Raw genomic sequence first — 111624 nt, 5'->3', positions numbered from 1 at the left:
GGCGGTGCGGCCGCCGCCAACCATGGCCCAGCGCAAGGGACGTGCAATCTTTCTTTCACCGTTCAACATCTTCAAACCCTGCCTGTTTCTCAAACTGTCTGGTCGCCTGGAAGCCGTGGCTTCCGCCGGTGGTTTGCGGAAATGATCCGCGCCATGCAACCGGGTGCAATGTCCATGTCAAAAAACGGCCGCCATGAAAATGCTTTGCACCCGGTTGCAAAGCCGCGCCAGAAAAAGGCCTGGCGATCATGGCAGGCCGTGCAACCGGGTGCAGCAAGGGCTCCAAAAAAAGGCGCTGCTGCACCCGGTTGCAAACTACCTTATGCTGTCGGGTACCCGATGTCAACGTGGACAGTGTCGAGATGAGAAAAAAAATGTCCGAGGCTGCAGCCCGCAAGGTCACGGCCAGCGATGTGGCCAAACGGGCCGGCGTGTCCAAGTGGACGGTGTCGCGGGCGTTCACCGAGGGGGCTTCGATCTCGCCCGAGGCCCAGGAGCGCGTGCTGCAGGTGGCGGCGGAACTCGGCTACCGGCCCAACCTGCTGGCGCGCAGTCTGACCAAGAAGCGCACCGGTATCGTCGGCTTGGTCGTGGACGAGCTGGAGAATCCGAACCTATTTCCGATATTGAATGAAGTCACCAACCAACTGCAGCGCAAGGGCTACATGTCGATGCTGCTGAACATCACCTCTGAACACAGTGATGGCTCCACGCTGTCACTGGCCGACCAGTTCCAGGTCGACGGCCTGATTTTCCTCGGCACCCTCCTGAACGACGAACTGGTGCAACTGGCGCAGGACATCCGCCATATCCCGCTGATCGTGCTTTATCGCAACTGCGACTATCCGAACATTCAGGTGGTGGCGACCGACGGTTACCGGGCCGGTCGCGACATCGCCGGGCTTTTCATCGAGCAGCGTTTTCGGCGGATCGGGTACATGCTGGGGCCGTTCTCGCAGTCGACCCAGCTGAAACGCCTGGAGGGATTCCGGGACGGCTTGAAGGAACAGGGGCTTGAGGTCGAGGTGATACTCGAAGCCAGGCATTATCAGCGTGACTGCGGGTTTCAGGCGCTGGCCCGCTACCTGGATCTCACGGCACCCGATGCGCGGATCGAGGCGCTCTTTTGCGAGAACGACATTCTGGCGATCGGTGCGCTGGATGCGCTGCGCGCCCGCAGCGATGCGATTCGGATGGGCGTCGTGGGGTTCGACGACATCGAGTTGGCGGCGTCGCCCTGCTATGACCTTACGACCTATCGTCAGCCACTCGAACTGCTGGTTCCTGAAGCGATCCGGCGGCTTACCGCAGAAGGCGAACCGGCGCCCAAGTTTCTCGCTCCGGGCCAGTTGGTGCGGCGCTCCTCCCATCTCAGGCGATGAAGAAACCTCGCGTCGAACGGGCAGCGCCGCCTGTGCGACACCGGGGGCGCTTTTGGAGCAGCGGTCACGGCATATGCTGCCCGCAACCGACCCGCCACAGGCGCGAGGCGCACCGGCCTGTCGATTCCGGCCCGCCCCGTTCGACGTACTGGTGTGCGGGCCCGCGGCGGGTCCGCGCATACCCCCGACCGGCAGGAGAACGGCGATGCGTTTCATGATCATGGTGAAAGCCACCCCCGACACCGAAGCGGGCGTGATGCCCGACACCGAACTGCTCGCGGCGATGGGCCGCTACAACGAGGAACTGGTCAACGCCGGCGTGCTGCTCGCCGGCGAGGGGCTGCACCCGAGCGCCCGGGGGGCGCGCGTGCGCTTCTGCGGCGAGCGGCGCAGCGTGGTCGACGGCCCCTTCGCCGAGACCAAGGAGCTGATCGCCGGCTTCTGGCTGATCCAGGTGCGCTCGCTGGAGGAGGCGATCGAATGGGTCAGGCGCTGCCCCAACCCCACCGGCGCCGACGGCGAGATCGAGATCCGCCAGGTGTTCGAGGCCGAGGACTTCGGCGCCGAGTTCACGCCCGAACTGCGCGCGCAGGAGGAGCGCCAGCGCGCGCGCATCGCCGGTCACGACGCCGACACCGGCAGCCGGTAAAAAAATCCGGCCGGGCGTGTCGAATCGACCGGGCGTCGTTCGACGTCCCGACAGGGTCCGCACGCTGCGGGCCCGGCAACCGCAAACGCGACGGAGTGATGACGATGCGATTCATGATCATGGTGAAGGCGAGCCCCGACACCGAGGCCGGCGCGATGCCGGAGGAGGGGCTGATCGCCGCGATGGCCGAGTACCACGAGGCGCTGGCGCGTGCCGGCGTGCTGCTCGATGCCTCCGGGCTCAAGCCGAGCGCGCAGGGCTGGCGCGTGCGCTACGACGGCGAGCGGCGCAGCGTGGTCGACGGCCCCTTCGCCGAGGCCAAGGAGCTGATCGCCGGCTACACGCTGATCCGCGTGGGCTCGCGCGAGGAGGCGCTCGACTGGGCGCTGCGCTTCCCCAACCCGGCGGTCGACGGCGGCGCGGCCGAGATCGAGGTGCGCCCGCTGTACGAGCTGGAGGACTTCGAGCCCGGCGACGCGATCGAGCGCTTCCGCGAGCTCGGCGTCGGCGCCGTCCAGGCCTGACCGCCACGCCCCCTGCCCCGATTTGGAGAGCCTGACCATGCCGATCGAACCCTACCTGTTCTTCGAAGGTCGCTGCGACGAGGCGATCGCGTTCTACCGCGATGCCCTCGGTGCCGAGGTCGAGATGCTGATGCGCTACCGGGAGAGCCCCGAACCGCCGGACCCGGCCCGCCTGCCGCCCGGCGCCGGCGACAAGGTCATGCACGCCAGCCTGCGCATCGGCGACAGCGTGATCATGCTCTCCGACGGCAGTTGCTCCGGGCAGCCGGGCTTCCAGGGCTTCTCGCTGTCGCTGGCGCCGGCGGACGCCGCCACCGCCGGGCGCCTGTTCAGCGCGCTCGCCGACGGCGGCCAGGTGCAGATGCCGCTGGGCGAGACCTTCTGGTCGCCGTGCTTCGGCATGGTCGTCGACCGCTTCGGCGTGTCGTGGATGCTCAACGTCGCCGGCCCGGCGCCGGCCTGAGCCGCGGCCCGGCGCGGAGCGCGCGATGACGGGCACGGACGTCCATCGCAGCGTCGAGGCGATCTGGCGCATCGAATCGGCGAAGCTGGTCGGTGCGCTCGCGCGGCTCTTGCGCGACGTCGGCCTCGCCGAGGAGCTGGCGCAGGATGCGCTCGTCGCCGCGCTCGAACAGTGGCCGGTGGACGGCATCCCGGAGCGCCCGGGTGCCTGGCTGATGGCCACCGCCAAGCACCGCGCGATCGACCACCTGCGCCGCCGCGCGCTGCTCGAACGCAAGCACGCGGCGCTCGGCCGCGAGCACGAGGCCGAGCAGGCGGCGCTGGCCGCGGCGTCGTTCGACGCCGCGCTCGACGACGACATCGGCGACGACCTGCTGCGGCTGGTGTTCACCGCCTGCCACCCGGTGCTGTCGCGCGAGGCGCGTGTGGCGCTGACGCTGCGCCTGCTCGGCGGCCTCAGCACCGCCGAGATCGCGCGGGCCTTCCTCGTTCCCGAGGCCACCGTCGCGCAGCGCATCGTGCGCGCCAAGCGCACCCTCGCCGAGGCGCGGGTGCCGTTCGAGGTGCCGCGCGGGCCCGGGCTCGCCGCGCGGCTGTCGTCGGTGCTCGAGGTCGTCTACCTGATCTTCAACGAGGGCTACGCGGCGACCGCCGGCGACGACTGGATGCGCCCGGCGCTGTGCGAGGAGGCGCTGCGCCTCGGCCGCATCCTCGCCGGGCTCGCACCGCAGGAGCCCGAGGTCCACGGCCTGGTCGCGCTGATGGAGATCCAGGCCTCGCGTGCCCGCGCCCGCACCGGGCCGGCGGGCGAGCCGGTCCTGCTGCTCGACCAGGATCGCGGGCGCTGGGATCAACTGCTGATCCGCCGCGGCCTCGCCGCGCTCGCCCGCGCCGAGGCGCTCGGCGGCGCCCTCGGGCCGTATGCACTGCAGGCCGCGATCGCCGCCTGCCACGCGCGCGCCCGCACCCCCACCGAAACCGACTGGGCGCGCATCGCCGCGCTCTACGACGCGCTCGCCGAACTCGCCCCTTCGCCGGTCGTCGAGCTGAACCGCGCGGTGGCACTGGCGATGGCCTTCGGCCCGGAGGCGGGGCTGGAGCTCGCCGACGCGCTGCTCGCCGAGCCCGCGCTGCAGCGCTACCACCTGCTGCCGAGCGTGCGCGGCGACCTGCTGGCGCGCCTTGGCCGCCACGCCGAGGCCCGCGCCGAGTTCGAGCGGGCCGCGGCGCTGACCCGCAACGGCCGCGAGCGCGAGCTGCTGCTGGCGCGCGCCGCCGCCTGCGCCGGCGCGGCGCAGACCCCCTCCTGACTCGCTTTCACGCCCGCCTGCGGCGCTACGGTTTTGCATGTAACAGTTCGATAATCGCACTAAAGTTTGATTATCGGCGTGACAGGCATCAAATCGGCGCTAGAATATAACCACTAACCGCACGCTGGTTCGAAAATCGAACAAAAGCCTGCCGGAGCCATCGAGCGAAAGCATACCTCGGGGCTGGCACGGCGCAGCGGCGGAAACGGTTTTCCCGGCGCCCGTGCGGTGCCGGGGAATGCGTGGAACCGGCGGCCATGACCGCCGGCACGAAAACGCGGTGCCGCCTGGGCCCATGCGCGGGGATGCGCCGGCCGCGACGACCCGCCCGCCAGGCTTGTCGACGAGGAGATCCGAGAATCATGTCCACCCCCCTGAGCGAAGCACTGAACCCCCCCGGCCCATCCGGAGCGCCGGGCGGCGGCGTGTTCCGGCGCGCGTTTGCCGTCGGGCACGTCCGCTGGACGATGCTCGGCCTGGTGTTCTTCGCCACCGTGCTCAACTACGTCGACCGCGCTGCGCTGGGCATCCTGCAGCCCGTGCTGGCCAAGGCGATGAACTGGACCGCGCAGGACTACGCCAACATCAACTTCTGGTTCCAGGTCGGCTACGCCGCCGGCTACGCGCTGCAGGGGCGCTTCATCGACAAGGTCGGCGTCCGTCGCGGCTTCGCGCTGGCGGTGCTGCTGTGGAGCATCGCGGCGGCGGCGCACGGGCTGGTCGGCACGGTGGTCGGCTTCATGGCCTGCCGCTTCTTCCTCGGCCTGGCCGAATCCGGCAACTACCCCTCGTGCGTGAAGACCACCCGGCTGTGGTTCCCGGCCGGCGAGCGCGCGATGGCGGCGGGCATCTTCAACGCCGGCACCAACGTCGGCGCGATGATCGCCCCGCTGATGATCCCCTTCATCATGGCCACCTGGGGCTGGCAGGCGACCTTCTTCGTCATCGGCGCCTTCGGCGCGGTGTGGCTGGTGTTCTGGCTGAAGAACTACTTCGACCCCGAGCAGCACCCCAGCGTCAAGCGCAGTGAACTCGACTACATCCAGAGCGAAGTCGAGCCCGCGGTCGCGCAGGTGCCGTACCGCAAGGTGCTGAAGATGCGCGCCACCTGGGCCTACGCCCTCGGCAACACGCTGTCGGCGCCGGTGTTCTGGTTCTACCTCTACTGGCTGCCGCCGTACCTGAACCAGCAGTACAACCTCGGCATCAGCATCACCGCGATGGGCCTGCCGCTGATGGTGATCTACCTGATGGCCGACGTCGGCAGCGTCGCCGGCGGTGCGCTCTCGTCCTTCATGATCAGCCGCGGCAAGGCGGCGATCCCGGCGCGCCTGCTGTCGATGCTGATCTGCGCGATCTGCATCGTGCCGATCGTGTTCGCGGCCTCGGCCAGCAGCCTGTGGTCGGCGGTGTTCTTCATCTCGATCGCCATCGCCGCCCACCAGGCGTGGACCGCCAACATCTGGAGCGTGGCGATGGACGCCACGCCGAAGAACGCCATCGGCTCGGTCTACGGCATCGGCGGCATGTGCGGCGCGATCGGCGGCATGTTCATGACCCAGCTGGTCGGCCACATCCTCACCGTGACCAACAACAACTACTCGGTGCTGTTCACGATGATCCCCTGCACCTACTTCGTCGCCCTGGCCTGGGTGTACTTCGTGGTGCCGCGCAAGGTCGAAGTCATCGACTAGGCAGACCCGCGCCGCCTCCCGGGCTCCGGCCGGAGCCGGGAAGGCGCCCGCCCCCGAACGCCCCCGCACGCCTGCGTGCGGGGGCGTTCGCATGTGCGGCCGTCACAGCAGCAGCGCGAGCGCCACGCCGAGCAGCGCGAGCTGCAGCGCGACGCAGCCGAGCAGGCGTCGCCACAGCGCGAGCGCGCCGGCGCAGCGCGTGGCGACGTCGCGCGGCGGCGCGGCGGCACGCAGGCCGAGGCGCACCAGCGCGGCGTCGAAGCCGGCCAGCGTCGCCGCATCCGGGTCGAGCGCGGCGAACAGGCGCGCATCGAACTCCACGCGCAGCGCGAGCCACGCCGCGCACGGCCACAGCACCAGCACCGCGGCGCAGGCGAGGCGGGCGAGCGCGGCCGGCGCTGCGAGCAGCAGCGCCAGCCCGGCGAGCAGCGCGGCAAGGTGCGCGACGAGCGCGGCGACGCGGCCCGCGGCGAGCAGCGCGGCCGTCACCGTCATCGACATGTGCGCATCGGTGGTGTGTTCCGCCGCCGCGGTGGTGGTGCCGGTGAGGTCGTGCGCGCTCACGGCTGCAGCCCCCGCGTGCGCGCCCAGTCGGTGAGCGCCGCCCGCAGTGCCGGGCCGAGCACCACCCGCGGCCGCGCCTGCCGCACCGCGGCGATCGCCGCCTCGACGTCGGCGGCGCGCCCGCTCGCCAGCAGCCAGGCCGCCGTGACCACGGCGCTGCGCGAGTAGCCGAGCGCGCAGAACACCAGCGTGGTGTGGCGCTCGCCGCGCAGGCGTTCGAGCGCGGCGACCGCCGCGTCGAGCTGCGCCGGCGTCGGCACCAGCAGGTCGAGCAGCGGCACCGCGCGGCTGGAGACGCCGCGGCGGTCCACCGGCAGCTCGGCGGCGAGGTCGAGCAGCGCATCGAAGCCCGCCGCCTCGCGCTCGCGCCGGCGCGGCGCGCAGCCGAGCCAGACCCCGGGCGCGACTTCGCCGGCGGCGCGGTCGCCGCGCGTCCACAGCCGCGCGTTCAGCCAGGCGCCGGCGACGTAGGGGGCGAGCAGCCACAGCGCCGCCGGGTGCAGGCGCCCGTCGGCGCGCTTGCGGAACAGCCGCGGGTCGCCGGCGAGGTAGATGCCGGCGACCGCCGCGAGCGCCCCGGCCGGCCACAGCAGCCACCAGCCGGGGCCGCCGAGCGCGGCGGCGAGCACGGTACAGGCTGCCGCACCGAGCGCGTAGCGGCCGGCCAGGCGCAGGCGCGGCGCGTCCGGGCGGGTCGGCGCCGGCCGCGTGCCGTCGCTCGGGAACAGCGCGATCGCCAGCAGCCCCACCCACAGCCCGGTCGGTACGTCGATGAAGTGGTGCTGCCAGGTGGTCAGCACCGACACCGCGATCAGCGCGCTCCAGCCGTGCAGCAGCCAGCGCCAGCGCCGCGGCGTGTGCGCGCGGTAGCGCGCCCAGAGGATCACGAGCAGCGCGATGTGCAGCGATGGCGCCTGGTTGTAGGGCAGGTCGAAGCCGGCGAGCGCGGTGAACAGCGCCCCCGGCAGGCCGTCCACCGGCGGGCGCTCGAAGGCGAAGCGCAGCGGCAGCAGCAGGAAGCCGGCGACCGCGACCACCTGCGCGGTGAGCAGGCGGCGCGCGTGCGCGTCGAGTTCGCGCCGGTCCGCGCACAGGAACAGCGAGGCCGCGTAGAACAGGTCGATCGACCAGTACGGCACGATGGTCCACGGCAGGAAGGGGACGCCGTGCTCCCAGCCGAAGTACAGGCTGCCGACGGCGCCGCGCCGGCTCGCCAGCCAGTTGGCGGTGCCGTAGCTCGCGAAGAAGAACGGCCCGAGCCCGGCCAGCCACAGCGCCGCGCGCCACCACGGCCGCGGCTCGTGCAGGCGCGCCGCGACCGCGTTCACGCGCGGTTCCGCTGCGCCAGCGACACCGTGAAGATGCCGGCGTCGTCGACCAGTTCGGCCGCCTTGGTGAAGCCGGCCGCGGCGACGAGCTGGTCCATCTCGGCCTGGGTGCGCCGGCGCATGATCCACGGCGCGCCGTCGCGGTGGCTGGTCAGCGCGCGGGCGATCAGTTCGAGCTGCGGGTGCCAGGGCTGGCCGGTGTAGACCAGCCAGCCGCCGGGCTCGACCGCTTCGGCGAGCCCGGCGAGCGAGGCGCGCAGCGGCGCGTTGTCGGGGAAGAGCTCGTAGAGCCCGGAGACCACCGCGAGCGTCGGCCGCGGCGCGAGCGTGGCGAGCGAGGCGCGGTCGAAGGCGTCGCCCTGTTCGAAGCGCACGAAGTCCTGCATCCCCTTCTCGGCGATCAGCCGCTGCCCGGCGGCGACGTTGAGCGCGCTGTAGTCGCGCAGCAGCACCGCGTCGGGGCGGTCGGCGAGTGCGGCGATGCCTTCCAGCACGTAGCGGCCGTGGCCGGCGGCGATGTCGACGATGCGTACCGCGCGGCCCTCGGCGCGCAGCGCGGCGATCGCCTGCGCGAGCAGCGCCTCGACGTGGCGCTTGCGCACGCGGATGCCGGCCCAGCCGGGCGAATCGAGGTAGAGGCGGTCGATCAGCCGCCCCAGCGGCCCGCGCCCCGACGGGCGGTTGCGGTACACCGCGTCGAGCATCGAGCCCGAGTCGAAGCCGGTGTCGAAGCCGAGGCGGATCGCGTCCGACAGCTTCGCGCCGAGCTTCAGCCCGGCGCGCGTCGCGGCGAACTGGAGCGCCTTCCACGAGCCCGCCGGCAGCGGCGTGCGCAGGCGCTCGAACTCGTCGCGGGTGTAGCCGGCGCGGTCGGCGTCGAGCAGCTCCGGTGGCGCCGGCGGCGTTTCGAAGCAGCGCAGGATGAACGCGCGGCCCTTGGCGATCGGCTGCGCGCGGTCCTTTTCGCCGAAGGTGTCGTGGAAGAAGCCGGGGAATACGTGGAATTCCTTCACCGCCGCACCCAGGCGCTCGTAGAAGGCGCGCTGCGGCGCCTGGTGCACCACCCAGTCGGCCCCCGACACCAGCACCTGCGTCGGCAGCGTGATCGCCGCGGCGTCGTCGACCACGCGCTCGCCGGCCTGGTACAGCGCGAGCAGCATGTTCACCGCGATCGGCCGGGTGATCAGCGGGTCGGCGTTGAAGCTCGCCACGCGCGCCGGGTCGTGCGTCAGGTAGTGCGCCTTGACGTAGGAGTTCACGTAGAAGTGGCCGCGCAGCGCGTGCAGCAGGCGCAGGCCGGGGCGTGCGAACGGCACGTAGAGCCTGACCTTGAACGCCGGCGCGGCGAGCACCAGGCAGCGCACCGGCGGCGCGAAGTCGTGCGCCCAGGTCGCCGCGAGCACCGCGCCCACGCTCTGCGCGACCACCGCGAGGTTCTCCGGCGCGATGCCGTGCGCGCGTTCGATGTGGCGCACGAAGGTGTCGAGGTCGCCGACCGAGGTGCCGAGGCCGGGGCTGTAGCCGCGCGGCCCCGGCGAGCGCCCGTGGCCGCGGGCGTCCCAGGCGAAGCAGTCGAACCCGGGCAGGTCGAGTTCGTCGACCAGGTGCTGCAGCCGCCCGGAGTGCTCGTGGCCGCGGTGCAGCAGCAGGAGAGCGCGCGCGCTGCCGTTCACGGCCGGCCAGTGGCGGTAGAAGAGGGCGGTGCCGTCGCGGGTGTCGAAGGCGAGTTCCCGGGGTTCGCGCATGGGTCCTGCTCCTGAAGGAAGGGCGGCGGCGATCGCCCCAGAAGCATGGACGCAGATCGCCGCGTCTGCCGCCGCGCGCGACGTTACAGCGCCGACAGCCGTCGGGCGTAGTCCTGGCGGCGGAAGTGCTCGACGACGAAGTCGACGAACAGCCGCGTCTTCCGCGCCAGCAGCCGCTGCGCCGGGAAGTAGATCGCGATCGCCCCGGCGTCGACGTACCAGTCGGGCAGCACCCGCTGCAGCGTGCCGGCCTCCAGGTGGGGCAGCGCGTGCACCGTGCTCACCAGCGTCACCCCCAGCCCCTGGCGCGCGGCGTGGCAGGCGGCCTCGGGGTCGTCCATGGTCATCCGCACCTTGAGTTCGATCGCCGCCTGGTGGCCGCCGCGGTCGCGCAGCGTCCACGCCGGGATGCGCCCGCTCTGCGGCGCGCGGATCAGGATGCCGTCGTGGCGGGCGAGGTCGGCCGGCGTGGCCGGCGACGGCTGCGCCGCCAGGTAGGCCGGCGCGGCGAGCAGCACGCGGTGCGCCGGCGCCAGCTCGCGCGCCACCGCCCCCGGCGGCAGCTCGAAACCGCCGCCGATGGCGGCGTCGAAGCCCTCGCCGATCAGGTCCACCGGGCGGTTCTCGAAGTGCCAGTCGGGGCGGATCGCCGGGTAGCGGGCGAGGAAGTCGCCGAGCAGCGGCACGATGTAGTCGCGCCCGAACGCCAGGGCCATGCTGACCTTGAGCGTGCCGGCCGGCTGGCCCCCGGCGCCGGCCAGCTTGGCCATCGCGCCGCGCAGCGTGTCGAGGCCGCCGGCGGCTTCCTGCAGGAAGTGTTCGCCGGCCTCGGTCAGCGCGAGCTTGCGCGTGCTGCGCTGGAGCAGGCGCACGCCGAGTGCGGCTTCGAGCCGCGCGACGTTCTTGCCGACCGCCGCAGGGGTCAGCCCGAGCCGCCGCGCGGCCGCGGCGAAGCTGCCCGCTTCGGCGCTGCGCACGAAGCATTCGATGCCGTTGAGGGTGTCCATGGCCCGATTCTAAACCGTTGCGATCGACTGCAAGCCGGTTTTTCCGACTAATCAGCGCATGATCGTCGCCGGATACTCGTCTCCGTCCACTCACCCACACCCGGAGACGATCATGACTTCCTCCCTCCCCCTGACCGGCAAGGTTGCGTTCATCCAGGGCGGCTCGCGCGGCATCGGCGCGGCCATCGCCATCCGTCTCGCCGCCGACGGCGCCGCGGTCGCGCTGAGCTACGCCCAGTCCGCGGCGGCGGCCGAGCGCGTGGTGCAGGCGATCGAGGCCGCCGGCGGCCGCGCGCTGGCGATCCGCGCCGACAGCGCCGACGAACGGGCCGTCCGCCAGGCCATCGGTGCCACCGTGGAGGCGTTCGGGCGGCTCGACATCCTGGTCAACAGCGCCGGCGTGCTGGCAGTGGCGCCGATCGAACAGTTCAGCATCGAGGACCTCGACCGCACCCTCGCCGTCAACGTGCGCAGCGTGGTGATCGCGAGCCAGGAAGCCGCGCGCCACATGGGCGCGGGCGGGCGCATCATCACCATCGGCAGCACCAACGCCGAGCGCATGCCCTTCGCCGGCGGCGCGGTGTACGCGATGAGCAAGGCGGCGATCGTCGGCCTGACCAAGGGCCTCGCGCGCGACCTCGGCGCGCGCGGCATCACCGTCAACAACGTCCAGCCGGGGCCGGTGGACACCGACATGAACCCCGCCGAGGGCGCGTTCGCCGAGTCGCTCACGCAGCTGATCGCCGTCGGCCGCTACGGCCACGTCGACGAGGTCGCGAGCTTCGTCGCCTACCTCGCCAGCCCGCAGGCGGGCTACATCACCGGCGCCAGCCTGCTGGTCGACGGCGGCTTCGCCGCCTGAGGCCGACGCCGCGCCTCCGCGCCGCTGCGCGACGCTCGCCAGGCGCCCCGCGCCGCGGCCGGCAAGGAGCGCCCCGCGGTCGCGCGGATGTCAGGTGCCGAAGCTGAACGCCGGCTTGATCGCCGAGCTCAGGATGCCCTTGAGGTCGGCGGTGGGGAGCAGGTTGGCGCCGACGATCTGCGCCCCGAAGTGCCATGCGCCGTCCTCGAAGACGCCGTAGACGAAGGCCGAACCGGGGTCGGCCGTCTGGCCCGAGTAGCCGTGCTCCGCGGCGCCGGAGACGGACAGGCTCCGGGCCCTGACCTGCTCGGGTCCGCCCATCTGGGTGACCAGCTTGTCCTCTTCGGCGCTGCGTTTCGGCTGCGACAGGGTGCCCGCGATGTGCGCCACCTTGACCGGCGCCCCCTCCTTGGTCAGCACCGAGAACCGGCAGCCGGTCATCTGCGAGGTGAAGAAGTACTGGGCGTCATTCCCCATGTCCATCGAAACGGCCTTCAGGGTTTTCCAGGGGAGCCAGTAGGCCTTGATCTTTTTCTGGACCCTGCCGAAGCGATCCTCCCGCAGTTCGACCACCGCATCGGAAATCTTCCAGAAGTAGACGTTGCGGGTGCCGGCCTTGTTGCCGAGGTTGTCCATCTCGGCCACGTTGGCGACGAAGATCACGTGCTGGCTGAGAAAGTCCGCCCGCTTCTCCTTATCGGTGAATTCATCGGTGACGTTCGACATGGTCTACCTCAGGCGAGCGGTCGAGGGGGGCGCTGTGGGCGGTATGAACAGCCCGTTGACGGCCATCGCAAGGATGCGCGGGGCGCACCCGCGGGGGCCCGGTGGTCGACGTTCGTGGGGCACGTCAGCATGTGTTCCCGCGGGAATCGTCGTCGCGGCCGGGGCGTGAATGCCCGCAGCTCGCCGCGATGCGGTCGAGGCACGGGCCGGCCTGATTCACCACCACCGACAGGTGCCCGTCCGCCGGGCAAGGGTGGCGCGTGCCGTTGCGGACGGTTTCGGCGATGTATCGCCCCATCGCGGGCGGGACGTGGCGATCGTGTTCGCTCTGGTACACGTCGACCGGTGCGGTGATCCGTTCCAGGGCGTAGGGCCTGCGGCTGCCGATCAGCTGCGCTTCCCGCATGGCGCCGCCCAGTGCCGCGGGCTCACGCCTGCGCCTCCATGGCGGGCGCCGCATCCGCGCACGGGCGATGCAGGCGCAGGTAGACGCCATCGTCGGCGAGGCTGCGAAAGCCGAGCCGCGCGTACCACGCGCGTGCCGGGTTGCTGCAGGCGACGTGGGCCGCGATCGGCCGCGCCGAGGCGTCGCTCTCGGCGATCAGCCCGGCCAGCAGCTGCGTGCCGATGCCGCGCCCCTGGAGCGCCGGGAGCAGCGAGATGTCGATCAGGTGCAGTTCGTGCCGGCCGCGCGCCACGATCAGGCGGCCGACGGGGGCGCCGTCGAGCAGGACGAGGCTGAAGTCGGCGGCGGCGAACCGGGCCCGGTAGTGCGCCGTCTGCGAGCGGTACTGCTGGGCGAGCAGCGCCGCCTTCGCGGCGTCCGGCAGGGGCAGCGCCGCCAGGTCGGCCCGGGTGCTGGCGTACAGCGCCTGCAGGAAGCCCTCGTCGGCGGCTTCCGTCGGGCGCAGCACCAGCCCCGGCAGCGCGGCGGGCGGCGGCGGGGTCACGGCCGGCTCGGGAAGATGCCCTGCAGCGCGATGATCCAGTTCACCACGCCGTACGGCTGCATGTTCTCGTGCGGCTGCGACTGTCCGGCGCTGGCGATGGCGCCGGGTGCCAGCGTGGCGTTGGCGGCCCCCGCGAACATCGCATTGCCGCCCGAGTCCTGCGCGAAGACCTGGCCGGTCGGGGCCGCGGCCGTGCCGGCGCCGGCGAAGGCGTTGGCGGCGTGGCCGTGCGGGGGCATCTGGTCGACGCTCAGGGTGACGGCCGCGCTGCCGCCCGCCGCGCCCTGCGGGTAGTTGGCCGCCGGCCCGATCGCGACGCGCCCGCGCAGGTCCGGCAGCGCGAAGGTGGTCGTGCCGTTGCCGCCGTACTGCGTGCCCAGCAGCGCGAACAGGGCCTGGTTCTGCGCGATCGGCAGCAACTGGCCGTTGCACTGCGCCCAGCCGTTCGGCGCGAAGGTGAAACTGACCATCCGCATTTCACCAAGGAAGGGATCGCTCACGGTATCGGACCTCAGTTGCGCTGCGGAAAAATGCCCTGCAGGGCGATGCAGTAATTGACCACCAGATAGGGCTGCAGGTTGCTGTGCGGGTTGGTGCCGCCGGTCAGCGTCAGCGCATCGGCCGCCATCGACACGTTCGGCGTCGCCGCGTACTCGTTGGCGCCGCCGGCGTCGGCGGACCAGAACGCGTTGGTCGGCGCATAGGCGTTGCCGACGCCGCTGTTGGCCGCAGTAGCGTGGTTGTGGGCGGCCAGTTGCTGGGTCGTCAGCGTGACGGTTTCCGTGCCGCCCATCTCCCCCGGCACGCGCGGCGTCAGGCCCGGCCCGGCGCCGGCATGCAGGGGCACGCGGCCACGCAGGTCGGGCAGCGCGAACGTCGTCTTGCCGTCGCCGCCGTACTGCGTCCCGAGGATCGAGAACAGCGCGGTGTTCTGTGCGATCGGCAGCAACTGCCCGGCGCAGAGGGCCCAGCCCACCGGCGCGTAGTTGAAGCCGAAGGGACGGATCTCACCAATGAACGGATCGCTCATGTCATGACTCCTGATCGGTTCCGGAGCGTTCGCCGGAGCTGCGTGGAAGCAGGCCGGGGCCGCTGGTCACGGGCGCGACGGGTAGATGCCTTCCAGGGCGATGATGAAGGTCGTGGCCAGGAAGGGCTGCAGGTTGTCGTGCGCCTGCCCGGCACCGCTCGAACCGATGGCTGCCCCGGACAGACTGCTGCCGTTGGCCGCCGTATTGAAGGCCGCCACGTTGGCCCCGCCGTCGCCGGCCCAGTAGGCGCCGGCCGGGCTCAGCCGGTCGGCCACCGCCGCACAGCGTGCGGCATGGCTGTGCGCCGGCAGTTGCGCCGCGGTCAGGGTGACGGTCTCGGCGCCGCCGAGGGCACCCTGCGGCAGGCTGGCGCTCGCGTGCGCGGCCACCCGCCCGCGCAGGTCGGGCAGGGCGAAGGTATTGATGCCGTCGCCGCCGTAGGTCGTGCCGATCAGCGAGAACAGGGCGCTGTTCTGGGCGATGGACAGCAACTGGCCGTCGCAGGTGGCCCAGCCGCGCGGGGCGAAGTTGCCCCCGAACATCTTGATTTCACCAATGAAGGGGTCTGCCACGATCGTCTCCGCAGAGCGCGCCCGGTCCGGGCTGCGCGGCGTGTCTGCCGCCGCCCGGTCGGAACGTGTCGATGAATGGGTCAGGTGCGCTGCCGCTGTACGCGGTCGCCGCCACGATGCCGCGGGTCAGGGGGCTCGTCGCTGACGGCGCCAGGCCGGTACGGTGAGCAGGCCGAAGGCCAGCAGCGGCAGTACGGACGGTGTCGGGATCGGGGTGGTGACGATCGGATCGGTGCTGATCGTCAGCGTCGAGAAATCCACGCCCGCGCCGTTGAAGCTCGTCGGGCCGAGGACACCGAGGCCGTTCTGCAGGGTCAGCGACACGGTCGTGGTGCCCGTCGCCAGCGCGGCGAACACGCTGCTCGGCAGTGTCACGCTGTACCAGTCCTCGCTGCCGGAGGCACCGCCCTTGGTGTTCAGCGCGGTGTTGAGCAGGCTCGTGAGATCGACGCCGCCGACGAAAAAACTGGCCACCTGATCGCCGGCCCCGGCGCCATCGCCGTCCCACAAGCCGATCTGCAGGCTCGCCGAGGTGATCGTTGCCGCGATCGGGCCGCCGTAGGCACTGAAGCTCCAGCTCGTGCTGAAATCCGCGGTGACATCACCGCCGATGACGGTGTTGAACGGTGAGGGGTCCCCGCCGTTGGCACTGGTGAACGTGCCGGAACCGACGGTTTGACCGTCGGTGAAGTCGACATCCCCCAGGGTCTCGCTGAGGATCACCGCCTGCACCGGCGCGGTGCCCGCGGCCACCAGCGCCACCACCATAGCCATGCGCTTCATGAGCAACCTCCGTAAATCGGATCAATGGTTTCCAGACTGGGGTGGTGCATCACGTGCCGAGGCGCGTTTCCAGCCACGCGCTGCACATGCCAACGGCGCCGCGCGTGCCTTCCGCCGCGCTGCCATCGTGGCCACACCATTGAAGGGGAAGTCTAGACGCGCCTGCGTCGGGTACCGGATTAATTGTGCGGACCGGCCGTCGCAGCGGTCGGTGGCGGCGCGCGCTACGCCCGTCAGGCGAGTCGCGCCCCGGCGCTCGCGAACGTGGCCACCAGCAGGTCGATGAACAGGCGCGTGCGCGCCGGCAGGAAGCGCCGCGACGGGAACAGCACCTGGATCGGCGCGGCCTCGCTGGTCCAGTCGCCGAGCACCTCGACCAGGCGGCCGTCGGCGAGCTCGGCGGCGACGTCCCAGAACGAGCGGCGCACCAGGCCGAGGCCGGCCAGCGCCCAGTCGTTGGCCTGCTCGCTGTTGTCGGCGGCGAGGCGGCCGCGCACCCGCACCGTGGTCGGGGCGGCCGTGCGGTCGTGCGCCGGGCGGAAGCGCCAGTCGGCGTGCAGCGTGGCGGCGCGGCTCATCACGATGCACACGATGCAGTCGTGCGCGCCGAGTTCCAGCGGCGAGGCCGGCCGTCCCCGCCGCGCCAGGTAGGCCGGCGCGGCGCAGACCACACGGCGGTTGTCGGCGAGGTGACGGGCCACCAGCCGCGAATCGTCGCTGCCGCCGATGCGCACCGCGCAGTCGAAGCCCCCGTCCAGCAGGTCGACCAGTGCGTCGGACAGCGACAACTGCACCGCCACGCCGGGGTGCCCGGCGGCGAAGCGGGCCAGCGCGGGGCCGATCCAGCGCCGCCCGAGGGCGACCGGCGCCGACACCCGCAGCACGCCGCGCGGCGCGTCGCGGCCGCCACCGACGGCGGCTGCGGCGTCGGCGAGCTCCGCCAGGATGAGCTGGCCGCGTTCGAAGTAGACCGCCCCCTCCTCGGTCAGCGCCAGGCGCCGCGACGTGCGCTGCAGCAGCCGCGCGCCCAGTTCGGCTTCGAGCCGCGCCAGCCGCTTGCTGCACACCGCCGGCGACAGCCCGAGCTCACGCCCGGCGGCGGACAGGCTGCCGGCGTTCACGGCACGGATGAACAGTTCAATGTCGGCAAGCTCGGGCATGGCGGGGTCCGGTCGGGTGTCGTGCAATCTTCAACGGAATGGAAAAGCTGCTTGTCAGACTAGGCCAATTCTCATCTGTAGGGGAAATCACAACAATGGCAATGGCTGCCCGCATGAGCGCGGGCATGCATTAACCCCTTGATCCGGGAGTCCTTCGTGGCGCACCCACGGGCTCCCCCGAGCTGCAGGAGATCGCCATGTCCCTTTCCGATCGCACCGTCGTCGTCCTCGGCGGCAGTTCCGGCATCGGCCTCGCGGTGGCGCGCGGCGCCCGGCGCGCCGGCGCCCGCGTCGTCGTCGCCGGGCGCGACCCCGAGCGCCTCGCCGCGGCCGCCGCCGCCGTCCCCGGCCTGGAAACGGCCGTCGTCGACATCACCGACGAAGCCTCCATCGCCGCCTGCTTTGCCGCGCTCGGCGCCTTCGATCACCTGGTGGTGACCGCCGGCGCGACGCTCGGCGCCATGCCGCTGGCCAGCCTCGACGCGGCCGTGCTGCACGAGGCGATCGACGTCAAGCTCACCGGCAGCCTGCTGGCGGCGAAGCACGCGGCGGCGCAACTGCGCGCCGGCGGCTCGATCGGCTTCACCTCCGGAGCGCTGGCGCGCAAGCCGTCGCCGCACGAGGTGGTGAAGACCGTCATCAACGCGGCGCTGGAGGCGGCGGTGCGGCAACTGGCGCGGGAACTCGCCCCGCTGCGGGTGTACGCGATCAGCCCGGGGCCGGTGGACACGCCGAGCTGGCGCCTGCTCGATGCCGCCGCGCGCCGGGCGATGTTCGAGCGCCTCGGCGCGAGCCTGCCGGTGGGCTTCGTCGCCAGCGCCGACGACACCGCGGCGGGCTACCTGTTCGCGATGCAGGCGCGCGCGCTGAGCGGCGCCGTCATCGACCTCGACAGCGGCGCGCTGGTGGCCTGAAGCGCATGCACGCCGCCGCTGCGCCGACGGCCGCGACGTTCAATCCTTCATCCCTGTAAAGGAGTCGACGATGTCCACGATCACCCTTCCTGCCGGCGCGTTCTGGCCCGACGGCATCCGCCTCGTGATCTCGGTCTCGATGTAGTTCGAGTCCGGCGCGCAGGGCGAGCGCGACAACGGTGCGCCGTTCCCGCCGCTCGCCGAGGACGTGCCCGACCTGCCCGCGCGCACCTGGTTCGAATACGGCGCGCGCGAGGGCATCCCGCGCCTGCTCGAGCTCTGGGACCGGCACGGCGTCCGCGTGACCTCGCACATGGTGGGGCGGGCGGTCGAGCGCTACCCGGCGCTGGCGCGCGAGATCGTCGCGCGCGGCCACGAGGCCGCCGCCCACGGCCACACCTGGACGCCGCACTGGACCCTGAGCGCGGATGAGGAGCGTGCCTCGTACCGCGCCAACGTCGCGGCGATCGAGCAGGCGACCGGCACCCGCCCGGTCGGCTTCAACGCCTTCTGGCTGCGCGGCACCCCGCGCACGCTCGGCATCCTGCAGGCGCTGGGTTTCCGCTATCACGTCGACGACCTGTCGGCCGACGAGCCGATGACGACCACGGTCAACGGCCGGCCGTTCGCGATCGTGCCCTACACGCTGCGCAACAACGACATCGCCCGCTTCGGCGCCGAGGGGCCGCTGAGCGCCGCGGCCTTCGGCCAGGAGCTCCGCGACGAGTTCGACCAGTTGTACGCGGAGGCCGCGCAGCGGCGCCGGATGATGTCGATCTCGACGCACGACCGCATCGCCGGCACGCCGGCGCGGGTCAAGGTCCTCGGTGACTTCCTCGCCTACGCCCGGCGGCACCCGGGGGTGGCCTTCCTGCGCAAGGACGCGATCGCCGAACTGGCGCTGGCGCTGCCCGACGTGCCGGTGAAATAGGCGCGCCGCGCGCCACTAGACTTCGAGCGACGCAGCCCGGGCCCGGCGCCTGCCGCCGTGGCCGGGGGCTGCGCCGGGGCTGGCCGGGGACGACCCCGGCCGGGTCGGGGCACGCGAAACGCATCCGCGCCGCAGCCGGGACGGCCCGCCGCGGGTGCCAGGCGGAGAGGGGCGGCGATGAAACCCGTCACGCAGATTCTCAAGGCCAAGCCGGACCAGGCCGTCTACCGCATCGCGCCGACGGCGTCGGTGTTCGAGGCGATCCGGCTGATGGCCGACAAGGGCATCGGTGCGCTGCTGGTGATGGAGGGCGAGCAGATCGTCGGCATCGTCACCGAGCGCGACTACGCACGCAAGGTCGTGCTGCTCGGGCGTTCGTCGAAGGAGACGCCGGTGGCGGAGATCATGGACGCCCCGGTGCTGTACGTGCGCCCGCACTTCACCAACGAGGAGTGCATGGCGCTGATGACCGAGAACCGGGTGCGCCACCTGCCGGTGCTGGACGGCGAGACGCTGGTCGGGCTGGTGTCGCTCGGCGACCTGGTGAAGGACATCATCTCGGAGCAGCGCTTCATCATCCAGCAGCTCGAGCACTACATCGCCGGCGACCGCTGGGGCTGAGCGCGCGCCGCCGCGCCCGCGGGGCGGACGCGGCGGCGGGGGCGGGCCTCAGAGCACGACGGCGTCGCCGATCGCCGCGGCGAGCGGCTCGCCGCTGAAGGTCCAGCGGTGCGGCGCGAGGTCCTGCGTGACGGTGCCGGCCGGGGTGGTGATCACCGCCTGCGCGGCGCCGTCGTAGCCGACCACGCGCAGGCGCAGCGGCTTCCAGCCGGCCTCGACCTCACTGATGGCGAGGTGCAGCACGTCGCCCGTGCGCTGCGCGCGCAGATGGCAGCGGCTGCGCTCGCCGCGCTGGTAGCCGTAGGTGAGGCCGTCGTCGGCGACGTAGTCGAGCGTGGCCACGGCGTCGCTGCCGGCGCCGAGGATCACGTGCAGCTCGATGTCGGCGAGGTCGTTGTGCTGGCTGGTGCGCTCGCCGACCTGCATCGGCACGAGCCGGCCTTCGAGCAGGAACAGCGGCGTCGAGTGCGCGTTGCTGTCGACCTGGATGCCGCGCCCGCCGGCGAGGAAGCGCCCGTTGCCGGCATCCATCCAGCGCGTCGCGCCATCCGCCCGCCCCGGCAGCACCACCGCGCGGTGCTGCTCGCCCGGGTGCACCAGCGGCGCCTGCATCAGCGCCGGGCCGACCAGGAACTGGTCGTCGACGCGGTCGAGCTCGAGCCCTTCGAGGTTGGGGAAGTCGTGGAACAGCGGGCGCATCACCGCGGCTCCGTCGCGCTCCTGCGCCACCCACAGCTGGTAGAAGTAGGGCAGCAGCTTGTAGCGCAGGCGCACGTAGTGGCGGATGATCGCGAGCGCATCGGCGCCGAAGGCCCACGGTTCCTGCTGCGGGGTGCCGGCATTGGCGTGGTTGCGCAGGAACGGGAAGAACGCGCCGGCCTTGTACCAGGCGATCGCCAGGTCGCGGTCGGGGGAGCCGCCGAAGCCGGGCACGTCGGGGCCGTTGAAGGGGATGCCCGACAGCGCCAGGTTGAGCGTGCAGTGGATGCTGGTGCGCAGGTGGTGCCAGTTGCTCCAGTTGTCGCCGGTCCACACCGCGGTGTAGCGGCTCGAACCGGTGGCGGCGCTGCGCGCGAGCAGGAACGGGCGCTCGTCGGGGCGCGCGGCGAGGAAGCCCTCGCGCGTCGCCTGCGCCATGCCGGTGGCGTACTGGTTGTGGTAGGTCCAGTGCTCCCAGCGGCCGTGCTGGAAGCGCATGTCGTCGAGCTCGGCGGCACCGACGCTGGGGTCGTTCATGTCGAGCCAGGCGCCGTGGAAGCCCCAGTCGCGGAACTGCCGCGCGTAGCCGGCCCACCAGTCGCGCCCCTCGGGCAGCGAGAAGTCGGGGAACCAGGTGCGCCCCGGCCAGACGAAGCCGACGTACGGCCGGCCCTCGGGGTTCTGGCAGAAGATGCCGGCCGCGAGGCCGTTCTCGGCGACCTCGTAGCCGGCCTCGACCTTGACTCCGGGGTCGAGGATCGGCACCACGCGGCGGCCGCGGGCGTCGAGCTCGGCGAGTTCGGCGGCGCGGTCGTCGAAGTGCTCGGCGCTGGTGGTGAAGACCTTGTAGCGCTCCATGTAGTCGATATCGAGCCACAGGCCGTCGCAGGGGAACTCGTGGCGGCTGAAGCCCGCGTCGAGCTGGTGCAGGTCGCGCGGGCCGGCGTAGCCCCAGCGGCACTGGTGGTGGCCGAGCGACCACAGCGGCGGCAGCGGCGTGGTGCCGACCAGGCGCTGCAGGCGCTGCGTCACCGCGGCGACGCTGTCGCCGGCGATCACGTAGAAGGCGGGCACGCCCTGGTCGGCGCCGAACCACAGGCTCGGCGGCGCGTCGAGGTCGTCCTTGCCGGTGAAGAACCAGTTGGAGCCGAGGTCCATGAACACCGCGCCGGGGTGGTCGACGAGGATGCCGACCCACGCCGTGCCGCGGCGGATCAGCAGGTAGGGGATCGCGGCGTACTGCGGGTCGGCCTGGCCGTCGATGACGACCGAGAGCGGGTGGTCGGCCCACACGTCGGCGTTCCAGAACTTGGTGCGCCGGCCGGTCTTCTCCAGGCCGGTGACCTTCTCGCCCTGGCCGAAGAAGCGCATGCCCTCGTCGCGCACGAACTGGATCAGCCAGGCGCTGCCGCAGACGCCGATGCTGGCGCCCTCGGTGCCGTCGAGCACGGCGGCGCCGGCGGCGTCGGTGACGCTCAGCGTGCCGCTGGCGGAGATCGCCACCCGGTGGCTCGACGGGCCGCTGAATGCGTCCTCGTACAGCGGCAGCAGGCGCGCGTCGAGCGGCCAGCGCGTGGCGTGGGCGAGTTCGACGTGGAAGACGTCCTCGCCGAGGTCGCGCACCGTGGCCTGCACGCTGCCGTCGCCGACGTCGAGCCGGCCGTCGTCGTGGCGGTGCGCGAAGGTGAAGTTGGACGGGTGGCGGATCTTGTTGAAATACATGCTGTCGTCTCCTCGTGACGGCGCGGGGGATCAGGGCCCGGTGCGCGCGCGGCGGCACCGGGGGCGGGGTGCCCCGGCACACGCCGGGGCAGGTGGGGTCAGGCGGGCTGCGCGGCGAGCGGCGGCGGCACCAGGGCCTTGCCGACCCAGGCGCGGCTGCGCCAGCGCGCCAGCATGGCGAGGCCGCGCACCCATTCGTCGATGGACAGCGCCCACCAGATGCCGACCAGCCCCCAGCCGAAGTGCAGCCCGAACAGCCAGGCGAGCGGGGCGGCGATGCCCCAGGTCGACAGCAGCCCGACCCACAGCGGGAAGCGGGCGTCGCCGGCGGCGCGCAGCGCGTTGATGACGACGAGGTTGAACACCCGTCCCGGTTCCAGCACCAGCGACCACACCAGCACGCTGGCAGCGAGCGCGATCACCGCGGGGTCGGCGCTGAAGGCACCGACGAAGGCGCGCCCGCCCACCGCCATCGCCGCCGCCAGCGCGGTGGCGACGAGCACGCCCAGGCGCAGGCTGTGCAGCAGCTGGCGGTAGGCCGCCTCGCGCCGCCCGGCGCCGACCTGGCGTGCGATCAGGATCTCGGTGCCGGCACCGATCGACTGGCTGAAGATCACCATCAGCCCCACCGCCTGCATCACGTAGGTCTGCGCGGCGAGCGCGGTGGCGCCGAGCTGCGCGGTGAAGGTGGTCACCAGCGTGAACATCGCGAACCATGACAGGTTCTCCCCGGCCGAGGGTGCGCCGATGTGCAGCACGTTGGCCATGTGGCCGCGCCAGTGGCCGCGCAGCTCGGCGATGCGCGGCCTGAGCCCGAGGCGGCGGTGCAGCAGGTGGAACAGCACCAGCATGCCGACGATGCGGCTGACCAGCGTCGAGATCGCCACGCCGAGCACGCCCAGCGCCGGCAGGCCGAAGTGCCCGAACACCAGCACCAGGTTGCCGACGATGTTGAGCACGTTGACGCCGAGCGTCACCCACATGCCGTCGCGGGTGTAGCCGTGGGCGCGCAGGATCGCCGACAGCGTCAGCGACACCGCCACCGCCGCCAGCCCGCCGCCGACCAGCGTCAGGAAGGTCACGCCGTCGGGGAGGAGCGCCGGCGGCAGCCCCATCCAGCCGAGGAAGGTCGGCGCCTGCAGCGCCAGCACCGCGCTCACCACCAGGCCGACCACGGCGTTGGCGAGCAGCGCGACGGTGGCGGCGTGGTGCACGCCCCGTTCGTCGCGCGCGCCGAGGAGCTGGCCGATCACCACCGCCGCACCGGTGCCGACGACGTTGAACAGCGTCATCAGCAGGCCGAGCATATGGTTGGACACACCGAGTGCGGCGACCGCGGCGTCCGACACGTGGCTCACCATGAAGGTGTCGACGGTGCCGGTGAGCACGTGCAGGGCCAGTTCGATGAAGATCGGCCAGGTCAGCGCGAACAGCGTCAGGCGCGGGCGGATCGTTGAGCCGGTGGCGGCGGCCGGAGTCATGATGCAGGGGTCCTCGTGTGGGGGTTGGCGTGGTGCCACGGCGGTGGCGGCGTCCCCGGCCTGGGGAAGGCGACCGATATCACCTATGACGACAAGGGACCATCGACCGCACTGAATCGTTTCAGCTAAATCGATTCAGATGCTATCCTAAAGCCTATGAAAGTCAATACCGACCCACCGAAACGCCGTGCCACGCTGAAGGACATCGCCACCGAGCTCGGCGTGGCGACCGCCACCGTGTCCAACGCCTACAACCGCCCCGACCAGCTCTCGCCGGCGCTGCGCGAGCGTATCTTCGAGGTGGCCGCACGCCTGGGCTACGCCGGGCCCGACCCGATGGCGCGCGGCCTGCGCCGCGGCCAGTCCGGGGCGATCGGCATCGTCCACCGCGAACGCCTGTCCTACGCCTTCAGCGACCCCGCTGCCTCGCTGTTCTTGCAGGGGATCGCGCGCGAGGTCGAGGCGGGCGGGCAGGGGCTCCTGCTGGTGTCGCGGCCGCCGGGCCAGGAACCGGAACTCGCCGCGATCAACAGCGCGGCGGTCGACGGCTTCGTGGTGCACTGCCTGACCGCCGACGATCCGCTGCTGCAGGCGGTGCTGCGCCGGCAGCTGCCGACGGTGCTGGTCGACCAGCCGGGCTTCGACGATCTGCCGTACGTGATGATCGACGACAGCGGAGGCGCCCGCGCGGCGGCGCAGCACGTGCTCGACCTGGGGCACCGGCGGCTCGGGGTGCTGGCGTTCCGGCTGACGCCGGATGCCACCGCCGGCATCGCCGACCGCCAGCGGCAGGAGGCGACGACCAACGTCGTCGCGCTGGCGCGCCTGCGCGGCTACGACGCCGCGCTGCGCGCGGTCGGGCTCGACTGGCACGAGCACGTCACCGTGTACGAATGCCTCGAACACACGCCGGCGGCGGGCCGGCTCGCCGCCGCGGCGTTGCTCGCCGCTCATCCACGGCCGACGGCGCTGCTGGCGATGAGCGACCAGCTCGCGCTCGGCGTGCTCGAATACGCCGCGCAGGCGGGGCTCGCGGTGCCGGCGCAGCTGTCGGTGGTCGGCTTCGACGACACCCCGGCGGCGGCGCTCGCCTCGCCGGCGCTGACCACGGTGTACCAGCCGCACGTCGACAAGGGCCGCTGGGCCGGCCGGCTGCTGCTCGCGCGGCTGCGCGGCGAGCCGTCGCCCGGCGCGGTCAGCCTGCCGACGCGCCTGGTGGTGCGCGAGTCGACCGCCGCCGTGCCGGGCGTCTAGTGCCGGCGCAAAAGGAAACGCCGGCCGGATCGTCCCTGTGATCCGGCCGGCGTGGTCTGGCGGCTGCCTGGGCCCGTGCGGGGCCCGCGGCCCCGGGGGGTTACTGCGATTCCAGCCAGCGCTCGGCGTCGAGCGCGGCCATGCAGCCGGTGCCCGCCGAGGTGACGGCCTGGCGGTAGACGTGGTCGGCCACGTCGCCGGCGGCGAACACCCCGGGGATGCTGGTCATCGTGGCTTCGCCGGCGAGCCCGCTCTTGACGATCAGGTAGCCGTTCTTCATTTCGAGCTGGCCCTGGAACAGGTCGGTGTTGGGCTTGTGGCCGATGGCGATGAACACGCCGCTCAGCGCCTCGTCGCGCGTCGCGCCGGTCTTCGCGTCCCGGATGCGTACGCCGGTGACGCCGCTGGCGTCGCCCAGCACCTCGTCGAGGGTGCTGTTCAGCGCGAGGCGGATTTTGCCGGTGGCGACCTTCTCGTGCAGGTGGTCGACCAGGATGGCCTCGGCGCGGAAGGTGTCGCGGCGGTGGATCAGCGTGACCTCGGCGGCGATGTTCGACAGGTACAGCGCCTCCTCGACTGCGGTGTTGCCGCCGCCGACCACGGCGACCTTCTGGTTGCGGTAGAAGAAGCCGTCGCAGGTGGCGCAGCCCGACACGCCCTTGCCCATGAAGGCCTCTTCGCTCGGCAGGCCGAGGTACTGCGCGCTGGCGCCGGTGGCGATGACCAGCGCGTCGCAGGTGTACTCGCCGCTGTCGCCGATCAGCCGGAACGGCCGCTCGCCGAGCTTCGCGGTGTGGATGTGATCGAAGATGATCTCGGTGCCGAAGCGCTCGGCGTGCTTGCGCATGCGCTCCATCAGGTCGGGGCCCATCAGGCCCTCGACGTCGCCGGGCCAGTTGTCGACCTCGGTCGTGGTGGTGAGCTGGCCGCCCATCTGCAGGCCGGTGACCAGCACGGGCTTGAGGTTGGCGCGGGCGGCGTAGACGGCGGCCGTGTAGCCGGCCGGGCCGGAGCCGAGAATCAGCAAGCGGGCGTGCCTGGTGCTGCTCATGACGGGTTCCTCGTGCGGTTCGCAGTGGCTAAGCGTAAACGCGCCGCGCGCGGCGCGCTTAGGTTTGGCCGCTGGGGGGGAGGGGCGCCCGCCCCGCGGGGGGCGGGCGCCGGGCAGGGCTTACAGCGCCTCGGCGGCTTCCGCCAGGTAGGCGGCCACGCCTTCGGCGGTCGGCTTCATGCCCTTGTCGCCCTTGTTCCAGCCGGCCGGGCAGACCTCGCCGAATTCCTCGGTGAACTGCAGCGCCTCGACCAGGCGCACCATCTCGTCGACGTTGCGGCCGAGCGGCAGGTTGTTGACGATCTGCGCCTGCACGACGCCGTCGCGGTCGATCAGGAAGGAGCCGCGCAGGGCGACGCCGTCCGGATGCTCGACGCCGTAGGCGCGGGCGATCTCGTGCTTGAGGTCGGCGACCAGCGGGAACTTGATGCGGCCGATGCCGCCCTTCTCGACCGGGGTCTCGCGCCAGGCGAAGTGCGTGAACTGCGAGTCGATCGACACGCCGACGATCTCCACGCCGAGTTCCTTGAAGCGCGCCACGCGGTTGTCGTGGGCGATGATCTCGGACGGGCAGACGAAGGTGAAGTCGAGCGGGTAGAAGAACAGCACCACGTACTTGCCGCGCAGGTCGGAGAGCTTGAAGTTCTCGACGATGCTGCCGTCGGCGAGGACGGCGGCGGCGGTGAAGTCGGGGGCCTGCTGGGTGACGAGTACGCTCATGGGGATAGCTCCTTGCGCTACGTGGGGGAAGGGGGCGCCCGCCGGCGGCGGACATGGGGCACGACGATAGCGGCCGGGGCGGTATTGTGGAAATTGAATTCCTGAATTCAAGCGATAGCGACTCGCTATCTCATCCCTCTTGCCGTCGCGCTGGCGGCGACCTTGCGGGCGCGGTGGCCGCCACCACGACGGCGCGGCTAGAATGCCGACGATGAACGCACTCGTCGGCCTGATCATGGGCTCCCGATCCGACTGGAGCACCCTCGAACACGCGGCGGCCACCCTCGACAGCCTCGGGGTGCCGTACGAAGTCCGCGTGGTGTCCGCCCACCGCACGCCTGACCTGCTGTTCGAGTACGCCGCGAGCGCCGAGGCCCGCGGGCTCGAAGTGATCATCGCCGGCGCCGGCGGTGCGGCCCACCTGCCGGGCATGGTCGCCGCCAAGACGGTGCTGCCGGTGCTCGGCGTGCCGGTGCAGTCGGCGGCGCTGAACGGCCTGGACTCGCTGCTCTCGATCGTGCAGATGCCGGGCGGCATCCCGGTCGGCACGCTGGCGATCGGCAAGGCCGGGGCGATCAACGCCGCGCTGCTCGCCGCGAGCCTGCTCGGCAACAAGTACCCGGCGCTGCGCGAGGCGGTGCGCGCCTTCCGCGCGCGCCAGACCGACACCGTGCTCGCCGACCCCGACCCGAGGCGCGCGCCGTGAGCGAGGACATCAGCAGCGTCGGCATCGTCGGTGGTGGCCAGCTCGCGCGCATGCTGGCGCTCGCCGGCTATCCGCTCGGCCTGCGCTGCGTGGTGCTCGACCCGGCGAGCGACGCCTGCGCCGGCCAGGTCGCGCCGCAGGTGCACGGCGAGTACGACGACCTCGAAGCGCTCGACGAACTCGCGCGGCGCAGCGACGTGGTCACCTTCGACTTCGAGAACGTGCCGGCCGCCGCGCTCGCCCACCTCGCCGACGAGGTGCCGGTGCATCCGTGCCCGGCGGCGCTCGCCTGCGCGCAGGACCGCCTCGCCGAGAAGACCCTGTTCAACCAGCTCGGCATCGGCACCGCGCCGTACGCCACGGTCGACAGCCGCGAGCAGCTCGGCGCGGCGGTCGCCACGATCGGCCTGCCGGCGGTGCTGAAGACGCGCCGCCTCGGCTACGACGGCAAGGGCCAGCAGGTGCTGCGCAGCGCCGCCGACCTCGACACCGCCTGGGACGCGCTCGGCGGCGTGCCGCTGATCCTCGAAGGCTTCGTCGACTTCACGCGCGAGCTGTCGATCCTCGCGGTGCGCAGCCTGAGCGGCGAGGAGGCGTTCTACCCGCTCACCGAGAACCGTCACGCCGACGGCATCCTGCGCCTGTCACGCGCCCCCTGCGCCGATGCCGCGCTGCAGGCCGCGGCGCAGGACTGCGCGCGCGCCGTGGTCGAGCGCCTGGACTACGTCGGCGTGCTGGCGATCGAGTTCTTCGACTGCGGCGGGCGCCTGATCGCCAACGAGATGGCGCCGCGCGTGCACAACTCCGGGCACTGGACCATCGAGGGCGCGCGCACCAGCCAGTTCGAGAACCACCTGCGCGCGATCTGCGGCCTGCCGCTTGGCTCGACCGCGGCGCTCGGGCCGGTGGCGATGCTGAACTTCATCGGCCGCCTGCCGCCGCGCGAAGCCTTCCTCGCCCACCCCGACGTGCACTGGCACGACTACGGCAAGGTCCCGCGCCACGGCCGCAAGGTCGGCCACGCCACGCTGTGCGCCGACAGCCCCGCCGCGCTCGACGCGCTGCTGGCCACGCTCGCCCCGCAGGTGCCGGCCGACGCCGGCTGAGCGTCGCCCGCCAGCCTTCCCCGATCCGCCTGCCCGGCCCGCGCGGGGCCGGGCGCTGCGCGCTCAGCGTCCCGTGGCGACGCGGGCGCCGGGCGTCGCCGCCGGCGCGACGTAGCCGGGGGGCGCCTTCTGCCACGGGTAGCCGGCGCGGGCCAGGCGTTCGCCGTACTCGAACAGCGGACGCATGTAGTCGGGATCGAAATCCTCCTTGTGCTCGACGGTGAAGTCCTTGCCGATGTAGGCGAGGTTGTAGTCGACGCCGTCGCGCTGCGTGGTCGCGTAGATGCGGTACAGGTCGCCGATGCCCTGGGTCAGGATCAGCGATGACACCGCGCGCGCGGCGATGTCGAGCGTGCGCCGTTCGACGCTCGCCCACTCCGGGTCGAGGCGGGCGTTGCGGATGATCCAGGCATGGCGTTCGCGGGTGAGGCCCTGCTGGCGCCCGAGTGCCTTGAGGTCGAGCGCGGGCGGGTAGAGGAACACCTGCGCCGCGGTGCCGCCGTCGACGTGCATCTCCTGGTAGCGCCTGCCGTCGACCTCGACGTCGATCATCACCGGCGGGAACGCCCCGGGGATCGAGGCCGAGGCGAGCATGATGCTGCGGAACAGGGCCGCCGCCCCCGGCGCCCCGCTGGCGGCGATCGCGCCCATGTTCCAGATCACCGGGCGGCGGGCGTCGATGTCGGTGGTCGCGATCAGCAGCAGACGGCCCTGGGCGTACTCGTCGGCCACCCGCTTGAGGAAGGCGTCGTCGACGTAGCGGCCGAGCAGCGTCCACAGCGGCCGTGTATCGGCCATGCCGTCGTTGTTGATCGCAGCGAGCGCGCTGCGCTGATGGAAGATGTCGGACTGGCGCGTGCCGGTGTAGACCTCCTTCAGCACCGCGTCGTACTCCGGGCCGAGAAAGGCGAACGGTGCGATCAGCGCACCGGTGCTGATGCCGGTGACGCCCTTGAACACCGGGCGCGTGCCCGTGGCGCTCCAGCCGTTGAGCAGCCCCGCGCCGAAGGCGCCGTCGTCGCCGCCGCCGGAGAGGGCGAGGAAGTGCGCCGGCGGCAGCGGGCCGCGCAGGCCCTGGCGGGCGCGGTACGCCTGCTCGCGGCGGACCGACTCGAGGCCTTCGCGGGCGAACTCCGAGATGTCGCTGCCCACCCAGTAGCGCACGTTCGCGGGCAGGCCGGGCACGACCGCGCGGGTCGTGTCGGTGACGGGCACGGCGGGCTGGCGTTCCGGCAGCGCGCACCCGGACAGGGTCAGCGCGAGCGACAGCGCCGCGACAGCGGCGCCTCGCAGGAGATAGGTCGACATCGTCAGGCTCCTCGTGCCCGCTCGCCGAGCGGGGGATGGTGATGGTCGGGCGGGTCCGCCGCAGGCTGGCAGCGTTTCGTGACGGTACGTCGTCGCAGGCGGTCGCGCGTTGCCGGCGGGCGCCTGCGCGGCGATGCGGCATAGCGTACCTGCGGCGCAAGAAAAAGGCGGCCCGGAGGCCGCCTTGGGGGTTTCAGGTGAGCGCTGCCTGCCGGCGCCCGGCGGGTGCGGTCACTGCGCCGCTGCGGCGGCCAGCTTTAATTCGCCGCGCTGCAGCCGCTTCCAGTAGGTGGCGAGGTCGGTCCGGACCACGCCGGCCAGCAGGTACAGGCCGATGATGTTGACCACGCCCATCGAGAAGAACATCGCATCGGAGACGTCGACGACGGTGTCGAGGCTCAGCGTGCAGCCGATCACGCACACGACGAGGAACAGCAGCTTGAAGCTCACGTCCATCGCGCGCGACTCGCCGAACAGGTAGGTCCACGCCTTCAGGCCGTAGTACGAGTAGGAGATCTGCGTCGAGAAGGCGAACAGCACCACCGAGGCGGTCAGCACGTAGCGGAAGAACGGGTGCACGCTGCCGAAGGCCGCCGAGGTCAGCTCCACGCCGCTCATGCCGGGCTGGGTGTACATGCCGGTGACGACCATCACCAGTGCGGTCATGGTGCAGATCACGATGGTGTCGATGAAGGGTTCGAGCAGCGACACGAAGCCCTCGGTCACCGGGGTGTCGGTCTTCACCGCGGCGTGCGCGATCGGCGAGGTGCCGATGCCGGCCTCGTTCGAGAACGCGGCGCGGCGGAAGCCCTGGATCATCGCGCCGATCACGCCGCCGGCGACGCCCTCGGCCGAGAACGCGCCGTTGAAGATCGCCGCGAAGGCGTCGGGGATGTGCGCGGCGTTGGTGAGCAGCACGATCAGCGCCGACCCGATGTACAGCACGGCCATGAACGGCACCAGCTTGTCGGTGACCTTGGCGATGCTCTTGATGCCGCCGATGATCACCAGGCCCAGCACCACCGCCCAGGCGATGCCGAACAGCGCGGCGTTGCCCGCGAGCACGCTGCCCGCGCCACCGGTGATGTTGACCATCTGCTGGTACACCTGATTGATCTGGAACAGGTTGCCGGCGCCGAGCGTGCCGCCGATGCAGCACACCGCGAAGGCCAGCGCCATCCAGCGGCCCAGGCGCGGCAGGCCGATCTCGGCCAGGCCGTGACGCAGGTAGTACATCGGGCCGCCCGACACCGAGCCGTCGGCGTTGGTCTGGCGGTACTTCACGCCCAGCGTGCATTCGACGAACTTGGTCGACATGCCGAGGAAGCCCGCGAGCACCATCCAGAACGCCGCGCCGGGGCCGCCGATCGAGATCGCGATCGCCACGCCGGCGATGTTGCCGAGGCCCACGGTGCCGGAGACGGCGGTCGCCAGCGCCTGGAAGTGCGACACCTCACCGGTGCTGTTGGGGTCGGAATAGTCGCCGCGCACCAGGCGCAGCGCGTGGCCGAAGCCGCGCAGGTTGATGAAGCCGAGGCGCACCGTGAAGAAGGCCGCGGCGATGATCAGCCAGCCGACGATCAGCGGCACCTTCACGCCACCGATGTCGACGGCGTAGAAGATCACCCCCGACAGCGCGTTGGCGAACGGGGTGATGGCGGTGTTGATGGCGGCGTCGAGGCCGGCGGTCGGCTCGGCGGCGAGGGCGGTGCCGGCGCAGACGAGCGCCAGCAGCCCGACGAGGGCTCTGCTGAACATGGGGTGTCTCCTCACGTTGATGGGGCTGCTTGGTGGGGCTGCCCTGGCTCTCGCCGCGGCGCTGCTTCCTCGTGGGAACGCGGGCGCCGCAGGGGCTCGGGTCGGGTGACGCCCGAAGGTGGCGTCTGGGGCGGCATTCTAGGGAGGAAGGCGGGGAGGATCTTTTCGAATGCACTGCCATTGAGCCGATAGTTCGGCAATATCGTTGGCAGATTGACTTATTTCCCGGCAGGATTTGCGGTTTGATTTGCTGCGAAGCAGCATTGTCGTCGGTTCAGGCGTTGAGCACCTCGATGCCGGGTGCGAACGGGCACTGGCGCACCGCCTCGGCGATCGCCCGCACCGCCGCCGGGCGCGGGAAGCTCTTGCGCCAGGCGAGCGCCACCTCGCGCTGCGGCCCCGGCTCGGCGAAGGGGCGCACGCTGACCAGATCGCGCGACTGCGCGTAGTCGTTCACCGAGGTCTGCGGCAGCACGGTGACGCCCATGCCGGTGGCGACCATCAGCCGGATGGTTTCGAGCGAGCTACCCTCGAAGGTGCGCTGCATGTTGTCGGACGACACCGCCGCGCGGTTGCACTCGGGGCAGGCCTGCAGCACCTGATCGCGGAAGCAGTGCCCGGCGCCGAGCAGCAGCAGGTCCTCCTGCGCGAGCATGCGCGGGGTGACGGCGTCCTCGCGTTCGAGCGGGTGGCCGGCCGGCATCAGCACCACGAAGGGCTCGCGGTACAGCGCCTCGGTGAGCACGCCGCTCTCCTCGAACGGCAGTGACAGGATCAGCACATCGAGCTTGCCCTGCTTGAGCCGCTCGGCGAGCACCGCGGTGTAGTTCTCGTCGATCTGCAGCGGCATCTTCGGCGCGCGCTCGCGCAGGTGCTGGATCAGCGGCGGCAGCAGGTAGGGGCCGATGGTGTAGATGACGCCCAGGCGCAGCACGCCGACCAGCTCGTCCTTGCCCTGCGCGGCGATCGCACGCACCACGTCGGCCTCTTCGAGCACGCGCTGGGCCTGCTCGACGATGCGCCGGCCGACCGGCGTCATCGTCACCTCGCCGGGGCCGCGCTCGAACAGGATCACGCCGAGCTCCTCCTCGAGCTTGCGCACTGCCACCGAGAGGGTGGGCTGGCTGACGAAGCAGGCCTCGGCGGCGTGACCGAAATGCCGTTCGCGGGCGACGGCGACGATGTAGCGCAGTTCGGTGAGGGTCACGGGGCTGGGTCCTCGGTGAAGATCGCCGGGCGGCGCGCGCAGCGAGTGTCGGGGGCGTCGCCGGTGCTGTCAAAACCGCCCGCCGCCGTCCCGCCGCCGCCGGCGGTCCGGTGGACAGTCCGGGTGATTCTGTGTAGCTTGTCGCGCGGCTGGAACACCCGGCGAAAAGCACAGAATCAGCAGGCCGGGCGATGAGTTGGAAGCGTGACGGCGTTCCTGTTCGTGGTCCGGATCCGAGCAGTTTCCCTCCGAGACACCTCCTCCGCACATTGAGCCGCGCGCTAGCTCGCGCTGCGACTCCGACGTGTGGATACACGACCAAGGCGCGCCGCCGCTTTCCGCTCGCAGAGTGGGGGTTGCGGTTTTTTTTTTGCGTTCCAGCCCTGGCGCACCGCGTATTCACAGTGAAGTCTGCGCATCGGCAGACGGCTAAGGAGGTCTCATGGCGTTCAAGCACATCAAGTATCCCTCGACCGGCGAAAAGATCACGGTCCAGGACGGCAGGCTGCACGTGCCGGACCAGCCGATCGTCGGTTACGTCGAGGGTGACGGCATCGGCCCCGACATCACGCGCGCGTGCCTGCGGGTGTGGGATGCGGCGGTGGAGCAGGCCTACGGCGGCACGCGCAAGATCCACTGGTGCGAGCTGTTCATGGGCGAGAAGGCCGCCGAGATCTACGAGGGCAACTACTTTCCCGACGAGACCCTCGAAGCCCTGAAGGACCTGATCGTCTCGATCAAGGGTCCGCTGACCACTCCCGTCGGCGGTGGCTTCCGTTCGCTGAACGTCGCGCTGCGCCAGGAACTCGACCTCTACGCCTGCGTGCGCCCGGTGCGCTACTACGCCGGCGTGCCCTCGCCGATGGTGCACCCCGAACTCGTCGACGTGGTGATCTTCCGCGAGAACACCGAGGACGTTTACTCGGGCATCGAATACAAGGCCGGCACGCCGGAGAACGCCAAGGTTGCCAAGTTCCTGCGCGAGGAGATGGGCGCGGAGTTCTTCGAGGGCGCCGGTCTCGGCATCAAGCCGGTGTCGGCCTTCGGCACCAAGCGCCTGGTGCGCAAGGCGATCCAGTACGCGATCGACCACAAGAAGGACTCCGTGACGCTTGTCCACAAGGGCAACATCATGAAGTTCACCGAGGGCGCGTTCCGCAACTGGGGCTACGAGGTCGCGCGCGACGAGTTCGGCGACGTGACGATCACCGAGGACGAGCTGTACAGCGTCTACGGTGGCGTGCAGCCGGAAGGCAAGATCGTCATCAAGGACCGCATCGCCGACATCATCTTCCAGTTGCTGCAGCTGCGTCCGGCCGAGTTCTCGGTGCTCGCCACGCTGAACCTGAACGGCGACTACCTCTCCGACTCGGCCGCGGCCCACGTCGGCGGCGTCGGTATCGCCCCCGGTGCGAACATCGCCGATTTCGTCGCCGTGTTCGAGGCCACCCACGGCACCGCGCCCAAGTATGCCGGGCTCGACAAGGTCAACCCGGGGTCGCTGCTGCTCTCCGGCGTGATGATGCTCGAATACATGGGCTGGCAGGAGGCTGCGGACCTGATCAACTCGGGCCTGACCAAGGTCATCGCCGACAAGACCGTCACCTACGACTTCGCCCGCCAGATGGAAGGCGCGACCGAGGTCAAGACCAGCGAGTTCGGCGACCTGATCATCGCCAAGATCCGCGGCGAGACCGCCGCGCTGGTCAAGGAGGCCGCCGCCCGCCGCGCCCAGGTCGAGGCCGAGAAGTCCAAGCTCGGCGACGAGCGCGCTGCCGATCCGACCCAGGCGCAGAAGGCCTCGGGCCGCATCCCGCACACGGTCTCCGACATCATGCACAAGGTGGTGTCGATCTCCGGCGAGGCGACCGTCAACACCGCGATGCACATCATGCGCGAGAAGCGCATCAGCTCGATCATCGTCGAGCCCGACGCCTCGGGGCAGTGGGGCATCATGACCCAGACCGACGTGGTCAAGAAGATCGTCAACGCCAACCGCTCGCCGGCGCGCGTCAAGGTCAGCGAGATCACCACGCGTCCGCTGGTGATCGCACCGATGGACCTGTCGCTGCATGAAGCTTCGGGCAAGATGATCGAGGCGCACGTGCGCCGCGTCGTGGTCGGCAAGGATGGCGTGCCGGTCGGCATCGTCTCCGACATGGACCTGTTCCGCACCGTCGAGGAGTTCGGCTGGGGCACCGACGCCTGAGCGGCGTCCCGGACCTCGCCCGCCGCGCGAACGCCGGCCGATCCCCATGGGGTCGGCCGGCGTTTTTCATTGGCGACCCCACCGCGGGCCCGCGGCGCCGCCCCGGCCGCTTCGCCCGGGGTGTTATGCTGAACCGGTCATATGGTCATACCAATTTGCCTGAGGAGAGCGCGATGACATCTGCGTCCGGCCCCGTCGCGAGCGGCAAGCCGCGTGTCGGCCTGTTCGTGACCTGCCTTGCGGACCTGTTCCGACCTTCGGTCGCCTTCGCCACCGTCAAGCTGCTGGAGGACGTCGGCTGTACCGTGGAGGCGCCGGCGGTGCAGACCTGCTGCGGCCAGCCGGCCTTCAACTCGGGCGACCGGGCCGATGCGCGCGCGCTCGCCGAGGCGGTCATCGCCGCCTTCGAGGGCTACGAATTCGTGGTCGGGCCGTCGGGCTCGTGCATCGGCATGCTGCGCCACTACCCCGAACTGTTCGAACCCGGCAGCCCCTGGCACGGTCGTGCCGAGCGGCTCGCCGCGCGCAGCCACGAGATCGTCTCCTTCCTCGTCGACGTGCTCGGGGTGCACGGGGTCAACGCCCACTATGCGGGCACCGTGACCTACCACGACTCCTGCTCGGGGCTGCGCGAACTCGGCGTGAAGGCGCAGCCGCGCGCGCTGCTCGCGACGGTCGCCGGCCTCAGCCTCACCGAGATGACCGACAGCGAGGTGTGCTGCGGCTTCGGCGGCACCTTCTGCATCAAGTACCCGGAGATCTCGAACCGCATGGTCTCGGACAAGATCGCCAACATCGCCGCCAGCGGCGCCGACACGCTGCTCGCCGGCGACCTCGGCTGCCTGCTCAACATCGGCGGCAAGCTCAAGCGCGAGGGCTCGCCGGTGCGCGTCTGGCACGTCGCCGAGGTGCTCGCCGGCATGACCGACGGCGCGCCGATCGGCGACGCCCGCTAGCGGAGGGCCCGGCCGTGCACATCACCAGCCCCAGCTTCAAGGCCAACGCCCGCGCGGCGCTCGCCGACGCGCCGCTGCAGCGCGCGCTCGGCAACCTGCGCGCGGGCTTCCCCGGCAAGCGCGCCGCCGCGGTGGCGCGCCTGCCCGAGTTCGAGGCGCTGCGCGATGCCGCGCGCGACCTCAAGAACCACATCCTCGAACACCTCGACTTCTACCTCGAAACCTTCGAGGCCAACGTCAAGCAGCACGGCGGCCAGGTGCACTGGGCGCGCGACGCCGAGGAGGCGCGCCAGATCATCCTCGGCCTCTGCCAGCAGGCCGGCGCGAAGACGGTCACCAAGGGCAAGTCGATGATCACCGAGGAGATCGGGCTCAACGACTACCTCGCGCAGCACGGCATCGAGCCGATCGAGACCGACCTCGGCGAGTACATCCTGCAACTGCGCGGCGAGCACCCGAGCCACATCATCGCCCCGGCGATCCACGTCAACCTCGACCAGGTCTCCGACGCCTTCCACGCCCACCACGGCAGGTACGGCAAGACCGAACGCCAGACCGAGCCGCGTCAGCTCATGAACGAGGCGCGCGAGATCCTGCGCGACAAGTTCCTGGCCGCCGACGTCGGCATCACCGGCGCGAACTTCTGCATCGCCGAGACCGGCACCACGGTCATCGTCACCAACGAGGGCAACGGCGACCTGACGCAGACGCTGCCACGCGTGCACATCGCCGTGACCAGCATCGAGAAGGTCGTGCCGACGCTGGAGGACGCCACGCTGCTGCACCGCCTGCTGTCGCGCTCGGCGACCGGGCAGGAGATCGAGGTCTACGGCACCTGGTCGAGCGGCCCGCGCCGCCCCGGCGACCCCGACGGCCCGAGCGAGTACCACGTGGTGCTGCTCGACAACGGCCGCTCCAACATGCTCGGCAGCGAGTTCCAGGACATGCTGCGCTGCATCCGCTGTTCGGCGTGCATGAACCACTGCCCGGTGTACGGCGCGATCGGCGGCCATGCCTACGGCTGGGTCTACCCCGGGCCGATGGGCTCGGTGCTGACGCCGCAGTTCATCGGCATCGAGAACGCCGCCAACCTGCCCAACGCCAGCACCTTCTGCGGCCGCTGCGAGAGCGTCTGCCCGGTGCGCATCCCGCTGCCGAAGCTGATGCGCCACTGGCGCGCGCGCGAGTACGAGAAGCACCTGACGCCGCAGGGCTTCCGCTTCGGCCTCGGGGTGTGGGCCTGGTGCGTGCGCCGGCCGGCGCTGTACCGCCGGCTGACGCGCATCGGCGCGTGCGTGCTGAAGGTGCTGGGCGGCAAGACCGGGCGCATCCGCTCGCTGCCGCTGGCCGGCGGCTGGACCGCATGGCGCGACCTGCCGGCGCCGCAGGGGCGGACCTTCTTCGAGCAATGGGCCGAACGCCGGCCCGGAGGTGGGCGATGAGCGGGCGCGACGCGATCCTCGGCAACATCCGCAGGGGGCTCGGGCGCGGCGGGCCGCTCGACGGCGCCGCGCGCGCCGCCTGCGAGGAGCGCCTGCGCGCGCACCGCCCGGTGCTGATCCCGGCGCGCGCGCAACGGCCGCACGACGAGCAGGTGGCGCTGTTCGTGGCGATGGCGACCGAGGCCGCGGCCTCGGTCGCGCGCGTCGCCGGCGCCGACGACGTGCCCGCCGCGGTCGCCGCCTTCCTCGACCAGGGCGGCTACCCGCGCCGCGCGGTGATCGCCCCGGCGCAGGCCGTCAGCGGGCTCGACTGGGCCGCCGCCGGCATCGAGGTCGAGGCGCGCGCCGCGCGCAACGGCGACCGCGCCAGCGTCACCCCGGCCTTCGCCGGCATCGCCGAGACCGGCACGCTGATGCTGCTGTCCGGCCCCGACAGCCCGACCACGCTGAACTTCCTGCCCGACGCACACGTCGTCGTGCTCGATGCCGCGCGCATCGTCGGCCCCTACGAGGACGCCTGGGCCTGGCTGCGCCGCGAGCGTGGCCTGCCGCTGCCGCGCACCGTCAACTGGATCTCCGGCCCCTCGCGCAGTGCCGACATCGAGCAGAAGCTGCAGATGGGCGCGCACGGCCCGATCCAGCTGCACATCGTGCTGGTCGGCGACTAGCGCCCGCGCGGTGCCGGTCCCGCGGATCCCCCGGCGCGCGACGTGACGGTGGCGCGCCGGGGGAATGGGGCGGTCCCCTTCCGCAAGCAGTAGCCGGCAACATCGTGCGTGCGACGCATGGGGGCGTGCGGGCCGTGGAGGGGCCCTGCGCGTGCCCGGGGCGGTGGTGGCGCGCTTCTTTCCAGGCTTCAGAGGATGGTGCAGCAGCCTACTTTCTGCGCACCCTGGGCCTGCGTCGGAAACTGGTAAAGCATGTCGGGGGTCACCGCGCCGAAATCGGGGTTGCCGGGCAGGCCGATGGCGATCGAGGCCTGGTTGTCGTCGCCGCCGTAGAGATTGGTGACGCCTTTCACCGCGTGGATGGTCCGGTGCGGCGTGGAGCCCGGCACCACGGTCGTGTTCACGGTGCCCTTGCTCTTGACGTAGCCGATCTGGCAGCCGCCGCCGTGATTCCGGGTCACCTTGATGTCATCCGTCGCCGCGCTGACGGCGTCGCCGGGCAGCAGGATGCCGGTGATCGTGCCGGCGTAGTGGACGGCCGCTGCGATGCAGCGCAGCTGGGATTTCAGCTGGACCAGTTCCATGCCGGGGCTGAAGCGGTTGCGGTGGGTGATGCCGTAGAGGTGCTGGATGCCCAGCGGCCCCATCGTCGCCAGGTGCGCCCCGATGTGCGCCGCTCTGGCGTCGAGGTTTTGGGTGTCGCTGGACAGGTGGACCCCGATCAGGCCGGCGGCCGTCTCGATGACGAGGGCCATGCAGGTCTGCACGCTGGGAAACACGATGGTCGTCGGATCATCGCCATACATGTTGGTGTCGAGGTAAATCACGGCATGCACCTCCTCTGCCGACGGGGGGCGGTTCCCGCCCGTGCCGGCAGACAGCCGCGGGCAGGCGGTGGCGCGGCCGGGCCGAGTCCGAATATAGATCACGTGCGGACGGCGTGGCCGCGCGGGCCCGGGGGGGGGTCGACGACGGCTGCGTGCCTCAGCCCAGGCCCAGGCGTTTCATCCGCCGCCACAGCGTCGCGCGGCTGATGCCGAGCAGCGCGGCGGCGGCCTCGCGGCGCCCGCCGCTGCGCGCGAGCGCCACGGCGATGCGTTCGCGCTCGGTCTGCGCGGCGCCCGCGCCCGCGCTCGGCGGCGCCGCGGCGGCGGACGCGGCGTCGGCGGCGAAGCGTTCGGGCAGGTCGTCGAGCTCGACGTGCGGGCCGCGCGCGAGCAGCACCGCGCGTTCGAGCACGTTGGCGAGTTCGCGCACGTTGCCCGGCCACGGGTGGGCGAGGAACAGCCGCAGCACCTCGGGGGCGAACCCCTGCAGGTTGCGCCCGAAGCGCGCGCCGAAGTGCGCGAGCAGCGTCTGCGCGAGCAGCAGCACGTCGTTCCCGCGCTCGCGCAGCGCCGGCATGCGGATGCTGACGACGTTGAGCCGGTAGTACAGGTCGGCGCGGAACTGCCCGCGGGCGACGTGCTCGTCGAGGTCGCGGTGCGTGGCGGCGACGATGCGCACGTCCACGCGCCGCTCGCGGTGCTCGCCGAGGCGCACGACCACCCCCTCCTGCAGCACGCGCAGCAGTGCCGCCTGCGCCGAGGCGCTGAGTTCGCCGACCTCGTCGAGGAACAGCGTGCCGCCGCTCGCCGCCTCGAACAGCCCGGCGCGCGCGCCGCTGGCGCCGGTGAACGCGCCCTTGGCGTGGCCGAACAGCTCGGTGGTCTGCAGGCTCTCGGTCAGCGTCGCGCAGTTCAGCGCGATCCACGGCCCCGCGGCGCGCGGCGAGGCGGCGTGGATGCCGCGCGCGAGCAGTTCCTTGCCGGTGCCGCTCTCGCCGGTGATCAGCACCGTCGAGCTGACGCCGGCGACGGCGCGGGCGATGTCCACCGCGCGCGCGAGCGCCGGGCTGCGGCCGATCAGCGCCGCGAACGCCTGTGCGTTCGCCGCCGGGGGCGCGGCGTCGAGCCGCTCGCGCAGTTCGCGGATGGTGCGCCGCTGCGCCTCGACGGTCTGCTCCAGCTCGTGGAACAGGTGGCCGAGGTCGAGGCGGCGGTAATCGTCCGCGCAGCCGGGGAAGTGCTTTTCCATCTCCTCGCGAAAGCCGACGCGGAAGCGGCAGTAGGGGTGGCCCTGGGCGCGGCAGGTGGTCTCGACGGCGACGACCTCGCGGCGCAGCAGGTAGCTGAGGTGCCCGGCCGCGTAGCCGCCGAGCGTCCAGCACACCGGCTCGGCGCTCGGGCCGTGCAGCAGCAGGTGCTGCTCGGCCTCGACCGAATCGTGCCAGCGCGAGCGGATGTCGAGCACGCCGCGCGCCAGGTCGACGTGCGTGCCTTCGGGCTCGGTCTCGATGCGCGCGTGGCCTTTCTTCTGGTGCAGCACGGTGCCGAGGTGCATCTGCTGCTCGACCGGCAGCCCGGGGTGGCACTGGCACAGCGCATGGCCGTCCTGGAAGCCGGCCTGGTAGCCGTAGCGCTTCAGCACGCCGCGTGCGAGTTCGGTTCCGAGCAGGTGGATCAGCTCCTCGCGCAGCTGGCCGAGCGAGCGCGCCGACTGCACCAGCATGCGCCGGCCCTGCAGCAGCAGGCGGCCGTCGTGCTCGCCGAGCGTGAAGTCGCGCAGCAGCGGTTCGATGTCCGCGCGCAGCGCGGTGAAACCGGGGCCGTTCGGGGCGGGGGGTGCGGTCATCGGGTCACGTCGACGGGTGTGGAGCAGGGCGGATGCTTTGTGGCATTTGTCGCATGGCCCTGCAACGTTGAAACAAAAGATGCGACAAGCGCTGCAACACTGGCCGCGCGCCCCCCGGAAGCGGTTCGGTGCAAGGCCCGGTGCCATCGGTACTTGCCGATGCTGGCCCGAACGCTGCACCGGTGGGGGCGCCTCCGGCCGTCGGGTCCGCCGACGGCCGCCAACCGGAGATACGCCATGACCGACCGTACCGCCCTCGAACAGCTCACCCCCGACAACAGCGTGCTGCTGTTCATCGATCACCAGCCGCAGATGGCCTTCGGCGTCGCCAACATCGACCGCCAGACGCTGAAGAACAACGTCGTCGCGCTCGCCAAGTCCGCCCGGGTGTTCGGCGTGCCGACCTTCATCACGACGGTCGAGACCGAGTCCTTCAGCGGCTACACCTGGCCGGAGCTGCTCGACGTCTTCCCCGACGCCGCGCTGCTCGAGCGCTCCAGCATGAACTCGTGGGACGACGCCAAGGTCCGCGACGCCATCAACGGCAGCGGCCGCAGGAAGCTGATCCTCTCCGGCCTGTGGACCGAGGTCTGCATCAACTCGGCGGCGAACTCGGCGATGCTCGACGGCTACGAGGTCTACGTCGTCGCCGACGCCTGCGGCGGCACCAGCAAGGACGCGCACGACTACTCGATGCTGCGGATGATCCAGGCCGGCATCCGCCCGCTGACCTGGCAGCAGACGCTGCTCGAATGGCAGCGCGACTGGGCGCGGCGCGAGCACTACGACGAGGTCATGGCGATCGTCCGCGAGCACAGCGGCGCCTACGGCATGGGCGTCGACTACGCCTACACGCGCGTGCACGGCGCGCCGCAGCGCGGCCAGTGGCACGGCAGCATCCGCACGTGAACGCCGCGCCCGCCGCCGGCGCGGGCTTCCCGCCCGGCCACGTCGAGCACGTCAGCGTCGCGATCCGCCACCGCGTGCGCGCCGGCGCCGAATCCGCCTACGAGCGCTGGCTCGCGCGGATCATGCCGGTCGCCGCGCAGTGGCCCGGGCACCTCGGCGTCAGCGTGATCCGCCCGGGCGTGCGCGGCGCGCCGTACACCGTCGTGGTGCGCTTCGACCGCGCCGCGCACCTCGACGCCTGGCTCGGCTCCGCCGAGCGCGCCGCGCTGATCGACGAGGTGCGCCCGCTGCTCGCCGACGGCACCGACGCGCCCGAGGCCCACTCGGGGCCGGAGTTCTGGTTCACGCCGCCGGGCGCACCGCCGCCGCCGCGCTGGAAGCAGGTGCTGATGACGCTGTCGGTGATCTACCCGCTGACGCTGCTGGTGCCGGCGCTGTGGGCACCGGCGTTCGCGCGCTGGCCCTGGCTCGCCGGCGCCGCCACGTCCAACCTGATGATCGCGCTGACCATCGTCGTGCTCGTGGTCTGCGTGATCATGCCGCCGTACACGCGGCTGCTCGCGGGCTGGCTGTCGCGCTGACGCGGCGGTCGTCCCCGTTCCACCCCCTGCCGGAGCCTTCGCGATGACCGCCGATACCGCCGAGCTGATCCTGCTGAACGGACGCTTCCACACCGTCGACCGCGCGCGGCCCACCGCCGAGGCGGTCGCGATCCGCGCCGGGCGCTTCGTCGCGGTCGGCGACGCGCGCGAGGCCATGGCGCTGCGCGGGCCCGCCACCCGCGTCGTCGACCTCGGCGGCCGCCGCGTGATCCCCGGCCTCAACGACTCGCACCTGCACTTGATCCGCGGCGGCCTCAACTACAACCTCGAACTGCGCTGGGAGGGGCTGCCCTCGCTCGCCGATGCGCTGCACCTGCTGCGCGAGCAGGCGGCGCGCACGCCGGCGCCGCAGTGGGTGCGCGTCGTCGGCGGCTGGACCGAGTTCCAGTTCGCCGAGCGCCGCCTGCCGACGCTCGACGAGCTCAACGCCGCGGCTCCCGACACGCCGGTGTTCGTGCTGCACCTCTACGACCGCGCGCTGCTCAACCGCGCCGCACTGCGCGCCGTCGGCTACACCCGGGACACCCCCGAGCCGCCCGGCGGCAGCATCGAGCGCGACGCCGCCGGCGAGCCGACCGGGCTTCTGCTGGCGCGGCCGAACGCGATGATCCTCTACGCGACGCTCGCCAAGGGGCCGAAGCTGCCCGTCGAGCAGCAGGCGAACTCGACGCGGCACTTCATGCGAGAGCTGAACCGGCTCGGCGTCACCAGCGCGATCGACGCCGGCGGCGGCTTCCAGAACTACCCCGACGACTACGCGGTGATCGACCGGCTCGCCGCCGCCGGCGAACTCACCGTGCGCGTCGCCTACAACCTGTTCACGCAGCGCCCGGGCCAGGAGCTCGACGACTTCACCCACTGGACCGAGACCGTGCCGCTGCGCGGCGGCGACGACTGGTACCGCCACAACGGCGCCGGCGAGATGCTCGCCTTCTCGGCCGCGGACTTCGAGGACTTCGTGATGCCGCGCCCCGACCTGCCGGCGCGCATGGAAGCGGAGCTCGAAGCCGTGGTGCGCCGGCTGGTCGCCGAGCGCTGGCCGTTCCGGCTGCACGCGACCTACGACGAGTCGATCGCGCGCATGCTCGACGTGTTCGAGCGCGTCGACCGCGACATCCCCTTCGCCGGGCTGCCGTGGTTCTTCGACCACGCCGAGACGGTCACCCCGCGCAACCTCGAGCGCATCCGCGCGCTCGGTGGCGGCATCGCGATCCAGCACCGCATGGCGTTCCAGGGCGAGTACTTCGTGCGCCGCTACGGCGCCGAGGCCGCGCGCGCGACACCGCCGGTCGCGCGCATGCTCGAACTCGGCATCCCGGTCGGCGCCGGCACCGACGCCACCCGCGTCGCCAGCTACAACCCGTGGACGGCGCTGTACTGGCTGGCGAGCGGGCGCACGGTCGGCGGGCTCGCGCTCGCCCCGCAGGGTCTGTCGCGCGAGACCGCGCTCGAACTGTGGACGCTCGGCAGCGCCTGGTTCTCGTCGGACCAGGGCAACAAGGGGCAGATCCGCGTCGGCCAGCTCGCCGACCTGGCGGTGCTGTCGGCCGACTACTTCACGGTGCCGGAGGAGGACATCCGCGGCATCGAATCGGTGCTGACCGTGGTCGGCGGGCGCATCGTCCACGCCGCCGACGACTTCGCCCCGCTGGCACCGCCGCCGCTGCCGGTGCTGCCGGAGTGGTCGCCGGTCGCGATCGTCCCCGGCCACCACCGCCCGCTGCCGGCGGCGGCGCTGCCGCATTGCTGCGCCGGCGCCTGCGCGGTCCACGGCCACGCGCACGCACGCGCGCGCCAGGCGCAGGTGCCGGTCGCGGCCAGCGACCTGCACGGCTTCTGGGGCGCGTTCGGCTGTTCGTGCTTCGCCTTCTGATGGCCGCCGCGATGCCCCCCGACCCGCAGGGCGCCGGCGCGCCGGCCGCGAACGCGTGGAGCCCGCTGCGCCACCGCGTGTTCCGCTGGCTGTGGCTCGCCGCGATCGCATCGAACATCGGCACCTGGATGCACGAGGTCGGCGCCGGCTGGCTGATGACGACGCTGTCGCCGAGCCCGCTGCTGGTGTCGCTGGTACAGGCCGCGGGCGCGGCGCCGATGTTCGCGCTGGCGCTGCCGGCCGGGGCGCTGTCCGACATCGTCGACCGCCGGCGCTTCCTGATCGGCGTGCAGGTGTGGATGGCCGTGGTCGCCGCCGCGCTCGCCGCGGCGACCTACCTCGGCCTGATGACGCCGGTGCTGCTGCTCGTGCTGACCGCCGCGCTCGGCGCCGGCGCGGCGCTGATGGCGCCGGCCTGGGCGGCGCTGACGCCGGAGCTGGTGCCGAAGCCCGAGCTGCAGGCGGCGGTCGCGCTGTCGAGCGTCGGCATCAACGTCGCCCGCGCGGTCGGCCCGGCGCTCGCCGGGCTGATCGTCAGCACCGTCGGCCCGTGGGCGACCTTCGCGCTGAACGCGGTCTCCTTCGCCGGCGTCATCGGTGTGCTCGCCGGCTGGCGGCGCGCCGAGGTCGTGCAGACGCTGCCGTCCGAGCGCTTCTTCGGCGCGCTGCGCGCCGGCTGGCGCTACGCGCGCAGCGCACCGGCGCTGCACGCGGTGCTGGCGCGCGCGCTCGCGTTCTTCGTCTTCGCGAGCGCCGGACTCGGCCTGCTGCCGCTCCTGGTGCGCCGGCTGCCCGACGGCGGCGCGTCGGTCTACGGCGCGCTGCTCGCCTGCGTCGGCCTCGGCGCGGTCGGCGGCGCCTTCGTGCTGCCGCGGCTGCGCGAGCGCGCCTCGGCCGACCGCCTGATCGCCGTGGCGAGCGCGCTGTACGCCGGCGTGCTGGTCGCGCTCGCGCTGCTGCCTTCGGTGTGGCTGCTGGTGCCGGTGATGCTGGCGAGCGGCGCGGCGTGGATCGCGGTGCTGTCGTCATTCCAGGTCGCCGCGCAGAGCGTCGCACCGCCGTGGGTGCGGGCGCGGGCGCTGGCCGTCTACATGCTCGCGTTCAACGGCGCGATGGCCGCCGGCGCGGCGACCTGGGGCGTGGTCGCCACGCAGGCCTCGCCGACCGTCGCGCTGCTCGCGGCGGCGGCGGGGCTCGCGCTCGGCATCCCGCTGACCGCGCGCTTCCGGCTCGCCTGCGCCGGGGCCGAGGACCTGTCGCCGTCGCTGCACTGGCCGGCGCCGCTCGCCAGCACGGAGATCGAGCACGACCGCGGGCCGGTGCTGGTGACCGTCGAGTACACGATCGCGCCGGCGCAGGCCGGGGCATTCGTCGCCGCGATGCAGGCGGTCGCGCGCATGCGCCGGCGCAACGGCGCGGTGAGCTGGGGCCTGTTCCAGGACACCGACGTGCCGACGCGCTGGATCGAGTTCTTCGTCGACGAGTCCTGGGTCGAACACCTGCGCCACCACGGCCGCGTCACCCGCAGCGACGCGGTGACCGAAGCCCGCGTGCGCGCGCTGCACAGCGGCCCGCAGCGCCCGCTGATCCGCCACCACGTCGGCCCGCCCGCCTAGCCCTTCCCCCGCCGGGGGAAGGGTGGGGATGAGGGGGCTTTTCGACTCCGGCGGCCGGTGACGGGAAGGCACCCTCACGCCGGCTCCTCTCCCCGCGACGCCCGGAACGCCTACACTGCGTGTCCGCTAACCGCACCGGACCCGCCCGCGCATGAGCACCGCCGACGCCCTGCCGCTACGCCATCACCCCGCCTTCCGCCGTTTCTGGCTCGCCCGCGTGGCGACGGCGATGGCCTACCAGATGACCGGCGTGGCGGTGGGCTGGCAGGTCTACGAGCGCACCGGCAGCGCGCTCGCGCTCGGGCTGATCGGGCTCGCGCAGTTCCTGCCGGCGCTGCTGCTGGTGCTGGTGACCGGGCAGGTCGCCGACCGCTTCGACCGCCGGCGCATCGCCCGCACCTGCCAGTGGGTGCAGTGCGTGGCGGCGCTGCTGCTCGCCAGCGGCAGCGCCGGCGGCTGGCTGCCGGTGGCCGGCATCTACGCGCTGATCGTGCTGATCGGCGCGGCGCGCGCCTTCGAGATGCCGACCATGCAGGCGCTGCTGCCGGCGCTGGTGCCGGCGGGCTGGCTCGGTCGCGCGGTCGCGGCGAGCGCCGCGGCGATGCAGACCGCGATCATCCTCGGCCCCGCGCTCGGCGGCGTGATCTACGTCGCCGGCCCGGCGGTGGTCTACACCTGCGCTGCCGCCGGCTTCCTGGTCGCCAGCCTGCTGGTGCAGGGGGTGCGCTACGAGACGCCACCGCAGCGCGTCAGGGAGCCGCTCGGGCTCGCCTCGCTGTTCGCCGGCATCGCCTACATCCGCAGCCGGCCGGTGGTGCTCGGCGCGATCTCGCTCGACCTGTTCGCGGTGCTGCTCGGCGGCGCCACCGCGCTGCTGCCGATCTACGCCCGCGACATCCTGCACGCCGGCCCGTGGGCGCTCGGGCTGCTGCGCTCGGCGCCGGCGGCCGGGGCGATCGTGTTGTCGGTGCTGCTCGCCTACGTGCCGCTGCAGCGCCACGTCGGGCGCATCATGTTCGCCAGCGTCGCGCTGTTCGGCGTCGCGACCATCGTCTTCGCGCTGTCGAGTTCGATCCCGCTGTCGCTGGGGGCGCTGTTCGTGCTCGGCGCCGCCGACATGATCAGCGTGGTGATCCGCGGCGCGCTGGTGCAGCTCGAAACCCCCGACGCGATGCGCGGGCGCGTCAGCGCCGTCAACTCGGTGTTCATCGGCGCCTCGAACCAGCTCGGCGAGTTCGAGTCGGGCCTCACCGCGGCGTGGTTCGGCGTGGTGCCGGCGGCGCTGCTCGGCGGCGTCGGCACCCTGCTGGTGGTGGCGCTGTGGATGCGCTGGTTCCCCGCGCTGCGGCAGCGCGACCGCCTCACCGCGGCGGGGTGAGCATCAGCCGCCGAGGTTCTCCAGCATCTCGCGCGTGACCAGGGTCACGCCGCTGTCGGTGCGGTGGAACAGGCGCCGGTCGGCCTCGGCGTCGACGCCGATCGCGAGCCCGTCGGGCACCCGGCAGCCCTCGTCGATGATCGCGCGCACGATGCGGCAGCCGCGGCCGACGTGGGCGTCGGGCAGCAGCAGCGACTGCTCGATGGTGCTGCCCGGCTCGACCCGCGCGCGGGTGAACAGCACCGAGCGGCGCACCGCCGCGCCGGCGACCACGCAGCCGCCGCTGACCAGCGAATCGGCCGCCACGCCGCTGCCGTCGGCGCCGCCGAGGATGAACTTGGCCGGCGGCGACGGCTCGAAGCGCGTCCAGATCGGCCAGCGGTCGTCGTAGAGGTTGAGTTCGGGCACCACCTCGGTCAGCTCCAGGTTGGCGCGCCAGAAGGCGTCGACGGTGCCGACGTCGCGCCAGTAGCCCTGCTTGCCGGGCTCGTAGAGGTCGCGGAAGGGGTAGGCGCACACCCGCGCGGCGCCGATCGCCGCCGGGATCACGTCGCGGCCGAAGTCGTGCGTGGAGTTGTCGGTGCCGGCGTCGCGGTACAGCCAGTCGAGCAGGAACAGCGCGTTGAACACGTAGATGCCCATGCTCGCCAGGGCGACGTCGGGGCGCCCGGGGATCGGCTGCGGTGCCGCGGGCTTCTCGGTGAAGGCGGTGATGCGCGTATCGGGCTCGATCGCCATCACGCCGAACTCGCGCGCCTCCTCCAGCGGCACCTCCAGGCAGCCCACGGTGACCTCGGCGCCGCTCTCGACGTGGTGCGCGAGCATCGCGCCGTAGTCCATCTTGTAGATGTGGTCGCCGGCGAGGATCAGCACGTAGGCCGGCTGGTGGGTGCGGATGAAGTCGAGGTTCTGGTACACCGCGTCGGCGGTGCCGGCGTACCACGAGCTCAGCTCCGAGCGCTGCTCGGCCGGCAGCAGCTCGACGAACTCCCCGAACGGCCCGCGCATGAAGCTCCAGCCCTGCTGCAGGTGCTGCAGCAGCGACAGGCTCTTGTACTGCGTCAGCACGCCGATGCGGCGGATGCCGCTGTTGACGCAGTTCGACAGCGCGAAGTCGATGATGCGGAACTTGCCACCGAAGGGCACGGCGGGCTTGGAACGGCCGCTGGTCAGCTGGCGCAGCCGCGAACCGCGCCCGCCGGCCATCACCAGCGCCACCGTGTCGCGCGTCAGTCGGGTCACCACGCGGGGATCGGAAAACACGTTCATGCACACACTCCGGACGGGGTTCGGGAAACCGTGACGCCCGCCGCCGCGCCGGCGCCCGGGCGGAGCGGGCTTTCCCCCGACTCTGCCGCCGCCGCCGCGCAAAGGAAAGCGCCGCGCGCGGCGCCGCCGCATCGCGAAAACGCTTGCGTGGTATGAACTTGCAGCCCGGCGGCCAGGGCGCGCGCAGCCTCGCCGGGGCCGGTCGCGCGGACCCGCCGGCCCCCGACCGCCGGGGCGGAGCCGGCGCTCAGCCGGTCGCCTTGCCCTGGTTGGCCACCGCCTGCATCGAGGCGCGGATCGCCTCGTCGTCGGCCAGGTAGTAGTGGCGGATCGGCATCAGGTCGGCGTCGAGCTCGTACACCAGCGGCTGGCCGGTGGGGATGTTGAGCTCGACGATGTCGGCGTCGGAGATGTCGTCGAGGTACTTCACCAGCGCGCGCAGGCTGTTGCCGTGGGCGGCGATGATCACCCGCTGGCCGCTCCTCACCGCCGGCGCGATGGTCCCGTGCCAGTACGGCAGGAAGCGCGCGACGGTGTCCTTCAGGCACTCGGTGCGCGGGAAGCTGCCGGGGGCGAGGTCGGCGTAGCGCGGGTCGTCGGCCTCGATGCGCGGGTCGCCGTCGGCCAGCGGCGGCGGCGGCACGTCGTAGGCGCGGCGCCAGATCTTCACCTGCGCCTCGCCGAACTCGGCCGCCGTCTGCGCCTTGTTCAGGCCCTGCAGCGCGCCGTAGTGGCGCTCGTTGAGCCGCCACGCGTGATGCACCGGGAGCCACATCCGGTCCATCTCCTCGAGCGCCGTCCACAGCGTCTTGATCGCGCGCCGCAGCACCGAGGTGTAGGCGACGTCGAAGTCGTAGCCCTCGCGTTTCAGCAACTGGCCGGCGGCGCGCGCCTCGGCCAGGCCCTTCTCGGTCAGGCCGACGTCGGTCCAGCCGGTGAAGCGGTTCTCCTGGTTCCAGACCGATTCGCCATGGCGCAGCAGGACGAGCTTGTACATGGGAGCGGTACCTCCGGATCTGCAGACGGGTTCAGCGGGAAAGCGGTGCGCCAGCAGGCGCCGTACGGCCCAGCGTAACGCAGGCCGCCGGATGCCGGGATTGTTACCCTGTGCCCGCCCACCCACGGGCTCCACCGAGGAACCGCCGGCATGCCGCGCACAACAACAATGACAATCCTCGCCGCCACCGGCGCCCTGATGCTGTCACAGGCCCCCGCCCACGCCGGGCCCGTCCAGCTGCTGAGCCAGCATCGCTACGTGTCGGTGACCGGCACCGCCAGCATCCTCGACTTCGGCCACGGCGAACTCATCAGCGATACCGGCCACGACGCCTACAGCGCAGCGGCCGGCGACTTCGGCCCGTTCGACGCCGCGGCGATCGTCAGCGCCTTCGGCGTCAGCGGCTACGAGGCGAACGCGAGCGGCAGCGGGGCGGCCGCGCAGACCTCGTCGCTGGACGGCGGCGCCTTCGGCTTCACCGCCGCCACCGAGATGTACGCGGCGGGGTCGTCGGGCGTGCCGGGGCGCGGCAGCGTGACGGCGCTCGCCACCACCGGCTTCGAGGTGGGCTTCAGCATCGCCGCGCCGTCGCGGTGGCGGCTCGAGATGAGCAGCGCGGTGCCGGACTCGAACAGCCAGTTCAGCTTCCGCCTCGCCGACGTCGCCGGCACGGTGATCTGGGACCAGACCTATCTCTACGACCCCGTCCTGGGGACGCAGTACGACTACGTGACGCTGCTCGACCTGGCGGCGGGCGAGTACGCGCTGACGGCCTACCTGAGCAGCTACGCGTCGTTCGACGGCGATGTGGCGTACTCCGGGCAGGGCCGGGCCGGCTTCGCGCTGGCGCCGCTGGTCGAGCTGCCCGAGCCGCACGCGGCGGCGCTGCTGGCGCTCGGGCTGGCAGGGCTGCAGCGCCTGCGCGTCGCCCGGGCGACGCCGGCGTAGGCCGGGCGGGCGGCGGCACGGGGCGCGGCCACCTGCGCGTTCAGCGGTCGCTGCCCCGTGCCGGTGCAGGCTCGACTATGCTGCGGGACTCGCCGGCACATCGACGCCGGTATAGCGGGGCGCAGGGGCTGCGATGATCGATTCGACCGTGTTCTACCTCGCCGCCATCCCGGCGGTGCTGATCGTCGGGATCTCCAAGGGCGGGTTCGGCGGCGGGCTGGGGGTGGTGGCGGTGCCGCTGCTGACGCTGGTGGTGTCGCCGGTGCAGGCCGCGGCGGTGATGCTGCCGGTGCTGTGCGTGATGGACCTGGCGAGCGTGTGGGCCTTCCGCAAGGTGCGGCCGGGCCGGCAGCTGCCGGTGCTGCTGGGCGGCGCCACGCTCGGCATGCTGGCCGGGGCGCTGATGTGGCGCTCGATCGACGTCGCCTGGGTCAAGCTGCTGATCGGTGTCGAGGCGCTGGCCTTCACCGTCCACCACGTGTGGCGTACCCGCGGCGGCCCGCTGGCGCCGCGGCCGGCCGATCCGCGGCGCGCGGTGCTGTGGGGCAGCGTGTCGGGCTTCACCAGCTTCCTCGCCCACGCCGGCGGGCCGCCGCTCGCGGCCTACCTGCTGCCGCAGCGCCTGCCGCGCGCCGAGTTCGTCGGCATCACGGTGTTCTTCTTCACCGCGGTCAACTACGCCAAGATCCTGCCCTACGCGTGGCTCGGCCAGTTCGACAGCACCAACCTCGCCACCTCGCTGATCCTGATCCCGCTCGCGCTGATCGGCGTGCGCCTGGGCGTGGTGCTGCACAAGCGCCTGCCGGAAGGGCCGTTCTACGTCGTCTGCTACGTCGGCCTCGCCGTCTCCGGCGTCAAGCTGCTGTGGGATGCCGCGCTGGAGCTCGCTGCACGCTGAGGCCGGCGCGGCGGGCGCCCGGGGGCGGGTTCAGCCGGCGGCGAGCTGGGCGAGCAGGGTCTCGACGTCGCTGACCTCGTACTTGCCCGGGGCTTCGAGGTTGAGGATGCGCACCACGCCGTCCTCGACCAGCATCGAGAAGCGCCGGCAGCGCACGCCCATGCCCTTGGCGGTGAGGTCGAGCTCCAGGCCGAGCGCCCGGGCGTACTCGGCGCTGCCGTCGGCCATCATGCGCAGCTTGCCGGTGGCCTTGAGGTCGCGGCCCCAGGCCCCCATGACGAAGGCGTCGTTGACCGACAGGCACCAGATCTCGTCGACGCCGGCGGCCTTCAGTTCGTCGTAGCGGGCGAGGTAGCCGGGCGCGTGCTGGGCCGAGCAGGTCGGCGTGAAGGCGCCGGGCAGGCCGAAGATGACGATGCGCCGGCCGCGCACCAGCTCCTCGACCTTGAACGTGTTGGGGCCGAGGGCACAGCCTTCGCGGGCATTGTCGACGAATTCGCTCAGGGTGCCGTTGGGCAGGCGGTCTCCGACTTGGATGGTCATGGGTGTGGTCCTCGATACTGGCGTGGGCCAGGCAGGTGCGGCCGGATGGTCGCGTGGTTGGCGGTGATCTCGCTGCGCGCAGCGGCGCGCGGGCGATGCGGAGGGTAGCAGGCTCATGCGCGACAACGTGTGTTTCGACGGGGTATACCAGCAGATCCACATCGATGCCGCGCGCAACGCCACCGACGACTTCAACCCCTTCCACGACCCGCGCAAGTGCGGGCGCATCGCCGGCAACCCCTTCGGCGGGCCGCTGGTGCTGGGCTTCCAGCTCGAAGCGCTGCTCGAACACCTGCTGGCCCGGCTGGCGCCGGCGCCGGCCGACGCCGAACGGCTGCCGTGGACCAACTACGAGCTGACCTTCGCCGGGGCGCTGCTGCCGGGCGAGCCGTTCTCCGCCGAGGTGCGCAGCGGCACGCGGCGCGAGGCGCCGGAGCTGCAGATCGCCCACCGCGTGCTGATCCGCAAGCCCGGCGCCGCGGTGCTGCTCGGCTGGGTGCGCCACAGTGGCGCGCCGCTGTTCGAGGCCGGGCTCGCCTGCGGCGCCTTCGCCGCGCCGCTGCGCGCGGCGCCCGATCGCAGCCAGCACGGCGACTGGTACCTGAAGCGCAAGTTCGCGAGCACCGGGCACGCGAAGAACTTCCTCGCCGGCGCGCTGGCCGACCAGGCCGACTGGTTCGACGAACTCGAAGGGCGCGTGCGCTTCCCGCAGATGTTCCCGGCGGCGCTGCTGTCCTGCGCGCTGCTGGAGCAGGCGCGCGGCGCCGGGCACGACTTCTACGCCGCGCCGCTGGTGTACACCGCGCACCGCATCAGCGTGCACGCGCCGACGGCGCTCGCGCTGCGCAGCAACGACGCGCTGCACCTGCTGGTGCGCGGCCCCGAGCCGCTCGCCGGCGGCGGCGGGCTCGGCCTCACGGTCGAACAACTGCGCTACGTCGGGCTGGTGCACATGGGCGCCGACGATCGCCTGCTCGCCCGCGCCGAGGTGCTGCTGGCGCCGCTGGCGGCGATCACCGGCGCCCGCGCCGCCGCCCGCTGAGGCGCCGGCACGGCGCTCAGGCGGGGTCGAGGGACCGGCGGAACAGCACGCGGTCGTCGACGTCGCGCAGGGCGACGGCGAGCGTGCGCGTCGCGGCATCGATGTCGAGCTCGCCGAAGCACTGCAGGCCGGCGCACGGCCAGGCGTTCGGGGCCTCCGGCACCTTCTGGAACGCCACCCGCGGGTCGGAGGCGGCGTCGAGCGGACCGGAGACGAACGCCCGGAACGGGTCGACGTCGGTGAACGCCGCGCACGCCGGGGCGTACCGGTGGGCGGCGGTGGCGTGCACGCCGGTGTTCAGCCAGACCACGTTCTGCACCCCGGCGGCGCACAGGCCGCGCAGCAGCCCGGCGAGCGCCGGCGCGTCGTCGTCGGCCATCGCCAGGCTGCTCGGCCCGGCGAGGGCGACGAGCTTCCAGGTCGCGCGCGAGTGGCGCAGGCCGTCGAGCAGCCAGCCGAGCTGCGGACGGCCGCGGAAGGCGCCGGCCGCGTCGGCTGCGGGCGGGCGGCGGTGCGGGTCCGGGCCGTGGTGGCGGCGCGGGTCGACGACGAACAGGTCGAGCAGCGGGCCGTAGGGCAGGTGCCGGTACACGCGGCTCGCCACCTCGTCGTACAGGCGCCGCAGCGGCGCGTATTCGAGGAAGGCCCGGGCGGCGGGGAGCGGCACGCGCGGTTCGGCGTCGTGCGGGTCGACCTCCAGGCGCCCGGCGTCCGCGCTGGCGTTGACAGGCCCGCGGTCGTCCCACAGCCATACCTGCGCCACCTCGGCGTTGAAGCGGCGCAGCGCGGCGTCCTGCAGCCTGTCGCGGTAACGGCCGCGGAACGCGTCGAGCGCCGCGTCGGCCCCGGCGACCTCCGGGGTGGCGCGCTTGCGCCAGACACGGCCGTGCTCGACGAGCTGCCCGGCCGGCAGCGGGCCGTCGGCGTGCACCGCGCCGCCGCAGTGGATGAAGAGGTCCGGCCGGCGCCGGCGCATGGTGTCGTAGAGGCGCATGCCGCCCCGTTCGGGATCGACGTCGCAGCCCTGCCCGGCGGGGTCGCCCGACCACAGCAGGCGCAGCGGGCGCGGCCCCCGCGATGCGGTGCGCAGGCGCCCGCCGACGGCGTCGCCCGGCGTGCGGGCGTGGTCGAGGCGCTCGAAGCGCACCCGCACGAACAGCTCGGCATCGGCCGGCAGGCCGGTGAGGTCGACGCGCGCGGTGTAGTCGCCGCTCTCCAGCGCGCAGGGGCCGAGCACGCGGCGGGCGTCGCGGAAGTCCTCGCGGGTGGCGTACTCGACCAGCATCCGCGCCGGGCGGTCGCAACGGCTCCAGACGATCGCGCGGCCGGGGGTGACGTCGCCGAACTGCAGCCCGTGGGTGACCTGCGGGCGCGCGCGCTCCGGCACGACCAGCGCGGGAGCGGGCTGCGCGCGGGCCGGGCCTCCTGCCCAGGGCGCAGCGGTGGCGTCGAGCCGCAGGGCGGAGCCGTGCAGGACGTTCCGGCGCGGGTGGTCGTGGGGGTCGGGCATGGCGGCGGGCTCCGGCATTCGGCTGGCCGCGTCAGGCTAGGCCGCGACGGTGACGGGGGCGTGACGGGCGCCGCCGGGGCGCGTCATCGGCCCGCGCTTGCGGCCGCCGCGCCGCGCCTCCTAGTCTTGACGGGCGGTCCGGTCCGGGGGGAACCGGGCCTGCGTCATCACGCGCCATCGCCGAGAGCCGTTTCGGCGGGATGCTGCGACCTCCGGGGTCCCGGTCGCGGGCCCCGAAACCTTTTGTCATGGGGAGATGGATCATGAATCTGGGCAAGCGTTTGGGCGCCGAGTTCATCGGCACGTTCTGGCTGGTGCTGGGCGGCTGCGGCAGCGCCGTGCTGGCTGCGCTGTTCCCGCAGGTCGGCATCGGCCTGCTCGGCGTGTCGCTGGCCTTCGGCCTGACGGTGCTGACGATGGCCTTCGCCATCGGCCACATCTCGGGCTGCCACCTGAACCCGGCGGTGACCGCCGGGCTGGTGGCCGGCGGCCGGCACCCGGCCGGCGAGCTGCTGCCGTACTGGGTCGCGCAGGTGCTGGGGGCGACCGCCGCGGCGGCCGTGCTCTACCTGATCGCCACCGGCAAGGCCGACGCGAAGCTCGGCGGCTTCGCGGCGAACGGCTACGGCGAGCTGTCGATCGGCAAGTACAGCCTGACCGCCGGCTTCGTCTGCGAGGTGGTGATGACCGCGGTGTTCCTGTTCGTGATCATGGGCGCGACCGACCGCCGCGCCCCGGCCGGCTTCGCGCCGATCGCGATCGGCCTGTGCCTGACGCTGATCCACCTGATCAGCATCCCGGTCACCCAGACCTCGGTGAACCCGGCGCGCTCGACCTCGCAGGCGCTGTTCGCCGGCGGTGCCTACCTGTCGCAGCTGTGGCTGTTCTGGGTGGCGCCGCTCCTCGGCGGCGTCATCGGCGCGATCGTCTACAAGACCGTCGCCAGCGAGGACTGAGCGCGCCTGTTGCCGCCGCGCCGCAGCGGGTGCCCGAACCCCCGGCGCGGCGCTAGACTGCGCTTTCCACGAGCGGGCCGCCTGGCCCGCGCGACAGCGACATACCGCCAGCCCCGGCGTTCCGCGCCGGGGCTGTACTTTTTTGAGGAGGACACGCCATGGAACCCACCGTACCGATCACCATCACCCGCCTCGACGCCGAGCGCATCGACGCGCTGCTCGACAGCCGCGAGTTCCGCGACGCACCCGGCGCCGCCGCGCTGCGCGCCGAGCTCGATCGCGCCGAGATCGTCGAGTCGCACGCGCTGCCGGCTGGCGTGGTGACGATGAACTCGACGCTGCGCGCGCTCGACGAGACCACCGGCCGCCAGCTCGAACTGACCCTGGTCTACCCGCGCGACAGCGACATCACGGCCGGCCGGGTGTCGGTGCTGGCGCCGGCCGGCAGCGCGCTGCTCGGGCTCGGCGTCGGCCAGGCGATCGAATGGGAGGTGCCGGGCGGGCCGCGGCTCGCGCTGCGGGTCACCGAGGTGCTGAGCCAGCCCGGGGCCGCGGGCGCGCAGCCGCGCTGAGGCGGCCCCGGCGGCGGGCTCAGACGGCGAGGCCGTGGGCGGCGAACCAGGCGAGCAGGCGCTTCCAGCCGTCCTCGGCGGCAGCCTGCTGGTAGCTCGGCCGGTAGTCGGCGTGGAAGGCGTGCGAGGCGCCGGGGTAGACGACGAACGCCGAGCCGCTGCGGCCCTGCGCCAGCGCCGCCTTCATGCGCTCGATGCTGTCCTGCGGGATGCCCTGGTCGGCCTCGCCGTAGAGCCCGAGCACCGGTACCGTCAGCGTGGACGCGAGTTGCAGCGGCTGCTGCGGCGTGTTCGCACTGCTCGCGCCTTCGAGCCGCCCGTACCAGGCCACGGCGGCCTGCAGCCGCGGGTTGTGCGCCGCGTACAGCCAGGCGATGCGCCCGCCCCAGCAGAAGCCGGTGATGCCGGCGCGGCCCGCATCGGCGAACTTCTGCGTGCCGGCCCAGGCGAGGCAGGCGTCGAGGTCGGCGAGCACCTGCGCATCGGGCACCCGGGCGACCACGTCCTTGAGGATGGTCTGGACGTCGGCGATCTGGCTCACGTCGCCCTGGCGGAAGTAGAGCTCGGGGGCGATCGCCGCGTAGCCGGCGCGGGCGAGCCGCCGGCAGACGTCGCGGATGTACTCGTGCACGCCGAAGATCTCCTGCACCACCAGGATCAGCGGGCAGTCGCCGCGCCCGGCCGGGCGCGCGTGGTAGACCGGCAGCTCGCCGCTGGCGACGGCGATCCGGGCGGTGCCGGTGTCGAGCCCGTCGGCGGGGGTGAGGATGGTCTCGGCGGCGATCGGCTGCACCGCGAGCGCGAAGCCGCTGGCGGCCAGGGCGGTGACGAAGGCGCGGCGGGTGAGGCCGCCGTGGGAGGTGTCGGTCATCGGTCGGTTCTCCTCGGGATGGGTGCAACCGTGGCAGAGACCGTGCACGGCGGCGCTGCGTTCAACGCGGCGTGAACACCGGCCCGGCCGGACCGTCGAGGCGCGCCAGCGGGTGGCCGTAGAGCCGGCTCGCGCGCGCCGCGGTGAGCACCTCGGCGCAGGCGCCGGCGAGCGCCTCGCCGGCGCCGAACAGCAGCAGCGCGCGGTCGCAGAAGCGCGCGGCGAGCGTGGGGTCGTGGCTCACCATCACCCACGCCCGGCCCTCGGCCTGCAGGCGCGCGGCGAGGCGCCCGAGCAGGCCGATCTGGTGGGCGATGTCGAGGTGGTTGGTGGGCTCGTCGAGCAGCAGCACCGCGGGCGCCTGCGCGAGCAGGGTGGCGAGGCCGAGCCGGCGCCGCTCGCCGCCCGACAGCGAGGCGACGCTGCGCGTCTCGAACCCGGCCAGGCCGGCCTCGGCGAGCGCGGCGCGGGCCGCGGCGAGGTCGGCCGTGCTCTCCCAGCCCCAGCGGCCGAGGTGCGGGTGGCGGCCGATCAGCGCGGTTTCGAGCACGCGTGCCGGGAAGGCGTCCTCGTGGTCCTGCGCGAGCAGCCCCAGGTGCTGCGCGCGCGCCCGCCGCGACAGTCGCTGCAGCGGCGCGCCGGCGAGGTGCACCGTACCGGCGGCGGGCGCGCGCAGCCCGGCCAGCGTGTGCAGCAGCGTGGTCTTGCCGACGCCGTTGCCGCCGAGCACGGCCCAGCGCTCGCCCGGGCGCACCGCGAAGTCGAGCGCCTCGCACACGCGCTTGCCGGCGACCGTCACCGTCAGCCCGCGCACCTCCAGCAGCGCGCCGGCCTCAGTCATCATCGCGCCGCGAACCGTGCAGCAGGTAGAGGAACAGCGGCACGCCGAGCAGCGCGGTGATCGCCCCGACCGGCAACTGCTGCGGCGCGATCAGGCTGCGCGCGAGGGTGTCGGCCACGGTCAGCAGGGTGCCGCCGGCGAGCACGCAACCGGGCAGCAGCAGGCGGTGGTCGGCGCCGAGCGCCAGGCGCAGCAGGTGCGGGATCACCAGCCCGACGAAGCCGACGCTGCCGGCGAGCGTCACCGCCGCGCCGGCGAGCAGCGAGGCGAGCGCGTACACCGCCAGGCGCAGCGGGCGCACCGCCACGCCGAGGCTCGCCGCGGTGAGCTCGCCGTGGGCGAGCACGTTGAGCGCGCGGGCGAGCGGCAGGCTGGCGGCGAGGCCGAGCGCCAGCGCGACGAGCCCGCCGCCGGGCGCGGGGGCCGCGGCGAGATCGCCCATCAGCCAGAACAGCATGCCGCGCAACTGGCGGTCGGGGGCGAGCGCGAGCAGCAGGGTGATCAGCGCGCCCCAGCCGGCGGCGACGATCACGCCGGTCAGCAGCAGGCGCAGCGGCGTCCATGCGCCGCGCCCGTGGGCGAGGCCGAACACCAGCAGCATCGAGGCGAGCGCACCGGCGCCGGCGCCGGCGTTGATCCACAGCCCGCCGACGCCGAGCAGCATCAGCGACAGCGCCCCGGCGGCGGCACCGCCGGACACCCCGAGCACGTAGGGGTCGGCGAGCGGGTTGCGCAGCAGCACCTGCATCAGCGCCCCGGCGAGCGCGAGCAGGCCGCCGGTGGCGAAGGCCGCCACCGCGCGCGGCAGGCGCAGCTCCCAGATCACCCCGGCGGCGAGCCCCGGCGCTCCGCGCAGGCCGTTCCACAGTTCGGCCGGGCCGAGCGCGACGCTGCCCTGGGCGAGCGCGAAGACGAGGCTCGCGAGCGCCAGCGCGGCGAGCGCGAGCAGCACCCGCAGCGGGCGTGGTGCGGTGGGACGGGGGTGGGTCGGCATGCGGGCGCGAGGGCCGCCACCGCGCGCGCGGCGCGCCGGCGGCTCAGTCGCGCAGGCTCAACTGCGGCCAGCCGCGGGCCTGGGCGTGCTCGGCGAGCACCGGGTCGGGGTCGACCGCGACCGGGTGGTCGACCCGCGACAGCAGCGGGATGTCGTTGCGCGAATCGCTGTAGAACCAGCTGCCGGCGAGATCGTGACCGGTTTCCTCGAGCCAGGCGTCGAGGCGCAGCACCTTGCCCTCGGCGAAGCAGGGGATGCCGGTGGGCTGGCCGGTGTAGCGCCCGTCGGTGAACTCGGGCTCGGTGGCGAGCAGGTTGGGGATGCCGAACAGCTCGGCGATGGGTTCGGTGACGAAGCGGTTGGTGGCGGTGATGATCAGCAGCGTGTCGCCCGCCGCGCGGTGGCGTTCGACCAGTTCCCGCGCCTTCGGCAGCAGCAGCGGGCGGATGCGCGTGGCGACGAACTGCAGGCGCCAGTTGTGCAGCCGTTCGAGCGGGTGCGCGGCCAGCGGCGACATGGCGAAGCGCAGGTAGGCATCGATGTCGAGCGTGCCGGCACGGTACTGCAGGTGAAACGCGCGGTTGGTGCGCACGAAGCGCTCGCCGTCCACCGCGCCGACGCTGGCGAGGTAGCGCCCCCACAGCTGGTCGCTGTCGCCGCCGATCAGGGTTTCGTCGAGGTCGAAGATCGCCAGACTCACCGCAGCCTCCTCAACCATCGCCGGCCCGGTGCCGGCGCGGGGCGGCAGGGTATCGGATGCCCCGGTGCATCCGCAATCGGCAGCCGCGTGCCGCAGCGGCGCGCTGCAGTGCACCATTTTCGTCTGCAGCAGGCCGCCGCGGGCACGAATGCCGGCGAAGGCCCGCCGCGGGCACTTTTCCGCTTCCGCGCCGGGCTGCGCCGGGACGCCGCCGGCGCACCGGCAGGGGCCGTGGTGGTGCGGCACGGGCGCGTTGTCGGGGGGCTTGCGCCGAGTTGGCGCAGGTCTACTCTTTGTGAAAGAATGCAACGCAACGCATATCGACGGGTTGATCATCAAGTGATTGATTCAGAGGGTTTCCGGGCCAACGTCGGTATCATCCTCTGTAACGACGAAGGCCGTTTGTTCTGGGCGCGCCGGATCGGGCAGAAATCATGGCAATTTCCCCAGGGTGGCATCCGGCGTAACGAGTCCCCGCAGGAGGCGATGTTCCGCGAACTGGGCGAAGAGGTGGGCCTGCGTCCGGAACACGTCGAAGTGATGGGCTGCACCAAGGGCTGGCTGCGCTACCGGCTGCCCAAGCGCCTGATCCGGCGCCACAGCCGCCCGACCTGCATCGGGCAGAAACAGGTATGGTTCCTGCTTCGCATGCGTGGCAGCGAAACCGACGTGCACCTCGACTGCTCCGAGCGTCCGGAGTTCGACCACTGGTGCTGGGTCGACTACTGGTACCCGCTGGAGTCGGTGGTGTCGTTCAAGCGCAACGTGTACCTGCGTGCGCTGCGCGAACTGGCGCACCTCGCCTTCGGGGCGACACCGCCCGAACCGCCCGCCGCGGTGCTGGCGCAACTGGTCGGTGCGCAGCGCCCGCTGCCGTGTGCTGCGCTGCCGCCGCCGGCCCCCGGCGGTGAATCCCGCCCCGCGCCGCTGCGCTGAAGCGCGCGCGAGCGCGCGTCCGCCGCTCCGTCGTCACGGGCCGGCGGACGGAGCCGGGCGGCCGCCCGCTTTTTCCGACACTGCGAGGACCGCCGTCATGCTCGACTCCCTGCAGCGCATCGTGCAGGAGGTCAACGTCGCCCACGACCTCGACGAGGCGCTCGAACTCATCGTCGAACGGGTGAAGACGGCGTTGTCGGCCGATGTCTGTTCGGTCTACCTGCTCGACGAGGCCCGCGGCGAGCACGTGCTGATGGCCACCGACGGCCTGCGCCCGGGCGCCGTCGGCCGGGTGCGCATTCCGCTCGGCAAGGGCCTGATCGGCCTGGTCGCGAACCGCGCCGAACCGGTCAATCTCGAGAACGCCCCCGATCACTCCGCCTTCCTGTTCATCGCCGCGACCGGCGAGGCGCCCTACCACGGCTTTCTCGGCGTGCCGATCGTGCGCCGCCGGCGGGCGATGGGCGTGCTGGTGGTGCAGCAGCGCGAGCAGCGCAAGTACACCGACGAGGAGGTGGCCTTCCTGGTCACGCTGGCGGCGCAGCTCGCCGGGTCGATCACCTCGGTCGAGCTGCGCCAGGCGCTCGACCGCATCGACGACCTTGCCGGTACCGTCTTCCTCGAAGGCGTGGCGAGTGCCAAGGGACTCGGCATCGGCCAGGCGGTGGTGATCTTTCCCGACGCCAACCTCGCCTCGGTGCCCGACAAGGTCCTCGCTCCCGAGGCGATTGAGGCCGAGGCGCAGCGCTTCCGCCAGGCGGTGGAGGCCGAGCTCGCCGAACTGCGCCAGCTCGGCGAGCGCCTCGGCAAGATCCTCTCGCCCGGCGACCAGGCGCTGTTCGACGCCTATGCGCTGCTGCTCGGCTCGGAGAGCCTGGTCAACGGCACGCTCGAACGCATCCGCGCCGGCAACTGGGCGCCCGGCGCGCTGCGCGCCACCATCACCGAATACGCCAACGTGTTCGAGGAGATGGACGACGCCTACCTGAGCGGGCGCGCCGCCGATATCCGCGACCTCGGCAACCGCCTGCTCAAGCGCCTGCGCAAGGAGTCGTCGGGCAGCGTGATCGACTATCCCGGCGGCTGCGTGCTGATCGGCGAGGAGATCAACGTCTCGCAACTGCTCGACGTGCCGCCCGAGAAGCTCGCCGGCCTGGTGTCGGTGCGCGGCACCGGTGCCTCGCACGTCGCGCTGCTGGCGCGGGGGCTCGGCATCCCGGCGGTGTTCGGCGTCAGCGGTGCGCCGCTGGCGCGCCTGAACGGGCGCGAGGTGGTGGTCGACGGCTACTCGGCGCGCGTGTGCATCCAGCCGGGGCCGGCGCTGCGCGAGGAGTACGAGAAGATCGCGCGCGCCGAGGCGGAGCTGTCGAAGGGGCTGCAGGAGCTGCGCGACCTGCCGGCGCAGACGCCGGACGGCCACCGCGTGCGCCTGCTCGCCAACTCCGGCCTGTTCGCCGACATCAACGCCGCGCGCGACAGCGGCGCCGAGGGCGTGGGCCTGTACCGCTCGGAGATGCACTTCTTCCTGCGCGACCGCTTCCCCGGCGAGGACGAGCAGACCGCGACCTACGCCCGCGTGCTGGCGAGCATGGCGCCGCGTCCGGTCACCCTGCGCACCCTCGACGTCGGCGGCGACAAGCCCTTGCCGTACTTCCCGATCCAGGAGGAGAACCCGTTCCTCGGCTGGCGCGGCATCCGCATCCTTCTGGACCAGCCGGACATCTTCAAGACGCAGTTGCGGGCGATGCTGCGCGCCGGCGCCGAGACCAAGGCCGACAACCTGTCGATCCTGTTCCCGATGATCACCGTGCTCGCCGAACTGGAGGAGTCGATCGAACTGCTGCGCCTCGCGCACGCCGAACTGGTCGAGGACGGGCTGCCGGTGAGCTTCCCGCGCGTCGGCGTGATGATCGAGGTGCCCTCGGCGGCGTATCAGGTGTCGCTGCTCGCCAGCCGCGTCGATTTCGTCTCGATCGGCAGCAACGACCTGACCCAGTACCTGCTGGCGGTGGACCGCAACAACGACCGCGTCGCCAAGCTCTACGACCACCTCAACCCGGCGGTGCTGGGGGTGATCGAATGGATCGTGCGCCGCGCCCACCAGGCGGCGCGGCCGGTGAGCGTGTGCGGCGAGATGGCCGGCGATCCGGCCTCGGCGCTGCTGCTGATGGGCATGGGCGTCGACAGCCTCAGCATGAGCCTCGGCAACCTGCTCAAGGTGAAGTGGATGGTGCGCAGCATCCCGCTCGCGATGGCGCGTGAACTGCTCGCCGAGGCGCTGACGATGGAGAGCGGCGTGGCCATCCGCGCGCGCCTGCACGAGGTGCTGGAGGCACACGGGATGGGCGGCCTGATCCGGCCGGGCCGCTAGCGGGCACGCGGCAGCCGCCGGCACGCGGGCGGGCATGCCGCCGGCGCCGTGCGGGCGGGGTGGGCGACGACGCGCCGCTCAGGCGGCGCGGCTCTTTTCCTTCTGCTCCTCGACCTGCTTGCAGTCGATGCAGAGTTCGGCGGTGGGCCGCGCTTCGAGCCGGCGCAGGCCGATCTCGCAGCCGCAGTGCTCGCAGAAGCCGTATTCGTCGGCGTCGAGGCGCTTCAGCGACTTCTCGATCTTGTGCAGCAGCTTGCGTTCGCGGTCGCGCGCGCGCAGTTCGATCGAGAACTCCTCTTCCTGACTCGCCCGGTCGTTCGGGTCGGGCAGGTTGAGGGGTTCGTCCTGCATGTGGCTGACGGTGCGCTGGCTTTCTTCCATGAGCTCGCGTTTCCAGGCGAGCAGCAACTGGCGGAAGTGTTCGCGCTGCGCCTCGTTCATGTACTCCTCATCGTCCCGGGGCTGGTAGGGGGCGATGCCGGAGGGGCTGTCGACACTCATGATGAACCTCCCGGTTGCGAAGGCCCGGGCATGCCCGCGGCAGCGGCCCGGAGTCGGCAAAGCGGCCGGATGAGAGCACAAATGACCGGCTGATGGAATGGTAGCCCCGGATATGTCATCACGCGGTAACGAAAGCCCCGCAGCGTCACATGCCGGTCAAACGCCCGTCATCGGATCGACGCGAATTCACGCGGGTGTCATATTCCTTGCCTTTAATGGCGCCGCCATTGCGGGAGCCAGCGACGATGAGTGAAAAGCGCATTCTGATCGTGGAAGACGAACAGCCGATCCGGGAAATGATCAGCTTCGCGCTGGGCAGTGCCGGCTATCAGACCTGCGAGGCGGCCGACGCGCGCCAGGCGCAGACGGTGATCGCCGAGCGCCTGCCGGACCTGATCCTGCTCGACTGGATGCTGCCGGGCGCGAGCGGGCTGGAGTTCGCGCGGCGCCTGAAGAAGGACGAGCTGACCCGCGAGGTCCCGATCATCATGCTCACCGCGCGCGTCGAGGAGGAGGACAAGGTCCAGGGCCTCGAAAGCGGCGCCGACGATTACGTCACCAAGCCGTTCTCGCCGCGCGAGCTCGTCGCCCGCATCAAGGCCGTGCTGCGCCGCGGCGGGCCGCAGGCCGGCGACGAGCCGCTCGAAGCCCGCGGCCTGCGCCTCGACCCGGCGAGCCACCGGGTCACCGCCGGCGACGCCGACGTCGAGATCGGCCCCACCGAGTACCGCCTGCTGGAGTTCTTCATGTCGCACGCCGAGCGCGTGTACTCGCGCTCGCAGCTGCTCGACCGCGTCTGGGGCAGCAACGTCTACGTCGAGGAGCGTACCGTCGACGTGCACATCCGGCGGCTGCGCAAGGCGCTGGAAGGCAGCGGCCACGATGCCCTGATCCAGACCGTGCGCGGCTCCGGCTACCGCTTCTCGACGCGGGTGTGACGCTTGCTCAGCCCGTGGCCGACGACGATCTGGCGCCTGTGCGCGGTGCTGGCGCTGGGGACGGCCGTCGGCGCGGAGTTCGGCGCGGCCTTCGCGGGGTTGTTCGTGGCGATGGCGGCACTGCTCGCGGCGCAACTGCTGTCGCTCTACCGCTTCGAGCGCTGGCTGCGTGACGGCTGCCGCCGCCGCCGTCCCGAGGCGGGAGGCGTCTGGGGCGAGGTCTACTACCACCTGGGGCGGCGGCGGCGGCGGCTGCGCGCCGCCACCCGCGAACTGGTCACCGTGCTGCGCAAGTTCCAGGAGGCTGCCGAAGCCGTGCCGGACGCCGCGGTGGTGCTCGACGAGGACGACGCCGTGCTCTGGTGCAACCAGGCCGCCGAGCGGCTGCTCGGCCTGCGCCGTCCGCAGGACACCGGCAGCCGCATCACCTTTCTGGTGCGGCATCCGAGCTTCGTGCAGTTCCTCGCGCGGCACGACTACCAGGGCGTGTGCGACTTCCCGTCACCGGCCCCCGACGGTCCGCCGCTGTCGCTGCGCGTCAGCCGTTACGGTGGCGGGCGGCGCCTGCTGATCGCCACCGACGTGTCGCGCCTGCACCGCCTGGAGCAGATGCGGCGCGATTTCGTCGCCAACGTCTCGCACGAACTGCGCACGCCGCTCACGGTGATCGGCGGCTACCTCGAGACCCTGCTCGACAGCGACGACGTCTGCGCCAGCCGCTGGCAGCAGCCGCTGCGGCGCATGCAGCAGCAGTCGGCGCGGATGCTGCACATCATCGAGGACCTGCTGATGCTGGCGAAGCTCGAGACCCAGACCGAGCGCCCGTCGCTGCGCCCGGTCGCGGTGCCGGGCATGCTCGCGGCGATCGCCGAGGACGGCATCGCGCTGTCGGGCGAGGCGGGGCACCGGATCAAGACCGAGGTCGACGCCGAGCTCTGGCTGCTGGGCAACGAACAGGAACTACGCAGCGCCTTCTCGAACCTGACCTTCAATGCGGTGCGGCACACGCCCGCGGGTTCGCACATCGTGCTGCGCTGGTACGCCGACGAGCGCGGTGCGCACATGGAGGTGGTCGACGACGGTGACGGCATCGCACCGCACCACCTGCCGCGTCTGACCGAGCGCTTCTACCGCGTCGACCGCGGTCGCGACCGCGAGCATGGCGGCACCGGGCTCGGGCTCGCCATCGTCAAGCACGTGGTCATCCGCCACGGCGGCCAGATGCGGATCGAAAGCCGGGTGGGCGTGGGCAGCACCTTCGCCTGCGACTTCCCGGCACCACTGATCATCGGACGCGGCGGCCGCCGGGCCGCCGCCGGGGAGGGTTGATGAAACTGCTGCTGATTCGCCACGGACTCGCCGAAGACCCCGAGCGCTTCCGGCTCGCCGGCGGCAACGACGCCGAGCGGCCGCTGACCGAGCTCGGCATCCGCCGCCTGCGCAAGGGGGCCAACCGCCTGCGCGCGCTGGTGCCGACGCTCGACGTGCTGGTGTCGAGTCACCTGCTGCGCGCCCGCGAGAGCGCCGACATCGTCGCCCGGGCCTACGGCTACGGCGAGCTGCAGGCGCTCGACGGCCTCGCGCCCGACGATCCGCCGACCATGCTGCTGGCCTGGCTCGCGGCGCAGCCCGCCGGTGCCACCGTCGCGCTGGTCGGGCATCAGCCCCATCTCGGCCGCCTCGCCGGACTGCTGCTGTGTGGCGAGGCGCGCCCGTGCATCGGGCTGCGCAAGGGTGGCGCGGCGCTGATCGAATTCGCCGGGATCGCCGAGGCCGGCTCCGGCGTGCTCGGCTGGCTGCTGACGGCGCGCCAGCTGCGCGGCCTGCGCGCCGCCTGATGCCGCAGCGCGGCGCCGGTACCGGCAGGTGACGCCGGTGCCGAGGCCGCGCCGGCGGGTTCCCTGTTCCACGACCGCCTGCTCCGGAAGCGACCACCATGTCCACCGACTCCTTCGCCGCGATCGATCTCGGCTCGAACAGTTTCCACATGATCGTGGTGCGCACCGGCAACGGCCAGGTGCAGGTGCTCGATCGCCTGCGCGAGATGGTCCAGCTCGCCGCCGGCCTCAACGCCGACAACGTCATCAGCGAAGAGGCGCAGTCCCGCGCGCTCGACTGCCTGGCGCGCTTCGGGCAGCGCATCGGCCACCTGCCGGCGGGGCGGGTGCGCATCGTCGGCACCAACACGCTGCGCCAGGCGCGCAACGGGGCGAGCTTCATCGCCCGCGCCGAAGCGCTGCTGCGCCACCCCGTGGAGATCATCAGCGGTATCGAGGAAGCGCGCCTGATCTACCTCGGGGTGGCGCACACCACGGCCGGCAGCGGCCGCCGGCTGGTCATCGACATCGGCGGCGGCAGCACCGAGCTGATCGTCGGCGAGGCCTTCGAGCCGCAGCGCCTGGAAAGCCTGCACATGGGCTGCGTGAGCATGAGCAAGCGCCACTTCCGCGGCGAGCGCATCCGCGAGGCCGACCTGCGCCGCGCCGAGCTGGCGGTGGGCATGGAGGTCGAGCCGGTGGAGGGGGCCTTCCGCAGCCTGGCCTGGGGCGAGGCCATCGGTGCCTCGGGCAGCATCAAGGCGATCCGCGACGTGGTGGTCGCCGAGGGCTGGTGCGAGGAGGGCATCAGCCGCGAGGCCCTGCGGCGGCTGCGCGCCGAGCTGCTCGACCAGAGCCCGGAGACGCTCGCGGCGCGCTTCGACCTGGAGCGCGAACGTGCCGAGGTGTTCGCCGGCGGTTTCGTCGTGCTCCACGGGGTGTTCGAGGGGCTCGGCATCGAGGCGCTGCGGGTGTCGGACGGGGCGCTGCGCGAGGGGCTGATCTACGACCTGATGGGGCGCGTGCGTCACGAGGACGTGCGCGATCGCAGCGTGACCGCGCTCGCGCATCGCTTCGGCTGCGACGAGGCTCACGGCGCACGCGTGGCCGCGACCGCCGAGCGGCTGCGCGCGCAGGTGGCCGCGGCCTGGGAGCTGGAGGACGCGGACGTCGCCTACTGGCTCGACTGGAGTGCGCGCCTGCACGAAGTGGGGCTGTCGATCGCCCACAGCCAGTACCACAAGCACGGGCACTACATGCTGCTCAACGCCGACCTGCCCGGCTTCTCGCGCAGCGAACAGGCGCTGCTCGCGGCCCTGGTGCGCGGGCACCGGCGCAAGGTGCCGCAGGACGTGTTCGCGACGCTGCCGTCGGCGTCGGCGAGCCCGGAGCTCGCGCTGCGCCTGTGCGTGCTGCTGCGCCTCGCGGTGGTGCTGCATCGCAGCCGTTCGAATCCGCCCCTGCCGGCACTGACGCTGGCGGTCGACGGCCGCGAGCTGCGGCTCGGCTTCGCGCCAGGGTGGCTCGACGATCACCCGTTGACGCGCGTCGACCTGGAGACCGAGGCCGACTACCTCGCCGCCGCCCGCTTCCGGCTGACGCTGGCGAACGGCGACTGAGGCGGCGCCTCAGCCCTCGACCGGGCGGGACGGGCGCCGCCGCGGCGGGCCGCCGGTGCGTCCGCCGCTGCCGGGGCGGGCGCCGTGCGGGCGCGTGCGCTCGCGTTCGATGCGCTTCGGCGGGGCGACCTCGAGCAGCAGGTCTTCGGTGATCGGCTCGACCGGGATCTTCTGGCCGATGTAATCCTCGATGTCCGGCAGCGAGTACACGTACTCCTCACAGGCGAAGCTGATCGCGTCGCCCGAGGCGCCGATGCGCGCGGTGCGGCCGATGCGGTGCACGTAGTCCTCGGCGTCCTGCGGCAGGTCGAAGTTGATCACGTGGCTGACGTCGGGGATGTGCAGGCCGCGCGCGGCGACGTCGGTGGCGACCAGCACCGGCAGCTCGCCGCGCTGGAAGCGCTCGAGCAGGCGCTCGCGCTTGTTCTGCGGGATGTCGCCCGACAGCACGCCGCATTCGTGGCCGTTGCCGAGCAGGTAGCCTTCGACCACCTCGCAGCCGCGCTTGGTGTTGACGAAGACGATGGTGCGCTGTGCCTGATGTTTGTGCAGCACGCCGCAGAGCAGGGCGATCTTGTCTTCCTTCGACACGTGGTAGAGCACCTGCCGGACCTTGTCGGCGGTGATCTGCTCGGATTCGATCTTCACCACCTGCGGGTCGTTCATGTGTTCGTAGGCGAGCTCCATCACGCGCGCCGACAGCGTCGCCGAGAACAACATGTTGATCCGGCTCGCCGGTGGCGGCATGCGCCGCAGCAGGTAACGGATGTCGGAGATGAAGCCGAGGTCGAACATGCGGTCGGCCTCGTCGAGCACGACGACCTCGATGTTCTTCAGCTTGCACACGCCTTGCTTGTAGAAGTCGATGATGCGGCCGGGCGTGCCGATGACGACGTCGACGCCTTCCTCGAGCGCGCGGCGCTGGGCGTCATAGCCGGTGCCGCCGTAGACCGCGCAGAAGCGCAGGCCGGTGTAGCGGCCGAGGTTCTCGGCGTCCTTGTGGATCTGCAGCGCGAGTTCGCGGGTCGGCGCCAGCATGATCGCCCAGGGGCCGGACTGGTCTTCCTCGACCGGCGTGGTCATCAGGTAGTGCAGGGCCGCGAGCAGGAAGGCGGCGGTCTTGCCGGTGCCGGTCTGCGCCTGCCCGGCAAGGTCGTGGCCTTCGAGCGCGAGCGGCAGGGTGGCCGCTTGGATCGGCGTGCAGTGCGTGAAACCGCCGTCTTCGAGGGCTTCCTGGAGACTGTCGTGCAGGGGCAGCGAGGCGAAGGCGGTAGACGTGAGATGGCTGGTTTCCATGGACGTTTTTCGTTATCCCGAGTGGGCGCACAGGAGCGCGGGAGGACGGGAAGCGGGCGGTCGCTGCGGGTAGTTCGAGGCGGCGAGTTGACACGCCCGGCGAACGCCTTGACACTTTCGACGGGCCTTCACCGCCGCCAATCGCCGCTTTTCCCGTCCCGTTCGCGGCGGGATATCCGGAAACGGACCCCCGAGCGAGTCCTCTCTGCGCCGTCGGCCAGCCGATTTCTTCCGCCCGCACTAAACTACTGCCCAATTGTGGAGGCGAATGCCGTGAGTGATCAAATCGTTTATGTGACCGATGCCACCTTCGACGCCGAGGTGCTGCAGGCCGAACTGCCGGTGCTGGTGGATTACTGGGCCGAGTGGTGCGGACCCTGTCGCATGATCGCGCCGATCCTCGACGAGGTGGCCACCGAGTACGCCGGGCGTCTCAAGGTGGTCAAGCTCAACATCGACGACAATCCGGCGACGCCACCGAAGTTCGGCATCCGCGGCATCCCCACGCTGATGATCTTCCGCAACGGCAACGTCGAGGGGCAGAAGGTCGGCGCGCTGTCGAAGTCGCAGCTCACCGCGTTCATCGAGAGCACGATCTGAGCACGACGGATCTGCACGCGCCGGCGTCCGTGCACTCTGGACGCCGGCGCGATGCGCGTGTTAACTTTTTTTGCAATTCCCGGCGCGCCTTCCACTACGCGCCCGATCGCTACGACAACCCGATCGCTACGACAACAAGCCGGACGACCGGTGACCTCCCAGACGCATCTCGCTCCCCCTTCCGTGGGGGGTGATGTCCGGCCATATGCCGCCCGCGCCCGAAGAACTCCACATGAACCTGACCGAACTCAAACGAAAGTCCGCCGCCGAACTCATCGATATCGCACTGAGTCTCGGCCTGGAGGGAATGGCGCGCTCGCGCAAGCAGGACGTGATCTTCGCGATCCTCAAGGCGCACGCCAAGAACGGTGAGGACATCTTCGGCGACGGCGTGCTCGAGATCCTGCAGGACGGCTTCGGCTTCCTGCGCGGGGGCGACAGCTCCTACCTCGCCGGCCCCGACGACATCTACGTCTCGCCGTCGCAGATCCGCCGCTTCAACCTGCGCACCGGCGACACCGTGAGCGGCAAGATCCGGCCGCCGAAGGAAGGCGAGCGCTACTTCGCGCTGCTCAAGGTCAGCGAGATCAACTACGAGCCGCCGGAGAATTCCAAGAACAAGGTTCTGTTCGAGAACCTCACCCCCCTGCACGCGGCCAAGCGCCTCACGCTCGAGCGTGGCAACGGCAGCACCGAAGACATCACCGCCCGCATCATCGACCTCATCGCCCCCATCGGCAAAGGCCAGCGCGGCCTGATCGTCTCCCCGCCCAAGGCCGGCAAGACCGTGATGCTGCAGAACATCGCGCAGAGCATCGCGGCGAACCACCCCGAGTGCTACCTGATCGTCCTGCTGATCGACGAGCGTCCCGAGGAAGTCACCGAGATGCAGCGCACGGTGCGCGGCGAGGTGATCGCCTCGACCTTTGACGAGCCGGCGGCGCGCCACGTGCAGGTGGCCGAGATGGTGATCGAGAAGGCCAAGCGGCTGGTCGAGCACAAGGTCGACGTGGTCATCCTGCTCGATTCCATCACCCGCCTCGCGCGCGCCTACAACACCGTGGTGCCGAGCTCCGGCAAGGTGCTCACCGGCGGCGTCGACGCCAACGCGCTGCACCGCCCCAAGCGCTTCTTCGGTGCCGCGCGCAACATCGAGGAGGGCGGCTCGCTGACCATCGTCGCCACCGCGCTGATCGAGACCGGCTCGCGCATGGACGACGTGATCTACGAGGAGTTCAAGGGCACCGGCAACATGGAGATCCACCTCGACCGGCGCATCTCCGAGAAGCGCATCTTCCCGGCGATCGACATCAACCGTTCGGGCACGCGCCGCGAGGAGCTCCTCACCGAGCCCGACGACCTGCAGAAGATGTGGATCCTGCGCAAGCTGCTGCACCCGATGGACGAACTCCAGGCGATGGAGTTCATCCTCGACCGCCTGAAGAACACCCGCATCAACCGCGAATTCTTCGAGATGATGAAGCGCTAGGCCGCGCCCTCGCGCCGCCCCGCAAAGCCGGCCCCGGGCCGGCTTTTTCGTGCCCGCCGGCGACCTTCAGCGCGGCATGAGGCCGTCGCCGCCGAGCGCGGCATCGCCGAGCAGCGGGTAGCGCGCGGCGTCGGGCAGGTGGTAGTGCCACCACTCGTCGGCATGGTGCTCGAAGCCGGCGAGGCGCATCAGGCCGAGCAGCAGCAGGCGGTTGCGCTGCGCGGCGGGGCTCACCGTGGCGTCGCCGTGCCGGCTCCGGGGGCTGAAGTCATCGAAGGCCGTGCCCATGTCGAGCGTCGTGCCGGCGGCGTCGAGCAGCGTCAGGTCGACCGCGACGCCGCGCGAGTGCGCCGAGCCCTCGGCCGGCGCGGCGACGAAGCCGGGCAGCGGGCAGGCCTCCCACAGCGCCTGCTGCGCCTCGGTGGGGCGGAAGGCGTCGAACAGCCGCAGGCGCAGGCCGAGCGGGCGGGCGAGCGCGATCGCCCGCTGCAGGCAGGCGGCGGCGTCGCGGTGCAGGTAGGCCGCGGCGCGCGCGTAGAGCGGGCGGCCGCAGACGTTGTCGGGCGTGGCGTAGGCGAGCGCGAGGTCGACGTCGAAGGCGGGCGGGGCGATGGCGAGCAGCGGCATGCGGATGTCCGGGGGCGTCAGTCGTCGGCGGCCTGCGCCAGCAGCGCGGCGGCGTGTTCGCGCCGGTACGGGCCGCTCGCCTGCCACAGCGCGCGCGTGTACGGGTGGGTGAACGCGCCGCGCTGCAGGGCGGCGCGGTCGAAGGTTTCGACGATGACGCCCTGGCGCATCACCGCGATGTGCTCGCACAGGTGCGCGACCACGGCGAGGTCGTGGCTGACCAGCACGAGCGTCAGCCGGCGCTCGGCACGCAGCGCCGCCAGCAGGTTGAGGATCTCCGCCTGCACCGAGACGTCGAGCGCCGAGGTCGGCTCGTCGAGCAGCAGCACGCGCGGCTCCAGGATCAGCGCGCGGGCGATCGCCACGCGCTGGCGCTGGCCGCCGGAGAGCTGGTGCGGGTAGCGGTAGCGCAGGCGCGTGCCGAGCCCGACCGCGTCGAGCACGGCGCGGATGCGTGCGTCGCGGCGGTCGAGGCGGTGGATCGCCAGGCATTCGGCGAGCGCGGCGTCGACCGTGTGGCGCGGGTGCAGCGAGCCGTAGGGGTCCTGGAACACCATCTGCACGCGCCGGCGCGCGGCCTTGTCCGGGCGTGCGGCGAGCGCGGCGCCGGCGATCTCGATGCGCCCGCCGCGCTCGCCGTCGAGCCCGGCGAGCGCGCGCAGCACGCTGGACTTGCCCGAACCCGACTCGCCGACCAGGCCGAAGCACGCGCCCTCGGCCACCGTGAAGCTGACGCCGCGCACCGCGGTGAAGTCGCCGAAGCGCACCTCGAGGCCGTCGACGCGGATCACCGCCCGTCCCCATCGAGCCAGGCGGGGTCGCGCGCCAGCACCGGCAGCGTCGCCCGCGGGCGGTCGAGCCGCGGCAGCGCATCGAGCAGGCCGCGCGTGTACGGGTGGCGCGCGGCGTGCAGCCCGGCGGCGGGCAGGGTCTCCAGCACGCGCCCGGCGTACATCACCACCACGCGGTCGCAGAAGTCCGCGACCAGGTTGAGGTCGTGGCTGATGAACGCGAGGCCCATGCCGCGGGCGCCCACCGCGGCATCGAGCAGCGCCAGGATCTGCAGGCGCACGGTGACGTCGAGCGCCGAGGTCGGCTCATCGGCGATCAGCAGCTCCGGCCCGCCCGCCACCATCATCGCGATCATCACGCGCTGGCCCATGCCGCCCGACAGCTCGTGCGGGTAGCTGGCGAACACCCGCGCCGGCTCGCGGATGCGCACCCCGGCGAGGCGTTCGAGCGCGCACTCGCGGGCGGCGCGCGCCGACAGCCCCGGCTCGCGGCAGCGCAGCGCCTCGATGAGCTGCGCGCCGACGCGCATCACCGGGTTCAGCGAGTACTTCGGGTCCTGCATCACCATGGCGATGCGCCGGCCGCGCAGCGCGCGCCAGCCGGCGGCGTCGAGCGTGCGCAGGTCCTGGCCGGCGAAGTGCAGGCGCTCGGCGCGCAGTTGCGCCTGCGCCGGCAGCAGGCCGAGCACCGCGCGCCCGGTCACCGACTTGCCCGAACCGGACTCGCCGACGATGCCGACGCGCTCGCCGCGGGCGATCGCGAGCGTGACGCCGCGCACCGCCGCCACCGGCCCGCGCGGCGTGCGGAAGGCGACCTCCAGCCCGGCGATGTCGAGCAGCGGCGCGTTCATGGCTGGCGCGGGTCCAGCACGTCGCGCAGGCCGTCGCCGAGCAGGTTGAAGCCGAGGCTGACGAGGAAGATCGCGAGCCCCGGCATCGTCGCCACCCACCAGCTGTCGAGCAGCACCTTGCGCCCCGAGGCGATCATCAGCCCCCACTCCGGGCTCGGCGGCTGCGCGCCGAGGCCGAGGAAGCCGAGGCCCGCCGCGGTGACGATGACCCCGGCCATCTCCAGCGTGGCGCGCACGATCACCGACGGCAGGCACAGCGGCAGCACGTGGCGCACGACGATGCGCGCGTGCGAGGCGCCGGCCAGGCGCACCGCGGCGATGTAGTCGGCGCGGCGCAGCAGCAGCGTCTCGGCGCGCGCCAGGCGCGCGTAGGCCGGCCAGGCGGTCAGCGCGATCGCCAGCACCGCGTTGTCGATGCCGGGGCCGAGCGCGGCGACCAGCGCAAGGGCGAGGATCAGCCGCGGGAAGGCGAGGAAGATGTCGGTCAGGCGCATCAGCACGGTGTCGACCCAGCCGCCGGCGTAACCGGCGACGGTGCCGATGGCGAGCCCGAGCGGCACCACGATCGCCACCGTCAGCAGCACGATGCCGAGCGTGATGCGCGCGCCGCAGAGCAGGCGCGAGAGGATGTCGCGGCCGAGCTCGTCGGTGCCGAGCCAGTAGCCCGGCGTCAGCGGTGGACGCAGGCGCAGCTCCAGCACCTGCGCCGCCGGGTCGTGCGGCGCGAGCCACGGGCCGATCGCCGCCAGCAGCATGAGCAGCAGCACCAGGGCGAGGCCGAGCAGCGCCAGCGGGTTGCTGCACAGCCGGCGCCAGCCGAGGTACAGGCGCCCGAGCCGTGCCTGCCACGGCGATGCGGGTTCCTCGGCGAGCAGCCAGGCGCGCATTCAGCGCACCCTCGGGTCGAGCCAGCGGTAGAGCACGTCGGCGAGCAGGTTGAGGCCGACGAAGATCGCCCCGATCACCACGGTGCCGCCGAGCACGGCGTTCATGTCGGCGCTCATCAGCGCCTGCGTCAGGTACGAGCCGAGCCCCGGCCAGGCGAACACGATCTCGGTCAGCACCGAACCTTCGAGCAGGTGGCCGAAGGACAGCGCGATCACCGTCACCAGCGGCACCGCGGCGTTGGCGAGCGCGTGGCGCAGCACCACGCGCCACTCGGCGAGGCCCTTGACGCGCGCGGTGAGCACGTACTCCTGGTGCAGCTGTTCGAGCATGAAGGCGCGCGTCATCCGCGCCAGGTAGGCCATCGAGAAGTAGCCGAGGATGCTCGCCGGCAGCACGATGTGGCGCCAGGCGTCGACCAACACCGCCCATTCGCCGGCGAGCAGGGCGTCGAGCAGCAGCAGCCCGCTGCGCGGCTCGACCAGCCCCTCGTAGGCGAGGTCGAGCCGCCCCGGCCCGGCCACCCAGTCGAGCCGGGCGTAGAACACCAGGAGCCCCATCAGCCCGAACCAGAACACCGGTACCGAGTAGCCGACCAGGCTCGCCACGCGCACCGCGTGGTCGACCCAGGTCCCCTGGCGCAGCGCCGCGATCACCCCCAGCGGCACGCCGCCGAGCACGCCGATCAGCGTGGCCAGCGTGGCGAGTTCGACGGTGGCCGGGAACACCCGCGCGATGTCCTCGGCGACCGGGTTCGAGGTCAGCCGCGAGACGCCGAAGTCGCCCTGCAGCACCTGCCCGAGGTAGCCGAGGAACTGCCGCCACAGCGGCTGGTCGAGCCCGAGTTCGTGCAGCGCCTGGGCGTGGGCGCTGGCGCTGGCGCGGTCGCCGACCAGTGCCAGCGCCGGGTCGATCGGCACCAGCCGGCCGATCACGAAGGTCACCGCGAGCAGGCCGAGGAAGGTCGCGGCGAGTTCGAGCGTGCGGCGCGCGACGGCGCCGGGGAGGCGGGCCGGTCTCATCGGCGGGCGCTCAGCGCTTGACGATCTCGCTGTAGAAGAACTGGTCGTTGATCGGCCCGGTGACGAAGCCCTCGACGCCGCGCCGCTCGGCGAGCGTCAGCACCTTCTGGAACAGGATCACGAACGGCGCGTCGCGGACGAAATCGCGCTGCAGCGCCTCGTAGGCGGCGCGCCGGCGCGCCGGGTCGGGCTCGGCGAGCGCCGCCTCGGTGCGCCGCGTGTAGTCGGGAATGTCCCAGGCGTTGCGCCAGGCCAGCAGGCGGTTGGGGCTGGCGTCGCCGTTGTCCGGGCTCCACGCGAAGCCCTGCGCGTTGCTGTGCGGGTCGATGTAGTCGGGGGCCCAGTAGCCCTGGTAGATGTCGTGCTGACGCGCGCGGTAGCGCGTCAGCGTCTGCTTGTTGTCCGCCACCAGCAGTTCGAGCCTGACGCCGGCCTGGGCGAAGTTCGCCTGCAGGATCTGCGCGAGGTCCTGCCCCGGGTAGCCCTTGCGCACGTCGATGGTCGCGCTGAAGCCGTCGGGGTAGCCGGCCGCCGCCAGCAGGGCCTTGGCCCGCGACGGGTCGAAGCGGTAGGGCAGGTCGTCGATCGCGCCGAAGAAGCCCGCCGGCAGGAAGGTCTGGTGGGGGACGTGGGTCTCACGGAACACGTGGCGGCTGATGCCCTCGTAGTCGACCAGCCACTTCAGCGCCTCGCGCACCGCGGGCTTGGCGAAGGCCGGGTGGCGCGTGTTCAGGCCGAGGTAGAGGAGGTCGGCGGCGGGCACCGTGCGCACCCGCACGTCGGGGTTGGCGCGCAGCGCGGCGAGGTCGTCGGGGCCGAGGTTGCGGGCGATGTCGACGTCGCCCTTCTCCAGCAGCAGGCGCTGCGCGGCGGCCTCGGGCACGTGGCGCAGCACCACGCGCCGCATCGCCGGGTGGTCCTGCCAGTGCCCGGGGAAGGCCTCCAGCGTCAGCGCCTCGCCGGCCCTGAGCGCGACCAGCCTGAACGGCCCGGAGCCGGCCTCGCGGGTCTTCAGCCAGGCGTTGCCGAGGTCACCGTTCACCTCGTTGGCGAGCAGCAGTTCGCGGTCGAGCACCGAGGCGGCCCAGGCCCCCAGGCAGTTGAGCACGAAGGTCGGCGCGTAGCGCTCGCCGGTGACGAGCACCAGCGTCGTGGCGTCGGTGGCGCGGATGCGCTCGGCGACGTTGTCGGCGCTGAAGCCCATCTGCGTCAGCAGGAACGCCGGGCCCTTGTTGAGCCGCACCAGGCGGGCGAGCGACCAGGCGGCGTCGGCGGCCGTCACCTCGCGGCCGGAATGGAAGCGCGCGCCGCGGCGCAGCGTGAAGGTGAAGGTGCGGCCGTCGTCGGCGACGCTCCAGCGCTCGGCGAGCCCCGGCAGAATCTCGCCGGGGCGGCGCGGGTCGGTGCGCACCAGGCGGTCGTAGACGTTGGCGGCGTACTCGATCGGCACCAGCTCGTAGATCTCGGCCGGATCGAGCGAGATGAACTCGTCGAGCATCGCCGCCATCACCACCATGTTCTTCGGCGTGTCGGCCGTCGCCGGCGCGGTGGCGGCGAGGCCGCAGGCGAGGCAGAGGGCGAGCAGGGCACGGCGGATGCGCATCGGGGACGTCCTCGGGCGGGGCGCGCGGCCCGCGGGGGCGCGGGCGCGCCGGGGCGGGGCTCAGCGCCGGGTGCGTTCGCGGGCGATGGCGCGGTAGCCGATGTCGGTGCGGTAGAACATGCCCTGCCAGTGGATGCGCTTGGCGAGGTCGTAGGCGTGGCGCTGGGCATCGGCGACGGTGGCGCCGAGCGCGGTGGCGCACAGCACGCGCCCGCCGTTGGTGACCACCTGGCCGCCGCGCAGCGCGGTGCCGGCGTGGAACACGCAGGCGTCCTCGGTGGCGGCGACCGGCAGGCCGATGATCGCGTCGCCCTTGTCGTAGCTGTCGGGGTAGCCGCCGGCGGCCATCACCACGCCGAGCGCCGGGCGCGGGTCCCAGTCGGCCTCGATCTCGCCCAGGCGGCCTTCGAGCGCGGTCTCGCACAGGTCCACCAGGTCGGAGCGCAGCCGCATCATCACCGGCTGGCACTCCGGGTCGCCGAAGCGGCAGTTGAACTCCACCACGCGCGGGCTGCCGTCGGCGGCGATCATCAGCCCGGCGTAGAGGAAGCCGACGAAGGGCGTGCCCTCGGCGGCCATGCCGCGCACCGTCGGCAGGATGATCTCGTCCATCACCCGCGCGTGCACCGCCGGCGTCACCACCGGCGCCGGCGAGTACGAGCCCATGCCGCCGGTGTTGGGGCCGCGGTCGCCGTTGTCGCGGGCCTTGTGGTCCTGGCTCGTCGCCATCGGCAGCACGTGGGTGCCGTCGCTGATGACGATGAAGCTCGCTTCCTCGCCTTCCATGAAGTCCTCGATCACCACGCGGTGACCGGCCCGGCCGAAGGCGTTGCCGGCCAGCATGTCGCGCACCGCCGTTTCCGCCTCGGCCGGGGTGCGGGCGATGATCACGCCCTTGCCGGCGGCGAGCCCGTCGGCCTTGATCACGATCGGCGTGTCGCGCTCGGCGAGGTAGGCGAGCGCCGGCTCGACCTCGGTGAAGGTCCGGTAGGCGGCGGTGGGGATGTCGTGGCGGGCGAGGAAGTCCTTGGTGAAGGACTTCGAGCCTTCGAGCTGCGCCGCCGCCTTGCTCGGCCCGAAGCAGCGCAGGCCGGCGGCGGCGAAGGTGTCGACCACGCCCAGCACCAGCGGCGCCTCGGGGCCGACGATGGTCAGGTCGACGTGGTTGGCCTGCGCGAAGCTCGTCAGCTCGGCGATGTCGGTGGCCGCGATCGGCACGTTGTGCACCTTGGGCTCGCCCGCGGTGCCGGCGTTGCCGGGGGCGACGAACACGTTCTTGACGCGCTCGCTCTGCGCGACCTTCCACGCCAGCGCGTGCTCGCGGCCACCGCCGCCGATGATCAGGACGTTCATGGGTAGGGCTCTCGCTGTTCGGGGGGACGGGGCGCGGCCGCGCTCAGTGCCGGAAATGTCGCATGCCGGTGAACACCATCGCCATGCCGTGGGCGTCGGCGGCCTCGATCACCTCGGCGTCGCGCATCGAGCCGCCGGGCTGGATCACCGCGGTGATGCCGGCGGCGGCGGCGGCGTCGATGCCGTCGCGGAAGGGGAAGAAGGCATCGCTCGCCATCACCGAGCCCGGCACCGTCAGGCCCTCGTCGGCGGCCTTGATGCCGGCGATCTTCGCCGAGTACACGCGGCTCATCTGCCCGGCGCCGATGCCGATGGTCTGGCGGTTCTTCGCGTAGACGATGGCGTTGGACTTGACGAACTTCGCCACCTTCCAGGCGAACACCAGGTCGTGCAGCTCGGCTTCGGTCGGCGCGCGCGCGGTGACCACCCTGAGGTCGGCGACGTCGATCATGCCGGTGTCGCGCTCCTGCACCAGCAGGCCGCCGTTGACGCGCTTCCAGTCGAGCCCGGCGGCGCGCGCGCTGCCCCACTCGCCGCACGCGAGCACGCGCACGTTCTGCTTGGCGGCGGTCACCGCGAGCGCCTCGGCCGACACCCGCGGCGCGATGATCACCTCGACGAACTGGCGCTCGACGATGGCGCGCGCGGTGGCGGCGTCGAGCTCGCGGTTGAAGGCGATGATGCCGCCGAAGGCGCTGGTCGGGTCGGTCGCGTAGGCGAGCTCATAGGCCGCGCGGATGCCGCCCTCGGGGCTCACCGCGACGCCGCAGGGGTTGGCGTGCTTGACGATCACGCAGGCGGGCTTGACGAAGCTCTTCACGCATTCGAGCGCCGCGTCGGTGTCGGCGACGTTGTTGAAGCTGAGCGCCTTGCCCTGCAGCTGCCGCGCGGTCGCCACGCAGGCCTCGGCCGGGGCCGGCTCGACGTAGAAGGCGGCGCGCTGGTGCGGGTTCTCGCCGTAGCGCATGGTCTGCGCGAGGCGCAGCTGCGCGTTGAAGGTGCGCGGGAACTGCGCATCGGCGCCGGCGGTGCGGGTGCCGAGGTAGTTCGCGATCATGCCGTCGTAGCGCGCGGTGTGCTCGAAGGTCTTCACCGCCAGCGCGAAGCGCGTGGCGTGGCCGAGCGCCCCGTCGTTGTCGCGCAGCTCCGCGAGCACCGCGGCGTAGTCCGCGGCGTCGACCAGCACCGCCACGCCGGCGTGGTTCTTCGCCGCCGAGCGCAGCATGGTCGGGCCGCCGATGTCGATGTTCTCGATCGCCGCTTCCAGCGTGCAGCCGGGGTTGGCGACGGTCGCCTCGAACGGGTAGAGGTTGACCACCACCATGTCGATCGGCGCGATGCCGTGCGCGGCCATCACCGCGTCGTCGACGCCGCGCCGGCCGAGCAGGCCGCCGTGGATCTTCGGGTGCAGGGTCTTGACGCGGCCGTCCATCATCTCGGGGAAGCCGGTGTAGTCGGCCACCTCGGTCACCGCGAGTCCGCTGTCGGCGAGCAGCCGGGCGGTGCCGCCGGTCGACAGCAGTTCGACGCCGAAGGCGGCGAGGCCGTGCGCGAGGTCGACGATGCCGGTCTTGTCGGAAACGCTGAGCAGCGCGCGGCGGATGCGGAGGGAGTCGGGTGCGGTCATCGGTGGTGAGTCCGTGCAGCGGGGCGGGAAAAAAGGCGCGCAGTATAGCGGATGCGTCGCCGCCGCCGCAGGATGCGCGCCGGCGCCCTTCCCGATGTGCCAAGGAGTTGCACCCATGCCCAGGCCCCCCGTCGAACCCAGCCCGGCCGACGCCGGCCCGCTGCCGCTGCGCTACCTGCGCGCCACCCGCCTGCCGTTCCTGAGCGTCACGCTGTTCGCCTGCCTGATCGGCTTCGGCACGGCGGCGCAGGCCGGGGCGCTGCAGCCCGGCCCGGCACTGTTCACGCTCGCGCTCGCGCTCGTCTGCCACGCCGCCGTCAACGTGCTGAACGACTACTACGACGCCCTCAACGGCAGCGATGCCGCCAACACCGAGCGCGTGTTCCCGTACACCGGCGGCTCGCGCTGCATCCAGAACGGCGTGCTGAGCCTGCGCCAGACGCGCGACTTCGGCTTAGCGCTGCTCGCGCTGACGGTGCTCGGCGGCCTCGCGCTGCTGGCGCGGGCGCCGGGCCTGCTCGGCATCGGGCTGATCGGCGTGCTGGCCGGCTGGGCCTATTCGGCGCCGCCGCTGGCGCTGAACGCCCGCGGTCTCGGCGAGGCGGCGGTGGCGCTGTGCTTCGCGCTGGTGGCGGTGGGTGCCGATGCGGTGCAGCGCGGCGTGCCGGCCGCCGGGCCGCTGCTCGCCGCCGCCGGCTACGGCGTGGCGGTGACCGCGATCCTCTACATCAACCAGTTCCCCGACTGGCGTGCCGACGCTGCCGCCGGCAAGCGCCACTGGGTGGTGCGGCTGGGGCCGCAGCGCGCGGCGGGGCTGTTCGTGCCGCTGCTCGCCGTCGCCTACGCGCTGCAGGCGCTGGCGATCCTCAGCGGCGCGCTGCCGCCGCTCGCCGCGGCGGTGCTGGGGCTGCTGCCGCTGTGGCGGCGGGCGGCGCGTGAGCTCGCCGCCCATGCGGGCGCGCCGGGCCGGCTCGCCGCGGGCATCCAGGCGACCATCCTCGCCGCCAACCTGTTCGGCCTGCTGACCGCCGCCGCGCTCGCCTTCGGCTGAGCGGCGGGCGCTGCCGGCCTCACTCCAGCCCGTAGTGGCGCAGCTTCTTGCGCAGCGTGCTGCGGTTGAGGCCGAGCACCTCGGCGGCGCGGGTCTGGTTGCCGCGGGTGATCGCCATCACCGCTTCGAGCAGGGGCCGCTCGACCTCCTGGAGCACGAACTGGTAGAGGTCGCGCGGCAGTTCGCCGTCGAGCTGGCGAAAGTAGTCTTGCAGCGCGGCCTGCACCTGCATGCGCAAGGGCACGCAGGTGGCCGGCTCTCGGTCGGGCGCGGTCATGCGGCGAGTGGCTCCTGCTGTTCGAGTTGCGCCAGGTAGCGGGCGGTGGCGGCGAACTGCTCCCGCGCGGTGTCGAGGCGGTTGACGTGTTCGCGGAAGCCGTCCGCCTGCGCCCTGCCGGCGCAGTACCAGCCGAGGTGCTTGCGCGCGATGCGCACGCCGCGCTCGGCGCCGTAGAAGGTATAGAGCGCTGCGAGGTGGCCGAGCAGCCATTCGCGCACCTGCGCCGCCGAAGGCTCGGGCAGGTGCCCGCCGCTGGCGAGGTGGTGGGCGATCGCGGCGAAGAGCCACGGCCGCCCCTGCGCGGCGCGGCCGATCATCACCGCGTCGGCGCCGGTGTGTTCGAGCACGGCGCGCGCCTGTGCGGGGCTGGTGATGTCGCCGTTGGCGATCACCGGGATGCGCACCGCGGCCTTGATCGCGCGGATCGTGTCGTACTCGGCGCTGCCGCGGAAGGCGCAGGCGCGGGTGCGGCCGTGCACCGCCAGCGCGGCGATGCCGGCCTGCTCGGCGAGGCGGGCGATCGCCACGCCGTTGCGCTGCTGCGGCGACCAGCCGGTGCGGATCTTCAGCGTCACCGGCACCGCGACCGCGGCCACCACGGCCTCGAGGATGCGCGCGACCAGTGCCTCGTCCTGCAGCAGCGCCGAGCCGGCGGCGACGTTGCAGACCTTCTTCGCCGGGCAGCCCATGTTGATGTCGATGATCTCGGCGCCGCGCTCGACGTTGGCGCGTGCCGCCGCGGCGAGCTGTGCCGGGTCGGCGCCGGCGATCTGCACGCTGCGCGGGCTCGCCTCGCCGCTGTGGTCGAGGCGCAGGCGGGACTTGTCGGTGTTCCACAGTCGGGTGTCGGCGGTGACCATCTCCGACACCGCGAGCCCGGCGCCGAGCTGCCGGCACAGCTGCCGGAACGGCCGGTCGGTGACCCCCGCCATCGGCGCGAGCACGACGGGCGCGGGCAGGGCGTAGGGGCCGATGCGCATGGCGGGGCGGGACCGGGTGGGAAAGGGGGAGGGCGATGATACGCGTGCCGGGCGCGCCGGCAAGTGCGCGCGCTCAGCCGCGGCGGATGCCGTGCAGGCGGGTCCAGCCCTCGCGCTCGCGGCGCGGCTGCAGTTCGAACCAGGGCGCGTAGGCGGCCTCGACCTCGTCGGCGTGGCGCTCCAGCAGGCCGGCGAGCACCACGTGCCCGCCGGGGCGGGTCAGCGCGGCGAGGCGCGGGGCGAGCAGCATCAGCGGCCCGGCGAGGATGTTGGCGAGCACCACGTCGACCTGCACGTCGCCGAGCGCCTCGGGCTTGCCGACGCGCAGGCGGTGGTCGACCTGGTTGACCGCGGCGTTCTCGCGCGTCGCGATCAGCGCCTGCGGGTCGATGTCGATCGCGGTGGCGGTGTGCGCGCCGAGCTTGAGCGCGGCGATGGCGAGGATGCCCGAGCCGCAGCCGTAGTCGATCACGCGCCGGCCGGCGAGCTCGGCCGCGTCGAGCCATTCCAGGCACAGCGCGGTGGTCGGGTGGGTGCCGGTGCCGAAGGCGAGCCCGGGGTCGAGCAGCAGGTTGACCGCGTCGGGGTCGGGCGGCTGCCGGCACGAGGGCACCACCCACAGCCGCTCGCCGAAGCGCATCGGGTGGAAGTGGTCCATCCACGCGCGCACCCAGTCGCGTTCCTCGACCGCGTGCAGCTGCGCCTCGGGCAGTTGCGCGCAGCCGAGCAGCGCGCACAGCAGGTGCTTGACCTGCTCGATGTCGGTCTGCGCGTCGAACAGGCCGGTGACGCGGGTGCGCGACCACAGCGGGGTGGCGCCGGGGGCGGGTTCGAGGATCGGCTCGTCGGCCGCGTCGCTCAGCGTGACGGCGCAGGCGCCGGCTTCGAGCAGCGCGTCCTCGAGCACCTCGGAACGGTGCTCGCGCGCTTCGAGCGTGAGTTCCAGCCAGGCGGCGTCGACCGTCATGAGGGCTCCGGGGGCGTCAGCGGTCGAGGCCGAGCTGCTTTTCGAGGTAATGGATGTCGGTCCCGCCCTCGATGAAGTTGGGATCGGTCATGATGCGCCGGTGCAGCGCGGCGTTGGTCTTGATGCCCTCGACCACCAGCTCGGCGAGCGCGTTGCGCATGCGCGCGATCGCCACGCCGCGGTTCTCGCCGTGGGCGATCAGCTTGCCGATCATCGAGTCGTAGTTGGGCGGCACGCGGTAGCCGGCGTAGATGTGCGAGTCGATGCGGATGCCCGGCCCGCCCGGCACGTGGTAGCGCGTGATGGTGCCCGGCGAGGGCATGAAGGTCTCGGCGTCCTCGGCGTTGAGGCGGCACTCGACGGCATGCCCGGTGATGCGGATGTCGTCCTGCGTGTAGGCGAGCGGCAGCCCGGCGGCGATGCGCAGCTGCTCCTTGACGATGTCGACGCCGGTGATCATCTCGGTCACCGGGTGCTCGACCTGCACCCGCGTGTTCATCTCGATGAAGTAGAACTCGCCGTTCTCGTAGAGGAACTCGAAGGTGCCGGCGCCGCGGTAGCCGATGCGCCTGCACGCCTCCACGCACACCGCGCCGATGCGCGCGCGCTGCGCCGGGGTGATGCCCGGTGCCGGCGCTTCCTCCACCACCTTCTGGTGGCGGCGCTGCATCGAGCAGTCGCGCTCGCCGAGGAAGATCGCGTTGCCGTGGGTGTCGGCCAGCACCTGGATCTCGATGTGGCGCGGGTGCTCCAGGTACTTCTCCATGTACACCATCGGGTTGCCGAAGGCGGCCCCGGCCTCGGCGCGGGTCAGCGCGATGGCGTTCAGCAGGCTGGCCTCGGTGTGCACCACGCGCATGCCGCGGCCGCCGCCACCGCCGGCGGCCTTGATGATGATCGGGTAGCCGATGTCGCGCGCCAGCGCGAGGTTGGTGGGCTCGTCGTCGCCGAGCGGGCCGTCGGAGCCCGGCACGCAGGGCACGCCGGCCTCCTTCATCGCGCGGATCGCCGAGACCTTGTCGCCCATCAGGCGGATGGTCTCGGCGCGCGGGCCGATGAAGATGAAGCCCGACTGCTCGCAGCGTTCGGCGAAGTCGGCGTTCTCGGAGAGGAAGCCGTAGCCGGGGTGGATCGCGACGGCATCGGTCACCTCGGCGGCCGAGATCAGCGCCACCATGCTCAGGTAGCTCTCGGCCGAGGGCGCCGGACCGATGCAGACGGTCTCGTCGGCGAGGCGCACGTGCTTGAGGTCGCGGTCGACCGTGGAGTGCACCGCCACCGTCTTGATGTCGAGCTCACGGCAGGCGCGCAGGATGCGCAGGGCGATTTCGCCGCGGTTGGCGATGACGACTTTGTCCAGCATGGATCGCACCGATCTCGAAGGTTGCGACGCGGCATGCCGCGGGACGGTACAGCCCGCCCCGGCGGCGTCGACGGCGGTGGCGGGGCCTTATTCGATGATGATCAGCGGCTGGTCGAACTCGACCGGCTGGCCGCTCTCGACCAGGATCGCGCTGACCACGCCGGACTGGTCGGCCTCGATCGGGTTGAACATCTTCATCGCTTCGATGATGCAGACGGGGTCGCCGGCGTTGACGCGCGCCCCCACCTCGACGAACGGCTTGGCGCCCGGCGCCGAGGCCCGGTAGAAGGTGCCGACCATCGGCGACTTGATCGCGTGCCCGCTGGCCAGCGGATCGGCGGCCTCGGCCACGGCGGGCACCGCGGCGGCGGCGGTTGCGGCCGGCGCGGCGGCGGGCAGCGGGGCCGCGGCGGGTGCCGCGGACCACTGCGGCGGCGCCATCATCACCGTGGCGCCCTGAGGCTGGCGCGAGATGCGCACCGACTCCTCGCCCTCGCGGATTTCGATCTCGGCGATGCCGGATTCCTCCAGCAGTTCGATCAGTTTCTTGATCTTGCGGATGTCCATGGCAGGCGGATCCTTATCGGCTGGGGTGCAGTTCGACGACTGGCGGTTGCTGGTGGGCGGCTCCGGGCGCCCGGCCCGTCGCATGCGTCCACCGGGGGGCGCGCGGGCGGGCGGATTCTGCCCCAGGGCCGCGCGCCCTGTCCATCCGCGAAATGCGCTGTTTTGCCGGAAATCGCTGCCAGTTGGCGGCAGGTGGCCGCCATCAGCCTTCGCCGAAGCGGCCCAGGTGGGTGGCGAAGGCGTCGCCCGGCACGAAGCCGACGATGCGCGCGGCGGGAATCTCGCGGCCGTCGCGACCGAACAGCAGCAGCGCCGGCGGGCCGTAGAGGCCGAAGCGGCGCAGCAGCGCCTGGTCGGCGGCGTCGTTGGCGGTGACGTCGGCGCGCAGCAGCAGCGTGCCGGCGAGCGCGGCGCGCACCGCCGGATGCGGGAAGGTATCGCGCTCGAGTTCCTTGCAGCTCACGCACCAGTCGGCGTAGAGGTCGAGCAGCACCGGCCGGCCGCCGGCGCCGGCGATCGCCGCGTCGAGTTCGGCGAGGCCCTTGACTGGGCGGAAGGCGGGTGCCGGCAGCGCCGGCGCGCCGCTGGCGAGCCCGGTGCCGAGCAGCGGGCGCAACGGATCGCGGCCACCGGCGGCCACGCCGATCAGCAGCAGCGCCCCCTGGATCAGCAGCACCAGGCCGAGCCCGCGCACCAGCGTGCGCCAGCCGGGGGCACCGTGCGGCACCGGGGTCAGCGCCCCCATGTAGGTGGCGCAGACGATCAGCAGCACCGCCCACAGCAGCATCGCGAGCGCCACCGGCAGCAGGCGGTCGAGCAGCAGCAGCGCGACGCCGAGCAGCAGCACGCCGAACACCGCCTTGACCTTGTCCATCCAGTGCCCGGCGCGCGGCAGGAAGTGCCCGGCCGAGGCGCCGATCGCGAGCAGCGGCACGCCCATGCCGAGACTCATCGCGAACAGCGCGCTCGCACCGAGCACGGTGTCGCCGGTGCCGGCGATCACCGCGAGCACGCCGACCAGCGGCGGCGCCACGCAGGGGCCGACGATCAGCGCCGACAGCAGTCCCATCATGGCGACACCGAGGTAGTCGCCGCCGCGCTGGCGCCCCGACAGATCGGCGAGGCGGGCCTGCCAGCGCGCCGGCATCTGCAGGTCGTAGAAGCCGAACATCGAACCGGCGAGGGCCACGAACAGCGCCGCGAAGCTGCCCAGCACCCACGGGTTCTGGAAGGCCGCCTGGACGTTGCCACCGAGGCGTGCGGCGAGCACGCCGGCGAGGGTGTAGGCGAGCGCCATCGCGCCGACGTACACCGCCGACAGCCCGAAGGCGTGGCCGCGCGTCAGGTGGCGGCCCTGGCCGACGATGATCCCGGAGAGGATCGGCACCATCGGGAACACGCAGGGGGTGAAGGCGAGCAGCAGGCCGAAACCGAAGAACAGCGGCAGCGCGAGGAAACGCCGTTCGCGCAGCAGGCGCGCGATGCGGTCCTGTTCGGCCTCCGGCGCCGGCCCGGCGGCACTGACGAGGCCCGGCGTGGCGGTGGCCGCTGCCGATGGTGATGCCGGCGCGGCGCCGGCGGCGGGCAGCTCGAGCGCGACGGTGCGGCTGATCGGCGGATAGCACACGCCGAGCGGCTCGTTGCAGCCCTGGTAGTCGAGCTTCAGCGTGACCCCGGCGTCCGCCGCGCTGCGGCGCAGGCGGACCGTGGTGGTGGCCTCGGCGTGGTAGACCTCCTGGCGGCCGAAGTAGGGATCGTCCTTGGGCTCGCCGGGCGGGGTGTCGACCGCCAGCAGTTCGACCCCGACGGGGTCGACCAGCGCGATCCGCAGCCGCTCGCGGTACAGGTAGTAGCCCGGCGCGATGGTCCACTGCGCACGCACGGCTTCCGCGCCGGCGGCGGTGACCGTCAGCGCGAAGGCCTGGTCGGGTTCGAGCAGCTCGGCTTCGGCGCCGGCCTTGCCGGCGCGGCCGAACAGGTCGAGCGCAGCGGGGGCGGCGGGCGCGAGCAGGATCAGGACCAGGGCGAGCAGGGCGGCGAGGAGGCGTTTCACGGGGCGGTCTCGGGGCGGGCGGCGGTGACGGACGGGCGGGGGGCGGGCGGCTGCCCGGCTTCGAGCCGCTGCGCCGGTTCGAGTTCCGGCGGCCGGCGGCATCCGCTGCCGGCCCGGGGCCGCGGCGGCGGGCTCAGGGGGCGGGGGCGAGGTTCGCCGCGAGCCAGGCGAGGTAGCCCTCGCTGCCTTCGCCGAGCGGGACCGCGACGATCTCCGGCAGCGCGTACGGGTGCAGTGCGACGATGCGTGCGCTCAGCGCGGGCAGGTGCTCGACGCGGGTCTTGATCAGCAGCAGCGCCTCGGCATCGCGCTGCACCCGCCCTTCCCAGCGGTAGATCGAGGTGAGGCCGGGAATCAGGTTGACGCAGGCGGCCAGCGCCTCCTGCACCAGCGTTTCGGCGATGCGGCCCGCCGTGTCCGGGTCCGGACAGGTGCAGAGAACCAAGCGAAAGCCCTTGTCCATACCGCCAGACGCCCCCACTACGTATGAATGCGCCATCATACCGCGCCCCCGCGCGGGGCGTTCCCGACCTCCAGCCCCCGGAGCACCGCGTGAAGCCTTCGCTCGCCCCCCTCCTGCTGCTCGCGCTGCCCTTCGCCGAGCTCTACGTGATGATCCGCGTCGGCGCCGCCATCGGTGCCCTGAACACCATCCTGCTGCTCGTGCTCGGCGGCGCGGTCGGGCTCGCGATCCTGCGCGAGCAGGGCTTCGCCACGCTGCGCCGGGTGCAGGCGCTGCACGCCGCCGGCGTCCCGCCCGAGCGCGAGCTCGCCGCCGGCGCGCTGAAGATGCTCGGCGGCCTGCTGCTGCTGGTGCCGGGCTTCCTCACCGACCTCGCCGCGCTGGTCTGCCTGCTGCCGGTGAGCCGCCGCTGGCTGCTCGCGCACCTGCGCACCATCGCCCCTGGCAGCGGCAGCGGCAGCGGCAGCGGCAGCGGCAGCGGCAGCGGTTCGGGGCCGCGGGTGATCGAAGGCGAGTTCGAGCGCGACGACGATCGTCGGCCGCCGCGCGCCCCTTGAAGTCGGCACGCGCATCCCCAGATCGCGGCCGTCCCTTGACAGGGGGCGGCGCCCGACTAGTATTGGCACTCGCTCGGGGTGAGTGCTAACAGCGCACCCCCGCGATCTCAACCTTGGATACACAGGAGATGACCCGCATGAGCCTTCGTCCGTTGCATGACCGCGTGATCGTCAAGCGTGAGGAAGAAGAAACCAAGACCGCCGGCGGCATCGTGCTCCCCGGCAACGCGGCCGAGAAGCCCTCGCGTGGCGTGGTGCTGGCCGTGGGGCGCGGCAAGATCCTCGAAAACGGCGATGTGCGCCCGCTCGACCTGAAGGTCGGCGACCGCGTGTTGTTCGGCAAGTATTCCGGCAGCGAAGTGAAGATCGACGGCGAAGACGTCCTCGTGATGCGCGAGGACGAGGTCATGGCCGTCATCGAGTGAGCCGCCCGCGCGCTCCTTCCTGCCCATTCCCCAATCGGTTGTAGAGGTCTGAATACAGATGGCTGCCAAAGACGTTAAGTTCGGTGACGACGCCCGTTCGCGCATGGTGCGCGGCGTGAACATCCTGGCCAACGCGGTGAAGGTCACCCTCGGCCCCAAGGGCCGCAACGTGGTGCTCGACAAGGCCTTCGGCGCCCCCACCGTGACCAAGGACGGCGTCTCCGTGGCCAAGGAGATCGAGCTTGCCGACAAGTTCGAGAACATGGGCGCCCAGATGGTCAAGGAAGTGTCTTCCAAGACCTCCGACGTCGCCGGTGACGGCACCACCACCGCGACCGTGCTGGCCCAGGCCATCGTCCGCGAGGGCATGAAGTCGGTCGCCGCCGGCATGAACCCGATGGACCTGAAGCGCGGCATCGACAAGGCGTGCGTCGCCGCCGTCGAGGAGCTGAAGAAGCTCTCCAAGCCCTGCGCCGACAGCAAGGCCATCGAGCAGGTCGGCACCATCTCGGCGAACGCCGACAGCGACATCGGCCGCATCATCTCGCAGGCGATGGAGAAGGTCGGCAAGGAAGGCGTGATCACCGTCGAGGAGGGCTCGGGCCTGGAGAACTCGCTCGACGTCGTCGAGGGCATGCAGTTCGACCGCGGCTACCTGTCGCCGTACTTCATCAACAACCAGCAGTCGATGGCGGCCGAGCTGGAGAGCCCCTACGTCCTGCTGACCGACAAGAAGATCTCGAACGTCCGCGATCTGCTGCCGGTGCTGGAAGGCGTCGCCAAGTCGGGCAAGCCGCTGCTGATCGTCGCCGAGGACGTCGAGGGCGAGGCCCTGGCCACGCTGGTCGTCAACACCATCCGCGGCATCGTCAAGGTCGCCGCCGTCAAGGCGCCGGGCTTCGGTGACCGCCGCAAGGCCATGCTGCAGGACATCGCGATCCTCACCGGCGGCCAGGTCGTCTCCGAGGAAGTCGGCCTGACGCTGGAGAAGGCCACGCTGGCCGACCTCGGCACCGCCAAGCGCATCGTCGTCGCCAAGGAGAACACCACGATCATCGACGGCGCCGGCGCCGAGGCCGAGATCAAGGCCCGCGTCGAGCAGATCCGCGTGCAGATCGAGGAAGCCACCTCCGACTACGACCGCGAGAAGCTGCAGGAGCGCGTCGCCAAGCTCGCCGGCGGCGTCGCCGTGATCAAGGTCGGCGCCGCGACCGAGATGGAAATGAAGGAGAAGAAGGCCCGCGTCGAGGACGCCCTGCACGCCACCCGTGCGGCGGTCGAGGAAGGCGTGGTCCCGGGCGGCGGCGTCGCGCTGATCCGCGCGCTGCAGGCGATCCGCAGCGTCAAGGGCGACAACCACGATCAGGACGTCGGCGTGCAGATCGCCCTGCGCGCGATGGAAGAGCCGCTGCGCCAGATTGTCGCCAACGCCGGTGACGAGCAGTCGGTGGTGCTCGCCCGCGTCTCCGACGGTGCCGGCAACTTCGGCTACAACGCCGCCACCGGCGAGTACGGCGACATGATCGAGATGGGCATCCTCGATCCGACCAAGGTCACCCGTTCCGCGCTGCAGAACGCGGCCTCGGTCGCCGGCCTGCTGATCACCACCGAGGCGATGGTCGCCGAGCTGCCGAAGAAGGACGAGCCGGCGATGCCGGGCGGCGGCATGGGCGGCATGGGCGGCATGGACATGATGTAAGTCCGGCCGGCCGCAAGGTCCGAGCAAAGCCCCGCGCGAGCGGGGCTTTTCTTTTGCCCGCGCGCCGCCGCGGGGCGGGCGGCGGCTGACGCCGGGCAAGGTCGGCGCGCGGACGCCTGTGCTTAAATGGCGGCCTTTCCGTAACCGAACCAAGGATTGCAGCGGATGAAAGGCGTGGTGTGGACCGTGGTGGGGGCGGCGGCGGTGGCCGGCGCGGTGGTGGTCGGCGGCGTCTACTGGTCGGGTGTCAAGACCGAGGAGCAGTACCGGGCATGGCTCGACGCGGTCAACCGCGAGGGGATCTACAAGGCGTCGAACACGCGCTACGACCGCACGCTGTTCCACTCCGAGGCGGTGACCCGCCTCGAACTGTCGCCGCCGCCCGGCACCGACGGCACCCCAGTGGTGCTGTTCGCCGAGCACGCGGTGCAGCACGGCCCGTGGCCGCGCGCCGCCTGGTACAGCGGCGGTGCGCAGCCGGTCTACGGGGCGATGCGCACGCGCTTTCGCCTCGACGACGCGGCCGGCCAGCGCCTGGTGCAGGGGGCCTACGCCGGCAAGGATGTCGTCGATGTCGTCTCGACGCTGCGCCTCGACGGCAGCAGCGGCCATGACGTGGCGGTCGCCGGCCTCGCCTGGAGCCGCGCCGACACCGGCGAGAGCCTGCGTTTCTCCGGCCTGCAGGGGCACTACGAACTGACCGCGCAGGGCGGTGCGCTGAAGGGCGAGCTGCACGGCGAGGAACTCGCCGGCACCTTCGTCGCGCGCCAGGAAGTCGAGGTCCCCGCCGATACCGATGACGAGACCGACGGCCAGACCGACGAGGATGTCGCCGGAGCGCCGCCGTCACCCGCCGAGCCCGAGGTGCGCCACCTCATCACCGAGGTGGGCCTGCGCGGACTGCGCTTCAGCGTCGACGCGACGCGCACCCGTGCCGGCGTGTGGCCGGGCAACGCCACCTTCGCGGTCGACACGGTCGCGGTCGCCCAGTCGGACAGCGCCGGCACGCGGCGGGTGGAGCTCAGCCGGCCGCAGTTGCGCGTCGAGCTCGCCGCGAACGGGACGCTGCTCGACCTGCGCGAGGCGTTCAGCGTGGCCGGCGTCAACCTCGACGGCCGCCCCGCCGGCAGTGGCGAGTTCACCGTCAGTGCCACGCGCATCGACCTGCCGAAGCTGCAGCGCGTCAACCAGGCGCTGCTCGCGCGCACGCTCGCCGCGCCGGAGCCCGGCGCGCAGGCCGACTTCGTCGCCACGCTGCGTGCGCTGCTCGCGCCGGGGCCGGTGCTCGCGGTCGACGGCTTCAGGCTGCAGGTCGAAGGCCAGCCGCAGCCCTTCACCGGCAGCGCGCGGCTGGCGTTGCGCGACCCCGAAGGCGAGATCGGCCACCCGGTCCAGCTGGCGATGCAGATGTTCGACTCCGGCAGCCTGCACCTCGACCTGCCGGCGCTGCAGGTCGGCGACCTCGCGGCGGAAACCGGCAACGCCTTCCGCCTCGCCGGCTTCAAGGTCGACCTCGACGTCGCGCCCGGCGCGGCGACCGCCCGCGGCGAGCTGCGCACCGACGAGCTCACGGTGCTGAGCGACGGCGCGGCGGGCCGCGAGCGGGTCGCGCTGCGCGGGTTCGGCGTGCGTGCCGATCAGGTCAAGGGGCGCCACGGCCTGTTCACCGGCACCACCGACCTGCGCCTCGACAGCCTGCGCGTGGCGCAGGCCGCCGGCAGCGACGTCGAGCTCGCCGGCTTCACCGTCGGCGCGCGCGCGAGCGAGGACGGCGACTTCTACGACGTCGTCGAGACCTTCGCGCTGCAGGCGCTGCGCAGCGCCGACCAGCCGCTCGGCAGCGGCGGCTTCACCCTCGCGCTCGAACACCTGCACGGCCCGACCCTGGGCGAGCTGGTGCGCAGCGTCGACGAGCTCAACTGGAAGCACTACGCGCAACTGCTCGACGACCCGCAGGGCGACCCGGAGGCGATCTCCGCCGAGATGGGCCAGCGCCTGCTCGCCGGCCTGCAGCAACTGCTCACCCACGCCCCGCGGGTGCGGCTCGACGACCTGCAGGTGCGCATGAACGGCGAGGCGCAGCCGCTCACCGCGCAGCTCAGGCTTGCCTTCGGCGCGCTCGGCCCGGCCGGCTGGGACGATCCCGAGCTGCTGCAGCGCGTGCTCGAACAGGGCCAGGGCACGCTCAGCGTGCCCGAGGCCTTCCTGCGCCTCGCGCTCGCCGAGCAGGTGCAGGCGGAAATGGCGCTGGAGGCGGAAACACCGCCGCCGCCGCCGAAGCGGGGGCAGCCGGCGCCGGCGAAGCCCGACTTCGACACGCGCCTGCAGGCGGCGCTCGACGAGCAACTGGCGCCGCTGGTGCAGGCGGGCTACATCAAGCGCGCCGGCGGCGCGGTGTCGACCGAGTTCGCGCTCGACCGCGGCGCCGTCACGCTGAACGGCGTGGCGCTGCCGCTGCAGTGACGCCGCCGCGCGCCGGCATGCTGCCGGGCGCGCGATGCCTGGCCGTGCGCAGCGTCGCGCGCGGCCGCTCCGCCGGCGGCGCGCCGGCGCCGTCGCGAGAGGGGCTACACCCGTGACCGACTTCACTGCCGCCCTGGCCGCCCTGCCGGCCGCCCTGCGTCCCGCGGTGGCTGCCCACTGGGAGGCCTTCACGGCCGCCGCCGCACCGCCGCCGGCCGCGCGCCTGGCGGAGCTCGCCCGCGTCTGGGCCGGCAGCGGCTTCGTTGCCGAGAGCTGCACGCGCAGCCCGGAGCTGCTCGCCGGGCTGCTCGGCAGCGGCGATCTCGACCGCGCCTACGCCGCCGGCGAGCTGCGCGCGCGGCTGGCGGCGCAGGCCGCCGGCGCGGCCGACGAGGCCGCGCTGATGGCGGCGCTGCGCCGCGCGCGCCGGCGCGAGATGGTGCGCATCGCCTGGCGCGACCTCGCCGGCCACGCCACGCTGGCGGAGACCCTCGGCGACCTCACCGACCTCGCCGACGCGGCGGTCGACCTCGCGCTCGAGCGCGCCCACGCCTGGGAGGCGGAGCGCTGCGGCGAGCCGCGCGGCGCCGACGGCACACCGCAGCGCCTGGTGGTGCTCGGCATGGGCAAGCTCGGCGGCCGCGAGCTCAACTTCTCGTCGGACATCGACCTGATCTTCGCCTACCCCGAGAACGGCGAGACCGACGGCCGGCGCTGCATCGACAACCAGAGCTTCTTCACCCGCGTCGGCCAGCGCCTGATCAGGCTGCTCGACGCGCCGACCGGCGACGGCTTCGTGTTCCGCGTCGACATGCGCCTGCGCCCGTTCGGCGACAGCGGGCCGCTGGTGGCGAGCTTCAACGCCTTCGAGACCTACTACCAGACGCAGGGCCGCGAATGGGAGCGCTACGCGATGATCAAGGCGCGCGCGATGGCCGGCGACCTCGCCGCCGGCGAGCGCCTGCTGGCGGCGCTGCGCCCGTTCGTGTTCCGCCGTTACCTCGACTTCGGCGCCTTCGAGTCGCTGCGCGGCATGAAGGCGCTGATCGCCCGACAGGTCGAGCGCAAGGGCCTGCGCCACAACGTCAAGCTCGGCCCCGGCGGCATCCGCGAGGTCGAGTTCATCGGCCAGGCCTTCCAGCTCATCTACGGCGGGCGCGAACCGGGGCTGCGCGTGCGCGGCATCCTCGCGGTGCTCGACTACCTGCGCGACACCGAGCGCCTGCCGGCCTACGCGGTCGCCCGGCTGGAGAACGCCTACGGCTTCCTGCGCCGCGTCGAGAACCGCCTGCAGGCCTGGGCCGACGGCCAGACCCACGACCTGCCCGAGGAGGCGACCGGGCGGCTGCGGCTCGCCTTCGCGATGGGCTTCGCCGACTGGGAGGCGTTCAGTGCCGAGTACCGCGAGCGCACGCGCTTCGTCGCCGGCCAGTTCGAGCAGGTGTTCGCCGCCCCGCAGGCCGAGGATGCGCCGTCGGCGCCGGGGCGCGAGACCACCGGGGCCTGGGCCAGCGCCGATGCCGACGAGGCGCGGGCGAGCCTCGCCGGGCAGGGCTTCGATGACCCGGAGCGCGCCGTCGCCGCACTCGCGCGCCTGCGCGCGAGCTTCGCCTACCGCTCGATGCGCGCCGAGGGCCAGGAGCGCCTCGACCGCCTGATGCCGCTGCTGCTCGGCGCCGCCGCCGCCGTGGCGCAGCCGGCGCAGGCGCTCGAGCGCATCGTGCGCCTGCTGGAGCCGATCCTGCGCCGCTCGGTGTACCTCGCGCTGCTGATCGAGAACCCGCTGGCGCTGTCGCAGCTGGTCAAGCTGTGCGCCGCCAGCGAGTGGATCGCCGAGCACTTGGCGCGCTACCCGCTGCTGCTCGATGAACTACTCGACCCCTCCGACCTCTACGCGCCGCTCGACCGCCAGCAGTTGCGCGCCGAGCTCGAGCGCCTGCTGGCGCACGTCCCCGCCGGCGACCAGGAGGCGCTGCTCGACGCGCTGCGCCACTTCAAGCACAGCTGCGTGCTGCGGGTGGCGGCGGCCGACGTCAGCGACGTGCTGCCGCTGATGGTGGTCAGCGACCACCTCACCGACATCGCCGAGGTGGTGCTGAAGAAGTGCGTGGCGCTGGCCTGGAACGACCTCGTCGCCCGCCACGGCACGCCGCGCTGCGTCGACGCGGGTGAGGCGCGGGCGGCGGCCTTCGCGGTGATCGCCTACGGCAAGCTCGGCGGCATCGAGCTCGGCTACGGCTCCGACCTCGATCTCGTGTTCCTGCACGATTCGCGCGGCGAGGCGCAGGAGACCGACGGCGCGCGTGCGCTCGACAACCCGAGCTTCTTCTCCAAGCTCGCCAGCCGCATCATCCACATGCTCACCGCGCACACCGCCGGCGGCGCGCTCTACGAGGTCGACACCCGCCTGCGCCCGAGCGGCCGCTCGGGGCTGCTGGTCGCGAGCCTCGACGGCTACGCCGAATACGAGCGGCGCGAGGCCTGGACCTGGGAGCACCAGGCGCTGGTGCGCGCGCGGGCGGTGGTCGGGCCGGCGGCGCTGGTGGAGCGCTTCCAGGCGCTGCGCCAGGAGATCCTCGGCCGGCGCCGCGACCCGCAGGCGCTCAGGCGCGAGGTGCGCGAGATGCGCGAGCGCATGCGCCAGGAACTCGGCGCGCACGAGTCCGGCATGTTCGACCTCAAGCAGGACCGCGGCGGCATCGCCGACATCGAGTTCATGGTCCAGTACCTGGTGCTCGCCCACGCCGCCGACGAACCCATCCTCGCGCGCTACACCGACAACGTGCGCCAGCTCGCCGCGCTCGAAGCCACCGGGCTGCTGTCGTCGTGGAGCGCCGGCCTGCTGCGCGACACCTACCGCGCGCTGCGCAAGCGCGCCCACTACCTGCGCCTGCAGGGCCTGCCCGACCGCGTGCGCGCCGACGAGATGCGCGAACACACCGCCGCCGCCGCACGGCTGTGGCATGCGCTGATGGAGGTGGACTGAGGTCGTGGGGCGTGGCCGCGTCAGCCCGCGTGTACGCGGCGCGGGTGGCGTCGTACCGCTGGTCGGCGCGTTGTGGTCAAATGTCGGCCTTCCGAAGCCGGCGCCCGCGTGGGGCGCGAAGGCTCACACAACGATCCCGAGGAGAAACCCACCATGTCTATGGACGATCGCGACGGCGTGATCTGGCTCGACGGGCAGATGGTGCCGTGGCGCGAAGCCCGCGTGCACGTGCTGACCCACACCCTGCACTACGGCATGGGCGTGTTCGAGGGCGTGCGCGCTTACCAGACCGACCGCGGCGCGGCGATCTTCCGCCTGGCGGCGCACACCGACCGCCTGTTCAACTCGGCCAAGATCCTCGGCATGGCCATGCCCTACGACAAGGACACCGTCAACGCCGCGCAGCGCGCCGTGGTGCGCGAGAACGGCCTGAAGAGCGCCTACCTGCGGCCGATGTGCTTCTACGGCTCCGAGGGCATGGGGCTGCGCGCCGACAACCTCAAGGTGCACGTGATGGTCGCCGCCTGGGAGTGGGGCGCCTACCTCGGGGCCGACGGCATGGAGCGCGGCATCCGCATCAAGACCAGCTCCTACACGCGCCACCACGTCAACATCACGATGACCCGCGCCAAGTGCAACGGCAACTACGTGAACTCGATGCTGGCGCTGCAGGAGGCGCTGCGCGACGGCTACCAGGAGGCGCTGCTGCTCGACCCCGAGGGCTACGTCGCCGAGGGCAGCGGCGAGAACTTCTTCATGGTCAAGGGCGGCGTCATCTACACGCCGGAGCTGACCTCGTGCCTCGAAGGCATCACCCGCGACACGGTGATGACGCTCGCGCGCGATGCCGGCTACGAGATCCGCGAGAAGCGCATCACCCGCGACGAGGTCTACATCGCCGACGAGGCCTTCTTCACCGGCACCGCCGCCGAGGTCACGCCGATCCGCGAACTCGACGGCCGCCAGATCGGTGCCGGGCACCGCGGTCCGGTCACCGAGAAGCTGCAGACGCTGTATTTCGACCAGGTCCACGGGCGCCGCGAAGCCTACCCGGAGTGGGTCGACGTCGTCTGAGCGCGCCGCATCCGGGCGGGGGCGGGGGGCTCCCGCCCCAGCACCCCGAGGAGAACCGTCCATGTCCGCCGAAGTCGCCGAGATCCAGGCCAACGCCCAGAACCGCTACGAGGTCACCCGGGCCGACCTGCCGCTGTCCTGCCCGATGCCGGGCATGAGCCTGTGGAACTCGCACCCCAGGGTCTACCTGCCGATCGAGGACAAGGGCTACGCCAAGTGCCCTTACTGCGGCGCCGACTACGTGCTGAAGGACTGAGCGGCCCGTGGACTTCATCGCCACGCTCGCCGCACACCGCGAGGTGATCGAGCGGCTCGCGCCGCTCGCACCGCAACTCGACGCCCTGGTCGACCGCCTGCAGGCCTGCCTCGCCGGCGGCGGCAAGGTGCTCTGGCTCGGCAACGGCGGCTCGGCCGCCGACTGCCAGCACCTCGCCGCCGAACTGGTGGTGCGCTACAAGGCCAACCGCCGCGCGCTGGCCTCGCTTGCGCTCACCACCGACACCTCCGTGCTCACCGCGCACAGCAACGACTTCGGCTTCGAGACGGTGTTCGCGCGCCAGCTCGAAGCCCTCGCGCGCCCGGGCGACGTGGTCATGGCGCTGTCGACCTCCGGCACCAGCCCCAACGTGCTCGCCGCGGCCGAGACCGCGCGCCGCCTCGGCGTCTACTGCGTCGGCTGGACCGGCGCCGGCGGCGGGCGTCTCGCCGGGATCGCCGACGAGACCCTGCGCGCCCCGAGCGACGTCACCGCGCGCATCCAGGAAGCGCACATGCTGATCGGCCACTGGCTGTGCGAGGCGCTGGAAGCGCGCTTCGCCGCCTGACGCGCGCCGCGCAGGGCGCCGCACCCCGGCGCACCCGCTGTGGCGGGGTGCGCCGGCCGCGTGCCGGCGCGCCCCCGTCCCGTTCCTGAGCCCGAGCGCCCCCGCATGCTTCGACTGCCCGACTTCACCCGTGCCCGCGTCCTCGTCGTCGGCGACCTGATGCTCGACCGCTACTGGAGCGGGGCGACGCGGCGCATCTCGCCCGAGGCGCCGGTGCCGGTGGTGCACGTCGCCGGCACCGAGGACCGCCCCGGCGGCGCCGGCAACGTCGCGCTCAACCTCGCCGCGCTCGGCGCGCACGCCACCGTGCTCGGCCTGACCGGCGACGACGAGGCCGCCGCGGTGCTGCGTGCGCGGCTCGAAGCCGCCGGCGTCGCCTGCGCCTTCGAGGTCGTCCCCGGCCGCGCCACCATCACCAAGCTGCGCGTGCTGTCGCGCCACCAGCAGCTGATCCGCCTCGACTTCGAGGACGGCTTCCCCGGCTTCGAGCCCGCGCGCCTCGCCGCGACGTTCGCGCGCCACCTCGACGAGGCCGACGTGGTGGTGTGCTCGGACTACGCCAAGGGCTGCCTGGCGGCGGTCGAGCCGCTGATCGCCGCCGCCCGCGCCGCCGGCAAGCCGGTGCTGGTCGACCCCAAGGGCCAGGACTTCCGCCGCTACCGCGGCGCCACGCTGATCACCCCCAACGAGGCCGAGTTCGCCGCGGTCGCCGGGCGCTGGGACGACGACGCCGGGCTGGTCGCCCGGGCCCGCGCGCTCGCCGCCGACTGCGGCTTCGCGCAGGTGCTGGTCACCCGCAGCGAGCGCGGCATGACGCTGGTCGAGGCCGGCGGCCGCGCCCAGCACATCGCCTCGAAGGCGCGCGAGGTGTTCGACGTCACCGGCGCCGGCGATACCGTCGTCGCCACCCTCGCCGCGGCGCTCGCCGCCGGCAGCCCGCTCGTCGACGCCGTGCACCTCGCCAACACCGCCGCCGGCGTCGTCGTCGGCAAGCTCGGCACCGCCACCGTCAGCGTCGCCGAGCTGCACGCCGCGCTGACCCCGGCGCGCCCGGCGCAGGCCGGCGTGGTCGGCGTCCCCGCGCTGCTCGCCGAGGTCGCCGCCGCGCGTGCCCGCGGCGAGCGCGTGGTGATGACCAACGGCTGCTTCGACCTGCTGCACGCCGGCCACGTCGCCTACCTCGGCGAGGCCGCCGCGCTCGGCGACCGCCTGATCGTCGCCGTCAACGACGATGCCTCGGTCGGCCGCCTGAAGGGCCCGGCGCGCCCGATCAACCCGCTCGGCGCGCGCATGGCGGTGCTCGCCGGGCTGCGCGCGGTCGACTGGGTGGTGCCCTTCGCCGAGGACACCCCGCGCGAGCTGATCGCCCGCGTGCTGCCCGACGTGCTGGTCAAGGGCGGCGACTACCGCCCCGAGGACATCGTCGGCGGCGCCGAGGTGCTCGCCGCCGGCGGCGAGGTGATCGTGCTCGGCTTCGTCGACGGCCACTCGACCACCGCGACGGTGGCGCGCATCCGCGGCCGGGCCGACTGACGCGGCGCCAGCGACCCCGCCCGCCCGGCCGCGGCCCTCACTGCGGATCGAAGGTATAGCCGAACAGTTCGATGTCGGGTGCGAAGTGCCGGGCGGCGAGTTCGGCGAGTTCGTCCGTGTAGTAGCTGCGGTAGTCCTTCCTGCGGTCGGTGGCCTGGCGCTTGTGCGGCAGCGGCGGGGGCTTGATGCCGATGCGGCGGCAGGCCTCGTCGAAGTCGGTCTGGATGTTCTCGGTGCGGCCGATGAAGTCGACCAGCACCTTGCCGTGCAGGTCGATGCAGTAGTCGCTCTGCAGTTCGATGCTGGTGTCGACGTGGTACTGGTAGGGGCGTTCGGGGTCGAGTTTCCAGCGCAGGAACTGCTCGAAGGTCTCGATGTGGCTTATCAGGTGCGGGCGTTCGCGGCGGATGTGGTGGAAGCTGCTGACCTGCAGGTCCCACGGATTGCGCACGAAGACGAACTTGAACAGCTGCGCGAACAGCTCCGCCGGCAGCATCTCCTGCGCGGCGATGATCTTCGAGTGGCGCGGAAACTTGATCCCCAGCCGGTGCCCGGACAGCGTCGACAGCCGCGAGCACAGGAACTGGGCGTAGAACCACGGGTCGCGCAGGCGCAGCGGGCGCAGCGCGTCGCGCACCGAGGTGCCGCCGGTCTTGGCGGTGTGCACGAACAGGAAGTTGTACTTCAGCGAAAGCAGCATCGGCGGGTCTCCGCGGACGGGATCGGGTTCGGAGCCATTGTCGGCGGCAGCGGCGGTGGCCCGAAAGGCATGAAAATTTTCATGACGATAACCGGTGGCTATGAATGGCGTCCCGATACCCTTGGGCTCGCCCCCCTGCCGCCTCGCGGGGAAGGCGCCGCGAGGCGGCGACGGGTTGCGTCCCGGCGGCCCGGCCGTGCCCGGCATCCGTGAACGCCGTCCACCCCCCGGCGGGGGCTAGGGGGTTGCCGTCTCGGGCAGCAGCAGGCGCAGATACGCCGTCACCGCCGCCGCCTGCGTGTACTCGGCGACCGCCTGGCGCAGCGTGTCGGCCAGCAGCGGCGCGGCGAGGGTGGCGAGCATCGCGCGCGCCAGCGCCGCATCGTCGCCGACCGGCACCAGCGCGCCGTAGCGGCCGCCGTCGAGGATCTCGCGCGGGCCGCTCGGGCAGTCGGTGGCCACGCTCGGCACGCCGAGCGCGAGCGCCTCGGTGAGCACGTTGGGCGAACCCTCCCAGGCCGAGGACAGCACGAACAGCCGCGCGCGGCACATCCAGGCGTAGGGGTTGGGGTCGAAGCCCGGCAGCAGCAGGCGCTCGCGCAGGCCGAGGCTGCCGGCGAGCGCCTCCAGCGCCTTGCGCTCGCGGCCCTCGCCGAGGATCACCAGCCGCGCCGGGTACGCGGCCTGCACCTGCGCGAAGGCGCGCAGCAGCGTGGCGAAGTCCTTCTGCTCGGTGAGCCGTCCGGCGCCGAGGATCACCGGGTCGCCACCGTCGGCGAGCCAGGGGTGCGGCGCGGGCGCGGCGGCGAGTTCGGCCAGCCGCGGCATCACCACCGGGTTGCGGATCACCGAGCAGCGCCCGGCCGGCAGCCCGGTCAGCGCGCGGGTGTCGGTGGCCACACCGGCGCTGACCGCGACGACGTGGTCGACGTAGGGGTAGAACAGCCGCATCGGCGCCACCCGCAGCCAGCGGCTGATGCCGGCGCGGCCTTCGAGCGCGGCCGACAGGTTGGTGCCGAGGCGCCCGACGATGCGGCACGGCACTCGTGCGAGCGCGCGCGCGGCGACCGCGGCGCGGATCGCGCGGTCCTTCGCCGCCAGCAGCGCGCGCGGCCGCTCGCGGCGCAGGTAGCGCGCGAGCGCCGGCACCGCGAGCCCGCTGTGGCGCACGCCGAGGTCGTGCAGGTGCACGCCGGGGGGCAGCGCGCCGAGGTGCGCGCTGTCGGCGCGGATCGCCAGCAGGTCGACGCGCAGGCCGGCGGCGGCGAAACCGTCGACCAGGTTGAGCACCATGCGCTCGACCCCGCCCTCGCCCGAGAACGAGATCAGCACCGCGAGATCGGGGCGGCTCATGCCGGCAGCTCCAGCCCGAGCGCATGGGCGTAGGCACGCGCGCTGGCCTCGGCGGTGTAGGCACGCGTCGCCTCGCGCCCGAGCGCGCGCGGCGGCGGCGCGCGCAGCGTGGCGTACAGCGCCTCGGCCAGCGCAGCGGCGTCGCCGACCGCCACCAGGCGGCCGTAGCGGCCGTCGGCGAGCACCTCGCGCGGGCCGCTCGGGCAGTCGCAGGCGACCACCGGCGCGCCGAGCGCGAGCGCCTCGATCAGCACCACCGGCATGCCCTCCCAGCGCGAGGTGAGCGCGAAGGCCGCCGCGCGCGCCATGTACGGGTAAGGGTCGGGGACGAAGCCGGGCAGGGCGACGGCGTCGGCGCTGCCGAGGCTCTGCGCCAGGGCTGCGAGCTCGGCGCGGCGGCGGCCCTCGCCGAGGATCAGCAGGCGGCAGTCCAGGCGCTCGCGCAGCAGGGCGTGGGCGCGCAGCAGCGTGGCGAAGTCCTTGCGCTCGGAGAGTTCGCCGACGCCGAGCAGCACCGGCGGGCCGCCGTCGCTGAACCACGGGTGCGCCGCCGGGGCGTCGGCGCGGGCGAGCAGCGCGGCGGTGACGATCGGGCTCGGCACCACGCTGATCGCTTCGGGCGGCAGGCGCGCGTGCGCGGCGAGGTCGGCCGCGGCCCCGGTCGAGGGCACCAGCACGGCGTCGGCGGCGCGGTAGAACAGGCGCATCGAATTCGTCTGCAGCCAGCGCTCCAGCGGGCCGCGGCTGGCGAGGTTGACCGACACCGTGGTGCCGAGGCGCACGCCGACGCGCGTCGGCACGCCGGCGAGGAAGCGCGCGAGCAGCGCCACGCGGTTGACGCGGTCCTTGTCGGTGAGCAGCGCCGCCGGGCGGGTGCGGCGCAGGTAGCGCACCAGCGCCGGCAGCGCCGAGTTGACGTGGCGCGTGCCGAGCGCGATGCGCCGCACCCCCGCCGGCAGCTCGCCGTAGTCGGGGCCGTGGCCGGCGATGCCGAGCACGTCGACGGCGAGCCCCAGCCCGGCCAGCGCCGGCACCAGGTTGCCGAGCACGCGGTCGACGCCGCTGTGCCCGGAGGTGGCGGCGAACACCGCGAGGTCGGTGTGAGGCGGCGTCACGGCGTTCACCGGCGGTTCCTCACCTGCCCGGCCGGCAGGCGCAGGCGGTAGCGGTCGTACAGCCAGCGCACCGCGCCGGCCGGCAGCAGCGCGAGCCACAGCGCCAGTGCCGCGCCGCGCAGCGGCCGCGCCTGTTCGGCGAGCGCCACGCCGGCGTGCAGCGAGAAGCGGATGTACTCGATGGTGCTGCGCACGCGCTGGCGCCAGCCGTGCCAGGCGCGGTGCAGCGTGATGTCCTCGAGGTGGTAGAGGGCGAAGCCGCGCGGGTTGCGCAGGCGCAGGCCGAAGCGGTTCGACGACAGCCCGTCGGGCTGGTACTCGCAGTCCTGGATCACCTCGTTGACGTAGCGGAAGCGCCAGGCGTGCGCCATGCGCTTCCAGATCAGCGAGGGGCGCATGTGGCGCTCGCCGGCGAACACCGGGTAGGGGTAGTCACGCAGCACCGCGGTGAGGATGGCGTTCTTCTTGTCGCCGCCGACGCTGCGGCGGTAGCGGATGCTCAGGTAGTCGGTGTCGATCACGTCTTCGGGGAAGCGGTCCTTGGCCTTGACCCGGCCCTCGATCGCGATCAGCCCCTCGACGCCGGCGAAACCGCCGCGCACCTCCGGGGGGATCGCCTGCCAGTGCCGCAGCAGGCGTTCGAGCGCGTCCGGCAGCAGGCGGTCGTCGGAGTCGAGGTTGACGAAGAAGCGGCCCGCGGCGTGCGCCACGCCGGTGTTGTGCGCGACGTGCTTGCCCTGGTTGGCCTGGCGCAGGTAGCGCACCGGGAAGTCGACCCGTGCCTGCCAGGCGGCGACCACGTCGGCGGTGGCGTCGGTGGAGCCGTCGTCGACGATCACCACCTCGAAGTCGCGCAGCGTCTGTGCCTCGATGCTCGCCAGCGCCCGCGGCAGCAGGTGCGCGCGGTTGTAGGTCGGGATGAACACGGTGAAGGTCGGGGTGGTGTCGGGCATGCGCGGGTTCCGGGGCGGGCACGGCCGGGCGGGCCGGGGCGCGGAGGGCGCCGGAGTATAGCCCGCCGCCTCAGCGCGGGCGCGGCATCGCGCCCTTGATCGGGCGCACCCGCTCGCGCAGGCGCGTGTGCAGCGCGCGCAGCGCGCCGAACGGGTAGAGCGCGAGCCACAGCGGCTGCCAGCCGAGTTCGCGGCCCTGCGCGACGAAGCCGGCGCCGGCCTGCAGCGCGGCGCGGATGTAGTCGAGGCTGATGCGCACGCGGCTGCGGCGGTCCAGCCAGGCGCGGTGCAGCGTCAGATCCTCGGCGTAGAAGCGGCGCATGCCCTGGGGGTTGTTCATGCGCAGGCGGTTGCGGTCCGACGACAGCCCGTCCGGCTGGTACTCGCAGTCCTGGATCACCTCGTTGACGTGGCGCGTGCGGTAGGCGTGGGCGATGCGCTTGAGGATGATCGACGGGCGCAGGTGGCGCTCGCCGGGAAACACCGGGTAGGGGTGGTCGCGCAGCACCGCGGTGCGCAGCGCGTTCTTCTTGTCGCCGGTGACGCCGAGGCGGTAGCGCAGCGTCAGGTGGTCGGTGTCGAGCACGTCCTGCGGGTAGCGGTCGCGTACCGGCACCCGCCCGCCGAAGGCGATCAGCCCCTCGACGCCGGCGTAGCCCGCGCGCGCCTCGGGGGGGATGTCCAGCCAGTGCCGGCGCAGGCGCTCCAGCGCATCCGGCAGCAACTGGTCGTCGGAGTCGAGGGTGACGAAGAACTCGCCGCGGGCGGCCGCGACCGCCGCGTTGTGCGCGACGTGCTTGCCCTGGTTGGCCTGGTGCAGGTAGCGCACCGGGAAGCTCACCCGCGCCTGCCAGGCGGCGACCACGTCGGCGGTGGCGTCGGTGGAGCCGTCGTCGACGATCACCACCTCGAAGTCGCGCAGCGTCTGCGCCTCGATGCTGGCGAAGGCGCGCGGCAGCAGGTGGGCGCGGTTGTAGGCCGGGATGAAGATCGTGAAGCCGAGGCTCATGCGCGGGTCCGGGCTGGCGGAAGGGAGCGGCGCGGCGCGGGGCCGCCGGTGCCGCGGCGCAACGGTATCATGCGCGCACGCGCGGGGCCGTCGCCCCGCCCGGTCGTCGGAGACCCCATCGTGACCTTCGCACTCCCCTGGCCGGCCGGCACGGATCGCCGGCGCTGGATCGAGATGACCGGCTTCGCCGGCGCCTGCCTGTTCGCGTTCGGTGCCTGGGCGGGCATCGCGCTCGCCAACGTCGGCACCACGCTGATGCTGCTCGCGCTGCTCGGCGACGGGCGCCGCGTGTGGGGCGTGCTGCGCCGCTCGGTGTGGCCCTGGCTGCTGCTCGCCTCGCTGGCGACGCTGGCGATCAGCACCTGGCGCGCCTGGCCCGGGGTGAGTGCGGCGCTGCATGTCGAGGACGCCGGCAAGCTCGCGCGGCTGTGGGCCTTCCTGCTGGTCGCCTGGTGGCTCGGCGGCGACGTGCGTCGCATCTGGTGGTTGCTCGCGCTGGCGCTGGCGGGCTTCGCCTGGGGCCGCTTCGCCTCGCCCGACCTGCGCGCGGTGGCGACGCTGCCGCCGGGCGAGCGCCTGGGCTTCGGCCTGCCGATCCTCGCCTTCGGCCAGTACGCGGCGATGGCGCTGCTCGGCCTCGGGCTCGCCGCGCCGCGCCTGTGGCGGCTGCGCGGCGGTGCGCTGCGCATCGTGATGGCCGCCCTGTGGTGTGCCGCGGTGCTGCTGCTGGTGCAGGGGCTGCTGATCGCGCAGGCGCGCGCGATCTGGCTGCTGCTCGCGCTGCTGCTGCCGCTGCTGCTGTGGCTCGGCCTGCGCGGCAGCGGGCGCGCGGCGCTGTCGCGGCGCGAACTCGCGGTGATCGCCGTGCTGCTGCTGGTCGGCGCGGGCTTCCTGGCACGCCACTTCGACGCCATCGTCTTCCGCTTCGCCGCCGAGACGGCGAGTTTCCAGGCGCTGCTCGACGGGCGCATCGCCGACGTCGACTACGGTTCGGTCGGCATGCGCGTGCACGCCTGGCTCTACGGCAGCGACCTGCTCGCCGCGCGGCCGTGGTTCGGCTGGGGGCCGGGCGCGGTGCGCCACCTGCTCGAAACCGCCCCCGACGCCGGCATCCGCACGCTGGCGGACTTCCATGACCTGTACCTGGAGCTACCGATCCGCATCGGCCTGCTCGGCAGCCTGCCGTTCGCGATCGGCACCGTCGTGGTGTTCGCGGCGCTGCAACAGGCGCGGCGCGAGCGGCGCCTGCCACGCGATCTGCACCTGATCCTGCTCGCCGCGCTGGTGCTGCACTTCGCCGCCAGCGTCACCAACATGCGCACGCTGAACTTCGACTGGCGCTTCTACTGGATGCTGTTCGCCGGCGCCGCCACCACCTTCGCGCTTCACCCGCGCGCGCCGAGCACCTCGACGTAGACGCGGCGGTTGCCGGCGACCATCGCCGGGATCGAGAAGTGGCGCTCGACGATCGCGCGCCCGGCCGCACCCATCGCCGCGGCGCGCGCCGGGTCGCCGAGCAGGGCGTCGAGCGCGCCGGCGAGGCCGTCGACGTCGCCGGGCGTCACCAGCAGGCCGTTCTCGCCGTCGCGGACGATCTCCGGGATGCCGCCGGCGCGCCCGGCGACGATGGCGATGCCGCAGGCCGCGGCCTGCAGCAGCGCCACCCCCAGCCCCTCCATGAAGGCCGGGTGCACCAGCAGGTCGAGCGCCGGGATCACCCGGTCGAGGTCGTCGCGAAAGCCCGGCAGCTGCACGCGCCCGCGCCAGCCGCGGCGCTCGACCTCGGCGGCGATCGCACCGTGCAGCGGCCCCTGGCCGAACAGCAGCACGTGCAGGTCCGGGTGGCGCGCGAACACCGTCGGCAGCGCGTCGAGCAGCACCGCGTGGCCCTTGCGCTCGATGAACTGCGCGACCATGCCGAGCGTGCGCACCCCCGGCGGCAGGCCGAAGGTGCGCGCGAGCCACGGGCGATCACCGCCGGGGTGGTAGCGCACGGTGTCGACCGCACTCGGCACGCACACCACCTGGTGCGCTGGCACGCCCTCGGCGAGCAGCACCGCGCGGATGCCCTCGGAGATCGTGATCACGCGCGCCGGCAGCCGGTACTTGAGCGCGGCGAGCAGGCGCGGCTCGGGGTTGTCGACGCGCCGCGACAGCACCGTCGGCACGCCGGCGAGGCGCCCGGCGAGCACGCCCCAGGTGTCGGCGCCGCGCCGCGAGTGCAGGTGCACGAGGTCGGGGCGCTCGGCGCGCAGCACCGCCTTGAGGCGCGCGACCATGCCGAGGTCGGCGTCGCCGCCGAGCCGGCACTCGATCACGCGCAGCCCCAGCGCGCGCACCGTCGCGCCGATCGCCGCGCCGTTCGGGCACACCAGCACGTGCTCGTCGCCGGGCACGGCGGCCAGCCCTTCGAGCAGGAAGCGCACCTGCAGCGCGCCGCCGTAGAGGTGGCGCCCGGTCTCCACGTGCACGACCTTCATGCCAGCACTCCCGGCAGCGTGACGGCGGCGGCGAGCACGCCGTCGACCTCGTGCGCGCGCATGCAGTCGAAGCGCCCGCCGCAGGTCGGGCGGCGGCGGCACGGCGAGCACGGCAGCGCGTGGTAGAGCACGCGCGCGCGCGGCGTGCCGGGGTCGAGGTAGGGGCGGGTCGAGCCGAACAGCGCGAGCGTCGGCACCTCGCAGGCGATGCCCATGTGGGTCAGGCCGGTGTCGACGCCGATCAGCAGGCGCGCGTCGCGGATCGCCGCGACCGTCTGCGCGAGCGAGGTGCGCCCGGCGAGGTCGCGCAGGCCGGGCGCCGCGGTGGCGATGCGCGCGGCGGCCTCGCGGTCGCCGGGGCCGCCGAGCAGCACCACCGGCAGGCCGAGCCGCGCCGCGAGCCGCGGTGCGAGCGCCGCCCAGCGCTCCTCGAACCAGTGCTTCTGCGGGCGCGTGGTGAACGGCGCGAGCACCGCGTAGGGGCCGTCGACGCCGGCCTCGGCGAGGCGCTCGCGCGCCGCCACGGCGTCTTCCGGCCGCGTCGCCAGGTCCATGCGGAAGGCCTCGGGTGGGCAGCCGAGCGCGGCGGCGAGCGCGCGGTACTCGCGCCCGATCAACCGCGGCCCGCCGGGGTCGCGCGCGACCACGCGCGTCATCAGGTACCGGCTGCCTTCCTTCGAGCCGAGCCCGATGCGCGTGGCGGCGCCGCTCGCGCGCGCCAGCAGGCCGCTCTTCAGCAGCCCCTGGGTGTCGAGCACGAGGTCGAAGCGGCGCGCGCGCAGCGCGCCGACGAAGCGCCGCACCGCGCCGGCGAGTTCCCGCCAGCGGCGCTCGGTGCGCAGCCGCTGCCACTCGCCGCGCGGCCACACGATCACCTCGTCGAGGCGCGGGTTGGCGGCGAGCAGCGGTGCCGCGGCGGGCTCGATCAGCCAGGCGAGGTGGGCGTCGGGGTGGCGGGCGCGCAGCGCCGGGATCAGCCCGGAGGCCATCACCACGTCGCCGATCGCCGACAGGCGCACGATCAGGATGCGTTGCGGCGTGCTCATCAGTGCCCCCGTTCGGCGCGCAGCTGCGCGTAGAGCTCGAGGTAGCGCGCCAGCACCGCGGCGCGGCCGTGCTCGCGCTCGACGCAGGCATGGCCGGCGTCGGCGAGACGCGCGCGGGCCGCGCTGCCGGCGTCGAGCAGTTCGCGCAGGCGCGCGGCGAGCGCCGGCGGGTCCGCGACCGGGCAGAGCAGGCCGTTGGCGTCGTCGATGATCAGCTCGCAGGCGCCAGGGGAGCGCGTGGCGACCACCGGCTTGCGGTAGCTCCAGGCTTCGAGGATGACGTTGCCGAGCGTCTCGTGGCGCGACGGGCAGACCATGATCTCGGCCAGGTGGTAGTACGGGCCCGGCGCGGCGAGCCAGCCGGGGAAGTGCGTGCGCGCCGCGATGCCGAGGCGTTCGGCCTGCGCCTGCAGCGCCGCGCGCAGCTCGCCGTCGCCGCCGATGACGAGGTGCAGCGGCTGCCCGCCGGGGGCGGCGGGCAGCGCGGCGAAGGCGTCGAGCAGGTCGTCGAAGCCCTTGATGCCGATGAAGCGCCCGAGCGTGAAGATCACGCGGGCGTCGGCGGGCAGGCCGAGTTGCGTGCGCACCGCGGCGAGCGCGGCGGGGTCGGCCGGCGCCGGGTCGGGCACGAAGTTGCCGATCAGGAACACGCGCGCGGCGGGCAGGCCCTGCTGCACCAGCCAGTCGCACAGCCCGCGGGTGTTGCCGACCCAGGCGTGGGCGTGCCCGTAGTAGCCGCGGATCTTGTAGTAGCCGCCGAGGCGCGCGATGTGCACGGCGCGCCCGCGCGGCGGCAGGCGGGTCAGGCGCGTGGCGCGGCCCATGTAGCTCTGCACCACGTCGAAGCCCTCGCGCGCGACCAGCCGGCGCAGGCGCCAGGCGGAGTACGCGTCCCACTTGTTGGCGAGCGGCAGGTGCAGCTGGCGCACCGGCGTGCCGGCGAGCGCGCGGGCGATCGGCGAGCCGGCGCGGTCGAGCGCCACGGCCTCGTGGCCGGCGACGTTCAGCGCCTCGACCAGGCGCACGAAGAACTGGTCGGCGCCGCCCATCTGGGTCGAGCCGATGACGTGCAGCGAGCGCATCTCAGTAGCGCTGCACGGCGGCCTTGCGGGCGTGCTTCATGTGCAGTTTCCAGGCGTAGCCGATCAGGTTGTCGCCGTAGGAGATCGCCTTGCGCGGCAGCTCGAAGACGTTGTCGGCGGTGTTGGCGGCGCCGCGGATGCAGGTCAGCCCCGAGCGGTAGCCGGCGGCGAGCGCGGCGTCGCGCACGCGCGCGTCGTAGTCGCCGAAGGGGTAGCAGAGGTGCTCGACCGGGGCGCCGAGCAGGTCTTCGAGGCTCGCCTTGCTGTCGCGCAGTTCGGCGTCGATGCGCGCGGCGTCGAGCCGCGACAGCTTCGGGTGGCTCACGGTGTGCGAGCCGATGGTGATGCCGGCGGCGTGCAGCTCACGCAGCCCGGCGGCGTCGAGCATCGGCGTGTCGCCGCGGCCGTCGGCGGCGAGCCACTCGGAGCGCCGCCCGACCAGCCCCGAGACCATGAACACCGCGGCCGGGAAGTCGTGGCGCTGCAGCGCCGGCAGCGCGTGCTCGATGAAGCCCTGGTAGCCGTCGTCGAAGCTCAGCACCACCGAGCGCGGCGCCAGCGGCGCACCGTGGAACAGCCCGGCGATGGCGGCGTCGAGCGAGATCACGCGGTAGCCGAACGCCGCCAGGTAGGCCATCTGCGCGCGGAAGCTGCTCGCGCGGCAGTACAGCGCGCGATGCGTGCGCGGGGCGGGGAACACGCCGACCTGGTGGTACATCAGGATCGACACGGGCGGCAGCCCCGGCGTGGGGGCGCGGAGATCGGCGCTCATCGGGGACTCGCGGCGGATGCGGGCGCACAGGATAGCGGCTGCGGGGCGCTTTGCGCGCGGCGCGCTATGCTGCGCGGCCAGCAACCCCACGAGCCCGCCGCCATGCCCAGGCCCGCCCTGTTCCTCGATCGCGACGGCATCGTCAACGTCGACCACGGCTACGTGTACCGCATCGAGGACTTCACCTTCGTCGACGGCATCCTCGCGCTGTGCCGGCACTTCCACGCCGCCGGCTGGCCGCTGGTGGTCGTCACCAACCAGTCGGGCATCGCGCGCGGCTATTACGGCGAGGCCGAGTTCGGCGCCCTCACCGCGTGGATGTGCGCGCGCTTCGCGGCGGCCGGCGCGCCGCTCGCCGGCGTCTACCACTGCCCGCACCATCCGGACGCGAGCGGGCCGCTCGGCATCGACTGCATGTGCCGCAAGCCGCGTCCGGGCCTGATCGTGCAGGCGGCGCGCGACCTCGACCTCGACCTGGGGCGGAGCGTGCTGGTCGGCGACAAGGCGCGCGACGTCGAGGCGGCGCGGCGCGCGGGCATCGGCTCGGCCTGGCTGGTCAGCGACGATGGCGCCGAGATCGGCGCCTGCGCGCCCGACGCGGTGTTCGCGAGCGTCGAGCGGCTGGTCGCCGCGTTCGCGCTCAGTACACCGACGGGGCACCCGGCGGGCGCCCCTTGAAGCGCCGGTGCACCCACAGGTACTGCTCCGGCGCGGCGCGCACCCAGCTCTCGACCAGGGCGTTGATGCGGGTCGCGTCGGCGAGGTCGTCCCCGCTCGGGAAGTGCTCGAGCGCCGGCAGCACGGTGATGTGGTAGCCGCCGCCGGGCTTGCGCACCGGGTAGTAGGGCACCACGCGGGCGCCGCTCATCTTGGCCAGGCGCGCGGTGGCGGTGATGGTGCGCGCCGGCACGCCGAAGAAGGGGGCGAACACGGTGCCCTGCGCACCGTAGTCCTGATCCGGCGCGTACCAGACGGCGCGCCCCTGGCGCAGCGCGCGCAGCATGCCGCGCAGGTCGTCGCGGGTGATCGTCGTCATCTTCGAGCGCCGCTCGCGCGCCCAGCGCATCACGGCTTCGTAGAGGCCGTTGGCGTGCGGGCGGTACATCGCGTGGAAGGGGCGGTGCAGCGCGAACAGGCCGGCACCGAGTTCCAGCGTGGTGAAGTGGCCGGTGAGCAGGATCACGCCGCGACCGTCGGCGAGGGCGGCGTCGTAGTGTTCGAGGCCGTCGATGTCGACCAGGCGGCGCAGATCGGCGTCGGGCGCCCACCAGCACAGCGCGGTCTCGACCATGCCCATGCCGACGGCGGCGAGGTGATCGCGCAGCAGGCGCTCCCGCGCGCCGGCATCGAGTTCCGGGAAGCACAGCGCCAGGTTGGTGGCCGCGATGTGCCGGCGACCGCGGGCGAAGGCACCAAGCACCCGCCCGAGCCCCAGGCCCAGGGGCCTTTGCACGCGGTAGGGCAGGGCGCAGATCAGCTGCATGGCGCCGAGTCCGAGCCAGACCGGCCAGTAGCGGGGGGCATGGAACTGCCGGAAGAGCGCGCGCAGGTCGAGTGTCACGGCGGGGCCGCCTATAGAATGCCGGGGCCGCATTCTAGCAATCGGTCCGGGCGGCGATGGAGGTCGGTGTGGAGCGTACATTCCTGGTGACGGGGGCTGCCGGGTTCATCGGCAGTCATTCCGTCGATCTGCTGCTCGCCAGCGGGCATGCCGTGATCGGACTCGACAACCTGCGCACGGGGCGGCTGGCCAATCTCGAACAGGCCCTGCGCAGCGGGCGCTTCACCTTCGTGGAGGGGGACGCGGCCGACGAGGCGACGGTCGATGCGGTGTTCGCAGGCCGGCGTATCGACGGTGTGCTGCATCTGGCGGCGCTGGTGAGCGTGCCGGAGAGCTTCCGCGAGCCGGCGCTGAACTTCCGCACCAACGTGGCGGCCACTGACGTGGTCGCGCGGGCCTGCCTGCGCCATGGCTGCCCGCGCGTGGTGTTCGCCTCGTCGGCCGCGGTGTACGGCGATCGCGCCGAGCTGCCGAACCGCGAGAGCGCCGTGCCGCAGCCGATGTCACCCTACGCGGCGGCGAAGCTCGCCTCCGAAGAGCTGCTGCTCGGTTACGCCGCGAGTTACGGGCTGCAGGCGGTGTGCTTCCGCTACTTCAATGTGTACGGGGTGCGCCAGGACCCGGGATCGCCGTACTCGGGCGTGTTGTCGATCTTCACCGACCGCTTCGCCGCGGGCCTGCCCGTCACCGTCTACGGCGACGGCGAGCAGACGCGCGATTTCGTCTCGGTGCACGACGTCGCCCGCGCGAACGCTACGGCGCTGATCGCCGAGGCGGCCGGTAGCGGGCGCTTCAATGTCTGCACCGGGGTGGCGGTCAGCCTCAACCGCGTGCTCGACGTGTATCGGCGTCTCTATCCCTCGTCCGCGGGCGTCGCCTACGCCGAGGCGCGCGTCGGCGACATCCGCCATTCCTGCGGCGACGCCGGTGCGCTGGCGAAGAGGTTTGACGTGAGGGCGCGGGTGGAAATCGAGGCAGGGCTGGGCGCATTGGTAAGAGGTGAGTCATTGAGCTAGAAGAATTGGGAGTGAAGGGGGTTGACGTGGTTGGTTGGTGGGCTAGACTGCGCGGCCCCTGAGTCGTGGAGAGGGAGTTGGGCCGAAGGATCGGCGGGGGGTGAAGGAAGATGGGATGCAGGGCTTGCGGGATGGAGAACGGCGTGTATAATGCGCGCCTCGCTGAACGGAACGGGTTGGCGAGAGTTCTTTAACAGAGTGGATCGAGCAGTTTGTGTGGGGGCTTGTGTTG

105 protein-coding genes (1 of these 105 only partly in view) are annotated in these 111624 nt (G+C 72.6%); 48 read left to right on the top strand and 57 right to left on the bottom strand.

Annotated elements, in window-relative coordinates:
• Positions 1 to 69: the 5' portion of a Gfo/Idh/MocA family protein gene (locus EV699_RS07380; protein ID WP_132541107.1), read on the bottom strand. Its footprint begins 1110 nt before the window's first position; the window shows 69 of its 1179 coding nt (coding positions 1–69); it begins with the start codon at positions 67 to 69; its stop codon lies beyond the left edge, outside the window.
• Positions 70 to 374: 305 nt separating this feature from the next.
• Here EV699_RS07380 and EV699_RS07375 point away from each other — a divergent pair, with 305 nt between their 5' ends.
• The 6 genes from EV699_RS07375 (at position 375) to EV699_RS07350 (ending at position 6021) form a co-directional block, all read left to right on the top strand.
• On the top strand, positions 375 to 1382 hold the full coding sequence (locus EV699_RS07375) for a LacI family DNA-binding transcriptional regulator (RefSeq protein WP_243662589.1): 1008 nt from the start codon (positions 375 to 377) through the stop codon (positions 1380 to 1382).
• Between the two features lie 205 nt (positions 1383 to 1587).
• Entirely contained in the window at positions 1588 to 2031 is a 444-nt protein-coding gene (locus EV699_RS07370; RefSeq protein ID WP_132540846.1) for a YciI family protein, read from the top strand.
• 104 nt (positions 2032 to 2135) lie between these two features.
• Positions 2136 to 2555: a YciI family protein gene (locus EV699_RS07365; protein WP_132540843.1), complete on the top strand. Its 420-nt coding sequence runs from the start codon at positions 2136 to 2138 to the stop codon at positions 2553 to 2555.
• A gap of 37 nt (positions 2556 to 2592) precedes the next feature.
• Positions 2593 to 3018, top strand: a complete 426-nt coding sequence (locus EV699_RS07360; protein WP_132540840.1) for a VOC family protein — start codon at positions 2593 to 2595, stop codon at positions 3016 to 3018.
• 25 nt (positions 3019 to 3043) lie between these two features.
• On the top strand, positions 3044 to 4327 hold the full coding sequence (locus EV699_RS07355; protein WP_132540837.1) for an RNA polymerase sigma factor: 1284 nt from the start codon (positions 3044 to 3046) through the stop codon (positions 4325 to 4327).
• A 362-nt stretch (positions 4328 to 4689) separates the two neighbouring features.
• Complete coding sequence (locus EV699_RS07350) at positions 4690 to 6021, top strand: MFS transporter (protein ID WP_132540834.1); 1332 nt, start codon at positions 4690 to 4692, stop codon at positions 6019 to 6021.
• Between the two features lie 102 nt (positions 6022 to 6123).
• On the opposite strand, the gene EV699_RS07345 is transcribed toward EV699_RS07350, so the two are convergent.
• The 4 genes from EV699_RS07345 to EV699_RS07330 all read right to left on the bottom strand — a co-directional run bounded on the left by EV699_RS07345 (position 6124) and on the right by EV699_RS07330 (position 10665).
• Complete coding sequence (locus tag EV699_RS07345; RefSeq protein WP_132540831.1) at positions 6124 to 6585, bottom strand: hypothetical protein; 462 nt, start codon at positions 6583 to 6585, stop codon at positions 6124 to 6126.
• On the bottom strand, positions 6582 to 7913 hold the full coding sequence (locus tag EV699_RS07340; protein WP_132540828.1) for a phosphatase PAP2/dual specificity phosphatase family protein: 1332 nt from the start codon (positions 7911 to 7913) through the stop codon (positions 6582 to 6584). The genes EV699_RS07345 and EV699_RS07340 overlap by 4 nt, the downstream gene beginning before the upstream one ends.
• Positions 7910 to 9658: a bifunctional alpha/beta hydrolase/class I SAM-dependent methyltransferase gene (locus tag EV699_RS07335; protein ID WP_132540825.1), complete on the bottom strand. Its 1749-nt coding sequence runs from the start codon at positions 9656 to 9658 to the stop codon at positions 7910 to 7912. Before EV699_RS07335 ends, EV699_RS07340 begins: the two co-directional genes overlap by 4 nt.
• 83 nt (positions 9659 to 9741) lie before the next feature.
• Positions 9742 to 10665: a LysR family transcriptional regulator gene (locus EV699_RS07330; protein WP_132540822.1), complete on the bottom strand. Its 924-nt coding sequence runs from the start codon at positions 10663 to 10665 to the stop codon at positions 9742 to 9744.
• Between the two features lie 112 nt (positions 10666 to 10777).
• On the opposite strand from EV699_RS07330, the gene EV699_RS07325 reads away from it, so the two are divergent.
• Positions 10778 to 11527, top strand: coding sequence for a 3-oxoacyl-ACP reductase family protein (locus EV699_RS07325; protein WP_132540819.1), 750 nt, complete (start codon positions 10778 to 10780; stop codon positions 11525 to 11527).
• A gap of 90 nt (positions 11528 to 11617) precedes the next feature.
• On the opposite strand, the gene EV699_RS07320 is transcribed toward EV699_RS07325, so the two are convergent.
• From EV699_RS07320 to EV699_RS07290, 8 genes are all read right to left on the bottom strand, one after another.
• Positions 11618 to 12253 (bottom strand): hypothetical protein, encoded by a 636-nt coding sequence (locus tag EV699_RS07320; RefSeq protein WP_132540816.1) that lies wholly within the window; start codon positions 12251 to 12253, stop codon positions 11618 to 11620.
• Between the two features lie 124 nt (positions 12254 to 12377).
• Positions 12378 to 12659, bottom strand: a complete 282-nt coding sequence (locus EV699_RS07315) for a hypothetical protein (RefSeq protein ID WP_132540813.1) — start codon at positions 12657 to 12659, stop codon at positions 12378 to 12380.
• Between the two features lie 22 nt (positions 12660 to 12681).
• Positions 12682 to 13203, bottom strand: coding sequence for a GNAT family N-acetyltransferase (locus EV699_RS19900; RefSeq protein WP_165904068.1), 522 nt, complete (start codon positions 13201 to 13203; stop codon positions 12682 to 12684).
• Positions 13200 to 13703, bottom strand: coding sequence for a phage tail protein (locus EV699_RS19895; protein WP_165904067.1), 504 nt, complete (start codon positions 13701 to 13703; stop codon positions 13200 to 13202). The genes EV699_RS19900 and EV699_RS19895 overlap by 4 nt, the downstream gene beginning before the upstream one ends.
• 11 nt (positions 13704 to 13714) lie before the next feature.
• The gene (locus tag EV699_RS07305) at positions 13715 to 14233 is read right to left on the bottom strand and encodes a phage tail protein (RefSeq protein ID WP_132540807.1); all 519 of its coding nucleotides are present in this window, start codon (positions 14231 to 14233) and stop codon (positions 13715 to 13717) included.
• A 66-nt stretch (positions 14234 to 14299) separates the two neighbouring features.
• A complete protein-coding gene (locus tag EV699_RS07300) occupies positions 14300 to 14806 on the bottom strand; it encodes a phage tail protein (protein ID WP_132540804.1) in 507 nt (168 codons plus the stop codon).
• A gap of 126 nt (positions 14807 to 14932) precedes the next feature.
• On the bottom strand, positions 14933 to 15589 hold the full coding sequence (locus EV699_RS07295; RefSeq protein WP_132540801.1) for a hypothetical protein: 657 nt from the start codon (positions 15587 to 15589) through the stop codon (positions 14933 to 14935).
• Positions 15590 to 15822: 233 nt separating this feature from the next.
• Complete coding sequence (locus tag EV699_RS07290) at positions 15823 to 16749, bottom strand: LysR family transcriptional regulator (RefSeq protein ID WP_132540798.1); 927 nt, start codon at positions 16747 to 16749, stop codon at positions 15823 to 15825.
• A 197-nt stretch (positions 16750 to 16946) separates the two neighbouring features.
• Between EV699_RS07290 and EV699_RS07285 the strand changes: the two genes are divergently transcribed.
• The 3 genes from EV699_RS07285 (at position 16947) to EV699_RS07275 (ending at position 19215) form a co-directional block, all read left to right on the top strand.
• Complete coding sequence (locus EV699_RS07285; protein WP_132540794.1) at positions 16947 to 17663, top strand: SDR family oxidoreductase; 717 nt, start codon at positions 16947 to 16949, stop codon at positions 17661 to 17663.
• Positions 17664 to 17871: 208 nt separating this feature from the next.
• The gene (locus tag EV699_RS07280) at positions 17872 to 18594 is read left to right on the top strand and encodes a polysaccharide deacetylase family protein (RefSeq protein ID WP_243662587.1); all 723 of its coding nucleotides are present in this window, start codon (positions 17872 to 17874) and stop codon (positions 18592 to 18594) included.
• Positions 18595 to 18771: 177 nt separating this feature from the next.
• A complete protein-coding gene (locus EV699_RS07275) occupies positions 18772 to 19215 on the top strand; it encodes a CBS domain-containing protein (RefSeq protein ID WP_132540791.1) in 444 nt (147 codons plus the stop codon).
• Positions 19216 to 19263: 48 nt separating this feature from the next.
• On the opposite strand, the gene EV699_RS07270 is transcribed toward EV699_RS07275, so the two are convergent.
• Both EV699_RS07270 and EV699_RS07265 read right to left on the bottom strand, forming a co-directional pair.
• Entirely contained in the window at positions 19264 to 21636 is a 2373-nt protein-coding gene (locus EV699_RS07270) for a glycoside hydrolase family 31 protein (RefSeq protein ID WP_132540788.1), read from the bottom strand.
• 98 nt (positions 21637 to 21734) lie between these two features.
• Positions 21735 to 23117: an MATE family efflux transporter gene (locus EV699_RS07265; RefSeq protein ID WP_132540785.1), complete on the bottom strand. Its 1383-nt coding sequence runs from the start codon at positions 23115 to 23117 to the stop codon at positions 21735 to 21737.
• 156 nt (positions 23118 to 23273) lie between these two features.
• Between EV699_RS07265 and EV699_RS07260 the strand changes: the two genes are divergently transcribed.
• The gene (locus EV699_RS07260; RefSeq protein ID WP_132540782.1) at positions 23274 to 24371 is read left to right on the top strand and encodes a LacI family DNA-binding transcriptional regulator; all 1098 of its coding nucleotides are present in this window, start codon (positions 23274 to 23276) and stop codon (positions 24369 to 24371) included.
• Between the two features lie 100 nt (positions 24372 to 24471).
• Here the strand turns inward: EV699_RS07260 and trxB are convergent, their stop codons facing one another.
• Positions 24472 to 25422 (bottom strand): thioredoxin-disulfide reductase, encoded by a 951-nt coding sequence (trxB, locus tag EV699_RS07255; RefSeq protein ID WP_132540779.1) that lies wholly within the window; start codon positions 25420 to 25422, stop codon positions 24472 to 24474.
• A gap of 120 nt (positions 25423 to 25542) precedes the next feature.
• Positions 25543 to 26142, bottom strand: coding sequence for a peroxiredoxin (locus EV699_RS07250; RefSeq protein ID WP_132540776.1), 600 nt, complete (start codon positions 26140 to 26142; stop codon positions 25543 to 25545).
• A gap of 211 nt (positions 26143 to 26353) precedes the next feature.
• Here EV699_RS07250 and purE point away from each other — a divergent pair, with 211 nt between their 5' ends.
• Together purE and EV699_RS07240 are read left to right on the top strand one after the other, a co-directional pair.
• Positions 26354 to 26848: a 5-(carboxyamino)imidazole ribonucleotide mutase gene (purE, locus tag EV699_RS07245; protein WP_132540773.1), complete on the top strand. Its 495-nt coding sequence runs from the start codon at positions 26354 to 26356 to the stop codon at positions 26846 to 26848.
• Positions 26849 to 26856: 8 nt separating this feature from the next.
• A complete protein-coding gene (locus EV699_RS07240) occupies positions 26857 to 27954 on the top strand; it encodes a 5-(carboxyamino)imidazole ribonucleotide synthase (protein ID WP_132541101.1) in 1098 nt (365 codons plus the stop codon).
• A gap of 63 nt (positions 27955 to 28017) precedes the next feature.
• Here the strand turns inward: EV699_RS07240 and EV699_RS07235 are convergent, their stop codons facing one another.
• The 3 genes from EV699_RS07235 to EV699_RS07225 form a co-directional block, all read right to left on the bottom strand.
• Positions 28018 to 29262 (bottom strand): patatin-like phospholipase family protein, encoded by a 1245-nt coding sequence (locus EV699_RS07235; RefSeq protein ID WP_132540770.1) that lies wholly within the window; start codon positions 29260 to 29262, stop codon positions 28018 to 28020.
• A gap of 231 nt (positions 29263 to 29493) precedes the next feature.
• On the bottom strand, positions 29494 to 31020 hold the full coding sequence (locus EV699_RS07230; RefSeq protein WP_132540767.1) for an alanine/glycine:cation symporter family protein: 1527 nt from the start codon (positions 31018 to 31020) through the stop codon (positions 29494 to 29496).
• A 274-nt stretch (positions 31021 to 31294) separates the two neighbouring features.
• Positions 31295 to 32227 (bottom strand): hydrogen peroxide-inducible genes activator, encoded by a 933-nt coding sequence (locus EV699_RS07225; RefSeq protein ID WP_132540764.1) that lies wholly within the window; start codon positions 32225 to 32227, stop codon positions 31295 to 31297.
• Positions 32228 to 32669: 442 nt separating this feature from the next.
• Between EV699_RS07225 and icd the strand changes: the two genes are divergently transcribed.
• The 4 genes from icd to EV699_RS07205 all read left to right on the top strand — a co-directional run bounded on the left by icd (position 32670) and on the right by EV699_RS07205 (position 37502).
• Positions 32670 to 34436: an isocitrate dehydrogenase (NADP(+)) gene (gene icd, locus EV699_RS07220; protein ID WP_132540761.1), complete on the top strand. Its 1767-nt coding sequence runs from the start codon at positions 32670 to 32672 to the stop codon at positions 34434 to 34436.
• A gap of 173 nt (positions 34437 to 34609) precedes the next feature.
• The gene (locus EV699_RS07215) at positions 34610 to 35392 is read left to right on the top strand and encodes a (Fe-S)-binding protein (RefSeq protein WP_132540758.1); all 783 of its coding nucleotides are present in this window, start codon (positions 34610 to 34612) and stop codon (positions 35390 to 35392) included.
• A gap of 14 nt (positions 35393 to 35406) precedes the next feature.
• Positions 35407 to 36834, top strand: coding sequence for a LutB/LldF family L-lactate oxidation iron-sulfur protein (locus tag EV699_RS07210; protein ID WP_132540755.1), 1428 nt, complete (start codon positions 35407 to 35409; stop codon positions 36832 to 36834).
• On the top strand, positions 36831 to 37502 hold the full coding sequence (locus EV699_RS07205; protein WP_132540752.1) for a LutC/YkgG family protein: 672 nt from the start codon (positions 36831 to 36833) through the stop codon (positions 37500 to 37502). Before EV699_RS07210 ends, EV699_RS07205 begins: the two co-directional genes overlap by 4 nt.
• Before the next feature lie 188 nt (positions 37503 to 37690).
• Here EV699_RS07205 and EV699_RS07200 read toward each other — a convergent pair whose 3' ends face one another.
• Positions 37691 to 38329 carry a hypothetical protein gene (locus EV699_RS07200; RefSeq protein WP_132540749.1) on the bottom strand — a complete coding sequence of 213 codons (639 nt, stop codon included), beginning with the start codon at positions 38327 to 38329 and terminating at the stop codon, positions 37691 to 37693.
• A gap of 157 nt (positions 38330 to 38486) precedes the next feature.
• Positions 38487 to 40175 carry a sigma 54-interacting transcriptional regulator gene (locus EV699_RS07195; RefSeq protein WP_165904066.1) on the bottom strand — a complete coding sequence of 563 codons (1689 nt, stop codon included), beginning with the start codon at positions 40173 to 40175 and terminating at the stop codon, positions 38487 to 38489.
• 237 nt (positions 40176 to 40412) lie between these two features.
• Here EV699_RS07195 and EV699_RS07190 point away from each other — a divergent pair, with 237 nt between their 5' ends.
• The 5 genes from EV699_RS07190 to EV699_RS07170 all read left to right on the top strand — a co-directional run bounded on the left by EV699_RS07190 (position 40413) and on the right by EV699_RS07170 (position 46553).
• The gene (locus EV699_RS07190; RefSeq protein ID WP_132540743.1) at positions 40413 to 41084 is read left to right on the top strand and encodes a hydrolase; all 672 of its coding nucleotides are present in this window, start codon (positions 40413 to 40415) and stop codon (positions 41082 to 41084) included.
• Positions 41081 to 41665, top strand: coding sequence for an antibiotic biosynthesis monooxygenase (locus EV699_RS07185; RefSeq protein ID WP_132540740.1), 585 nt, complete (start codon positions 41081 to 41083; stop codon positions 41663 to 41665). Before EV699_RS07190 ends, EV699_RS07185 begins: the two co-directional genes overlap by 4 nt.
• A 43-nt stretch (positions 41666 to 41708) precedes the next feature.
• A complete protein-coding gene (locus EV699_RS07180) occupies positions 41709 to 43559 on the top strand; it encodes an amidohydrolase (RefSeq protein ID WP_132540737.1) in 1851 nt (616 codons plus the stop codon).
• 11 nt (positions 43560 to 43570) lie between these two features.
• Positions 43571 to 45175 carry an MFS transporter gene (locus tag EV699_RS07175; RefSeq protein ID WP_132540734.1) on the top strand — a complete coding sequence of 535 codons (1605 nt, stop codon included), beginning with the start codon at positions 43571 to 43573 and terminating at the stop codon, positions 45173 to 45175.
• 151 nt (positions 45176 to 45326) lie between these two features.
• The gene (locus EV699_RS07170) at positions 45327 to 46553 is read left to right on the top strand and encodes an MFS transporter (protein ID WP_132540731.1); all 1227 of its coding nucleotides are present in this window, start codon (positions 45327 to 45329) and stop codon (positions 46551 to 46553) included.
• A 3-nt stretch (positions 46554 to 46556) separates the two neighbouring features.
• Here EV699_RS07170 and glgC read toward each other — a convergent pair whose 3' ends face one another.
• Together glgC and gpmA are read right to left on the bottom strand one after the other, a co-directional pair.
• Positions 46557 to 47822 carry a glucose-1-phosphate adenylyltransferase gene (gene glgC / locus EV699_RS07165; RefSeq protein WP_132540728.1) on the bottom strand — a complete coding sequence of 422 codons (1266 nt, stop codon included), beginning with the start codon at positions 47820 to 47822 and terminating at the stop codon, positions 46557 to 46559.
• Positions 47823 to 48069: 247 nt separating this feature from the next.
• Complete coding sequence (gpmA, locus tag EV699_RS07160) at positions 48070 to 48819, bottom strand: 2,3-diphosphoglycerate-dependent phosphoglycerate mutase (RefSeq protein ID WP_132540725.1); 750 nt, start codon at positions 48817 to 48819, stop codon at positions 48070 to 48072.
• A 168-nt stretch (positions 48820 to 48987) separates the two neighbouring features.
• Between gpmA and EV699_RS07155 the strand changes: the two genes are divergently transcribed.
• Together EV699_RS07155 and EV699_RS07150 are read left to right on the top strand one after the other, a co-directional pair.
• Positions 48988 to 49767 (top strand): hypothetical protein, encoded by a 780-nt coding sequence (locus tag EV699_RS07155; RefSeq protein WP_132540722.1) that lies wholly within the window; start codon positions 48988 to 48990, stop codon positions 49765 to 49767.
• 133 nt (positions 49768 to 49900) lie between these two features.
• The gene (locus tag EV699_RS07150) at positions 49901 to 50665 is read left to right on the top strand and encodes a sulfite exporter TauE/SafE family protein (RefSeq protein ID WP_132540719.1); all 765 of its coding nucleotides are present in this window, start codon (positions 49901 to 49903) and stop codon (positions 50663 to 50665) included.
• Between the two features lie 30 nt (positions 50666 to 50695).
• On the opposite strand, the gene EV699_RS07145 is transcribed toward EV699_RS07150, so the two are convergent.
• Complete coding sequence (locus EV699_RS07145) at positions 50696 to 51208, bottom strand: peroxiredoxin (protein WP_132540716.1); 513 nt, start codon at positions 51206 to 51208, stop codon at positions 50696 to 50698.
• Positions 51209 to 51323: 115 nt separating this feature from the next.
• Here EV699_RS07145 and EV699_RS07140 point away from each other — a divergent pair, with 115 nt between their 5' ends.
• The gene (locus EV699_RS07140) at positions 51324 to 52250 is read left to right on the top strand and encodes a hypothetical protein (RefSeq protein ID WP_132540713.1); all 927 of its coding nucleotides are present in this window, start codon (positions 51324 to 51326) and stop codon (positions 52248 to 52250) included.
• Positions 52251 to 52266: 16 nt separating this feature from the next.
• Here the strand turns inward: EV699_RS07140 and EV699_RS07135 are convergent, their stop codons facing one another.
• Positions 52267 to 53760, bottom strand: a complete 1494-nt coding sequence (locus EV699_RS07135) for an alkaline phosphatase D family protein (RefSeq protein WP_165904065.1) — start codon at positions 53758 to 53760, stop codon at positions 52267 to 52269.
• Between the two features lie 263 nt (positions 53761 to 54023).
• Here EV699_RS07135 and aqpZ point away from each other — a divergent pair, with 263 nt between their 5' ends.
• Both aqpZ and rnk read left to right on the top strand, forming a co-directional pair.
• Positions 54024 to 54716 carry an aquaporin Z gene (gene aqpZ, locus EV699_RS07130; protein WP_132540707.1) on the top strand — a complete coding sequence of 231 codons (693 nt, stop codon included), beginning with the start codon at positions 54024 to 54026 and terminating at the stop codon, positions 54714 to 54716.
• A 158-nt stretch (positions 54717 to 54874) separates the two neighbouring features.
• Entirely contained in the window at positions 54875 to 55288 is a 414-nt protein-coding gene (rnk, locus tag EV699_RS07125) for a nucleoside diphosphate kinase regulator (protein WP_132540704.1), read from the top strand.
• Positions 55289 to 55307: 19 nt separating this feature from the next.
• Here rnk and EV699_RS07120 read toward each other — a convergent pair whose 3' ends face one another.
• The 4 genes from EV699_RS07120 to EV699_RS07105 all read right to left on the bottom strand — a co-directional run bounded on the left by EV699_RS07120 (position 55308) and on the right by EV699_RS07105 (position 58694).
• The gene (locus tag EV699_RS07120) at positions 55308 to 56159 is read right to left on the bottom strand and encodes a dienelactone hydrolase family protein (RefSeq protein ID WP_132540701.1); all 852 of its coding nucleotides are present in this window, start codon (positions 56157 to 56159) and stop codon (positions 55308 to 55310) included.
• Between the two features lie 61 nt (positions 56160 to 56220).
• On the bottom strand, positions 56221 to 57003 hold the full coding sequence (locus EV699_RS07115; protein WP_132540698.1) for an ABC transporter ATP-binding protein: 783 nt from the start codon (positions 57001 to 57003) through the stop codon (positions 56221 to 56223).
• Entirely contained in the window at positions 56993 to 57994 is a 1002-nt protein-coding gene (locus tag EV699_RS07110; RefSeq protein WP_132540695.1) for a FecCD family ABC transporter permease, read from the bottom strand. Before EV699_RS07110 ends, EV699_RS07115 begins: the two co-directional genes overlap by 11 nt.
• A gap of 43 nt (positions 57995 to 58037) precedes the next feature.
• A complete protein-coding gene (locus EV699_RS07105) occupies positions 58038 to 58694 on the bottom strand; it encodes a histidinol-phosphatase (RefSeq protein WP_132540692.1) in 657 nt (218 codons plus the stop codon).
• Positions 58695 to 59033: 339 nt separating this feature from the next.
• Between EV699_RS07105 and EV699_RS07100 the strand changes: the two genes are divergently transcribed.
• On the top strand, positions 59034 to 59630 hold the full coding sequence (locus tag EV699_RS07100) for an RNA pyrophosphohydrolase (protein ID WP_132541098.1): 597 nt from the start codon (positions 59034 to 59036) through the stop codon (positions 59628 to 59630).
• 97 nt (positions 59631 to 59727) lie between these two features.
• On the top strand, positions 59728 to 62001 hold the full coding sequence (gene ptsP, locus EV699_RS07095) for a phosphoenolpyruvate--protein phosphotransferase (RefSeq protein ID WP_132540689.1): 2274 nt from the start codon (positions 59728 to 59730) through the stop codon (positions 61999 to 62001).
• Positions 62002 to 62079: 78 nt separating this feature from the next.
• On the opposite strand, the gene dksA is transcribed toward ptsP, so the two are convergent.
• The gene (dksA, locus tag EV699_RS07090; protein WP_132540686.1) at positions 62080 to 62502 is read right to left on the bottom strand and encodes an RNA polymerase-binding protein DksA; all 423 of its coding nucleotides are present in this window, start codon (positions 62500 to 62502) and stop codon (positions 62080 to 62082) included.
• Positions 62503 to 62747: 245 nt separating this feature from the next.
• Between dksA and phoB the strand changes: the two genes are divergently transcribed.
• The 4 genes from phoB (at position 62748) to EV699_RS07070 (ending at position 66876) form a co-directional block, all read left to right on the top strand.
• Complete coding sequence (gene phoB, locus EV699_RS07085) at positions 62748 to 63440, top strand: phosphate regulon transcriptional regulator PhoB (protein WP_132540683.1); 693 nt, start codon at positions 62748 to 62750, stop codon at positions 63438 to 63440.
• 3 nt (positions 63441 to 63443) lie between these two features.
• Entirely contained in the window at positions 63444 to 64769 is a 1326-nt protein-coding gene (gene phoR / locus EV699_RS07080) for a phosphate regulon sensor histidine kinase PhoR (RefSeq protein WP_243662586.1), read from the top strand.
• Positions 64769 to 65278 carry a SixA phosphatase family protein gene (locus EV699_RS07075; protein ID WP_132540680.1) on the top strand — a complete coding sequence of 170 codons (510 nt, stop codon included), beginning with the start codon at positions 64769 to 64771 and terminating at the stop codon, positions 65276 to 65278. Before phoR ends, EV699_RS07075 begins: the two co-directional genes overlap by 1 nt.
• A 98-nt stretch (positions 65279 to 65376) precedes the next feature.
• Entirely contained in the window at positions 65377 to 66876 is a 1500-nt protein-coding gene (locus EV699_RS07070; RefSeq protein ID WP_132540677.1) for a Ppx/GppA phosphatase family protein, read from the top strand.
• A gap of 9 nt (positions 66877 to 66885) precedes the next feature.
• Here EV699_RS07070 and rhlB read toward each other — a convergent pair whose 3' ends face one another.
• The gene (gene rhlB, locus EV699_RS07065; protein ID WP_132540674.1) at positions 66886 to 68172 is read right to left on the bottom strand and encodes an ATP-dependent RNA helicase RhlB; all 1287 of its coding nucleotides are present in this window, start codon (positions 68170 to 68172) and stop codon (positions 66886 to 66888) included.
• Positions 68173 to 68445: 273 nt separating this feature from the next.
• On the opposite strand from rhlB, the gene trxA reads away from it, so the two are divergent.
• Both trxA and rho read left to right on the top strand, forming a co-directional pair.
• Positions 68446 to 68772, top strand: a complete 327-nt coding sequence (trxA, locus tag EV699_RS07060; protein ID WP_132540671.1) for a thioredoxin TrxA — start codon at positions 68446 to 68448, stop codon at positions 68770 to 68772.
• Positions 68773 to 69004: 232 nt separating this feature from the next.
• Positions 69005 to 70261: a transcription termination factor Rho gene (rho, locus tag EV699_RS07055; protein ID WP_132540667.1), complete on the top strand. Its 1257-nt coding sequence runs from the start codon at positions 69005 to 69007 to the stop codon at positions 70259 to 70261.
• 66 nt (positions 70262 to 70327) lie between these two features.
• On the opposite strand, the gene ddpX is transcribed toward rho, so the two are convergent.
• From ddpX to purH, 8 genes are read right to left on the bottom strand one after another with little or no spacing between them, the layout of a single operon-like run.
• Positions 70328 to 70888, bottom strand: coding sequence for a D-alanyl-D-alanine dipeptidase (ddpX, locus tag EV699_RS07050; RefSeq protein WP_132540664.1), 561 nt, complete (start codon positions 70886 to 70888; stop codon positions 70328 to 70330).
• A gap of 17 nt (positions 70889 to 70905) precedes the next feature.
• Positions 70906 to 71679, bottom strand: coding sequence for an ABC transporter ATP-binding protein (locus EV699_RS07045; RefSeq protein WP_132540661.1), 774 nt, complete (start codon positions 71677 to 71679; stop codon positions 70906 to 70908).
• The gene (locus EV699_RS07040) at positions 71676 to 72530 is read right to left on the bottom strand and encodes an ABC transporter ATP-binding protein (protein ID WP_132540658.1); all 855 of its coding nucleotides are present in this window, start codon (positions 72528 to 72530) and stop codon (positions 71676 to 71678) included. Before EV699_RS07040 ends, EV699_RS07045 begins: the two co-directional genes overlap by 4 nt.
• Complete coding sequence (nikC, locus tag EV699_RS07035) at positions 72527 to 73417, bottom strand: nickel transporter permease (RefSeq protein ID WP_132540655.1); 891 nt, start codon at positions 73415 to 73417, stop codon at positions 72527 to 72529. The genes EV699_RS07040 and nikC overlap by 4 nt, the downstream gene beginning before the upstream one ends.
• Entirely contained in the window at positions 73418 to 74437 is a 1020-nt protein-coding gene (locus EV699_RS07030) for an ABC transporter permease (protein ID WP_132540652.1), read from the bottom strand.
• A 10-nt stretch (positions 74438 to 74447) separates the two neighbouring features.
• A complete protein-coding gene (locus tag EV699_RS07025) occupies positions 74448 to 76040 on the bottom strand; it encodes an ABC transporter substrate-binding protein (protein WP_132540649.1) in 1593 nt (530 codons plus the stop codon).
• 60 nt (positions 76041 to 76100) lie between these two features.
• Entirely contained in the window at positions 76101 to 77393 is a 1293-nt protein-coding gene (gene purD, locus EV699_RS07020; RefSeq protein ID WP_132540646.1) for a phosphoribosylamine--glycine ligase, read from the bottom strand.
• 43 nt (positions 77394 to 77436) lie between these two features.
• Positions 77437 to 79020: a bifunctional phosphoribosylaminoimidazolecarboxamide formyltransferase/IMP cyclohydrolase gene (gene purH, locus EV699_RS07015; protein WP_132540643.1), complete on the bottom strand. Its 1584-nt coding sequence runs from the start codon at positions 79018 to 79020 to the stop codon at positions 77437 to 77439.
• A 115-nt stretch (positions 79021 to 79135) separates the two neighbouring features.
• Here purH and EV699_RS07010 point away from each other — a divergent pair, with 115 nt between their 5' ends.
• Complete coding sequence (locus EV699_RS07010) at positions 79136 to 80071, top strand: prenyltransferase (protein ID WP_132540640.1); 936 nt, start codon at positions 79136 to 79138, stop codon at positions 80069 to 80071.
• Positions 80072 to 80090: 19 nt separating this feature from the next.
• Here the strand turns inward: EV699_RS07010 and fis are convergent, their stop codons facing one another.
• The 7 genes from fis to cutA form a co-directional block, all read right to left on the bottom strand.
• Positions 80091 to 80348, bottom strand: a complete 258-nt coding sequence (fis, locus tag EV699_RS07005) for a DNA-binding transcriptional regulator Fis (RefSeq protein ID WP_132540637.1) — start codon at positions 80346 to 80348, stop codon at positions 80091 to 80093.
• Positions 80345 to 81331, bottom strand: coding sequence for a tRNA dihydrouridine synthase DusB (gene dusB, locus EV699_RS07000; protein ID WP_132540634.1), 987 nt, complete (start codon positions 81329 to 81331; stop codon positions 80345 to 80347). The genes fis and dusB overlap by 4 nt, the downstream gene beginning before the upstream one ends.
• A 73-nt stretch (positions 81332 to 81404) precedes the next feature.
• On the bottom strand, positions 81405 to 82298 hold the full coding sequence (gene prmA, locus EV699_RS06995; protein WP_132540631.1) for a 50S ribosomal protein L11 methyltransferase: 894 nt from the start codon (positions 82296 to 82298) through the stop codon (positions 81405 to 81407).
• Between the two features lie 16 nt (positions 82299 to 82314).
• Positions 82315 to 83661 carry an acetyl-CoA carboxylase biotin carboxylase subunit gene (gene accC / locus EV699_RS06990; RefSeq protein ID WP_132540628.1) on the bottom strand — a complete coding sequence of 449 codons (1347 nt, stop codon included), beginning with the start codon at positions 83659 to 83661 and terminating at the stop codon, positions 82315 to 82317.
• An 87-nt stretch (positions 83662 to 83748) separates the two neighbouring features.
• Positions 83749 to 84228, bottom strand: a complete 480-nt coding sequence (accB, locus tag EV699_RS06985) for an acetyl-CoA carboxylase biotin carboxyl carrier protein (RefSeq protein ID WP_132540625.1) — start codon at positions 84226 to 84228, stop codon at positions 83749 to 83751.
• Between the two features lie 202 nt (positions 84229 to 84430).
• On the bottom strand, positions 84431 to 86281 hold the full coding sequence (gene dsbD, locus EV699_RS06980; RefSeq protein ID WP_165904064.1) for a protein-disulfide reductase DsbD: 1851 nt from the start codon (positions 86279 to 86281) through the stop codon (positions 84431 to 84433).
• A gap of 133 nt (positions 86282 to 86414) precedes the next feature.
• Positions 86415 to 86744, bottom strand: coding sequence for a divalent-cation tolerance protein CutA (gene cutA / locus EV699_RS06975; protein WP_132540619.1), 330 nt, complete (start codon positions 86742 to 86744; stop codon positions 86415 to 86417).
• Positions 86745 to 86833: 89 nt separating this feature from the next.
• Between cutA and EV699_RS06970 the strand changes: the two genes are divergently transcribed.
• The 9 genes from EV699_RS06970 to hldE all read left to right on the top strand — a co-directional run bounded on the left by EV699_RS06970 (position 86834) and on the right by hldE (position 98305).
• Positions 86834 to 87301 carry an FxsA family protein gene (locus EV699_RS06970; protein ID WP_165904063.1) on the top strand — a complete coding sequence of 156 codons (468 nt, stop codon included), beginning with the start codon at positions 86834 to 86836 and terminating at the stop codon, positions 87299 to 87301.
• Positions 87302 to 87438: 137 nt separating this feature from the next.
• Positions 87439 to 87726, top strand: a complete 288-nt coding sequence (gene groES / locus EV699_RS06965; RefSeq protein WP_132541095.1) for a co-chaperone GroES — start codon at positions 87439 to 87441, stop codon at positions 87724 to 87726.
• 58 nt (positions 87727 to 87784) lie between these two features.
• A complete protein-coding gene (groL, locus tag EV699_RS06960) occupies positions 87785 to 89425 on the top strand; it encodes a chaperonin GroEL (protein WP_132540613.1) in 1641 nt (546 codons plus the stop codon).
• 165 nt (positions 89426 to 89590) lie between these two features.
• Positions 89591 to 91888 carry a DUF945 family protein gene (locus EV699_RS06955; RefSeq protein ID WP_132540610.1) on the top strand — a complete coding sequence of 766 codons (2298 nt, stop codon included), beginning with the start codon at positions 89591 to 89593 and terminating at the stop codon, positions 91886 to 91888.
• A 112-nt stretch (positions 91889 to 92000) separates the two neighbouring features.
• Positions 92001 to 94874 (top strand): bifunctional [glutamate--ammonia ligase]-adenylyl-L-tyrosine phosphorylase/[glutamate--ammonia-ligase] adenylyltransferase, encoded by a 2874-nt coding sequence (gene glnE, locus EV699_RS06950; RefSeq protein ID WP_165904062.1) that lies wholly within the window; start codon positions 92001 to 92003, stop codon positions 94872 to 94874.
• A gap of 153 nt (positions 94875 to 95027) precedes the next feature.
• On the top strand, positions 95028 to 95948 hold the full coding sequence (locus tag EV699_RS06945; protein ID WP_132540604.1) for a branched-chain amino acid transaminase: 921 nt from the start codon (positions 95028 to 95030) through the stop codon (positions 95946 to 95948).
• Positions 95949 to 96009: 61 nt separating this feature from the next.
• Positions 96010 to 96204: a zinc-finger domain-containing protein gene (locus EV699_RS06940; protein ID WP_132540601.1), complete on the top strand. Its 195-nt coding sequence runs from the start codon at positions 96010 to 96012 to the stop codon at positions 96202 to 96204.
• A 7-nt stretch (positions 96205 to 96211) separates the two neighbouring features.
• Positions 96212 to 96772 carry a D-sedoheptulose-7-phosphate isomerase gene (locus tag EV699_RS06935; protein ID WP_132540598.1) on the top strand — a complete coding sequence of 187 codons (561 nt, stop codon included), beginning with the start codon at positions 96212 to 96214 and terminating at the stop codon, positions 96770 to 96772.
• A 105-nt stretch (positions 96773 to 96877) separates the two neighbouring features.
• Positions 96878 to 98305 carry a bifunctional D-glycero-beta-D-manno-heptose-7-phosphate kinase/D-glycero-beta-D-manno-heptose 1-phosphate adenylyltransferase HldE gene (hldE, locus tag EV699_RS06930; protein WP_132540595.1) on the top strand — a complete coding sequence of 476 codons (1428 nt, stop codon included), beginning with the start codon at positions 96878 to 96880 and terminating at the stop codon, positions 98303 to 98305.
• A 37-nt stretch (positions 98306 to 98342) separates the two neighbouring features.
• Here the strand turns inward: hldE and EV699_RS06925 are convergent, their stop codons facing one another.
• The 5 genes from EV699_RS06925 to EV699_RS06905 form a co-directional block, all read right to left on the bottom strand.
• On the bottom strand, positions 98343 to 99005 hold the full coding sequence (locus EV699_RS06925; RefSeq protein WP_132540592.1) for a sulfotransferase family 2 domain-containing protein: 663 nt from the start codon (positions 99003 to 99005) through the stop codon (positions 98343 to 98345).
• Between the two features lie 237 nt (positions 99006 to 99242).
• Positions 99243 to 100358, bottom strand: coding sequence for a glycosyltransferase (locus EV699_RS06920; protein ID WP_132540589.1), 1116 nt, complete (start codon positions 100356 to 100358; stop codon positions 99243 to 99245).
• Positions 100355 to 101473 carry a glycosyltransferase gene (locus EV699_RS06915; RefSeq protein WP_132541092.1) on the bottom strand — a complete coding sequence of 373 codons (1119 nt, stop codon included), beginning with the start codon at positions 101471 to 101473 and terminating at the stop codon, positions 100355 to 100357. The genes EV699_RS06920 and EV699_RS06915 overlap by 4 nt, the downstream gene beginning before the upstream one ends.
• A gap of 5 nt (positions 101474 to 101478) precedes the next feature.
• Positions 101479 to 102426, bottom strand: a complete 948-nt coding sequence (locus tag EV699_RS06910) for a glycosyltransferase family 2 protein (protein ID WP_132540586.1) — start codon at positions 102424 to 102426, stop codon at positions 101479 to 101481.
• A 70-nt stretch (positions 102427 to 102496) separates the two neighbouring features.
• A complete protein-coding gene (locus EV699_RS06905; RefSeq protein ID WP_165904061.1) occupies positions 102497 to 103435 on the bottom strand; it encodes a glycosyltransferase family 2 protein in 939 nt (312 codons plus the stop codon).
• Positions 103436 to 103555: 120 nt separating this feature from the next.
• On the opposite strand from EV699_RS06905, the gene EV699_RS06900 reads away from it, so the two are divergent.
• The gene (locus EV699_RS06900; protein ID WP_165904060.1) at positions 103556 to 104851 is read left to right on the top strand and encodes an O-antigen ligase family protein; all 1296 of its coding nucleotides are present in this window, start codon (positions 103556 to 103558) and stop codon (positions 104849 to 104851) included.
• Here EV699_RS06900 and EV699_RS06895 read toward each other — a convergent pair.
• The 4 genes from EV699_RS06895 to EV699_RS06880 are packed head-to-tail and all read right to left on the bottom strand — an operon-like array spanning position 104821 to position 108815.
• Complete coding sequence (locus EV699_RS06895; protein ID WP_132540577.1) at positions 104821 to 105915, bottom strand: glycosyltransferase; 1095 nt, start codon at positions 105913 to 105915, stop codon at positions 104821 to 104823. The two genes, EV699_RS06900 and EV699_RS06895, sit on opposite strands and share 31 nt — an antisense overlap.
• Entirely contained in the window at positions 105912 to 106961 is a 1050-nt protein-coding gene (locus EV699_RS06890) for a glycosyltransferase family 9 protein (RefSeq protein ID WP_132540574.1), read from the bottom strand. Before EV699_RS06890 ends, EV699_RS06895 begins: the two co-directional genes overlap by 4 nt.
• Positions 106961 to 108043 carry a glycosyltransferase gene (locus EV699_RS06885; protein ID WP_132540571.1) on the bottom strand — a complete coding sequence of 361 codons (1083 nt, stop codon included), beginning with the start codon at positions 108041 to 108043 and terminating at the stop codon, positions 106961 to 106963. Before EV699_RS06885 ends, EV699_RS06890 begins: the two co-directional genes overlap by 1 nt.
• A 1-nt stretch (position 108044) precedes the next feature.
• Positions 108045 to 108815 carry a polysaccharide deacetylase family protein gene (locus EV699_RS06880; RefSeq protein ID WP_132540568.1) on the bottom strand — a complete coding sequence of 257 codons (771 nt, stop codon included), beginning with the start codon at positions 108813 to 108815 and terminating at the stop codon, positions 108045 to 108047.
• A 102-nt stretch (positions 108816 to 108917) separates the two neighbouring features.
• Here EV699_RS06880 and EV699_RS06875 point away from each other — a divergent pair, with 102 nt between their 5' ends.
• The gene (locus EV699_RS06875) at positions 108918 to 109493 is read left to right on the top strand and encodes a D-glycero-alpha-D-manno-heptose-1,7-bisphosphate 7-phosphatase (protein WP_132540565.1); all 576 of its coding nucleotides are present in this window, start codon (positions 108918 to 108920) and stop codon (positions 109491 to 109493) included.
• Here the strand turns inward: EV699_RS06875 and lpxL are convergent.
• Positions 109456 to 110376, bottom strand: coding sequence for an LpxL/LpxP family Kdo(2)-lipid IV(A) lauroyl/palmitoleoyl acyltransferase (gene lpxL, locus EV699_RS06870; RefSeq protein ID WP_243662584.1), 921 nt, complete (start codon positions 110374 to 110376; stop codon positions 109456 to 109458). The two genes, EV699_RS06875 and lpxL, sit on opposite strands and share 38 nt — an antisense overlap.
• 56 nt (positions 110377 to 110432) lie before the next feature.
• On the opposite strand from lpxL, the gene EV699_RS06865 reads away from it, so the two are divergent.
• Positions 110433 to 111392 (top strand): NAD-dependent epimerase/dehydratase family protein, encoded by a 960-nt coding sequence (locus EV699_RS06865; protein WP_132540559.1) that lies wholly within the window; start codon positions 110433 to 110435, stop codon positions 111390 to 111392.
• The last annotated feature ends 232 nt before the right edge of the window (positions 111393 to 111624 follow it).

The sequence above is a fragment of the Plasticicumulans lactativorans genome (assembly GCF_004341245.1).
GTDB lineage: Bacteria > Pseudomonadota > Gammaproteobacteria > Competibacterales > Competibacteraceae > Plasticicumulans_A > Plasticicumulans_A lactativorans.
Note: the sequence above shows the minus strand (reverse complement) of the source record. Positions and strands in the feature narration are given on the sequence as shown.

Excerpts from the sequence above, each read along its gene's own strand:
- EV699_RS07375 (WP_243662589.1), top strand. The coding sequence starts at position 375 with ATGTCCGAGGCTGCAGCCCGCAAGGTCACGGCCAGCGATGTGGCCAAA.
- EV699_RS07370 (WP_132540846.1), top strand. The coding sequence starts at position 1,588 with ATGCGTTTCATGATCATGGTGAAAGCCACCCCCGACACCGAAGCGGGC.
- EV699_RS07365 (WP_132540843.1), top strand. The coding sequence starts at position 2,136 with ATGCGATTCATGATCATGGTGAAGGCGAGCCCCGACACCGAGGCCGGC.
- EV699_RS07360 (WP_132540840.1), top strand. The coding sequence starts at position 2,593 with ATGCCGATCGAACCCTACCTGTTCTTCGAAGGTCGCTGCGACGAGGCG.
- EV699_RS07355 (WP_132540837.1), top strand. The coding sequence starts at position 3,044 with ATGACGGGCACGGACGTCCATCGCAGCGTCGAGGCGATCTGGCGCATC.
- EV699_RS07350 (WP_132540834.1), top strand. The coding sequence starts at position 4,690 with ATGTCCACCCCCCTGAGCGAAGCACTGAACCCCCCCGGCCCATCCGGA.
- EV699_RS07335 (WP_132540825.1), bottom strand. The coding sequence starts at position 9,658 with ATGCGCGAACCCCGGGAACTCGCCTTCGACACCCGCGACGGCACCGCC.
- EV699_RS07330 (WP_132540822.1), bottom strand. The coding sequence starts at position 10,665 with ATGGACACCCTCAACGGCATCGAATGCTTCGTGCGCAGCGCCGAAGCG.
- EV699_RS07325 (WP_132540819.1), top strand. The coding sequence starts at position 10,778 with ATGACTTCCTCCCTCCCCCTGACCGGCAAGGTTGCGTTCATCCAGGGC.
- EV699_RS07320 (WP_132540816.1), bottom strand. The coding sequence starts at position 12,253 with ATGTCGAACGTCACCGATGAATTCACCGATAAGGAGAAGCGGGCGGAC.
- EV699_RS07315 (WP_132540813.1), bottom strand. The coding sequence starts at position 12,659 with ATGCGGGAAGCGCAGCTGATCGGCAGCCGCAGGCCCTACGCCCTGGAA.
- EV699_RS07305 (WP_132540807.1), bottom strand. The coding sequence starts at position 14,233 with ATGAGCGATCCGTTCATTGGTGAGATCCGTCCCTTCGGCTTCAACTAC.
- EV699_RS07295 (WP_132540801.1), bottom strand. The coding sequence starts at position 15,589 with ATGAAGCGCATGGCTATGGTGGTGGCGCTGGTGGCCGCGGGCACCGCG.
- EV699_RS07290 (WP_132540798.1), bottom strand. The coding sequence starts at position 16,749 with ATGCCCGAGCTTGCCGACATTGAACTGTTCATCCGTGCCGTGAACGCC.
- EV699_RS07285 (WP_132540794.1), top strand. The coding sequence starts at position 16,947 with ATGTCCCTTTCCGATCGCACCGTCGTCGTCCTCGGCGGCAGTTCCGGC.
- EV699_RS07275 (WP_132540791.1), top strand. The coding sequence starts at position 18,772 with ATGAAACCCGTCACGCAGATTCTCAAGGCCAAGCCGGACCAGGCCGTC.
- EV699_RS07270 (WP_132540788.1), bottom strand. The coding sequence starts at position 21,636 with ATGTATTTCAACAAGATCCGCCACCCGTCCAACTTCACCTTCGCGCAC.
- EV699_RS07265 (WP_132540785.1), bottom strand. The coding sequence starts at position 23,117 with ATGACTCCGGCCGCCGCCACCGGCTCAACGATCCGCCCGCGCCTGACG.
- EV699_RS07260 (WP_132540782.1), top strand. The coding sequence starts at position 23,274 with ATGAAAGTCAATACCGACCCACCGAAACGCCGTGCCACGCTGAAGGAC.
- trxB (WP_132540779.1), bottom strand. The coding sequence starts at position 25,422 with ATGAGCAGCACCAGGCACGCCCGCTTGCTGATTCTCGGCTCCGGCCCG.
- EV699_RS07250 (WP_132540776.1), bottom strand. The coding sequence starts at position 26,142 with ATGAGCGTACTCGTCACCCAGCAGGCCCCCGACTTCACCGCCGCCGCC.
- purE (WP_132540773.1), top strand. The coding sequence starts at position 26,354 with ATGAACGCACTCGTCGGCCTGATCATGGGCTCCCGATCCGACTGGAGC.
- EV699_RS07235 (WP_132540770.1), bottom strand. The coding sequence starts at position 29,262 with ATGTCGACCTATCTCCTGCGAGGCGCCGCTGTCGCGGCGCTGTCGCTC.
- EV699_RS07230 (WP_132540767.1), bottom strand. The coding sequence starts at position 31,020 with ATGTTCAGCAGAGCCCTCGTCGGGCTGCTGGCGCTCGTCTGCGCCGGC.
- icd (WP_132540761.1), top strand. The coding sequence starts at position 32,670 with ATGGCGTTCAAGCACATCAAGTATCCCTCGACCGGCGAAAAGATCACG.
- EV699_RS07215 (WP_132540758.1), top strand. The coding sequence starts at position 34,610 with ATGACATCTGCGTCCGGCCCCGTCGCGAGCGGCAAGCCGCGTGTCGGC.
- EV699_RS07205 (WP_132540752.1), top strand. The coding sequence starts at position 36,831 with ATGAGCGGGCGCGACGCGATCCTCGGCAACATCCGCAGGGGGCTCGGG.
- EV699_RS07195 (WP_165904066.1), bottom strand. The coding sequence starts at position 40,175 with ATGACCGCACCCCCCGCCCCGAACGGCCCCGGTTTCACCGCGCTGCGC.
- EV699_RS07190 (WP_132540743.1), top strand. The coding sequence starts at position 40,413 with ATGACCGACCGTACCGCCCTCGAACAGCTCACCCCCGACAACAGCGTG.
- EV699_RS07180 (WP_132540737.1), top strand. The coding sequence starts at position 41,709 with ATGACCGCCGATACCGCCGAGCTGATCCTGCTGAACGGACGCTTCCAC.
- EV699_RS07175 (WP_132540734.1), top strand. The coding sequence starts at position 43,571 with ATGCCCCCCGACCCGCAGGGCGCCGGCGCGCCGGCCGCGAACGCGTGG.
- EV699_RS07170 (WP_132540731.1), top strand. The coding sequence starts at position 45,327 with ATGAGCACCGCCGACGCCCTGCCGCTACGCCATCACCCCGCCTTCCGC.
- glgC (WP_132540728.1), bottom strand. The coding sequence starts at position 47,822 with ATGAACGTGTTTTCCGATCCCCGCGTGGTGACCCGACTGACGCGCGAC.
- gpmA (WP_132540725.1), bottom strand. The coding sequence starts at position 48,819 with ATGTACAAGCTCGTCCTGCTGCGCCATGGCGAATCGGTCTGGAACCAG.
- EV699_RS07155 (WP_132540722.1), top strand. The coding sequence starts at position 48,988 with ATGACAATCCTCGCCGCCACCGGCGCCCTGATGCTGTCACAGGCCCCC.
- EV699_RS07150 (WP_132540719.1), top strand. The coding sequence starts at position 49,901 with ATGATCGATTCGACCGTGTTCTACCTCGCCGCCATCCCGGCGGTGCTG.
- EV699_RS07145 (WP_132540716.1), bottom strand. The coding sequence starts at position 51,208 with ATGACCATCCAAGTCGGAGACCGCCTGCCCAACGGCACCCTGAGCGAA.
- EV699_RS07140 (WP_132540713.1), top strand. The coding sequence starts at position 51,324 with ATGCGCGACAACGTGTGTTTCGACGGGGTATACCAGCAGATCCACATC.
- EV699_RS07135 (WP_165904065.1), bottom strand. The coding sequence starts at position 53,760 with ATGCCCGACCCCCACGACCACCCGCGCCGGAACGTCCTGCACGGCTCC.
- aqpZ (WP_132540707.1), top strand. The coding sequence starts at position 54,024 with ATGAATCTGGGCAAGCGTTTGGGCGCCGAGTTCATCGGCACGTTCTGG.
- rnk (WP_132540704.1), top strand. The coding sequence starts at position 54,875 with ATGGAACCCACCGTACCGATCACCATCACCCGCCTCGACGCCGAGCGC.
- EV699_RS07120 (WP_132540701.1), bottom strand. The coding sequence starts at position 56,159 with ATGACCGACACCTCCCACGGCGGCCTCACCCGCCGCGCCTTCGTCACC.
- EV699_RS07115 (WP_132540698.1), bottom strand. The coding sequence starts at position 57,003 with ATGATGACTGAGGCCGGCGCGCTGCTGGAGGTGCGCGGGCTGACGGTG.
- EV699_RS07110 (WP_132540695.1), bottom strand. The coding sequence starts at position 57,994 with ATGCCGACCCACCCCCGTCCCACCGCACCACGCCCGCTGCGGGTGCTG.
- ptsP (WP_132540689.1), top strand. The coding sequence starts at position 59,728 with ATGCTCGACTCCCTGCAGCGCATCGTGCAGGAGGTCAACGTCGCCCAC.
- dksA (WP_132540686.1), bottom strand. The coding sequence starts at position 62,502 with ATGAGTGTCGACAGCCCCTCCGGCATCGCCCCCTACCAGCCCCGGGAC.
- phoB (WP_132540683.1), top strand. The coding sequence starts at position 62,748 with ATGAGTGAAAAGCGCATTCTGATCGTGGAAGACGAACAGCCGATCCGG.
- EV699_RS07075 (WP_132540680.1), top strand. The coding sequence starts at position 64,769 with ATGAAACTGCTGCTGATTCGCCACGGACTCGCCGAAGACCCCGAGCGC.
- EV699_RS07070 (WP_132540677.1), top strand. The coding sequence starts at position 65,377 with ATGTCCACCGACTCCTTCGCCGCGATCGATCTCGGCTCGAACAGTTTC.
- rhlB (WP_132540674.1), bottom strand. The coding sequence starts at position 68,172 with ATGGAAACCAGCCATCTCACGTCTACCGCCTTCGCCTCGCTGCCCCTG.
- rho (WP_132540667.1), top strand. The coding sequence starts at position 69,005 with ATGAACCTGACCGAACTCAAACGAAAGTCCGCCGCCGAACTCATCGAT.
- ddpX (WP_132540664.1), bottom strand. The coding sequence starts at position 70,888 with ATGCCGCTGCTCGCCATCGCCCCGCCCGCCTTCGACGTCGACCTCGCG.
- EV699_RS07040 (WP_132540658.1), bottom strand. The coding sequence starts at position 72,530 with ATGAACGCGCCGCTGCTCGACATCGCCGGGCTGGAGGTCGCCTTCCGC.
- nikC (WP_132540655.1), bottom strand. The coding sequence starts at position 73,417 with ATGCGCGCCTGGCTGCTCGCCGAGGAACCCGCATCGCCGTGGCAGGCA.
- EV699_RS07030 (WP_132540652.1), bottom strand. The coding sequence starts at position 74,437 with ATGAGACCGGCCCGCCTCCCCGGCGCCGTCGCGCGCCGCACGCTCGAA.
- EV699_RS07025 (WP_132540649.1), bottom strand. The coding sequence starts at position 76,040 with ATGCGCATCCGCCGTGCCCTGCTCGCCCTCTGCCTCGCCTGCGGCCTC.
- purD (WP_132540646.1), bottom strand. The coding sequence starts at position 77,393 with ATGAACGTCCTGATCATCGGCGGCGGTGGCCGCGAGCACGCGCTGGCG.
- purH (WP_132540643.1), bottom strand. The coding sequence starts at position 79,020 with ATGACCGCACCCGACTCCCTCCGCATCCGCCGCGCGCTGCTCAGCGTT.
- EV699_RS07010 (WP_132540640.1), top strand. The coding sequence starts at position 79,136 with ATGCCCAGGCCCCCCGTCGAACCCAGCCCGGCCGACGCCGGCCCGCTG.
- fis (WP_132540637.1), bottom strand. The coding sequence starts at position 80,348 with ATGACCGCGCCCGACCGAGAGCCGGCCACCTGCGTGCCCTTGCGCATG.
- dusB (WP_132540634.1), bottom strand. The coding sequence starts at position 81,331 with ATGCGCATCGGCCCCTACGCCCTGCCCGCGCCCGTCGTGCTCGCGCCG.
- prmA (WP_132540631.1), bottom strand. The coding sequence starts at position 82,298 with ATGACGGTCGACGCCGCCTGGCTGGAACTCACGCTCGAAGCGCGCGAG.
- accC (WP_132540628.1), bottom strand. The coding sequence starts at position 83,661 with ATGCTGGACAAAGTCGTCATCGCCAACCGCGGCGAAATCGCCCTGCGC.
- accB (WP_132540625.1), bottom strand. The coding sequence starts at position 84,228 with ATGGACATCCGCAAGATCAAGAAACTGATCGAACTGCTGGAGGAATCC.
- cutA (WP_132540619.1), bottom strand. The coding sequence starts at position 86,744 with ATGGACAAGGGCTTTCGCTTGGTTCTCTGCACCTGTCCGGACCCGGAC.
- groES (WP_132541095.1), top strand. The coding sequence starts at position 87,439 with ATGAGCCTTCGTCCGTTGCATGACCGCGTGATCGTCAAGCGTGAGGAA.
- groL (WP_132540613.1), top strand. The coding sequence starts at position 87,785 with ATGGCTGCCAAAGACGTTAAGTTCGGTGACGACGCCCGTTCGCGCATG.
- EV699_RS06955 (WP_132540610.1), top strand. The coding sequence starts at position 89,591 with ATGAAAGGCGTGGTGTGGACCGTGGTGGGGGCGGCGGCGGTGGCCGGC.
- EV699_RS06945 (WP_132540604.1), top strand. The coding sequence starts at position 95,028 with ATGTCTATGGACGATCGCGACGGCGTGATCTGGCTCGACGGGCAGATG.
- EV699_RS06940 (WP_132540601.1), top strand. The coding sequence starts at position 96,010 with ATGTCCGCCGAAGTCGCCGAGATCCAGGCCAACGCCCAGAACCGCTAC.
- hldE (WP_132540595.1), top strand. The coding sequence starts at position 96,878 with ATGCTTCGACTGCCCGACTTCACCCGTGCCCGCGTCCTCGTCGTCGGC.
- EV699_RS06925 (WP_132540592.1), bottom strand. The coding sequence starts at position 99,005 with ATGCTGCTTTCGCTGAAGTACAACTTCCTGTTCGTGCACACCGCCAAG.
- EV699_RS06920 (WP_132540589.1), bottom strand. The coding sequence starts at position 100,358 with ATGAGCCGCCCCGATCTCGCGGTGCTGATCTCGTTCTCGGGCGAGGGC.
- EV699_RS06910 (WP_132540586.1), bottom strand. The coding sequence starts at position 102,426 with ATGCCCGACACCACCCCGACCTTCACCGTGTTCATCCCGACCTACAAC.
- EV699_RS06905 (WP_165904061.1), bottom strand. The coding sequence starts at position 103,435 with ATGAGCCTCGGCTTCACGATCTTCATCCCGGCCTACAACCGCGCCCAC.
- EV699_RS06895 (WP_132540577.1), bottom strand. The coding sequence starts at position 105,915 with ATGAAGGTCGTGCACGTGGAGACCGGGCGCCACCTCTACGGCGGCGCG.
- EV699_RS06890 (WP_132540574.1), bottom strand. The coding sequence starts at position 106,961 with ATGAGCACGCCGCAACGCATCCTGATCGTGCGCCTGTCGGCGATCGGC.
- EV699_RS06885 (WP_132540571.1), bottom strand. The coding sequence starts at position 108,043 with ATGCGCTCGCTGCACGTCATCGGCTCGACCCAGATGGGCGGCGCCGAC.
- EV699_RS06880 (WP_132540568.1), bottom strand. The coding sequence starts at position 108,815 with ATGAGCGCCGATCTCCGCGCCCCCACGCCGGGGCTGCCGCCCGTGTCG.
- EV699_RS06875 (WP_132540565.1), top strand. The coding sequence starts at position 108,918 with ATGCCCAGGCCCGCCCTGTTCCTCGATCGCGACGGCATCGTCAACGTC.
- EV699_RS06865 (WP_132540559.1), top strand. The coding sequence starts at position 110,433 with ATGGAGGTCGGTGTGGAGCGTACATTCCTGGTGACGGGGGCTGCCGGG.